Consider the following 115,343-nt stretch of genomic DNA (forward strand, 5'->3'; position numbering starts at 1 on the left):
ATGGATTGCAGCCCTGGCTACTTTGGTTGGCTCCTTGTCGCTGTCGGAGCTACTTCCCTTCGAATCGCCTACTCCCCAGGAAAAAGCGGTTCAATTTCTGTTCGACCGGCTTGAACCGGACGGAACGCTGCTCACTTATACAACGGCCACCATGTTTATGATTCTGGTGCTTCTGATGCTTGGTTATTCTTCAAGCTCACCGCTTATTCACCGCATGGTGTCCGGCATCCGTTCCGTCATGTGCGCCAATAGCCATGTGCAGATCGCATCCTCGGAAGTATGGGATACCGCCATGCTTGTTCATGCCCTGCGCAAGGCCGGAGTAAATCCTACCTCAGCCGCACTTGAGAACGCCGGCGCCTATCTGCGCCAAAGACAGCAGACCCAGGTTGGGGACTGGGCAATCCGTAATCCCGGCACGCCCGCCGGCGGCTGGGGTTTCTCCAACGTAAACACCCTTTATCCGGATGTGGATGATACTACTGCCGCTCTCCGCGCCATCCAGCCTTACAGCTCCCGTACGCCGGAGATGCAAGCGGACTGGCAGCGGGGCCTTAACTGGGTGCTGACCATGCGCAACGATAACGGCGGCTGGCCGGCGTTCGAGCGGCAGGGCTCCCGGTTGCCGATTGCTTTTTTTAATTTCGAAGGTGCCAAGGATATCGCGGTTGACCCTTCCACGGTCGACCTGACCTCGCGTACGCTGCAGTTTCTTGGCCAGGAGCTTGGCATGAACGCCGGCAACAGCTGGATCGAATCCACGCTGCGCTGGGTCCTGTCCCAGCAGGAGAGCAACGGCAGCTGGTACGGACGCTGGGGCATTACTTATGTACATGGTACAAGTGCCGCTATTCAAGGACTGATGGCCGTAGGCATCGCGGAGGATCATCCGGCTGTCAAAAAGGGCGTCGATTGGCTGCTTCAAGTCCAAAATGAAGACGGTGGCTGGGGTGAATCCTGTATCAGCGATAAAGTCCGGCGTTACGTTCCCTTAAACTTCAGCACGCCATCACAGACCGCTTGGGCACTGGATGGGCTGACCGCGGCTTTGCCTAAGCCTACTCCCGCCATGGAGCGCGGCGTGGAAGCTCTCCTTCAGTCCCTTGACCGCCATGACTGGACTTATACGTATCCGACAGGCGGAGCGCTTCCCGGCAGCGTCTACGCCCATTATGCCAGCAACAACTATATTTGGCCGCTTCTTGCCCTCAGCAATATTTGGCTCAAGTACAGCTGAAGTTTCTTGCATGCAGGCTCCCTTATCCGTAAGGGGGCTTTCCTTTTGCTCTTGTCTCCTACGATAACGCATGAGCATCGGCTTTCGCAACCGTCAAGACGGGATGCTTCCGTTCCGTTGCAATAGGGAACCAAGTCAAGGTAATCTAATGGATAGTGCATCTTGATGGAGCCGATGCTTTACATTACTTTAAGGAGGTGGCATATGCCACAGCTTTTGTTTCGCGGGGTACCCGCAGATCGGCTGACCACGGTTAGCCTGGCGCTCGCCGAAGATCTGGCGTCTATTTGCGAATGCGGCACGGATAACTTCACGATGGAATGCCTTCATACGACAGCCGTCTTTGGCGGTCTTGCGGAAGGACAATCGTATCCGTTCGTTGAGGTAGGCTGGTTCGAGCGCGGACAAGCGGTCCGCGACCGGTTCGCCCAAGCCGTTACCGCGCATCTCGCCCGGATCGGCATCGCTGAAGTAGAGGTCGCTTTCCGCACGTACCGGGAAGACAGCTATTACATAAACGGCAAGCCGTGCAGCTAAGCCTTTTCAACAACAAAGGAGCCATTGGATCCATTCCTGATCCAAGGCTCCTTATTATGTTAAGATACGGCTTTGTGGTCGTTATCCGTTGCTTTGCTTTTGCAGGCTTTGCAGATCCCGTGGAAATCAAGGCGATGATCCAATACCTTGAAACCAAATTCCTTCGCAATCCGATTCTCCATCGGAAGCAGCCAGTCATCCATGATCTCCTCGACCGTACCGCATTCGGTACAAATCAGATGATGATGGTGATGCTCCTGATCGTTGCTCCGCAGATCGTAACGCGTTGCGCCGTCGCCGAAATTCACCTTCTCGACGATATGCAGCTCGCTCAACAGCTCCAGGGAACGATAGACCGTTGCCAGACCGATATCCGGGTTGCTGCGCTTCAGCAACATGTAAACATCCTCCGCGCTGAGATGATCCTTCTCGTTCTCCAGCAATACGCGAACGGTCGCTGCGCGCTGCGGTGTTAATTTATAGCCTTTTGTTCTTAACTGACGGTTGATCGTTTCCATTTGTTCTTCGATCATGATAAAGCTCACCCGCCTTTCCTTGTGTTTCAAAATCCGATGCTGTACTTCAAGCTTATTTAGAATGATTATAATTTAGAATAATTATAATCTTAACATAGTAATCATTATTACACAATGACATCTAAAAATTCACAGTGACCAGCGATTAATCAGCTCGATGTCCGCAAATTTGCCCTCCGCGAACTCCTTGTCCCCAAAAATGCCGCTGATGCGGTTGAACCCGGATTTCGTCCAGAAGCGAAGTCCTGCCCAATTGCGCAGAGAGACATTAACCCTGACTTCGGAATAACCAAGCAGTCCAATCTCCAGCAGAAAATGCTTCATGACTTCCTGGCCGTAGCCTTGATTCTGGAAATCCCCGCTGATGCACATCATCGCCAAATACAGCGAATCCGGATGAGGGTAGCTATGATACACGCTGAGGAAGCCAACGATTTCCTCCGTTGTTTTCAGCCTGATGGACTGAATCCGGAACTGTTCCTTGACGCCGCCTTCCGGCAGTATGCCTTCATGATAGGAATGCTCGATATAATAAGGATCATGTTCTTTTCCATCCCACAAGGCGACAGGCGCGCTTGTCATATACAACTCCTGCACAAGACCAATTTCGGATGGCTGCAAATCTTCACAACTAAAAGTCGGGGTACTCCAAGAGGAAGGGATAAGGTTCATATATGTATCACCCGTTACGTTTGTAATAATTACGCCGGTTCTACAGTTTCGACATAACTCGCCGCATTCCTTCTTTCCTCGCCCTTATTCTCCGGATACAGTCTTTACCATTCTCGTATAGCGATGTCCGCTAATAAGGAGCTCGCCGTCCGCCCTGTAGCCCATTTTTTCATAAAGCAGCCTTGCCTGGCCATTGTATTCCTCAACGATTAACGAAACAAGAGGGTAGCCTTGCTTCACAGCCTCCTGCTCGAAAGCAGCCATCAGCGCTTTGGCAATGCCTTGATTGCGGAATGAAGAATGGACCGCAATGGAGTCCAGGTAAAACTCGCCAGGACGCGTTTCCGTCAGGATTGTATAATCCGTGATATCGGTTACCCGCTTCACGCGCTCGATTAACGGCTGATCCAGCTGCTCCGCGCGATCTCCGGAATAGCAAACCAGTATACCCGCAATCACGCCGTCTCTTTTGTCTACGATCACATTCCGGTAGCTGACACGGTTCCCCTCTTCGATATAAAATTCCGCCAAAATCCGCATCGCTTCCGCTTCATCCTCCACTCCCGCGAGCGAGCAGGCGATGTTGCCGATAGCTTCATGCAGCAGCGGCATTACTTGCTCCACGTCTTCCTTGCCTGCCGGTCCAATCATGCTGCCTTCATTCCTCTCCAAATATTAATAATTTCGGTTTTAACGTACGAACACCCATTCTATCATGCTATAATCGACAACAGGTGATTATAGACAATGAACAATGCAGCAAACTCCAATAATAAGATCTTTTACAAACGCCCGTACGGTGTTGTTAATAAAAATTATACACCAGCCGCACCTGCCTCCGCTGATACAAGCGAGCAGCTGGTCCCGCCTTCCGACAAGGACGCCTTCTACTTCCGCGCTTTGGAGAGCCAAGGGATCCGGCTGAACCAGCGGCAGATCTCCGCGGTGCGCCATATCGATGGGCCCATCCTGACATTAGCCGGCGCAGGCTCGGGCAAAACCTCCGTCCTCGTCTGCCGGACCGGATACATGCTGTCCGTCCGCGGCATCCCGCCCCAGCAGCTTCTGCTTATGACCTTTTCCAAAAAAGCAGCCGACGAAATGAAGCAACGGATCAGCCAGCTGCCGAATATCGAACAAGGAGCCGCATCACGAATTGAAGCCCGCACCTTCCATTCGTTTTGTCTTCTTATGCTGCGCAGGCGCGGCTACAAGCAGAATATCCTGGGCGAATCCGGGCGCAAGCAGATTTACTTTAAACGGCTGCTGCGCGAACGGAATTTGCATGAGACGTACCAGCCGGAGACGCTTATTACGCTGCTCTCCTCGTATAAGATGCAGATGATTGCCGTTCCGGACCTTCCGGAAAAGACGGAGGAAGACCGGCAGCTTAAGCTTATCTTTACCAATTATGAAGAATGGAAACGACAATTGGATCTAATCGATTACGATGACATGCTGCTCGAAGCGTACCAGCTGCTCAAGCAGGACGAGAACCTGCTCGCCATGCTGCGGAACCGGTTCCGCTATGTCATGATCGACGAATTCCAGGATACCAATACGATTCAATACGAGATCATCAAGCTTCTCGTCCAGCCGCACCGGAATCTGATGGTGGTGGGCGATGACGATCAGACGATCTACTCCTTTAACGGAGCGCGCAACGATTATATCCTGAACTTCGAGAAGCAGTTCCCCGGCGCCAAAAACATTATTCTGGACGTCAATTACCGCTCCGGCTCCGGTATCGTTGGCCTTGGCAATGCCGTTATTCGCCATAATAAGCAGCGGCGCAGCAAAACCTTGCTGACGGCAAAGCCCCACGGTCTTCCGCCCGTGTATGCGAGGCCCGGCAACAGCGACGACGAAGCGGATCTGATCGTTAACACGCTGCTCCAGCAGAAGGAGAAAAAAGGCCGTTCGTTCCGCGATTTTGCGATACTGTTCCGGACAGCCAGCAGCAGCCGGGCGATATTTGATCAGCTGGTTATCCGCCAGGTCCCGTTTATCGACTATGGCAGCGGTGAATCGCTATACGAGCAATGGGTCATCAAGCCGGTTATCGCCCATCTTCGCTTGTCCATCGACCGCCGCAACTTTGACGCGATGGAAGCGATGCTTGCCACGATGTATGTCCGGCCGGATCAAGCGATGGCGTTTATATGGAACGAGGATAAGAAGCAGGCTAAGAAATGGCCGCTTATCCATCTGACCCGGTTCCCTGAGATTAAGTCTTTCCATCAGGATAAAATAAAAGAACGGATCAAACTAATCCGTTCCCTGGAAAAGCTGAAGCCGGAGGCGGCGATCCGCAGGCTCCGCATGGAATTCTACGATCAGTTTATCGAAGCTAACAAAAGCGGACCTGCGTTAACCGAACATAAGGATTCCTTAAAGGAAATGCTGGACGAGCTTGAGGCTTCAGCCAAACGGTTTGACGGCATTGCGGCTTTCCTTGCGTTTATCGACGAGATTGCGGCGAAACACGAAGAGATGAAACGGATGAAGCCAGGCAGCAGCAATGCCGACGCTGTTAACTTCATGACCATTCATAAGTCTAAAGGGCTGGAGTTTCCGGTCGTCTTTGTTTGCGGCGTATCCGAAGGGATACTGCCGCATAGCTCGGCAATTACCGCTGAGAAGAATAGCGACAGAAGCGCTATTCAGGCTGGCGACAACGTCGGGGAAGCTGCGATGGAAGAGGAACGGCGTCTTGCTTATGTGGCCGTCACAAGGGCGGAAGAGGAGCTGTATATCAGCTCCCCTGCTTATTACCGCGGCAAGCCCGCGGCGGTATCCTCTTTTATTATTAATGCTTATAGTTAAGGCTTCGAGGCGGCGATCTCAACCCGTAACTTGTCCCCTTCCTTCTGTACCGAAAGAGGCAGCGCCGACAGCTTGACGAAAACTTGGTCATTATATTGGAACAAGCGGCTTCCTTGACTGTAACGAGGGTCGCAAATGAGCAGGACAAGCGCCGAATCCGGGAAGGTGAAACGGTACTCCGTTTCGGACTGCTCGATATAGGGGATAAAGGCTTTTACCCGTAAATAGGATTCCCCTTGAAGCTTAAGCAGCGGATATTCGGTCTCATTAAAGGGATGAATCGACAAGGTCGTTGAGGTCACTTTGACCGGCGGGGTTCGTCTAAGTATTTTATGAATCTGCTCGTTTTTGAGCGGCAGACCTAAGGCCAGATGGTACATTCCTTGCTGCAGCCGAACCAGCTCGGCTAGCGAGACAAGCACGAAACCGGCAGCGGCGATCGCCGCACCTTCTATTAATGCTCCGAAAAGAGCCATATACAATCCGAGTAATAAGGCCGCATATCCTAAAATACGTTGTGCGATAAACATTCCATACCTCCATCTGTGATCATAGAAAAACGGGACCTGTCAGTTATGCTGCCAGGTCCCGTTTTCTCATGATGTCTATTATTCTGCCGGAGCTACAAACGTACGAGCCGCAAATTCCGCGTCCAGCATGTAGAAGGCGTTGCTATCCTTATCGATGCGCTTCAGCTTCTGGATAATGTTATCGAACAATGCTTCTTCTTCAACCTGCTCGTCGATGAACCATTTCAGGAAGTACATCGTTGCATGCTCGCGGTCATTAAGCGCAAGATCCGCCAGGTTGTAGAAGCGCTTCGTATTTTGCTGCTCATGCGCGTAGCCATGCTGGAAGGCGTCAAGCATGGACTCGTATTCGTTCTTAGGTTCGCCCAGCGCGGTAAGCGTAGCGCGGCGTCCGCGGTCATTCAGGAATTTGTATATTTTCATACCATGGAAACGCTCTTCCTCGGCTTGGATAATGAAGAAGTTCGCGAATCCATCGAGACTTTCGCCGGAGCAATAGGCTGCCATTGCAAGATACACATGCGCCGAATAAAATTCAAAATTCATCTGCTCATTGAGCGCTTCTGCTAATTTATCATTCATCGCTTATGCACCTCTTTTTCTTGTTTGGTCTTATTCTAACACAAACGGAAAGGACGGCAAAAGCCGTCCCATGCAAAATTATCCAAAATAATTGGTTATCCAATCAATTTCTTCAATTCCTTATACAACTGGTCCGGGCTCGAGGCACAGATGCTTCTGGATTTAATCATCGCGAAGCTCTCGCGTTTGCACGTTCTGCAGTTGCCAAGGCAGTCCTTTTTCTTCATCTTTATATCCGGATATTTGTTCTTCATCGCCTTGTAAACAGGCTTGGTTCCGTTCTTCAAATTCCGGGTGCAATATTTGATCTTCTTCATGCCGGCTCACCTCGCTGCGCAACGGTGTAATACTTTCCTCTATGAATGATAATAATTATCATTCCCGTTGTCAATAGCGAATTTGGCGGACTTATTTACCGTTCAAAATTTCGATCCCTTTGTGAAGCTGCGTATCCTCTTCCTTAAGCTTGTCGCTTAATAACTCGAGAATCCGGTAGCCCGTCATGTCGTTAAACGCGCCCGTCGCCTCCAGCTTGTTATCCTTCTGAAAGCGGCTTAATGCATCTGCGGTCTGCTCGTTAAACAAGCCGATATCCCCAACCGGCGCGTATCCAAGCTCCTGCAGCATTAGCTGGAGCGTCTTGACGTTGTCCCCGAAGCTTCCTGTCTTAAGCTCCGTTCCGAACGGAAGCTGGCTTAGGCTTGCGAAGGCCGGCAGAGCTACCGTTACATCCGGTGTCACGCCCTGCTTATGGATCCAGGTGCCTCCGGGCGTTTTCCACTGGGCTTCCGTCAAGCTGAGCACCGATTTGTCTTTGAACTGCTGGAAGGTCTGCACAATGCCTTTGCCGAAGGTCTTCTCCCCAACGACCGTTGCGCCCGCGGATTCCTTGAGCGCTGCCGTCAGCACCTCGCTGGCGCTTGCGGACTGACCGTTCACCAGGACAACGATCGGAATCGTCCACGGCTTCTCCTGCTTCGAGCGGTAAGTAACCGTATTCGTGTGGTTCTTATAGACAACCTCCAGAATGACTTTATCCTTAGGCACAAGCATATTCGCAATCTGGATCGTGGATTGCAGCAAGCCGCCCGGATTCGAACGAAGGTCAAGCAGCAGCTTTTTCATCCCTTCTTTTTGCAGCTTCTCGATTTCGGTCTTGAACTCGTCATCGGTCTTCTCTCCGAACTTCGAGATCGTTACATGCCCGATGCCGCCGCTGAGCATTTCCGAGGTTACCGTATGTACCGCAATGGCTTCCCTAGTCAGCTCTACCTCGATCGGCTTTGCTGCGTCCCCCCGTTGAAGGGACAGCTTTACCTTCGTTCCGGCATCTCCACGGAGTATGGTAATCACGTCATCGTATTCCTTGCCTTTGATCGAGGTCCCGTTCACGCCAACGATCTCATCCCCCGCATGAACGCCTCCGCGTTCTGCCGGCGCTCCTTCGGTCACGCTAGCCACGATAAACTTGCCGTCTGCTTCCTGAAGAGTGATGCCAACACCGGAGAATTCTCCTTCGTAGCCTTGCGTATAGGCGCTGCCCTGCTCCTTGACCAAGTATCTGGAGTAAGGATCGCCCAGCGAGGCAAGCATGCCTTTGGAGGCGCCGTTAATGAGATCCTCCGACTTCGCGCCGTTTAAGTATTTATCCATAATGGTGTTGTAGGACACCGTAAAATTACGGAATGCAGGCTCCTTCAGCATCGGATACCGCACCTCCATCCAGAGCCAGCCAAGAATAAATCCGATAATCGTAAATAGTAATGCACCAAGAACCGCAAACGTTATAATCCGCTGCTTCGCTGCCTCATTCGAGCTTTCTTTCACTAATGGTCACTCCTGACTATGACTGATGTTCTGTATTCTAATGTAGCTTATTTGGGGCCCGCTGAGCAAATTGACCGGATAACCCGTCACGATATAGGGTTGAAGACGGCTATTTTTTTCGCTACAATCAACCTAGCTTTTGTTGGACGAATAGAGATAGGAGAGAGAGACATGTACAAATTAATTGCAATCGATGTCGATGATACGCTTCTTAATGACGATTTAATCGTTACCGAAGGTACGAAAAAAGCGATGGAGGACGCCATTGCTTTAGGCGTAACCGTTACTCTGGCCACGGGACGGATGTACGCTTCTGCCAAAAAAATCGCGGATCAGATCCAGTTGAACGTTCCGATCATTACTTATCAGGGTTCGCTAGTGAAGACGCTCCTGGATGGGGAAGTGCTATACGAGCGCTGCGTGCCACAGGATGCGGCGAAGGAGTTGTACGCGATCACCGAGCAGCGTGGCCTGCATTTGCAGCTCTATGCGGACGATATTTTATACGTAAAGGAAGCGAACGAGAAAGCGGTCAAATATTCCACGCTGACGAATATCCCGTATGTCGTAGCCGAGGATTTCGAAGCTTTGCTCGACAAGCCTAACAATAAAATGCTTATCATCGACGATCCTGCCTACCTTGACCAGCTGGCCGAAGAGTTAAAGCCGATAATCGGCGACCGGGTCCATATTACGAAATCCAAGCCTCATTACCTCGAGTTTATGCACAAGGAAGGCACAAAAGGCCATGCGCTTCGCTTTATGGCCAAGCATCTAGGCTGCGGGGTTGAGCAGACTATCGCGATTGGCGATGCATGGAATGACCACGAAATGATTGAAGCCGCCGGTCTAGGCGTAGCTATGGGTAACGCCACGCCTAAGCTGAAGGAAATCGCGGATTATATTACGCTGACGAATAACGAAGAAGGCGTTCGTCATGTCATTGAGAAATTCGTGCTTCAGCCCGCTGCCAAATAAAATAGCGCAACAAAAAACTCCACGGGGAAGCGGCGCTTCCACCATGGAGTTTTTTGTTGCGTTTTAGATTCCCGCAAGCACCTGATACCAGATGCCTTTCTTCGAATAAAGATTCTGACGGACTTCCTTCCAGCCGCCCAGATAGGAAATATCGAACAGCCCTTCCGGTACGACATATTTATCCTTCGACTCTCCGGCTATCTTCTCGTTCACCGAACGGAAGCCGTATTTGACGAACGTACGCTGCGCCTCTTCGCTTTGCAGATACGAGATAAACGCTTCGGCTACTTTGCGCGAACCGTGTTTATCGACGTTTTTATCCACAACGGCCGCCGGGTTCTCGATCAGGATCGTATTCTTCGGAACAACTATATCATACTTAACGCCATTCATAATGCGGCCAAGCAGTTCATTCTCGTAAGTGACGATAACATCGCCAACGCCGTATTCGAATGCCGCCATGGAAGCACGCCCGCTCTTATCGAGAGACTCCACGTTCTTATGAATCGACTCCAAATATTTCTTGGCAAAAGCCGGATCCTTTGTCCCCGTCTCTTCCTCCGACTTCTTGAGCCCTGCCCCGTAGATCGCGTTGATATCCCACTGCGCGCCGCCGGACGTTTTTGGATTTGGATAAAGAACCTTTACGCCTTTACGGGTGAGATCATCCCAGTCCTTAATGCCTTTGGGATTGCCTTCTCTGGTCCCGAGGACAACAATCGATTTCGTAATCAAGCCTTTATTCGGCTGCGACTTCCAATCATGCGTAATGAAGCCCGCGTCCGAGATTTTATCCAGATCGCCTTCCATCGCCAGAATCGCGACATCCGCCTCGAAGCCTCCGGCTATGGCGCGTGCCTGCGTCCCCGAAGCCTCGTACGATTCCTGGAATACAACCTTCTGACCAGTCTGCTCTTTCCAATAGGCCTGGAACTGCGGCAGAATCTCGCTGAACGCATCCTTCACTACGGAGTAGGCACCGATGACAAGCGTTACATCACCGTCTTGTGCGGTAGACACGGCGGGCTGCTTCGTCTCCTCCTTGCCGCAGCCTGCTGTAATAATCAGCAGTACGGCCAGGAGCAGTACGGCAATCCGCCGGCTTGCTCTTCGATTTATATTCATGTTCGTATACAACTCTTTCTACTAAGATGAGTACTTAGATATGAATCGGCATTGGGTCAACCTTCAGACTGTTTTCCATAATCCAGCTGTCGTTATCGTTAAAGAGGTACGCGCGGTGGACAAGCACGCTAACCTGCTCGCCAGGCTGCAGCACTTCCTTCTCCAGCGAACGGTACGTAATAAGCTTTACGTTGTCTACAAGCAGTTCGACCATCCACTCGCTGCCGCGGAAATGCAAGGCCTTCACCGTTGCGTTTACGGTCGCGGACTGCAGGCGAATCTCGCCCGGCTTGCCAATCTCGATATATTCAGGACGGATAAGAGCTTTTGTTCCCGGATAGGACAATGCGGCATCAAAGCCTTTTAATACTTTAACGTCCTCCACGATCGTCGACTCGCCAATAAAGCTTGCGACAAACGGCGTTTCCGGATTTTTGTAGATTTCCCACGGCGTGCCTTTCTGTTCCAGTTTGCCTTTGCCGATGATCATAATCTCATCCGCTACTTCAATCGCTTCCTCCTGGTCATGGGTAACGAAGATGGAAGTGATGCCTACGCGCTCGATCATCTCTTTCAGCCAAGTCCGCAGCTCGGTACGAATCTTGGCGTCAATCGCGGCGAACGGCTCGTCAAGCAGCAGCAGCTGCGGCTCGGGAGCAAGGGCGCGGGCGAAAGCAACACGCTGGCGTTGACCGCCGGACAGCTGATGCACGTAACGGTGCTCGAAGCCCTTAAGACCCGTCAGTTCAACCAGCGTAGATACGCGCTCGCGGATTTGTTCTTTGGACTGCTTTTTCACCTTCAGCCCAAAAGCAATGTTGTCATATACGGTCATATGCTTGAACAAAGCATAGTTCTGGAATACGAAGCCGATTCCGCGCTCCTGCGGAGGCAGATCGTTAACGCGCTTGCCATGGAACAGAATATCCCCGGAAGTAGGCGTCTCGAGGCCGGCCAGCATACGAAGAATCGACGTTTTGCCGCCGCCGCTTGGACCAAGAAGCCCGATCAGATGACCTTTTTCAATCTCGAAGCTGACATCCTGCACGGCGTGGAAATCGCCAAAGCTCTTGCTCAAGTTACGAACTTCAATATGCATGGCTTAATGCACTTCCTTTCGTTTTTTCGCCCATTCCATTAAGAGGAGAAGGCCTACGGAGAATACGGCCAGCACAAGGGCTACGCCGTTTGCTTCAACAACATTAAAATTCTCGACATCCTGATACACGAGCGTAGTAGCCGTCTGCGTCTTGTTCATAATATTGCCCGATACGACAAGCACCGCGCCAAACTCGCCTAGCGTTCTTGCTACCGTCAGTACAACGCCGTAGATAACTCCCCAGCGGATAGACGGCCAGGTCACCTTCCAGAACGTATACCACGAGTATGCGCCTAGAGTAGAGGCGGCCTCCTCCTGCTGTGCGCCAATCTCCTGCAGCACCGGCAGCACCTCGCGTACCATCAGCGGGAATGTCACGAAGAGGGAGGCAAGAATCATCCCCGGCAGGGCATAAACGACTTTAAATCCCGTATCCTCGAAAAAAGAGCCAATTACGGTATTAGGACCTAACAAGAGAACAATCATCAAACCGCCGATAACCGGCGACACGGCAAACGGCAGATCCACAATGCTGTTAAGCAGCCGCTTCATGCGTGGTCCGATCCAATGGGCACGAACCAGATAAAGCGCCAGCATAACGCCAAATACGGTGTTAATAGCCGTTACCACAACAACGATAATGGCCGTCATCTGCAGAGCATGAAGCGATTGCTTGCGGGTTAACCCTTCAACAAAGCCGCTCCAGCCGTCTGCCCATGAGCCCGTAAAGATCTCGATAAGCGGAATAATCAGCAATAAGGTAAACACGATATAAGTAAGACCAATCCACGTCCGTCTAATTGTCATTTTCCCGGCCTCCTCGATTGAATCAGGTTGACCGTCCATAAAATGATAAACGAAAGCGTCAGCAGCAATACCGAAACCGCTGCAGCCCCTTGCGGATTGTCACTCTCAATTTCTCCAAAAATATAAACGGCGGCAATCAGCGTCTTGCCCGGGATATTGCCCGCTACCAATACAACGGCCCCGAACTCCGCCAGTGCTCTTGAGAAAGCCAGCATCGCACCGCTGATTACACCCGGCAGCATAGAAGGATAGATTACGCTAAAAAAAGTACGGAATTTGCTTGCGCCCATCGTGTAGGCGGCTTCTTCTTCCGATTTGTCGATCTCCTCAAGCAGCGGCTGAACCGCCCGGATCACGAACGGAAACGTTACAAAGACCATTGCGATCACAATCGCCGGCTGATGGAATACAATCGTAAAGCCCATCTTCGAAGCCAGTTCGCCGACAAAGCTGCCTGGGCCAAGCAAAAGCAAAATCATAAGCCCGGTTACGGCTGTCGGAAGAGCAAACGGCAGGTCAACCAAGCTGTTCAAAATCCTTCTTCCCGGAAAACGGTACCGGATAAGCACCCATCCGATCATAGAGCCCAGCAACACGTTAATGACTGTTGCAATAAGCGCCAGCTTAATGGTCAGCAGTACAGCCTTCCATGCCAGGGGATCCGATATACTCTCCCAGAAAGGAACAAACCCTCTGGATACCGACTGCGTATAAATTCCGATAATGGGGAGTACAATTAATACAATAAAGTAGAGCATAATCGCGCTTCGAAATCCGAAGCTCCACCACTTGCTGCGAAACATGACATTCATGCTGCTTATGACCTCCAAACCATCGGTTCGAACCGTAGGTGTTTGCTAATCCTTAATCAATAGTAAATACACAATTCCTATTAGATCACTTGGTATTCTAAATTTAGCAGAGAACAACCGGTCTAGTCAATCCCATATTTACATTTTATGCGTAATTAGGCTGTCCATTATTACTGAAGTAATAATACTTATAAATAACAAAAAGCCGCCTGCTGTCTTGAAACAATGACAACAGGCGGCTTTTCTTATTCGCCTTCGATATAATAAAGCTCTTCGCCTTCCGTAATGACGGCTTGTCCTTGCGTCAAATCGGTTATCCACGCCACAAAGGCGTCGGCCTCCGACACGACGGGAAGGCATTTCACCGTCACGCGGTCCGTAAATTCGGTTCCGCCAAGACGAGTTCCCCGGCCGTGGAGCTCATTCTCCACTTTGCCGTACCACGTATAGTCCACGTCAACAAATACTTCCCGATGCAGCACCTTCACGATTTCGCCGGCTGCTTCAATTCCGGCTACCGCTCCGTCCGTATAAGCACGGACCAGTCCGCCGGCACCAAGCATGATCCCGCCGAAATAACGGGTAACCACAACCGCAACGTTTTTTAAGCCCTTATGCTTGATGACCTCAAGGATTGGCTTGCCGGCCGTTCCGCTAGGTTCACCGTCATCGGAGGCTTTCTGATGTTGATCGCGTTCCCCGACTACATAAGCCGAGCAGTTATGGGTAGCAGCCCGATGAAGCCGTTTGATCTCATCAATGAACGAAACGGCTTCCTCTTCCGTCTCCACCGGCTTTGCGTAGCCGATAAAACGGGACTTCTTGATAACGACCTCTTCGCTGCCCGGACCTCTAACCGTAGAATAATGCTCCAGCATTACAGACGAGCTTCGAGCTCAGCCTTTTCTTTCTCGTAGCCTGGTTTGCCAAGCAGCGCGAACATGTTGCGTTTGTATGCTTCAACGCCAGGTTGGTCGAATGGATTCACGCCCGACAGGTAGCCGCTGATGCCGCAGGCTTTCTCGAAGAAGTAAACCATGTAACCAAACGTATACGGCGTCATGTCGGCGATGTTGACGATAAAGTTAGGTACTTGTCCGTCGGTATGAGCCAGAAGCGTTCCTTGGAATGCTTTTTTGTTAACGAAGTCCATTGTTTTGCCTGTCAGGAAGTTCAGTCCGTCAAGGTCCGCAGGATCGTTGCCGATGGTGATGTGCTCGGCAACCTCGTTTACTTGGATAACCGTTTCGAAGATGTTGCGGTTGCCCTCTTGGATAAATTGACCCATCGAGTGCAGGTCAGTCGAGAAGTCAACGGATGCCGGGTAGATCCCTTTGTAATCTTTGCCTTCGCTCTCGCCGAAGAGCTGCTTCCACCACTCGGATACAAAGTGCAGATTAGGCTCGTAGTTCACGAGGATTTCCGTTACTTTGCCTTTGCGGTACAACGCGTTGCGTGCTGCAGCGTATTGATAAGCCTCGTTCTCCGCGAGGTTCGGGTTGCTGTATTCCTTCGATGCGTCTGCAGCGCCTTGCATCATGGCGTCGATGTCGACTCCTGCAACGGCGATTGGCAGAAGGCCTACCGCTGTCAAGACGGAATAACGGCCTCCGACATCGTCAGGGATAACAAACGACTCGTAGCCTTCTTCGCTCGCCAGCTTCTTCAGGGCGCCTTTTGCCTGGTCCGTTGTTGCGTAGATACGCTTGCGTGCTGCTTCTTTGCCGTATTTGCTCTCGAGAGCTTCGCGGAAGATACGGAACGCGATAGCCGGCTCAGTAGTTGTGCCGGATTTGGAGATAACGTTGATCGACCAGTCGCGGCCATCCAGCAATTGAAGCAGATGCGTCACGTAAGTCGAGCTGATGTTGTTGCCCGCAAACAGAACTTGCGGAGTTTTGCGTTGTTCTTTTGTTTGCAGGTTGTAGAAGGAATTCGAGAGCATCTCGATCGCTGCGCGCGCTCCGAGGTAAGAACCGCCGATACCGATTACAACCAGCACTTCGGAATCGGATTTGATTTTCTCCGCGGATTGCTTGATGCGGGCGAATTCTTCTTTGTCATAATTGTTAGGCAGATCAATCCAACCGAGGTAGTCGGAGCCTGCGCCAGTACCATTATGTAATTGTTCGTGGGCGATACGAACTTGTTCCGACAAATTGTCAATTTCATGTTGTCCGATAAAGCCAAGGGCTTTAGTGTAATCGAATTTTACCGTTTTACTCATGAAAGAAAGGCCTCCCTGATACTGTTTTTCAATTACCTGTCATACTTAGCCTTTAGAATATCGGATTTAGATTTGAAAAACAAGCGACAAACCATGAAAAAGGTATGAAGATTATCTATAATGATTAGTAAAAGCTTTTATGGCTTGATGCATTATTCAACCTAACAAGGTGAAACGGAGTCGCCGTCCTTCGATAGCTGGGCAAGTTTCATTCCGCTCGAATCTAAGCTATGATTAAGAGATAAAAGTTATTAATACTTAGAATTTAAAGATACACTGGAGGGAACTGTACATGAAAAAAATCGGATTTATCGGTCTTGGCGTGATGGGATATGGCATGGCTGCGAACCTGCTTCGCAGCGGTTTCGAGGTTAAGGTATACAACCGGACAGCCGGCAAAGCCGGCGAGCTTATCGCGTGCGGGGCAAACGAAGCCGCAACTCCGGCCGACGCCGTACGCGAAGCCGAAATTGTAATCACGATGATCAGCAACGACGCGGCGATTCGCGAAGTATACTATGGAGAAAACGGGATTTTTGACGCAGTCCGTCCGGGTACCATCCTAATTGACAGCAGCACGATCTCTCCATCCCTCGCACTAGAGCTGACGGAAACGGCAGAGTCGAAAGGCGCATCGTTCCTTGATGCCCCGGTTACAGGCAGCAAGCCGGCGGCCGAAGGCGGTACATTGACCTTTATGGTTGGCGGCCCCGAGAAGACCCTGAAAGAGGTCGAGACGGTTCTAACCGCTATGGGCCGCAAGGTGATCTACATGGGCGCTAACGGCAGCGGCGCGACCGCAAAGCTTGCGCATAACACCATCGTTGGCATTAATATGGCGGCCCTGGCTGAAGGCATGGCGATCGCGGCCAGCGGCGGCATCAACGGCAGCGCGTTCCTGGAGCTCGTCCAATCAGGCGGCGCAGCAAGCCGTACAGCCGAGCTGAAGGGCGAGAAAGTACTTGCCAGCGATTATGATGTCCAATTCTCCCTCGCGCTTATGCTGAAGGATCTCCGCCTCTCCTCCGTGCTGTCGGATGGTCTGAAGGTGCCTACGCCGATGCTGGAAGCGGCAAAAAGCCTGTTCCAGATCGGCGACTCCATGGGTCTCGGCGAACTCGACATGAGCAGCGTAACGCAAGCCTATGAGCAATGGATCGGCCGTAAAATCGGCGATAAAACTAAATTGTAAATTAAAAGTGGCCATGCAGTTCCTTGCATGGCCACTTTTTTAATCTCTTCTTGCCTTTGAAATGAACAGGTTAATGGCATACGGAGCATTTAAATGATTCTGTAGAAGCGCCGCGTTCGTTTTTGTGAAGGGATTCCAACCATACCTCGTTGATTCAAAGGAATCCCTGAGCAATGACGATCGGAAGAACATTCGAATGCGTACTTTGCTGTTTAACCTAAATACAAAGGGGCCGTCCCATCGTCATATTTATGACGCATGGGACGGCCCCTTTTTCATTAGATGCTATTCGTAGATGTAAGAGCAGCAGTAGTCGGATACAGCCGCTACTTGAAGCTTGAACTTCGTGTTGGCCGGAACGGTGAACTCACCTTTGCCTTGAATGTGTACCCACTCTGTTTCGCCAGGGAGCAGCACCTTCAGGTCGCCAGCCAAAATTTCCATAATCTCAATGCAGTCCGTGCCGAACTCGTAGTCGCCAGGAAGCATAATGCCAAGCGTTTTTTTCGTGCCGTCCGCGAACAGAACAGCGCGGCTTGTTACTTTACCGTCAAAGTAAACATTAGCTTCTTTGACAACCGTTACGTTTTCAAATTGCGACATTGTATGGTTTAGCTCCTCTACGCCAAATAGCTTATTAAATTACAGAACCGATTTCACTTTGCTTACTACGTTCTCAACCGTGAAGCCGTATTCTTTGATCACGCGGTCGCCAGGTGCGGATGCGCCAAAGCGGTCGATACCGATAACCACGCCTTTGTCGCCAACGAAACGATCCCAACCGAACGGATGAGCCATTTCGACAGCTACGCGAGCTTTAACTTCTGGCAGGATAACGGAATCTTTGTAAGCTTGATCTTGTTTATCGAACAGATCCCAGCTTGGCATGCTGATTACGCGAACTTGGATGCCCTCTTCAGCAAGCGCTTTTTGAGCCGCAACAGCCAGTTGAACCTCGGAGCCAGTAGCGATGATTTGCGCTTGCGGAGCTCCGTTTGCTGCATCGGATACCACATATGCGCCACGCTTCAGATTCTCGCGAACGCCTTCAACCGTACCTTCCAGTACAGGCAGGTTTTGGCGAGTCAGAACAAGCGCTACCGGGCTGTTTTGGTTCTCAACCGCATAAGCCCAAGCCGCGGAAGTTTCGTTCGCGTCAGCTGGACGGATAACCGTCAGGTCAGGAATGATGCGGATCGAAGCCAGCTGCTCGATTGGTTCATGCGTAGGACCGTCTTCGCCAACGGCGATCGAGTCATGCGTCAGAACGTAAGTTACAGGTTGTTTCATCAGGGCAGCCAGACGGATAGCCGGACGCAGGTAGTCGGTAAATACGAAGAACGTACCGCCGAATACTTTCATGCCGCCATGCAGGCTCATGCCGTTCATTGCTGCAGCCATACCGAACTCGCGAACACCGTAGTAGATGTTGCGGCCGTCGTAGCTGCCTGGTTTGAATTGTGCCAAACCTTTCAGGTGAGTCATTGTCGAGCTCTCAAGGTCAGCGGAACCGCCAGCCAGAGCAGGTACGTTGTGAACAAGACCGTTCAGAGCGTTACCCGAAGCTACGCGAGTCGACAACGGCTTGTCTTCCGTTGTGTATTGAGGCAGGTCTTTATCCCAGCCTTCAGGCAATTGACCGGAAATCGCCAGCTCGAATTGAGCTGCAAGCTCTGGATATGCTTTTTTGTAGGCTTCGAACTGCTCGTTCCAAGCAGCGTTTGCTTTCTCGCCGTTCTGCTTCACTTCAGCAAAGTGTGCGCGAACTTCGTCAGGTACATGGAACTGATCGTCTTCGTTCCAGCCGTAGAATTGTTTAGTCAGCTTAGTCTCGTCAGCACCCAGCGGGGAACCGTGAGGACCGGCATGTCCGCCTTTGCCGCCTTTGTTAGGGCTGCCGTAGCCGATAACGGTTTTAACTTCGATCAGAGTCGGTTTGCCTGTTTCCGCTTGCGCTTCAGCGATTGCTTTAGTCAAAGCGTTCAGGTCGTTGCCGTCTTCAACGCGAAGAACTTGCCAGCCGTAGCCTTCGAAACGTTTTTGAACGCTTTCGGAGTACGACAGGTCAAGCGCGCCGTCAAGGGAGATATCGTTCGAATCATACAGAACAACCAATTTGCCAAGTTTCAAATGACCTGCGAAGGAAGCCGCTTCATGGGAAATACCTTCCATCAAGTCGCCGTCGCCGCAAATGGAGTATGTGAAGTGGTTAACTACATCAAAGCCTTCTTTGTTGTAAGTAGCTGCCAGATGAGCTTCTGCCATCGCCATACCTACAGCCATAGCAACGCCTTGTCCAAGCGGACCGGTTGTTGCGTCAACGCCAGCCGTGTGGCCGAATTCCGGGTGACCTGGAGTCAGGGAGCCCCATTGACGGAAGTTTTGCAGCTCTTCCAGAGGAAGATCGTAACCGCTCAGGTGAAGCAAGCTATACAGCAGCATCGAACCGTGTCCTGCGGACAGAACGAAACGGTCGCGGTTAATCCAAGTCGGGTTCGACGGATTATGCGTCATGTTTTTCGCGAACAGTTGGTAGCCCATTGGAGCTGCGCCCATTGGCATACCTGGATGTCCGGATTTTGCTTTCTCGATGGAGTCGATTGCCAGCGTACGAATCGTGTCGATCGACAGCTGTTCAATCGATTTTTGTGTAACTGTCATTTCTTACTTCCTCCTAATTCCTGTTTGAAATTGCTCTGTCTCTCTCTATATATCTGGATATAGCGCGAGTTGTAGCGCAAAGGCTTTGAATATTGTACCATTCCGAAAACCCGTTTGCCATCCTTAAAATGGAGAAAGGCTAGAGCATTTATTGGATTAATTGAAAACGACCGTTTTGTTCTGATGTACAATAATTCGATCTTCGGTATGCCACTTCACGGCACGCGCGAGAACGACGCGTTCGATTGTACGTCCGATTCGTTTCAATTCCTCTACATTGTCGCGGTGGCTGACGCGCTGAACGTCTTGTTCGATAATCGGACCGCCGTCGAGCTCCTCCGTTACATAATGTGCCGTTGCGCCGATGATTTTAACACCGCGATTATAAGCTTGCGCATAAGGCTTGCCGCCAACAAAGGCCGGAAGGAAGGAATGGTGGATATTGATAATGCGGTTCGGGAACTGCTCGATGAATTTCGGCGAGATGATCTGCATGTAACGGGCAAGAACAATCAGATCGGCCTTGTCCGCAACGATCTCCATCTGCTTGCGCTCCGCTTCTGCTTTGGTATCCGCGGTAACCGGAATATGGTGGTAAGGAATGCCGAACGACTCGACCATGTCCTTCATATCCGGGTGGTTGCTCACAACCATCGCAATATCCGCGTCCAGGTCGCCCGCTTTCCACTGCCATAGAAGCTCCATCAGGCAATGGTCTTCCTTGGAAACAAAGATCGCAAGACGTTTCTTGCGGCTCGCGCGGAACGTATGCCATTTCATATCGAAGCGGTCCGCCACGCGGGCGAAATCTTCAACAAGAATCGGAAGCTCCTTGTCCATATCGTTCAAATCAAATTCAAAGCGGATAAAGAACATGCCGCCTTCCGGATCCATCGTGTATTGGTCCGATTGTACAATGTTCGCACCATGCTCGTACAAGAAATGCGAAACAGCCGCCACGATACCCGGTCTGTCCGGGCATGAGATCAGCATGCGCGCGCGTCCGCTGCGCGACTCAGTAGTAGATGAAGACATAAACGTTAAAACTTCCTTCCTTTTGCAATGGTTATCTTAAAGCATTGTTATACCGTTTTAAGCAATTGCTTGCCGGCGAACCACGCCGTAATCCGTTTGTTGATTTGTTCTTCGGTCAAATCGCCCGGAAGCGCGTCGCTTCCGGCCAGAAGATCGAACAAGCGCTCCATTGGCTCGCGCGGATCCGCTTTTTTCGCCTTGGCATCGTTCTTCAGAACGTCCCAGGTCGACAATACGAACCGACGAGGGTCGATTTCCTGCTTGCCATAGAAGTGATGCAGACGTTCCACATGGTCGAAGAACGACTCTCCAAAGCGCTCCATCGCATCGCCGCGGAGCAGCGCGATTTCCGCTTCGTACATCGGAAACTGCTTCTTGTCATCCTTGCCGATCCATGGCGTTTCCAAAATAAACGGACGGCCCGCCAGCGCTTCGTGATGAACGATTCTTTGAATCGCCTCATGCCCAAGCCAGCCGGCACCTACGGGAGCATGGCGGTCTTTGCCCGCGCCTACCGGGTTTTTGCTGTCATTGACATGGACAACCGCAACGCGGTCAAGTCCAACGGTCTGGTCGAATTTTTGCAGCACGCCGTCCAGATCATTGATAAGATCGTAACCCGCATCGTGCATGTGGCAGGTATCCATGCATACCGTCAAACGTTCGTTATTCTGCACTTTATCGATAATTTGAGCAAGCTCATCGAAGCTTCGGCCGATCTCCGTACCTTTGCCGGCCATCGTCTCGAGAGCGATGTTAACGTTCGTATCTTTCGTGCCTTCCAATACTTCGTTCAAGCCTTCGGCAATGCGAGCGATGCCGTACTCGGCATCCTTGTCCGTATAGGCGCCCGGATGCAATACGATATTGCGCACTCCGATATAATCGGTGCGGCGGATTTCCTCCTGAAGGAAGCGGACGGCAAGCTCAAAGGTGTCGTCCTTGTAGGAGCCCAGGTTAATGATGTAAGGCGCATGCACGACAATCTCGTTGATGCCTGCCTGTTCCATCATTTGTTTGCCTTCTTCAATATATAAAGTTTCGATTGGCTTTCTCCGTGTATTCTGCGGTGCGCCGGTATAAATCATAAACGAGCTGGAACCGTAGGATACAGCTTCTTTAGCTGCGGTAAGCAGCCCCTTGTCCGAAAATGATACATGGGAACCGATTTTCAACATCTTTTAAACGCCCCTTTCGGTTGATCAACCCTTATTTTACAAGGAATGTCGAAATAAATCTAGGAATACGGTATAATTCTTCCTGAGGTGAAGGTACAGTATGAAATCAGCTCCCGATTGGTTTATGTTTTTCATCATTTTCTGGGCGGTCGTAATGGTCGGCGCTATGGCCATCGGCGGTTTCTTCATGTTCCGCAAGTTTTTGAAGGTGCTGCCTCAGCGTGACGGCAAGTCTAAGCTGGACTGGCAAAACTATTGGGTCGAACGGAGCCGCAGCATGTGGACCGACGAATCAAAAGGCTTTTTGGACGAGCTTGTCTCTCCCGTTCCGTCCGCATTCCGGGATATCGCCAAGCATTCCATTGCCGCGAAAATCGGTCAGGTCGCCATTGACAACGGAGCTTCAGAAGTAACGCGGGATCACTGCATTGAAGGATACATACGCGCAACGCCTAAGCGTGACTATCGAAGCCTTGTTTCTTTCCTGGAACGCAAGGGAATCGACTACGATCCCTACCGGCATTTGCTCAATAAATAAACAAAGAGCAACGGGCTGCTTCAATAACAGGGGCAGCCTATTGTTTAATCCGTATGAATAGTGTGTACAAATCTATTGGAACCTTAAACGGATTATTTCGTTATATAGCATATGAACAGCTTATAGCTGGCTGTTTGTATAATCATTCTTCAGCTAATGCTTTCAGGAGGTGCTTCTATGACAACTATGAAAACGAAAAAGAAGAGCAGCTTAATCGCGGCAAGCGCCGTATTGCTCGCGGTGATGATGACCGCAACGGCATGCGGTTCGGACAAAGCTAATTCGAACGGCAATGAACAAGGCTCGTCGGTTGAACAACCGGCCAATGCCGCCCCGGAAAACACCAGCAATAATACAACTGATAACAATACAGGAAATAGCCAGTCCGAAGGGCAAAACAGCGGTGTGATGGATCCGGGAACGGCTTCGCCGGAGACGAATGCAAGCACAGCGCCGGATGACAGCACCGTTAAGACAAACGAAGGCGTCTTTGTTGGACAAGCCGATACAACCTCGGTTGAGATTGACCTGCCGGATGGACCGATGGTGCTGCAATTCACGGACGATTTGACCGATAAGATCAACAGCATTCCGCCGGACACAAAGGTACAATTCGACTATACCGAAAAGGTAAGCGGCGATGTAACGCAATATTTCCTGAAGAAGCTTGAAGTCAAATCTTAATGAAGGACGGATGAACAATGCGCGTTGCGGTAACGGGAGGAACCGGCTTTGTTGGTCGGGCGCTGGTGAAGGCACTGCTTGAACGGGGCGATGATGTTACTATCGTATCCAGGAAAGGAACGGCTTCCGCTTCACCTCAGAATGCCAAGCTCCATCATATGACATGGGACGAGCTTGCCGCATTGCCTCAGCGGCTGGAGGGCACAGATATTATCGTAAATCTGGCCGGCGAAAGCATTAACCAGCGTTGGACCAAAGCTTCCAAGCAGCAGGTACTTCAATCCCGGATTGATGCTGCAGCGCGTATTGCCAAGCTTGTAACCGAACTGAACGCAAAGCCGGAGGCCGTGATTAACGCCTCCGGCATTTCTGCATATGGTAACTCGTTAACGGCTACGTTTGCGGAGGACAGTCCGCTGAAGGTAACCGACTTCTTGTCCGGCGTTGTGGAGCATTGGGAGAAATCTGCCGATTCCATCCCCGTAAAAAGGCTGGTTAAGCTGCGGGTTGGCGTTGTGCTTAACAGAACCGGCGGCGCGTTCCCTCTAATGAGTCTGCCTCACCGGTTATTTGCCGGAGGGCGGCTCGGAAGCGGTTCGCAATGGCTGTCTTGGATTCATCTGGAGGATCTGGTCCGGCTGATTTTGTTCTGCATGGATCACCGCGAAATCCAGGGGCCGGTAAATGCCTCGGCTCCCGAACCGGTTACGAACGACCAATTCGGACGCGCATTAGGGAAGGCTTTTGGACGGCCGCATTGGCTGCCAACACCTGCCTTTCTGTTAAAGGCCGTACTCGGAGAAATGTCCTCCCTGCTTCTAGAAGGACAACGCGCCTTGCCTCGCAAAGCCTTGGAAAACGGCTTTGCGTTCAAATACCCGACGATCGAAAGCGCAATGAAGCAAATAAGCCAAGCCTAAAATAAAAGCAGAAATAACCGAAGACGAGAGGTTAACCTCTCGTCTTCAATTCGTATTTGGGCCCGTTGCTGCCGGCAAGCTGAATAACATCCCCCGCGCTAAACGGATAAGACTTATACGGAATCATGACCTCACCGTTCAACACGCTTCCGTTTCGCGATCCCAAATCTTTCGCAAGGTAAGCTCCGCCGTCCCGCGCAAGCTCCAGATGAAGCCTGGAAATGCCATGCGCTTCTTCTTCATAGCCAACCTGTTCGCCTAACCGGCCTATCGTAAACTTCTCATCCTGCCACTCGATCCAAGAACCGCCGCCTGCCCACTCCCGGTATAGGACCGGCCCTTTAGCTTCAGAGTCCATGTCTCTCTCTGCCAGCAGTACCGTCGCATCTGCCGTTGCTGGTTGGCTGCGAAGATCAGCCGTATTGCTTGCATGGTGATGGAGTTCCGCTTCCATTTGAATCACCGGCTTTACGGAGTTGGCATAAGCGGAGGCAGGCATAACCATCTCTTTATGCTCAATATCCTCATACCGCGGCCACATGCCAAGCGGCTGGGATTCCGGAATAAACTCCTCTTCTCCCTCCCCGTCCCCTTCCCTGGCAAGCAGTCCGGCCGGAAGCCTGCGCGACCATACCATATAAAGAGCGGCTACTCCCATTAAGGTTAAGCCTAGACAAATATATAAACTGCTTCGGGAATGCGAGGATAAATAGATATATTTCCATACGCAAGCAACGGCTATGGCCACAACGGCTGCCGCTACCCATAATTTTTTTCTTGCCTCATCGGAATCCTGCTCCTCCAGCTCCACAAGCGGAATATCATGAGCTGTTGGTTCAGATACCGCTTTTGTTGGAGGCTTTAAACCAGCTGCTCGCGGCTTTGCTTCGTAACCTGCCTTTGGCACGATATCGTCTGCTTCACTATTACCTAAAGCAACTGCCGGAAACACGACGGGAATACGGTTGGGAGCCTGCTTTGGACCCGTTTGAATAAAAGCATCTCCAATTAACCCGAGAAGCACGGATCTTAGCTCGGATAGCGGCCATTTGCTGCCGTTAAGCGTCTGCAAAATACGTTGGAGTCCCGCTCCGTCAATGTCCTGAATGTACGCGGTCCACCTGACTACAAGCGAGAGCAGATCCCCTGCGCCTGATCCGCCGTCACGCAATCCTTCCTTTAAAGGCAGATAAGCAACGGCAATATCATTCAGCTGCTCGCCTACAAACAAATATTGATCATCAAGCAGACAGCCTTCGGGACGCAGCATATAATGCTTGCATTCCTCGAATGCTTCTACGACGCCAAGCAGTAACGCATAAAATAGCTCCATCGAAAGCGGCTGAACCTGCAGGCGGTGCAGCAGCATTTTTCGTCCTGCCAGGGCATAACGGAAGGTGACACGCCCGTCGATCTCCAGCCATTCGACCGGCAAGAGATGCGGAATTTTGCCCGACTGCAGCATCTGCAGCTCAAGCTCATCCAGTTCATCCCGCAGGATGCCGTCCTTCCGGTCAACAATCATTTCATGTCCGCGGTTCATGGAAAAATCTATACTGAACGGATGCCTCACATATACTCCTCCTTTCAATTAACCCGATATCATCCATAAAGTTAAGGCTCCCGGAGCCACCGCCAGCATAAACGGAAAGGTCCGTCCATTTCCCGCCCATGCCAGCCAAGACGAAGCACCTGCCCCTGCGCCAAAACGAAGGGAAAAGAACGTATACATGCCCGCCGTCATCCTTCTGGCAAACGGTCTATGGAAAACAAGCAGGACTAGTCCCACCAGTCCCGCGTACAGGATGGCATACATCATAAGCTGGAGCACGGCCAATGTGCCAAGCCAAGCTCCCAGTGCAGCAAACAGCTTAACATCGCCCGCGCCAATTCCTTTTGCCAAATGAAGAATCAGCAGCGGAACAAATCCTGCAGCCGCACCGTAGATGGCGAGAAGAAGCCCGTGCTCCCCTCCGGTTAACAAAGCATATATGCATCCTCCTGCTAGAAAAGGAACCGTAAGCAGATTGGGAATCGTCATCGATTTCAAATCGGTGTATAACGCGGCAAGCAAGAGCAGGCCTGCAGCCAACAGCTGTACCGTCATGATGGTGAGTCCTCCTTCTTTGTTACGTTAAAATGCATCGACACCGTTTCGCCTGACGCCGAGGTTGCGGTTAGTTCCCAGGTTCCCGGCGTCGTGTTGCCGGATACCAGCCATGTCCACTGCACATAGCCGTTTGCATCCGCCGTTGCGCTTCCAAGATGCTTTGCCGTGCTTGTACCGCTTTTATAATTAACAGTAAGCGAGGCTTGCGTACCCGGCGAGGTTAAAGCTATTACCGTTGCTTTATTCCCCGGGCGCAGCGGAACCGGCTGAATGGAGACGATTTGAATAGGCGTTACATCCGCCGCGTCAGCCTCCTCCTTTGCGGGTGCCGCATCGCTGACCCATACCCGTTCGGATGCCTGCTCTCGCAATACGATTTTTCTGTTCAAGAACGGCAAAGATAAAGGAAACTCGTATTCCGCTTCAATCGTCAAATAAGGCTCTTTTTTTTCTTTCAGATCCGGCAAGGACAGGTGGGATAAGCTCAAGCGCTCCTTATCCAGCACCGCTTCATCCGCAAATTGCCGGAGCAGCGGCTCGACTGCGGTCCTCCCCAGCTCGGTAGCCGCCGCATCCGTGACAGGCCGCCAATTTCCTTCAAGCGCCGCCGAAGCTAGCGCATCCGCAGGCGCCGGCAGCCACTCGACCGCCTCCTTCGCTATAGCTCCCCCCCAATCCGGCAACTTCAGCCCGCTAAAGCCCAAATCGGGAATGGAAGAGGAAGCTTTTTGAAAGGTGAGATCGGCTGGGCGAATATGCGTCGCAATCTGCCGGACTGTCTGGGACGCGGACGATTGAAGAGCCATTTGCACCGAGCATAAGCGAATCATCGTAATGAACAGCAGCAGGATCATCAATAGCAGTGGCATGACAAGCGCAGCCTCAAGCACCATGCTGCCGTTCTCGCCGCCCCGGGCTTTTTTCCGACGCCTAATAAGACCAGCCAATCGTTTGAACGGTTTCATACTTGCCGCCAACAACCTTTCCTTGCAAGGATCCAAAATGCTGGACGATACCCATCACGCCCGGTAAAAACCACAGCCTGGCAGAGGCTTTTATTTCTCCCGTGAGCGCAGTTGGCACCTTGGACAAAGTAACCCCGCCGTTATGCTCAATAACGGCGATCATCCTGGCTAACGCGGAAGACCGGTTGACGCCTCCGTGGACCAGCATGAACAACCGCAGGTAATCCGTGTAGGCAACATCGACGTTTATATATTTGGATAACGGAGCCGCCCCGCGCTGGGTAAAAGCCGCCATATCCTCCATTGTTTTTTCCAGGCCGTATACAACGGAACATGACAAGATCAGGAGGGGATGGGCGGCAGCCCGGCAGGCAGACAACCCTTCCATTGTCCGGACCGCCATCCTGACGCCGATTAATTCGCCATAAGCGGCAGACAAATTCGCCGTTGGACTATGAAACCCGTAAATGACATATTCCGCTTCCTGATTGCTGAATGCGACGGCATGGGCAAGCTCGTTCGTATCGCCGCTTGTAAGCAATGCCCTCAGATTTTGCGGCGCAAAGGAAGCAAAATGCGAAACCGTATATTCCGATAAATAAACGGAGTCTCTGGTTTGCTCCATCATATCGGCTATGCCGCCAAACAACCCGCTCATGACGGATATCGCTTCCTCCGCTTCCTCATGGGCATCCTCCGCGAAAGCAAGACCTTCCGCTTCGGCGCCGGCAGCTTCTTGATTGAATAAAAGATTGTTCTTATACCGCTTTTCGATATCCTGAACGACTTGAAGATGTTCCTCGCTCTGGGGGACCGACGTCATCCCATGCAGCAAGCGACGGGCCTCCGACCATAGTTCTCCTGCCTTTGCCTCCTGTGCCTGGCGTTCTTTCTTTAGTTCTTTGTCGGTCAGCTTCTGCTCCCTCTCGTCGAGGCTTGAGCCTTTGCGCACGTAAGCCGCTTCATACTGCTCGTAAGCGATCCGAAGATTAACGGCTCCCTCTTTCATCTGCTCATTGGAGAGATTGGGAGAGGCAAGGCCGGCTGTCAGATTGGTAATAAAACCTCCCGCTTCCATTTGCAGCGAAGCAAACACTGCAGCCTGATCGGAAATCTCCCCGCTATATTCGGCAAACCAACCGTCCCGCAAAATAAGCTCATCCGCCATCTTCCGAATCTCTTGCATATCGTTTTCCGGCGAGGTATCCATGATTGGGCCATCGGCGTCAACACCCGCAACATTTTTGCCGGTTACGCGGTCATAACCGTTGATAGCAGGAGCATTTGCCATCTCCTGCTTGATACGCTGCATGTCCGCGTTAACCTGCTTAGCCTCGTTAACTGCTTTGACCGCTTCCTGCTGGAGCTTGTCATGCTGCTTCCTGGCCTTAGCAAGCTCACGGGACATCCCGTCTGTCCATCCTCTTGCCTTATCCTCGTAGGCCCGGATTTGATCCGAATATTTCGGTTTCTTGCCCTGCTGAACCAGATGCTGATCGGTCATGACCCAATTCGCATACTGGGCGTAATCACCGGCAAGCCTTACGGCATTCTCGGTACCCGTGGCTAGCTCCAGCGCCTTAGTCGGAATAAGGCCCGCAATGCCGCCAACGGTCTCCGCGGCTTGGCGTTGCAGCTGCAAAGCTGCAGCCAGCTTTTCCTCCCGTTTGTCATACAGCTTCCGAAGCTCCTCCAGCATATTAACCGTAACGGTTGCTTCCTTCATCGCGCCGGAAAGCGGGGCAAACTTGGACGCCAGCTCCAAGGCGAAATCCACCGGAGCTTTATATTTCATCTCTTCCAGTACCTGCCGGGAAAACACCTCATGCTTTCCCAATACTTCCGCGTTATCGATATGCGCCGACTGGAGCTCCGCCTGTACCAGCTGAAAGGTTCCCTTTTGCCCGGAGGATGTTCCCAAATTCGCCTGAACCGTCTGTTCAAAAATGTCATTGCCGTCCGTCCCTCCCCGCCCAAACAGCCCATACCGTTCGTACAGTCGATTATCGTAAGCGGAGAGAGAGGAACGGATGCCGGATCTGGCTGCATCCTCGGTGACCTTGTGCAATACCGCCATTCTTGCGTAATCGATGAGCACTGCGGAGAATAGAAGCAGACCCGACAATACAACCGCCGAAAATATCGTTATCGAGCCGTAAGATGTTGATGGCTTATTCACGGCTTGCCTGCCTTCCCGCCGACGCTGTATGCCTTCAACGCTTTTCCGGCCTGCTGCTTCGACGTTCCGCTGCTGAATTTGGCGGTGTAATACCGTACCGTATCGACATCGCGGATAAACTGAACCGGATCAACGATACTGGCCGATGCAACCGTCTTGGGCTCGGACAGCCCGAGCGTAAGCTCAAGCGGAGCAAGCGATACCGGCTGCATCAGTTTTACCGATACCTCCCGCTTCAGCAGGCTGTTTGAGTAAGCGATATTCCCTTGAAACGGCAGCTCCGCATCACCTGTCAGCCAGGCCGATGCTTGATGCAGCTTCGTGCCTGCAAGCTCCAGCTTATCTATGTCCCGCGACCCTTGCAGTTCCAAGGTCACATCCGTCTGATCTGCCGTTATTCCAAACAACGAGCCAAGCATGTGATCTCCGCTGACCCGCCAATACAGACCGTCATACTGACCGGTTGTCAGCATCCCGTTACGGGCATTACGGTGACTGTTATCCCAGCTGAACGATGCCCGTTCCGCCGTCTCGGAGGCGGAATAATAGAGCACCGCTTTCTGATAGATATACATGCTGAATAATAGAAACATAAGTATAAGGAGAAAGATGACCGGGAACACCAGCGCAGATTCCAGCGTAAAACTCCCTTCCGTTTGGCAAAGCCATTGCGTCAAGCTGCGTCTAAGGTTAGTTGGAGAAAATTTTGTCCGCTTCGTCATCGGCTTTTCCCATTAACTTCTCTATTAATTGGATAATCCAATCTTTAAATAGAAGAGCAATAATAATAACAACCGCAATAATCAGAATCACTTCTAGCGTCCCTAGACCGGTTTCCGAGCGCCAGAATGAACGAACGGCTTTACCTAACTTTTTCAACATAGTAAACATCCTCTCTAAACAACGATAGATAAATTAAGACATGAGCAGCATTGCCGGAGCCGCAACAAATACCATTAACACGAGCAATATGCCCACTAGCGGAAAAACAAGCTTGGAGGAAGCCTCTTCCCCACGGGAACGTGCAACCGCCTTGCGTTTCTCCCATAAGGAATAAGAGATTTCCCGTAAAGCAAGGACAAATTGATCGCCGCCCCTGCGGTAATTAAGAAGCATGACCGTAGTAAAAATGGATACCTCCTGCACGGCGCAGCCCCGGTTAAACCGCTCAAGCGCCGTACTGAAGGACTCGCCGTTCCTTAAGGCGATAACCACTCTGTCCCACTCTTTATATAAAGGCTGCGCTGCCGAATCTTTACCCTCCAGGCAGCGGGAGAATGCCTGCAATACGGGTTCCCCCGCGCCAACAAGCAGCATAAGCTTGCTAAGCGCTTCCGGCAGCTCGGAAACAATGGCCTGTTTTCTTCGTTCAACCAGCCTCCCGGCTTCCATAAAAGGCCTGACCGGAAGCAGTATCCCTAGCAGCACGCCCATTCCGATAAGCAGCGGCTCCTTCGCCAGCACGGCCAGAGGGGTGCAGCCGCATAATACGGCATAGCCGAACCCCGTAGTTTCCGCTATATGCCGCTTTGTCTGATTCAGCTGCCAGTCCGTGCCCTTCAGGATAATCTGCTTTGAATGGTAGCTGCTGAGCGGAAGCTGCAGATGCTCGTAAAACTTGACGCGTTCCAGCAGCCGGTCAAAGGGTCTAACAAGCAATAATCCCTTCCAATCCGGTTGTCCTTTTTTCAGAAGCTGCGCCAATTCGTCCCTCCCGATGAGCAGTCCCCAGAACAGGACCAAGAGCAGTACAAGAAAAGCCATTCCACGCCTCCTACACGCGTATTTGCATAATGCGATGAATCAGCCAGAAACAAAAGGATAATACGAAAAGGCCGATGGTTAGCAGGACATATCCGCTTCCCCCATACAAGGGCTTCATATAATCGGGTGCAAAAGCGCTCAGAAATGCAAGGAAGGCAAACGGAACAGCCATCATAATCCGTGCTTCAAAACGCTTCTGCGCAAGCAGAACGGATATTTCCTGTTTGACCTCCAGCTTTTCGCCGATCGTCTGCGAGGTCCGTTTCATCACTTCAACAAGATCCCCGCCGGAGCGCTTGCATACCGCAAACACGTCTGCAAATTGCGTAATATCGTCCAGATGGGTACGCTTTGCCAAGCTGCGCAGCGCCTGTTCAAGCGGTTCCGCGTTATCGAGGCGATACTTGATAATGTGGAATTCGAGCAAAAGCTCCGTATTCGGATCCGGGTATAGCAGCTTGAGGTCGTCAATCGTTGCCAAAAATGCATTTTCCACCGACCGGCCGGCCGCCAGCGATGAGGCCAAAGAATACAAGGCCTCTTTGAATTGCAGCTGCAGCCTTTCCTTACGCCGGACAAGCAAGAAGGACTTGTACAGTCTTGGAGCAACCAGTCCTCCCGCGGCAAACAAACTAGAGACGATAAAGGAATGGTAGATGAGGTAGACGGCAGCAAATATAATAACGAAGCCGGCAGCCGCCGATCCCATAAACTGCTTATAAGACAGCTGGTACTGATCATAGTCTTGAAGCGGCTTGACAGCGGTTACCTGCCTGCTACGCCGCGGGCCCGCCCGAAAGGAAGAGTCCCAACCGCACCATTCAAGTATCGTCCTAACTCTTGCTGCTAGGGACGTAGCTCGAATTACGGGCATATCGCTTCCTCCTCCGCAAGCTTAATTCCGGCCATCCTCAGCTTGTCGGTATGACAGAGCTTATAATCGGTGCGCTTGAGCGAGCCGATCACTCTTCCGCCTTCCTCGCCTTCCTCTTCAAATTGGAAAAGCGGCAGGACGGCAATCTCACCATCCTCCATCCCGACGACCTCGCAAATCTCCGTAACCCGCCGGGAACGGTCCCTAAAGCGCGACAGATGGATCACAATGTCCAAAGCCGAAGCAATTTGCTTGCGGATGACCTGAACCGGCATCTCCGCCGCGCTCATTACCATCGTTTCCAGCCGGGACATCATGTCCCTGGAACCGTTGCTATGACCGGTGGACATGCTTCCCGCATGGCCCGTGTTCATAGCCGCCAGCATATCCAAAGCCTCTCCGCCGCGTACCTCGCCAACAATAATGCGGTTAGGACGCATCCGAAGCGACGCCCGGATCAGATCGCGGATGGCGATCTCTCCTTTCCCTTCGGTATTGGCATTCCGCGTCTCAAGGGAAACAAGGTTGGGAACGCTCCGGATTTGCAATTCGGCGGAATCTTCAATCGTGACTAAACGTTCATCCCGGGGAATGTATTGGGAAAGAGCATTAAGAAAAGTTGTTTTTCCCGTCCCGGTACCGCCGCTAATAAAAATGTTGTATTGCGCCCTCGTAAGCTGCTGTAAAAAAAACGCCGCTTCCCCGGTTAATGCTCCCTTCGCCACAAGCTCGTCCATCGTCAGCGGCTGTTCCGGAAATTTACGGATCGTCATCGCCGGCCCCCTTAACGCAACAGGCGGCAATACGATATGGACGCGTGAGCCGTCCTTGAGACGGGCGTCTACAATCGGAGAAGATTCATTTACGACCCGGTTTACGCTTGCGACAATGGACTGGATCAAATCCTCCAGTCTCTCCCTGCTCTCGAAAGCAACAGGCAACAGACTAAGCCGACCGCCTCGTTCAATAAAGATCTCCGAATGATGGTTGATCATAACTTCCGTTACCGTCGGGTCATCCATAAGAGGCTGTAAAATATCAAGCCCCCGAAACGAATGAAACAGGCGCCGAACGAGCGAAGCCAGCTCCGAAGCGGTTAAAGGGGGACTGCTACTCCAGGAAAATACGGTTTGCTCCACGATTGCGGTTAGCTGCTCGTCCGTTACCGAGCCTGAGTAATCAAGCCGGTCCTTAATCCGGGTTTTTAATTCAAGGACAGCTTCATCCGTTAGCAATCGACGCACCCCCTTCCTCCTTGACCAGCTGCTGGTATAGCCTTTCCACTGCTGCCATATATGGAGGCGATGCAAGAACAGCGGTTGCTCCCCTGCCCATTGCGGCCGTATCCGGAAGGAAAGCACAAGCCGGCTTGAATATGCTCCGTCTTGTATGCAGTTGACCTTCGCTGCGGTTGACAACTAGTTGCAGCCTTGGCTCCAGCAAACGGAAACGCTCCCCGAAACGCTGCACGCCGTACTGATAGGCCAGCTGGCTCTTGCGCTGAACAGCCGGATCCTCCGTTACCAGCCAGATAACTTCATGGCATAGCTCCAGTAAGGCCAAATGCAGCTCCTCCAGCCCTTCGTCCAGATCGATAACAATCAGATCGTATTGACCGGTCGCCGCGATCGCCCGTACAATGGCATCCCCATCCGAGGCTTGAAGCGTCAAACGGTCTTCCGGATTCGAACAAGGCAAAAGATAATCCGCGCGTAAAAGCGCATGCCGCTTGCTGTGCCGCCCAAGCCACTCTCCAACCCTGTCGGGATGCGATTGGAGAATATACAGCAGCTGAGACAAGCCTTCATCCCCATGCGCCGCCCCTGCTTCCAGCCATGTGTCCACCGCATTCCAGCGCTCTAGGTTGAAATAAAATATCCGCTGCCCTCTGCTCGCTGCCGAATGAACGAGCTGTCTCGCCAATGTTGTTTTCCCAACACCGCCGGATGCTGAATATATGGCAATGACTTGAACGGACTGCTCTCTGGCAGCCACCTGCGAAGCAGGGGCCATTAAGGAAGCCATCCTCTGCAATAGACCCGGCAGCGCCTGATATTGAAGCAGTTCATGATAAAGCGGGAACTGGCCCGGTGCCGCAACCAGCGCAGCAACAGGAACTCCTTCGGGCAATATCCCGGCAGCGGCCTCCAGCATATAAGGCTGTGCGGCAATTCCGTGAACCGGATAGCCCGATTTCAGAAACTGCGTAAACGCCTCCGCATGGGTGAAGGCCGTCAGCTGCCACATTTCGCTAAACGGGCTGTCGCGCACATAATCGGCCAGTCTTCTTACATAATCCTGCTCCTTGACTGCAATCACTAATTGATGTCTCACCTGCCTGCTCCTGCCTTTCTTCCGGCAAACGCAAAAAAGCACCGTAAAAGGCGCAGTTTACCTGCGGCCTTCTACGGTGCTTCCGTACGTGAGCCAATTCCATTTATTGTATAAATATTACCACCTCGTCCAAATGCCCGTCAACTAAAATTGTTTAAAAAGAAAGAAAAACATTTTCGTTCATATAGATACATTTTGTATCAATTGTGTTATAATTAGAAACGTAATGTATCTCATACATAGGGAGATACTTCAACATGTGAGAGGAGGTGACAGTATGAAAAAAGTATGGGAAGCGCCAACTTTGGAAGTGCTTGACGTAAAAATGACTTTCGATGGTGATGTAGAGGTTAACTCTGTTACAACATTCCACGGCAGCCACAGACAATAATTCTGTTCACCTCCTATAACAAGAAACCCGTCTCCAGCGAGCTGGAAACGGGTTTTTTACATTCCCTAAACAACAAAAAAGCCAACGCTTAAGCGTTGGCTTCGGTCTGGTAGCTTAACAGCTTCCTGAACGTTCCGCGCGTTTCCATCGACAGCTGCATATAGCCGCCTTGCTGCACGATTTCACCATTATCCAGCACGATGACCTGATCCGCATGCCGGATGGTGGACAGCCTGTGGGCAATAACGATGATGGTCATTTTACCCCTCAGCCGGTCCAGCGCATCCTTGATCTGAACCTCATTTTCGCTGTCGAGCGCGCTGGTCGCCTCATCCAATACCAGGATGGAAGGCTTCTTTAATACCGCCCGAGCGAGCACAATCCGCTGCCGCTCTCCACCGGATAAGCGAACACCACGATCTCCGATAATGGTATCAATCCCTTCCGGTAGCTTGCGGACGAATTCGTCCGAAGAAGAGAATCGGAGCGCCTCCCACATCTGATCTTCGGTGGCATACGGAACAACAAGCTGCAGGTTTTCGCGCAAAGTACCATGGAACAGGAAAGGCTCCTGCGCTACATAACCGATAGAATGCCGGTATGCCAATAACTTTTCTTCGGTAAGCGGCTTGCCGTCTACAAGAACTTCTCCTGCTTCCGGCTCGATTAATCCCATGAGCATGTCTACGAAAGTGCTTTTGCCGGCTCCGGATTTCCCAACAATCGCAGTCATTTGATTAACCGGTATCGAAACATCTATGCTTCGCAATGCAAGCCGCGAGGAAGACTTATCGTAGCGATAGCTTACATTCGCGCAAGTAATGCTGTCTTTTATCCGAAGAGGCTCTATCTGTCCGGTATCCTGCAACAGAATCGACTCCCGTGCATTCCGGCTCTCCTTCTGCAACTCGGTCAGCACCTGCATCGCGGGAAGCTGCGACATCATCCGCTCCAGACTGGACTGGATCGTAATAAACCTCGGCCACAAACGGGTAAAAATGAGGACAACCAGCAAAAGCTGCTCAGGTGCGACCTTCAGAAGCTTGATCGAAACGTAAGCAAAAACGGCAATCAGAACAACGGAGGAAGCCCGGTATAGAAATTGGGAATTGGCATACACACGGTATGCTCTTACGTAGTTCGCCTCGATCTTCCCGCACAGCTCCATAAACTTGCGGATATGCGAGTGCTCAAGCAGATTGCTCTTCAAATCCTTGATGCCGTTGAAATGATCACTCAAGCCTGCAAAATAGCTCTGAAACAGCTTGGTGGATTCCTTCCCCAGCTTGGCGGATTTCCGCACAAACTTCCGCGAAATCAGAGATAGCAACAGCCCACTGGCTATAATAATAGAAGTAAGCGTTGGGGACAGCCACATCGCAAAGCCAACCTGGATCAGGGTAAAGGCAGCTGCCGACACTAACGACAGCAGCATGCTGATGCCGTTGCTTACCCGGTTAAGCTCAGTAGACAATACCTGATTAAAGTCGGAATTTCGGCGATTTAAAAAGAACTCCCACTTGGCCTTCAATAAAGATTCGTGTGTCTCGATTCTTAACTTTTTAATATAACGCTGTTCGATTTGTAGGCCTAATATCATTTGATTCCGCTGCAGCAGCGCCTGCCCTCCTACGAGCAGAACATACAGAAGAAGAATGATTGGCAGATTAAGCGGTATGCGGGATTGCTGCAGCTTCTCCATCGCGGATGAGATAAAAGGAATCGCGCCAACATCCATATCAAACGCGCCAATCAAGCTAAGCAGCGGGATGATCAGGAAGATGCCGATTCCCTCAAGGCAGCTGACAAGCAGCATTAACAATAGATGGAGATACAATTTGTTGCCGGAGGAAGAGTAAAGCTTGCGGACTAAATGGAGCATCTCTTTCACGAAGAGGCCTCCTCTTTAGGCGCCTGCCGCTTCACTTGCCTCCAGAACCATAAGAATGGACGAAGGGGAAAGTATAAAAAGTGCAGCGACCTCGGCAAAGGCAGAACGCTCCTGTCTTTCGAGCTTGGATACAGCTTGTTGGTCACGTAAAGCAGCTTCTGCCGGGGACTCATCGTTGCCAGCAAATAACGGTTGAAAAGCACCGCAATGTCTTTGCGCTCCGGTTTTGGATACAGGATTAGTTCCTCCCGGATAAAAGGAAGCACCATTCGCGCAAGCCGCATTGCTTTGGGTTCAAGCGTCATCGCATGAGCCTCCTCCGGAAGCAGGGTTCCAAGCAGCTGCGTAGCCAGCAAGAACGCCTCTCCTCCTAGCATTCGGCTTCCGCTTTCGTCGAACAGCTGGTTTGTTCGATTCCAATTCAGGAATTGATTCATCATCCGGTCTATATCAAGCAGCCATTTCAGGGATGACCAGCCATGCCGCGTTCCATGCAAAACCAGATACACCAGCAAGTCTTCATTGCCCAGCGTAAATACCGATTTGTGCAAGGGACTCGCCTGCCGGCGCGCCCACAGCTCTTCAAAGGAAGGTTCGGTCACGGTATCCGGATTAAGGCTCCAATGCAACTCCACTTCAATACTTTTCTCCCGATGGACGTAGGAAACATGATGCGTTTTTCGTTCGGTATTATTTAGTACCTCTTCCTCTTCATACTGCTCCGCAAGAACGTAACCGGCTGACAGCAATTGCTGCACGCTGGCGTCCCAGTCCTGCTTAGCGACCAGAATGTCCAGGTCACCGGAGGTACGTCCGGAGACATCGCCGTACAGCATGGCGGCAAGCACGGGACCTTTCAAAAATAAGGACCGGACTCTCCGATCATTTAGCAGCCCGTTAACGCGTTCCATTTCCCCGCGCAGCTGAAGCATCATCATCGTATTGCGCGTATATAGAGCCCGCAATCTGGCCATGACGAATTCCGGCGTCCATTGCTGCTTCGCATTGAGTTGAACAAGCAAAGGATAAAGGATCGGATAAGTCTCGTGATAAACGACAAAACGGAGAAATAACGGCCAATCCAGTTCATGGGCGAGCAGTACAGCCTCTTCCGCTTCCAATTTATTGTCACTGCGCAGCAATCGCAGCAAGAAACGCAGTTCGTTTGAAAAAGAGCTACTATCTAGCACCCAAGGTTGGCTCATCTCTATTCTCCCCTTGCTTGTTTATCACCTCAGCACTTTGCCAAAAATGCCAACGACGGTGTAACGATCCATAATCTCCGCACCGGTCACCACATGCGGCCCCGTTCGGAGCCAAGCATGCGCGCTCATGGTTCCTTTGTCATTTTTCATTGTTCCAAGATACAAGGTGCTCTCGATCCGGCGCTTCTCCAGCATGTTCATGCAGGCAATGGCCATCACGAGACATTTGCTCTCCCACAACGTATACCGGCTCATAATCCGTACAGCCCGGGCAATGTTGCGGATAAGCTCAGTCTCCTCCTCGGGATCCGAGAAAGAAGTCTCTTTCATCGCAATGCCAAGTTTGGGAGCCGTTCTCGCAAAAGGAACCGCCTTCATAATACGCGCCTTGCCCAGGTTCACGAAGGCTTCCAGAAGAAGCAGTTTAAACGCTCTATCGGAAGCCAGAAATTTTCGCAGCCGTCCCATATAATCGTCACGCCCCCGCGTTGACAATAAGACCCTGTTCCGCTAGCTGCTTCAGGAAAGAAGCCACTTGATTCACGCAAATTTCTCTTTCAATCTCGTACTCCAGGCAAAGCCGGCTTACGATCTCTTCCAGCGTTGTTGGAGCGGCGAGCAGCTCCCAGATCTCTCCGCCCGAATGTCCCAGATTAAAATATTTGCCGTTCTGAATGCTCATCATCACTTTTTCGCCGCCCATATCGCTCACAAGAAAGCCTTCCGCCTGAACGATACGTTCATGAATCAGCACACTGGATTGACTCATAATGTAATCATCTCCCTTTCTCTCACGGTATGTAGAATTTGACTGACCAGCTCCGGTGCCGTATATCCGGCAGACGGCCGCTTTAATTGATAGAACGGAATAGCCAGCGCCACTTTGGTTCCGAAGGTAAACAGCCATTGCTCCAGCTTCATTTCCTTTAACACGCGGTCAAGAAACGAATGATAACGGAACAGCTGCACCCGCTGCAGCGGCGTTAGCGGATGAATTCGAACTTGAGGGATATCCGCTTTCTCCAGTTCGAATATACCTGCGAGCGGTATAGGCTCTTTGTGGAACAGGTCCGTAACAGGAACCGCGTATTTATCGTAGTCTTGAAGGATTGACCGGTAATCCGACGCTTCGCGCTGTAAATATTCCAGACTTTGACGCCAAAGCTTTTGCTGCGGATAACCGGGATACGCCGTCAGCTCGTTTGTCTTCTCGTTCATCGCTACCGCAACAATGTCGTCGCTTAGCAGCTTGTAGCCCGACTCCATAAAAGCGGCTCCGAGCGTAGACTTTCCAGCGCCGCAGTCGCCAAGAATGGCATAAGCCTTGCCGTCAATCACCACGCCGCCTGCGTGCATCGGTACAATTCCTCTGCGGACGAGCAGCACGCTGCAGCATGCGCCAACAATATATAGACGGAATTGTCTTGGGTCCACTTCTTTTAGAGGCATCACCTGAATGAGGTTATATAACACGCGGTAATAGGCTACACCGGGAACATAGATCAGAACCTGCTCCCCATCCGCCCAATTTCGTCTATCCGGCTCCCAATTCGCAACATAGCCGCTTAAATCGGCATAAGTAATCCAAGCATCAGGCTCAGATCCGTCATCTATTGCGGTAAGCATCTCCGGCAATTCGATTTCGCTTGCGAGCCGTAAACCGTAGGCTGTATACATTCGCTTGCTATGCTCCATATTGGATCTCACCTATCCTCTTGTTTGATACTAATTGTATCAATATAGACCTGAAAAATCAACAAAATGTAGCAGAATAGGGTATGCTAAGAACTTGCATGCACGCCTGCTTCCACACCGTAATGCTGGAGGCTGCTGCCTAAAGGATCAATCGCGCTTTGCAGGCTGGATAACAGCCGCTCAATAAAGTAACGCTCATTAAAGGATTCCGCATGCTTCCGAATTAATCCGGGATCCCACTCTTTGGTCTCAAACTCCCGCAGGGCTTCCATTAATGATTCCGTCGTCTGTTCCTTGAAAAACATGCCGTTTACACTGGCCTTGATCGTATCAAGCGCACCGCCTGCCTGGAAAGCGATAACCGGCCTGCCGCAAGCGTTCGCCTCCAGAGGGGTGATCCCGAAATCCTCCAGCCCCGGAAACAATAAAGCCCGGCAATGCTGCATATAGCTGGCTACCTCTTCATCGCTCCGTCTTCCGAGAAACTGTACGTTTGAACTTGAAAGGCCCTCTAGCCGATGCCGGTCATCTCCGTCTCCGACAATCAGCAGCTTGAGCCCAAGACGCGTGCAGGCTTCAACCGCAATATCAATTTTTTTATACGAGACAAGCCTGGAGACAACAAGGAAATAATCTTTAGGTCCATTCTCGCTCACGAAGAAACGGTCAACCTCAACCGGAGGATAAATGACGGTGGAATCAAGCCCATAGAACTTTGAGATCCGCCCTTTTACCACGCTCGAATTGGCGATTAGCCGATCTACCTGCTTCGAATTCGCCTTATCCCACAGCCGAAGCGGATAAGTAAGCCACTTGGCAATCGTTCGTCGCGTCTTCGATACATTCACGTTCTCGATATAACCGTCAAAGTTCCAGGCAAACCGCATAGGGGAGTGGCAGTAGCATAAATGTACGGCGTTGCCCGGCTTCCGAATTCCTTTCGCATAAGCGCTGCTGGAGCTCACAATGATATCGTATCCCTTGAGATCGATAGACCTGACCGCAAACGGATAAAGCCAGAAGTACAGCTTGAAGTCCCGTAAAATATTTGGGATATGCTGCATCCAGGTTGTTCGGATATCTGCCGTTCGCAGCTCGGGAAGCAGTTTTTCGCGATCTACGATCGTCGTATAAATCGGAGCGTCCGGAAACAGCTTGTGCATAACGCCGACAACTCGCTCCGCTCCCCCCATTTGATTCAAATAGTCGTGTACAATGGCAATCCGGTAATTCATTTCGCCACCCCCTTAGTTTGCTGAAGCCCTTTATTTCTTCCCGTTTTCTCCCGCACCATTTGAGCGTATACGTGCTCCGTCTTGGCGGCGGCCTGCCCAATTGAAAAATGTTCGTTGACCCGTTCAACGCTATTTATGCTGATTTGCTTGCGCAGCCTGTCATTGTTCAGCAAGGAGCGGATAGAGTCTGCAAGCTGGGGAATATTGCCGCTCTCGTACAACAAGCCGCTTCTTCCGTGCTCGATAATCTCGCCTACTCCTCCGCCGCTGGTCGCAATAACCGGTGTTCCCTGCGCCATTGCTTCAATAATAACCCTCCCAAAAGGCTCATTCTCGGAGCATAGGAGCAGCAGGTCCGAAGCGCAGCATAACTGATCCACATCGTTCCGAAAACCTGTAAAACGGATATACCGAGTGACGTTTAATTCGTCGGCCAGACGCTTTAGCTCCTCGAAATAAAGCATGTTCTCCTCGCGGAACTTCGGCTCTCCGACAATCCATAAATAATTCTCCTCTCCCTGTTGGATTAAGGCATGCAGCGCCCGAATCGCATCCTCCTGCCGCTTCCACGGCGTAATCTGACCGATTATAACCATAACCCTGCCTCCTGCAGGCGTATCTAATTGCTGCCTAAGCTCTACCCGGTATCGCTTTTTCTCCAGTTCGGAGTAATGGCTGAGAACGGCACCGTTATGAATCAGATGCACGGGCCCCGAAGAATTGCCGAATCCCACTCTGACAGGCTCGGAAATCGCAATAAACGCTTGAGCTGCTCTCGCGGCGTACATCCGGATCAATTTGCCGACAAGTCCTTTCGGCGGGTTATCGTGGAGATGCCAGACCACCGGTATTCGGTGACGCCAGTAGAATAGAGAGGCCATCATCCCTGCACGAAGCGAATTTGCATGTATAATCTCCGCTCTGCCTGCCATGGCCGCATTCGATAACTGTTTCCCGGCCCCTATCATTCCTACAATCCCGGCTGCCAGCCGCAAAGGATTGCGGGATAGTCTGGCATTATAACTTGGCAAGGCTATCGCGGCTAGCCCCGCCGCGCGAGCACGCTCCAGCAGCTCGCCTTCCGGAGCCATAATCGTTACCTCAGCCCGCTGATAATGCGCGGCAGTAACCAGCAGATTAATTTCCGCCCCGCTTACGGAGCTGGTATGGTTATAATAGGCGATTCTCATCCAAACGCGCCTCCCCTTCTCCGTTTCTCCTGCGCCTCCTTGAATACGTCCGTAACCGCAGAAGTCACGGTACTCCAGGTATAATGCTTAAGCACATGGCTTCGGCAGTCTTCCCGCGTCGGCAAAAAGATCTTCCCTCCCAAGGCGTCAATCAGCTTGCCGCCGATAGCTTCCGCTGTTCCTTCCTCGAAAAGGAGCTCCGGGGAAAATCGGCTTAGGATTTCTTTGGTACCTCCGTATGGCGTTCCGAACACCGGTGTTCCGCATGCCAATGACTCAATCGTGACAAGACCGAAGCCTTCGAGCGTAATCGTAGGAACAATGCTGTAATCCGCTGCCTGATACCACTCGACAAGCTCTTCATTGGATACTCTGCCAAGCATCTTTACGTGGGCAGACAAACCTAGCTTCTCAATCTGCCTTTCATATTCGCTCCGCATCGGACCATCTCCCGCAATAAACAGCAATACTTCAGGATGATGGTCTGCAACTAATCTCATTGCCTCGATCAGACGGTCTATTCCCATACGCCGTACAATTCTGCGCGCGCAGAAAAGAAGTCTTTGATCCGCCTTGATTCCAAGCCTATTCCTCAGGCCCTCCCGGTCCGCATGGGGCTTGAACCTTTCATGCTCCACGGCACCCGGTATAATATGTATTTTCCGGCGGTCTACGCCGTAGTGATCCGTTAAGATATCGCGGAAATATTCGCTTAGCACGATAAAGCTGTCCGAACGGCGGTATGTGACCTGCTCGACCTGCTTCTTCATCAAATACCGGGCTTCCCGGAATAAAGCGGAGCGGCCGCCTTCCTCGATTTTAGATTCCATCGCCCAAGGCCCGTGAAAATGGGTCACGATGGGAATATGATCCGGCAGCGCCTGCCGGGATATCATCGATGCGTAAAGAGCGAAATGCGGATTAAACACGTCGGGACGGAATGACTCCAGCGCCTCCAGCGTATACTTGCGCACCGATCTTATCCGGGCCAGCAGGCCACCTTCCCCATGATCAACCGTGTTGGCCACGTTCAGGCTGGTCTCCAGCTTCATGCCCGGATCCGCGACTACCAGCCCAAGCTCTGCATGACCGTGTTCCCGGAGAGCCTGGTTATAATCCACAAAATAACGGTTCAGCCCCCCGGGCTGCAGTTCGTTCCATCCTAATCCGGTCGTCAGAACTTTCATCGGAATCACTCTTTTCTGTCATCCTTATTTATCCGCTAATCGCCTCGTTGCTTTCCTTATGTCTCGCGCCCCTGTTCCTCAGCATTTCTTTCATCCATATCCAGTCTTCCTTATCATAGAAGAAAGAGGACCACTTCAGCTTCATCTCGTAGGAATATAGGATCAAGATAAGCAAGAAGTTAATGAATGCGGATAGAAGCAAGGAGTAGGCTGCTCCAATAATACCCATGTAAGGTGTAAAGATATTAATAAACAAAGCATTCATGAAAAGGGATAGTACCTTCAAAAGGGTCGCTCTTCCGGGTTTGTCCGTGGCCATGTAACCTTGTGCCAGCGTCCAGGTTGCGCTTGCGACAGCCGTGCTCAGGACAAGAACCCGAAATACCGGGATTGCCCCCTCGTAGGAGTGACCGTACAGAATGAGCAAAGCGTAAGGAGCAAGAAGAATAACCGCGGCAACAAAAACCAGCGTAATAACCGTACTAATTCGGTACACTTTAAGCGTCAGCCTGATCGCTTCCTCCCGTTGCAAGCCCGACGCCTGCGGGAACAGGACGGATACGACAGAGGATTGGATGACGTCCAGCATTTTCGCCAGACTGAGTGCGACTAGGTAGATCCCTAGACTAGCCGGGGAAAGCAGACCTACAACCAGCACCTGATCGATATAATATGATAACGTGCCCGCCAGATCCGTACCGTAAGAGCGGATCCCGTATTGTACAAGCTGCTTGGACGAGTCAATAATATCCTTCTGTTTAATCGAATAGATACGGAGCAGCCTGATCATTGTCCACAGCGTTATCGGCAGTGTTGGCGCAAGATAAGCAGCCGAAGAATAAAATGAATTGACGTGTCCGGAGACAACCATGAGACCAAGCAGGACAAGCGTTATAATATTAGGCAGGTATCGGATCCGGTTGTACAGCCGGTATTCCTCTCTCGCCTGCAAAACGGCATTGTTAATAACACCAAGAAGACTAAACGGAATCAGGATCAAAGCCCAGCATGCGAACTCGACTTTTCCCGGGGAATAACCCTTCATCCATTCCGGAAGAAAAAACAGCCCGCCTATCGTCGAGAAAATTCCGAGAGTGAAGCACATCCACAGTGAGGCGACGTATAGGGAGCCCTGTTTGCTGCCCGTTTGCTTCATGTAATACACGATCGAAGAAGGGAGGCCAAGCGTTACGACATAGGACAACAGCTGCGGCCACATAATCATGGCAGCCTGTTCTCCGCGTCCTTCCGGTCCCAAGTATCTGGCAACAATAATACCCGTCAGCATGTTAAGGACGAGAATAAAAACATTGGAGGCAAAAATTTGCGCCATATAGCCGAAGCTATCTTTCCGTTTCAATACATTTAATAGGGCCATTTGCGGCTTCCTTTCACGGTTCTACAAGAGGCACAGACTTGCGGATGGCTGCTTCCTCCAGTAATCGTACGTATTGCTCGGCCATCCCCGACCAGGAATGTTGAAGAGCGGCTTTCCTTGCATCAGTGCCCATCCGCTTTAACCGCTCCCGGTGACCCGCTAAGCTTCGGATAGCTTCCGTCAAGGCTTCAGTATCATCCGGATCATCGATTCCTATTGCGAATTCATCGGTAAAGAGTTCGGATGCCCCGCATATCCGGCTAGCAATGACCGGCGTGCCTGCCGCCATCGCCTCGAGCAGGACAAGCGCAAAAGGCTCATAACGGGAAGGATAAACAAACATATCCGAAACCGACATCCAATCGGCCATATTGGCTCGGTAGCCGAGGAACCGTACCCTATCCGCTACTCCAAGTTCGGCAGCCATTTTCGGATACGGGCTTCCCGTCGTATCGCCAACGACCAGCAAATGGACATCCTGAACATGGCCTAGAGCCTTAATGACGGTATCCAGATTTTTACGTGACGACTTTATATCGCCGGCAAACAAGGCATAGAGCTTATCTTCGTCAAGCTGAAGCTCTGCGCGCGTTGCCCGGTCCGGATAGAATTCCTGCAGATCAACGCCGTTCCGTATAACCGCAATACGCTCTCCGCCAACACCCGCATCCTGGATCAGCTCCTGCCGAACCCGATCCGAGACTGCAACAACAACGGAGGTACGTTTCATTGCATTTTGTTCCATATAGCGGTTCAGCCCCGTATAAATCCATTGATACAAGGAAGAAAGGCTTTTGCGTTCCCGGTAAGGATGATAGCGTGATGCCAGCCATGCGCTGTGAACGAAATGAATGCAATTAATATCTGATTTCGCATAAGTCACAAAACCATTCGCAACGATTAGATCGAGCTGCCCTTTTCTCAGTAACAATTCGAAGGTCGTACGGACAGCAAATAACTGATTGCGGAGCAGCTCGCTAGGCAATCTGCCTGCGGAAACCTTTCTCCATTCCACCTGCGGATGCCTCACGAGGTCATCCGACAGCTCGGAAGCGATAATCATAACTTCGTGTCCCTGTCTTAGAGCTTCAAGAATAACCTCGTAATTGACCCGGCCTTGTCCATCGCCTTTTCTCACCTTATGGGTGACGAAGCAGATTTTCATGATTCTCCTTCTCCCCCCTCAAGAAAATCATAGATACGAGAAACCATAAGCAGGCCCCGCCGCTTCCAGGCAGAAAATTATTGCTCATAAGCAGTACACCGGCGCCTGCCATCGAAGCAAATGCGAGATGGTAATACTGACTTGATTTTTTCTCCCTTTTCAAAGCAAGAACGGAGAGATAGGCCAGGAACCCGAGAAAAGCCAGCCCTCCCGGCAAGCCAAATGTATAAAAGATGTTTAGGAAGCCATTATCGAACACCTGCATCGCGTTTTCATTCAGCTTGGCGCTAAGCCCCGTACTGCCCAGGCCGTTGCCCATTGGATTAACCGATATCGAATCCAGAATGAATGTCGAGAATGCAAGACGGTCGTTATAGGAGACATCCTCATTCAAATTGCCGAAAGTATCGAATCGGTTCGTAATCGTCTCCGCGCCGGGCAATCCCGGCAAAATAAATTGATAGCATAAGAACAGCACGACAAGGATTGCGAGCAGCTTGAATTTATGGGTAGACTTGGCTTGCAGGAAATAGACGAGGATCATCGCCGCAAGCGCAATCCAGCTGCTTCGAACTAGCGTAAGCAGAAACCCGAAAGCGACAATAACCATTCCAATTAGCCCTAATGCCCGCCATTTTTTGTTCATGGTCATAACAGCAAGAGCAAATCCGAAAAAAACGCCTGCCGGGCCTGGCGAGTTCAGCGTCGAGAACACCCTTACCTTAAGCGGCTCAGGCTTTCCGATCGACAGCATCTCCGAATGAATCATCCAGAACTTATCCCAGGGCGGGATAAGGAAATATTGATAGATGCCGTACAATGCCACAAGAACGGCAATATAAGTAAAGCCTTTGAGCAGCCAGTCCCTGGTCTGGCTTTGGAACGGGCTGGCATTTACGTAAGCAATAATGAGAAGCGGAGTAGCATAGTTGATTAGATCGAAGCTGGCGGCAATTCCGCCGTATTGAATGATGCCGATCAAAAATCCGTAGAGCAGAACGGAGAGGGCGATCGTTTCGATCCGTAGTACCGTTTTCGACAGCTTCCTGAAGTTTTTGATAATCGGGATCAGCATAACGAGGCTTACAAACAAGGGGGCAGTAGATAAGATCGGTGTTTCACTGTAAGCTCCAAAGCTCCAATCGAGCAGACGCCTCAGTTCGGGATAGATGGCCCATACCGCCAGCAGATAGGGCAGGTATAGGGCCGGCTTAACCTGCTGGATAAACCATCCCATCAACGTGAGGGCCATAACAATCGAAAGCTGCCACATGCCCGCAAAATAATCATGCATGGCGGCCAGGTAGCCAATGATCAGCACCATAAGCAATACGGCGATAATACTAATGCCCTTGAGCAGGATGACTCGGGTACTATCTAAGAGTTTGACCACGTTTTCCACGTTTTCCAACCATCCCATCTGCCCGTGTATGTCGTGCGCAATTTCCGGAAAGCGGAAATGCCTTCACGCGGAACCATTCGAATCATTTGCAACAACCCGGGAGAAGGGCTGCTGCCGACGAGCATACTGTAGAGTAAATAGACTGCTCTTCGGAATGTACCCGAATGCTTCAGGATGATGTAGGTTTCATTATGCGCCATATTGATACATGCGGTTTCGTTAAAGGTATTCCGCTTGTCCTCATCAAATCTTTCAGCAGGGTAATGGTTGACGCATACGCTTGGGTCGTAAAGGACGCGCCAGCCTCCCTGTTTCACGCGCAGACAGATGCCAATTTCCAAGTGAACCTGAGCGCCGCCGCCTTTGAGCCGGTCGTCAAATTTGATGGAACGGATTGCCTCCTTGCGGAAGCTCATATTGGCCCCTTTCAGGATATCGACCTCTCTGGCCTTTCCGATTCCGATATGATGATTGCCGGACATCCTCCCAAACCAATACAACTTTCCGACATCCTCAGACTGACCGTATTCCAGCTTGCCGGAATGATAGACCCAGTCCTTTCCTCCAAGAGCCCCGAGCCTGGGATCCGTGCCGTAATGTTTCTCGATTCGTTCCAGCCAATCCGGATATGCAACCGTATCGTCATCCGTCATGACAATGATGTCTCCGGAAGCTTGCCCGAAGCCTTCGTTTAATGCCGCCACCGCTCCCGGCTTATGTACAATGGCCTGCCTCAGCAGTTCTGAAGGATACCCGGAGAGGAATTCAATCGTTTCCTGATCCGAATCCCTTGCGACAACAATGATTTCATCCGGCAGCCTCTGCTGGTTGAACAATCCTTCCAAGCCCTTTTTCAAGCTGCTTACGCGCTTATAGGACGGGATGACGACACTGATCTTCATGAGTCATTCACTTATCCTTCCTGCAAAAATTTGTTACTCGTTTGTTACTTCGAGGTTCCGTAATATTTCACGAAAGCGATATCTTGCCTTTTCATCTGGTTAAAAACCGCTCCAATAATTCGAGACTGCACAAAATCCAGCTTTTCCTTCGCCTTGCGGACATACGCCTTCTTCACTTTCCCGGCATGAATAACAAGAAGAACGCCGTCACAGTAAGAGCTCATAATCAGACTATCCGTCACGGGAAGGACGGGCGGGGTATCAAACAGAATCAGATCATAACGTTCCCTGAGCTCCTCAAGGATGACCTTCATCCTGTGGGATCCCAGCAGTTCCGCAGGATTAGGAGGCGTAGGTCCGGAAGTAATGATATCCAGATTATCGATTCCGCCATCCCTGATAACCTCCTGCAAGGAACTTTGAGAGGTCAACAGATTGGTGAGGCCTAGTCTGTTCGTCTGCGCAAAAATCCGGTGGATCGTTGGCTTGCGAAGATCAGTATCAATGAGCAGTACCCGTTTCCCTTCCAAAGCGTAGGCAACCGCCAGATTTGAGATCACGGTCGATTTGCCTTCACCGGATTGGGCTGAGGCGGCCATTAACAGTTGAATCGGCGCATCTACCGAAGAGTATTGAATATTGGTTCTAAGCGTCCGGTAAGCCTCTGCTACCGGCGAGCTTGGATTAAGCAGGACAACTAACCGGTTGTCACTGGTTGATCTGCGCATAGACATTGTCACCACCTGCTTCCTTGCGAATTAAGACTTGCTCCCCGCGACGTCCGCGTAAATCTTCCTTTTTTATCTTACTCATTGCGGCAAGAAGTGGTATCCCCAGTAACTCTTTCAATTCTTCTTCATTCTTTAAGTTGTCATCCAGGAAGTGAAGAATTAAGACTAATGCAACGGAAGCAAGCAGGGACAACACAAAGGCCACCAGAATGCTTGTCACAAGATTGATATTGACCGGATTATGAGGACGGGTATCCTTCACTTTGGCTTCATTAAGAATCGTAATGTTATCGACATTCATAATTTTTGGAATTTCTTCCTTGAACACAAGCGAGATAGCATTAACGGTCTCAGCCGCGCTTTCATAAGAAGTGGCTTGATACGTTAAGTTAAGCACCTGAGAGTTCTCGTAAGAGTAGACCTGCAAAATTTTGGACATTTCGTACGAGGAGTCCGAAAGGCCAGGGTTTTTCTCCACTACTTTATCGAGTATGGCAGCGGAGCTGATAATCTCTTTGTAGGAATCCATCAGCATCAAGTTGCTCTGAAGCAACCCAACATCCGGATATCCTTGTTGATACGCACCCGAGGATTGATTGACGATCAGTTTAGCCGTGGCTTCATAGATCGGTGTCGTATAAAAGGAGCTTTTTATCCCCGAAATCACACTGGCAAGAAGAACGAGTATAAGGATAAGCCACCACTTTTTTTGCACAATTCTAAAGTATTGTTTAATCTCCACTTTGCACCTCCGCCAAGGCTTCTTGATACATTATGTATATAACTTTATGATACAATTAGTAGCATGTCAAGCTTATTCTACATGAAAAAGCCAGTTATCCCGGCATACGCGTAAATAACTGGCTTCTCCATTTTCAGGAATTACATACTGCTATTAAGGCAACATTGTCACTTGCAATTTGCCGTTTACAAGCTCGATACGACCTCTTGCCCCCGTCGATTTGTCAGTTAGAATAAAGGCATCTCCGCTTTCGATGGCGGCTTTCGCGTAGGCATGATTGTAAGGAGAGTACGCGGCGTTGTAATCATATGCGACCATCACGGCTGCGATATAAGTCGGCGCGCTTGGGGAAAGGTCAAAAAACGAGGCAGAATAGGCATTGGCGTTAGGCGCATATTGCTCATTGCAGGTGATCTTCGTCCATTGATTAACCGTCACGTCGAAAGTGAAATCATACAGCGTCATCGAGCTGCCGAATTCCAACCGGCTGCGGCAGCTCGCCTGCGGAGAGAGGATAAAATATTCGAAGGTAATGTAACGGTTTGTATCGATTGTAAGCGGAATCGGATTAAACGGTATGGCGGCATACGGACTGTTGCCGTTTGGCGTAATTTTCAAAACCGCCGAGATGCCTTTGTCCACGTAGGTTTTCATCTCTGCGGAGAAAGGTACCGGCAGCGTGGCCAAGGTGGTCACCATGGATAACGCGGCCCCCGTTGTCGTCCAACTCTTCAACAGCTCCGGGTTCTGGACGAGGTTTCCGTGTCCAAGCGGATTGTTGGCTTTGGCGCGGATCGATTGCCCGACAAGCAGCGGCGTAGAATATTGAAGCGACGTATCGATATACCGCTCTGCAATAAGGCAATATTCCGGCTGTAGCCCTGTCAAAATGACATCATCGCCCAAGTATTCGATATAAGCCGTCCCTAGCTGACCGGGAGCGCCCGACAGCATTACCGTCCCTTCAATGTCCTTGAAATCGCAATTTGCGATTGTGCCGAAGTAGGCCGCATAGCTTTGCTTCGTATTGCGCGCTTTCAAAGCATCGGGGAGCGCAAACTCCGTAGCCGACGAATTAAGAGTAGACCAGGACATCCCGAAGCCCGAAATCGAGAGACCGATCGACAACGAGGCCGGGAGCAGCTTGATTGCCGCTTCGCCGACATATTCGAACCGAACCGATTCCAAAGTGCCGTAAATTCCGTTTACGACATCCGGTACGGAAGCTGAATCGATAACCTGGTAAATACCATACGGCGAATAACCCATGTGAACGCGCTGGAACGTAACCGCCATTCCTCCGTAATGCCCCGCATGCTCTCTGACGCCGATCATCAGCCCGCAGAATGCACCCGACACCATGCCGCCCTGAACGAAATAATCCTCGCTGTTCCGCATGCAATACATGCCGATCAGTCCATTCCAGGAGCAGTCATAAGTTGTTACATGGCCATCGGTACTGTTGAGCAGAAGGCCTACCTTTACCTGGCGGGTTGCCACGCAGCGGAAAATAGGTCTTGCTCCTCCTGCCACCTCGATTGCTGCCGTTCCTGCCGCAAACATCGTATACAAGCTTTGATCGAACAAGCTTTTGTTGATCCAAGTGGCCAGATTCGCCGTACCGTAAGCTACCGGTCCGTAGATGCCGAAATCCTCAAAATTCGCGTCTATTCCCGCATTCTCGATACGTATACACGGAAGCAAATCAGTCTTGGTATCTATCGGATCCCAGAACAGCAGCGAGCCTGATTGGCCGTCATCCAGAAAAGTAGCCGCCCCGTACATTCCGCGGGAGTTATTCGTAATCGTCTGCCGAATCCGGTACTTGCCCACCGGGATAAAGATCCTGTACTTCTTGTTGCAGATTGCCATCGCTGCCTGAAAAGCCGCTGTGTCGTCCGTAACCCCGTCGCCTGCCGCACCGAACCACGTAGGATAGATATCGCCTACCTTGGGCGTTCCCGCAATGGATCCTCCAGCCGTAATGTCGAAGATCCAATCATACAGACTGGCTGCAATGGTTCCGTTTACAGTAATCGTAATCCCTTTGGCCGGCTTCAACCGGGCGCCGCGCGCGAATTCCAGCCTTTTGTTAGCTGGTATCGTAATGCTCTTCTCGATCAGATATATGCCCGGCGGTACAAAGATCGCAGTTGTTGCCGTGTCGTTAACGGCCGCGAGGAGAGCATTATAGCTGCCGGCAGCCCCGCTGGCATCAGCCCCCTTCCAGCGAATGTCCAATCCTCGCGCCCCAAGCTCGTTGTCGAGTGCAGTAAAATTTGCGTTTAATTCGGTTGGTTTGACCGTTTCGGATGTTCCCCAGCTGTTCATGCCCATGTTGCTTGTTTTGCCTGTCGCCATACATCCTCCTCCTTTCTTCTCCTCCTTCCATATATGCAGCCAATCTAGTAACGGCAACCGCGATTAGCCTTCTTCGATAGATTAGATTTATTTAATAGAAAAGCGCATTGCCCTCCCAATGGAGAAGAATGCGCTTATTCGTTATGCTTTCATATATTCTACATATTCGTACAATTCTCTTCGACTTCTTCCCAGGTATTGTAAAGCTCGACAATCCGGCTGTCCTCATCCCCGTTACCGGATTGTACAATAATAATTTCAAGCTCGGACACCGCCCGGATGCTGTGCAGCGTCTTCATCGGAATATGAAGCACGTTGCCCGCTTTTACCCGCATAAAATTGCCGTTCTGGATGAACTCGCCTTCGCCCTTTACGATGGTCCATACTTCTTCCCGATTAATATGCAGCTGATAACTGATGTTGCGGCCCTGCAGGATGCCTACCCGCTTCGTCACGACCAAGCGGCCGTCATCGTAACGTTGATCATCCAGAATCCGCGCCCAGCCCCAGCTCCGCTCCTCGAACATCGGTCCCTGATTATAATTAATGAAGTCCTTCACCCGCGGGCTCGCGCTTTTGTCAGCCACGAGAATGCCGTCCGGGCTCACTGCCACTACCACATTGGATAAACCGAGAATGGAGACAGGGATATCAATCTCGTTAATCAGATGAGTGTTTACGCTATCCTCGCTGATCATGCCTTTGCCGATGAGACGGTTGCCCATCTCTTCCGTTAACGTATTCCAGGTGCCAAGATCCTTCCAGTACCCCTCATACGGACGGACCACGATATGCTCTGTCCGCTCAACCACTTCATAGTCGAAGCTGACCTTCGGCAAGGTGTGGTATTGCCGGACTAGCTCTTTATAATGAAGAGGCAGCCCTTTTTGCTCCAGCAGACCAATCAGAAAGCCAAGCTTAAACGCAAATACGCCGCAATTCCAGAGCGCATCATATTCCTCAATCAACCGAGCCGCCCGTGCTTCCGATGGCTTCTCTTCGAATCGGTTTACCTGACGGTAACGGGCCTCATCCGATTTGCCGGAAGCAGAGGGCACAATATAGCCGTATTTGGAGGAAGGATAGGTTGGTTTTACGCCAATCAAGGCAAGATTTGCCCCCGATTCATATAAAACCACCTCCAGCTGCTTGACCTCATCAAAAAAACGGTCTTCTACGTATGGATCAACCGGAAGAATCGCGACCACTTCGTCCAGTCCGGCTTCTTGCTCCGAATAGAGATAGGCAGCCGTTAAGGCAATTGCCGCAAACGTATCCCTGCGTTCCGGCTCGATAATCAGCGGCACGTGACGGCCGATCTGATTATGCATCATCTCTATCTGCGATTTGCCGGTAGCAATAAAGCTGCTATCCCCAAGACCTCTCTCCATAATTTGTCCCCATACCCGCTGTACCATCGATACGAGCTGATGCCGTTCATCCTCAAGCACTTTCAGAAATTGCTTGGAGCGGGCATCATTGGAAAGCGGCCACAGCCTTTTTCCCGATCCGCCCGATAACAGGACAAGTTTCATTCCAATCTCCCTCCGTTTCGCTGACGTCTCTAGTAAGCGTTCTTGGAACCAAACATGACCCTTACCGTAAGCAGCATCAGCTTCAGATCAAACAGGAATCCCCGCTCCTCGATATATTTCAGGTCAAGCTCGACCATTTCCTTAAAGCTCAGCTCATTGCGTCCGCTTACCTGCCATAATCCAGTGCAGCCCGGCAGTACCTTGAGTCGGAGCTTATCGTAGTTCGTGTACTCGTTTACTTCGCGGGGCAGGGCAGGTCTTGGGCCTACCAACGACATGTCTCCGCGGATGACGTTCCACAGCTGGGGAAGCTCGTCAATGCTTGTTTTGCGGATGAACTTGCCGACCTTTGTAATCCGGGGATCTTCCTTCATCTTAAACATGGCGCCTTCGATTTCGTTCTGGCTCAGCAGACTTTCCAGCATTTCCTCGGCATTGGCTACCATGGAGCGGAATTTGAACATCCTGAACGTTGTTTCGTTACGGCCAACCCGCGTTTGATAGAAAAAGACAGGGCCTTTGGGACTCTCGAGCTTAATCAGAAAGGCGACAAGAAGAAAAAGCGGGGAAAGGAGAATCAGCCCCAAGCTGGCGGCAATGAGGTCAAATCCGCGCTTGACCATTAAGTAAATACGAAGAGGCCGTCGCTCGTAGGCGGTATATATGGTGGCTGCATCAAAGACTGCTTCAAGATCATTCTGCTGAGGAGTCGGAGCCATAACATTCACCTCTAATTAATCTTATTGGACTGCTCCCGCAGCATCATTTCTTCCATGGCAGCGAGCAGGGGAATACGTAGTTCTTCGTTTCTGAGGGCAAAATCGATCGTCGTTGTAATAAATCCAAGCTTCTCGCCCACGTCATACCGGGTTCCTACAAAATCGTATGCATACACGCCTTGCAGCTCGTTCAGCTTCTGAATCGCGTCGGTGAGCTGGATTTCTCCTCCGGCGCCTTCTTCCTGGTTTTTCAGGCAGTCGAATATTTCCGGTGTCAGAATGTAACGCCCCATAATCGCAAGATTGGAGGGCGCCTGTCCTATAGCGGGCTTCTCCACAAACCGCTTTACCTGATAAAGTCGGTCAAAGCTTTCTATAGGATCAACGATGCCATACCGGTGCGTCTGGTCTTCACGGACCGTCTGAACACCGATAACGGAACGGTCTGTCCGTTCGTATTGCTCAATTAGTTGCTTCACACAAGGCACCTCGGATTGCACAATGTCATCCCCTAGCAGGACGGCAAAAGGCTCATCTCCGATAAAATTGCGTGCACACCATACCGCATGTCCTAGCCCCCGCGCCTCTTTCTGGCGGATATAATGAATATCCACGTTGGAGGAACGCCGAACTTCATCCAGCAGATCGAACTTACCCTTGCTGAACAAGTTATGCTCCAGCTCAAAAGCATGATCGAAATGATCCTCGATCGCTCTCTTTCCCTTGCCCGTTACGATAATGATGTCTTCGATGCCGGATTCTATTGCTTCCTCCACAATGTACTGGATCGTAGGTTTATCGACGATGGGCAGCATTTCTTTCGGCATCGCTTTCGTTGCCGGAAGGAACCGGGTTCCGAGTCCGGCAGCAGGAATAATAGCCTTTTTCACCTTATTCATTACTCTCTCACCCTCACCTATCCGATATAGTATCTCTATAAAATACAAGCCCTGACTTATAGGCCTAGGGCTGCCAAACCAAATTCTTTATTCGATTATTCCTTACTGGTTAAGTGTCGCGTACGTGGCTTCATTGAGTTCTTTTTTGATTTTGACGTTTGGCTTGTTCTTTAGCCCCATATCCTGCTTATTGATCTTATTGATTAGTGCAAGAACCGGCAGATCAAGGGTTTGCAGCATTTCCGTTTCGTTCTTGATCGTATCGTCAAGATAATCGAGCAGGAAGATGATCCCGACTGCCAGCATGCAAGAAACGATAAAGCTGATCAGCATGTTCAGGATTGGACTGTTGTTGATCGGGCTAGGAATATCCTTATCATCCGCTTTATCGAGAATGGTCACGTTATCGACCTTCATGATATGAGGGATTTGATCCTTGAAGATTTCGGATACCGTATTCACGATTTGGGCGGCCTGCTTGTATGAAGCGCCGGTATACATGATGTCCATCACCTGTGATTCATCGGCGGATTCTACCTTTACCTTCTGAGATAATTGATCAGCGGTAATGCCCAGGTTCGGATTTTGCTCGACGACTTTTTCCATGATGTAGGCCGATTCAACAATTTTTTTATACGAATTGATAAGCATGACATTGGATTGCAGCAAACCAAGATTCAGCGTTTCTACGCCGGCTTGCTGAGGAGATTGATTGACGATAAGAGTGGCCTTGGCCTGGTAGACCGGAGTTGTGAAGAAGTAGCTTTTAACGCCTGTAGCAACAACTGCAACGATAACGATGGCGACAATCAGCCACCATTTTTTTATAACGATCTGAGCATATTGCTTTAATTCCACGCGTTTCCCTCCTGCAGCCTTGTAGGACTTTAGATACAATTCGTATCAACATTTGTATACACTACTTTAAGATACAAATCGTATCATGTCAATAGCTTTTTCAACGGTTTTCATATTTTTGCGACACTTTGTTGCAGAGAAGCGCTCCAGCAAAAAGAAAACCCCCATGCAAACGGTTACCCGTTTGCATGGGGGTTTCGGTCATTTTTAAGTTTACGAATTCGGCTTCCTTCCGTCCCAATCGCTAAGGAATTTCGCAATTCCGGCATCCGTAAGCGGATGCTTCCATAGTGACGGGAGCAGCGCTCCGGGAATTGTTGCAATATGGGCTCCGGCCAGCGCAGCCTGCTCGACATGCCCGATATGGCGGATGCTTGCCGCGATGATCTCTGCATGCATCCCGTAGTTATGAAGAATTGCCCGGAGATCCCGAATTAGTCCTATGCCATCCGTACCAATGTCATCCAGACGGCCGACAAAAGGACTAATGTAGGTTGCGCCTGCTTTAGCAGCCATTAAACCTTGTGCGGCCGTGAAAATCAGCGTCACATTGGTCTTAATGCCTTTTTCCGACAAGGCGCGGGTTGCATAAAGACCGTCTTCGGTCATGGGCAGCTTAATGACGATATTGGGCGCCCAATCCGCGATATCAAAAGCCTCCATCAGCATCTCTTCCGAAGTCGTTCCGATTACCTCCGCACTGATCGGACCATGTACGAAGCCTGCAATTTCCTGGATAACATCCTTGAAGTCGCGGCCTTCCTTCGCAATCAGGGACGGATTCGTCGTTACCCCGTCAACGAGGCCAAGCCTTGCAATTCTTCTTATCTCCTCGACATTAGCCGTATCCAGGAAAAACTTCATAGATGTCCGCCAAAAAACATCTCAATCTCGCGTTCCGCACTCTCAACGGAATCGGAGCCATGAACAATATTGCTCTCTACGCTTAATGCGTAATCGCCGCGAATCGTACCGGCATCGGCATCCGTCGGATTCGTGCGGCCGATTAGGGTACGGGCGTTTTTTACGGCGCCGGGGCCTTCCCAGACCATGGCGAAAGAAGGACCAGAAGTAATGAACTCGACGAGTTCGCCAAAAAAGGGCTTCGCCGCGTGCTCGCTGTAATGGCGCTCTGCCAGGGGCGTATCGATCTCGATCAATTTCGCCTGTACGAGCTTAAAGCCTTTGTGCTCGAATCTTGCTACTATGCTGCCGATTAATCCACGCTTGACACCATCGGGCTTCACCATGACAAAGGTTCGTTCCATTTCCATTCCTTCTTTCATTCCTAGTTTATTTGCGCAATAGAGGTTTGTTCGGTAAATAATGAAGCGACTTCACATACCTCACGGTACGCGTCTGTGCCCGCATGACCATGGAATGCGTCTCCGCACGCTGTTCAGGCATATAGCGCACTCCGCCCAGGAACTCTCCGGGCGTTACGCCGGTCGCCGCGAAAATAACATCCCCGGTCCCTACCATATCGTTGATATTTAATATTTTGCGAGGATCCGTCAGCCCCATAGAGACGCAGCGTTCATATTGCTCCTCGCTTTCGGGAATAAGCCTGCCTTGAATTTCGCCGCCCAGGCACTTGAGCGCAGCCGCCGCAAGGACGCCTTCGGGAGCGCCGCCCGAACCAACATAGAGATCGATACCCGCTTCCGGAAAAGAAGGCGCTAGCGCTCCCGCGACATCCCCGTCCGATAAAAATTTGATCCGGACGCCCGCTTCCCTTAAGTCGCGGGTCATATCGGCATGGCGCTCACGGTCAAGAATCATCACGGTCAAGTCCGTGATTGGCTTATCCAGCGCAAGCGCCGCCTTCTCCAGGGTTATGCGGATCGGGTCCTTCAGCGACAGCTTGCCGGCAAGCTCCGGTCCAACCGCAAGCTTTTCCATATACATGTCAGGCGCGTGAAGGAGCTGGCCTTTACCTGCAACGGCCAATACGGCCATTGCGTTATTGAGTCCCCGAGCAACGATCTCCGTTCCTTCGAGCGGATCAACAGCAACATCAACCTCGGGTCCCTGCATGCTGCCGACTTGCTCACCAATGTAAAGCATCGGCGCTTCATCCATTTCACCCTCGCCTATAACAACCGTACCACGGATTGATACCGTATCAAACATGCTCCGCATCGCTTCGGTTGCTGCGCCATCGGCGCTGTTCTTATCTCCCCGGCCCATCCAAGGGGAAGCGGCAAGCGCCGCAAGCTCCGTGACTCGCACTAGCTCTAAAGACAATTCGCGTTCTAACATTTTTGGGCATCCTCTCATACGTATTGCCATTTTTATGCGATAAATACGTTGGCGGCGTTTTTTTGTGCAACATTTTCTAAGGGTACCTAAGATAATTGCTCGATAATAAGTCCTGCGGTCTCTTCAATCGCGCGATTCGTTACATCTATAACCGGGCATTGGAACGCCTCCATCACGCTGGAAGCATAGGCGAGCTCCTCCATTATCCGCTCCATGGAGGCGTATTGCGCGGACTGGGGAAGACCTAGCGTCTTAAGCCGTTCAGTCCGGATATGCAGCAAATGCTCAGGCTTCATCGTAAGCCCAACAATTAACCGACCCGGTGCCGGCGTAAGCTCAGCAGGCGGTCTGACCTCCGGCATAAGAGGAAGATTCGCTGTCTTGATTCCTTTATGGGACAAGAAGATGCTCAGCGGAGTCTTGGACGTCCGCGATACGCCGATGAGAACTACTTGAGCCTGCATCAGGCCGCGGGCATCCTTGCCGTCGTCGTATTTAACCGCAAATTCAATGGCTTCCATCCGGCGGTAATAATCGTCGTCGATGGAATGGAGCAGTCCGGGCTTGCGTTTTGGCGAGCTGCCAAAGGTATCAACGAAAGCCTGCATCATCGGGCCCATTACATCAACTGCCCGTACGCCCCAGCGGAACGATTCTTCCTTCATCAGCTCGCGCAGCTCCGGCTGAACAAGCGTATAGCTGATAAACCCTCCCGTACGGGCTGCTTCCGCAACAATCTGGATAACTTCCTCTTCGGTCTTTACATGGCCGAACCGTTTAATTTTGACATGATCGGATGCGAACTGCCGCAAGGTCGCTTTCGCGACGGCTTCCGCGGTCTCCCCTACCGCATCTGAACAAACGTAAATAATTTGCTCTGACATAAGCTCCTAATCCCCCAGTTCCGCAGCTGTTGCAATATCCGACATCAGCCGGATAATGTTCGATTTCGATACCCATCCGCTAATTTCCGGTCCGCCCTCGCCGGGAATAATAACCGGCAGGCAGTCCACCTGATGGAGCATCATTTTTCGAATCGCATCCGATACGGATTCTTCGGGAGCAAGAGTGACGATATTCGGAAAACGCGTCATAACCATGCTGACGGGTATGGTACCAGCGCCCGGATTTCCAAGCGTGATCTTAAGCAAATCCTTGGGAGTCACAATGCCCGCGAGATTCTTGTTCTCGTCCACGATCAGCAGCGTATTGGCGTTCTCCATGAACAAGGTGATAACCGCATCCTGTACGGATAACGTCTCCGGAATATTGACCGGAACCCCTTGGATCTCGTGTACCTTGATATTGTCAAAGCGCTGACGGGTTGCCGTATCGTCGGTCGAACGGTAGGCTTCGCCGAGAAAATAGCCAACCTTCGGCTTCGCGTCAAGAAGGTTCAGCATCACAAGCAGCGACAGGTCCGAGCGCAGCGTCGGGCGGCTGACGCCCATATACTCCGCAAGCTGCTCCCCTGTAATCGGCGCATGCTTTTTAACTAGCTCAAGCAATTCTAGCTGGCGATTCGATAGCTGGATAACGGTTCACCCTCTCACTTTTTATTACACACATTTCCCTATATAACCATCATTAATCGGATTTAATATAGCACATATATATTTACTACACAATATATGTTCTGTTACATCCGAATTGTGCTCTATTTATGCTGTGCATATAGCTAGTGGGGCAGGAGTCCTGCACTCTTTTTCTTCTATTTGCCGCTCAACCGCACCCAATCTACGCTCCTGCTAGTTCCCCCGGCCCCATGCAAGTCGGTTTTTTCCTCTTATTCACCTTTCCCACTCCCTCTCCGCTCCCACCAACCGCTCGCAAGTCGGTTATTTCCTCTTATTTACCTTCCTCACACCCTCTTCTCTCCCACCAACCACCCGCAAGTCGGTTTTTTCCTCTTATTTTTTACCTTCCTCCATTCCTCTCCGCTCCCACCAACCGCTTGCAAGTCGGTTTTTTCCTCTTACTTACCCTCCCACTTGAACAGATCGCCCAAATAATGGTAAACTTAAACTAAATCAACTTCCGGTCGTGAAGAACACGCCGCTTCCTTGACGCATAGCGTCTTGGAAAGCGGCGTGTTTTATTTTTGAAAGGAGCTTGTAACTATGTCTTTCGAATCTGTTCATCAAAAGTGGTATGAAATGCACCTGAAAAAGCTCAATGGAAAAGCCAAAGAAAGGCTTATGCAAGGACATGCACATGCCGAAAGATTGTTCTTAAAAAATGTGTGGTTTCCGGCTTTTCGTAACTTTGAGAACTTGCATCCGGAGTATAAGGTAGCCGACTTCCGTGACGGCGCAAGGTATCTTGACTTTGCTTACCTCAAATACCCACTTAAACTGAGTATTGAGATTGATGGTTTTGGACATCACTTATCGCAGGCTAGCCGTAACCATTTCTCAGATGATCGCATCCGGCAAAATCACTTAGTTATTGATGGATGGCGAATTCTACGGTTTTCCTATGACGATATCTGCGACAGGCTACGGATGTGCGAGCAAATCGTGCAACAGTTTATGAGCACTTGGTTGGACCGGCATTTCACGGAGCGTTCATCAGATGCAATCATCCAGCACGAAGTATTACGCCTTGCTTTGCGTACCGAAAAACCATTCCGCGCTCGCGAGGTCAGTACTTACCTAACCGTTCACATTGAAACAGCACGCTCCATTTTAAGAGAGATGGCAAAGCTCAACCTGTTGCTTCCTTGCGGCGAAGGAAAACAGCGCATTCATTCTTATATCGTTAACAAAGAAAATTTGGACGATCGAATCATTCATTAAGTAAAAGCGGTAAAGGTAACTGCTAGCAAAATAAAAAAAGCGTATCACCCCAAGGATGATACGCCTTCCTTAATAACCGCAACCTATTCCGTCAATTCCAGGAACAGATCAATATCCTTCGTTGTAAGCTCAACCGCTTCGCGCCAAAAATCGGCTTCCTCGAGGTTGACGCCAAGATGCTTCTTCGCCAGCTCCTCTACCGTCATGCGGCCGGTATCGCGCAGAAGCTGTACGTAACGTTCCGCGAACGCCGGTCCCTCCTGCAGCGCTCGCGCATAGATCCCCGCGCTGAACAAGTAGCCGAACGTGTAAGGGAAATTGTAGAACGGCACGCTTGTAATATAGAAGTGAAGCTTGGATGCCCAGAAATGCGGATGAAGCTCGCCGAGCGCTCCACTGAAAGCTTCGCGCTGAGCCTCCTCCATAAGGCTGTTCAGCTTTTCGACCGGTACGATACCTTGCTTACGCTCCTCATAGAAGCGCGTCTCGAATAATACCCGGGCATGGATATTCATAAAGAACGCAACGGCATTCTGGATTTTGTCCTCCAGAAGGCCTAGCTTTTCTTCGCGGTCAACAGCCGTCTTCATCGCCGAATCCGATACGATCAGCTCGGCAAAAGTGGAAGCCGTCTCCGCTACGTTCATCGCGTATTCCTGCGACAGCGCCGGCAGATCGTCCATGACATATTGATGGTACGCATGTCCAAGCTCATGGGCAAGCGTCGAAACGTTATCCGCAGTTCCCGAGTAAGTCATGAAAATCCGCGTCTGACGACTCTTAGGGAAAGAAGTACAGAAGCCGCCGGGGCGCTTGCCCGCACGGTCTTCCGCTTCGATCCAAGCGTCACGGAAGGCCACTTCCGAGAAATCCGCCATATCCGGACTAAACTTGCGGAACTGCTCCACGATAAACTTCGCACCCTCGTCAAAGCTTATTGTTCGCGCAGAAGAACCAAGCGGCGCGCTGACATCATGCCAATCCAGCTTCTCCAGCCCCAACAGCTTCGCTTTCCGTTCCAGATAACGGACAAGCTTCGGCTTGCCTTCGTTGATCGCCGACCACATCGCGTTGAAGGTATCTTCGGACATCCGGTTAATTTGCAGCGGCTCCTTCAGCACCGATTCCCAGCCGCGTTTGCCGTACAGCTTCAGCCTGAAGCCAGCGAGACGGTTAAGCGCATCCGCACAGAGCTCCGCCGCATCGCCCCATTCGCGTTCCCATTCGGCAAAAGCACGGATACGGACCGAACGATTGCCGTCCGACAACCGGTTAAACATTTGTCCGGCAGAGAGAATCTTCTCTTCCCCGTTCTCGCCGATATCCGTAAACTTCGCACGGGATACGATCAGATCGTACAGAGCCCCCCAGCCGTGATAGCCGTCAACCGCCAGATCGCCGGCAAGCGCTTCAAGTTCAGGCGCAAGCTTTTCCTTCGCCAGCTCGCGGCGTTCGGACAAGCTGAATGCAACCTCGCCAAGCGATCCGTCGCTAACGATACCGGCCCATTCCTCATCGCCAATCTGGCGAAGCTCATTATCGTAACGCGTTAATGCTCCAAGCAGCTTCGCGCTGATCGTTTTTACGCGATCGCTTAATCCGCTAGCCGCGGAGTCTTTCATATTTTGTGCCTGCAGGCATTCCACGAATGATTCCGATTGACGCAGACGGATCAGCACGGACTGCAGAATAGCCGTCGTGTCTTCAATCTTTTTCTTGGTCTCCAGGGAGCTGTCGGACAGCAGCCGGTCCAGCTCGGCCACATCCTTCTCGATGCCGGCCAATTCACTGGCGAAAGCGGCCGAACCCGAGCCCCCTTCATAAAACGTCTCCAAATCCCATTTCATTGGATAATTGCTAGTCGTCATTCAACCGTTCCTCTCCTTCGCGTTTGTATTGGCCTTCCTTATGTAAGCCTTCAATAGAAAAAACCGCCACAAAAAGATCGACAAATAAATTTGCGCAATCTTGCTTCAGCGGTGTATAACTTAATTATATCCAGATTGGAGGAATAACACCATGTCACAACCCTTGCAAATTTCACCCGAAACAGCAATCAAGTTGTCCAAGCAGCTTGGCGTGCCGCTTGAGCATTTAATGCATATGCCTAAACATATATTACTGCAGAAGCTCACCGAACTGGCAAAAGCGGAAGCAGAGGCGGGTAAGCCGTCTGAATCCGCTCCTGGTACGGAGGAGTCGTCCTCATGATTCCGTTCGAGAGGACTTGGCCCTATGACATTGTGATGAAGGACGTTTACGTTCCCAGCTGCCCCTTCTGCAGCAGCGAGAACGTTCTCATCCCTCTTCGCGTGCGGGAGATCGAGGACATTCAGCACGGCAAGAAAAAGCTGCTTGTCTTCCCGTGCTGCCATAACAAAGTTACGGTCCTCGATATGGATCAAGACTATATGCTGACGGATCAGCGGCTCCGCAAGCTGAGCCATTAAAGCAGGACAAGCCAATTATGCCGTCGTTTGCACGGGAGACTCAGTATCTCCCGTCGCTGCGGCCGGGGATACCGGCTGCCCCTGCTCCAGCTGTTCCCGAATAAGCTGCCACTGCTCGCGGCTCCGACGGATCATCGCCTCATCCATAATGCGTTTGTCGCTGACAATACGCGAGAACCATTTCACCGCTTCCGACAGCTCGCCCGTTCGCCGGTTGAGTTCTCCGATTATGTACATCAGCTTCGCATTGTTTAATTGCGAGCCTTCTTCCTCGTAGACCTTGATATATGCTTGGAGAGCGAACCGCATAAATCGCAGCTCCTCCTGCTGATTTCCCTCGTAACGGTATAACCATGCAATATGATGCAAAATACCCGCTATAACTCTTGGCTTTTCCTCAACCGCCTGCGCCGACAATAAGGCCAGCTTGTACACCTTCATCGCCTGCGCCGCATCGCGTTCGCCTCCGTAATCATAAGGAGTCCAGCGTGAGCCAATCTGCTCCAAATAATTGTTGCGCTGCCGCTCGGTAAGCCTTTGCGTACCATTCTCCGTTGTTGCAAATCCGCAAGTCGGACAGACCCGGACCACATAAAACTCCGGATTTGCTTCCGCCCGGTAATAACCGCAAAAATCAGAATCGATAGCCACCGCTTTTTTAAAGCTTGGGCGAACCCGTGATGTCGTAAAGATGGTCTCACAGCAAATGCAATTCATCTTTGTCTGATAGAGCGGCTCCATACCCATCCATCTCCTATTCAGGTGTGTTCACAAAATGGTTGGCCGGACCTGACAGTCTCTCAATAATGTACGCTTGAAGCTCTTCATCGAGGCCGGAAGCCTCTTGCAGTGCCCGCTTCATGCAATCAAGCCAGGCTTCCGCATGCTTCGGCGTAATCGGAAAAGGCATATGCCGCGCCCGCATCATTGGATGGCCGTATTCATCGGAAAACAGCGTAGGTCCTCCAAAAAACTGAGTCAAAAACATAATCTGCTTCTCCATAACGGGGATGATGTTTTCCGGAAATAGTGGACCAAGCAGCTCATGCGCCTGCACCTTAGGGTAAAAAGACTCAACGATTCGTCTTAAAGTCTCAGCTCCACCAATTGCTTCATAAAGGCTTATATTCCTATTCATCGTCAATTTCATCTCCATCATGTAGGTATTTAGTATTATAACACAAAAAAAACCCCGCATCGTCACCAATGCGGGATTATTATTGATTAGCTGCAACGATTAACCTTCGTAGTCCTCTTCTCCCGGTGCTGTCAGTGATTCTCGGATGACATACACAAACGCACAGACCAGAATGCCAGCGATTATACTCATTATCATCACTCCAAGCCTTCAAAGGTACCTCCATTGTAACATAAAAAAACGGACCGTCCAGCCCTTTTTGCAAGCGTTTTCTTAGAATTATGAAAAAATTTTTTTGGCGCTAAAACCACGCCTATAGTGAAGGATGTCCACCTTTCTTCATATACCTCATGTAGGGGTTGTACATTTTGCTTTTCCGCATGTTCAAAAGTCCAAAGGAGGACGCATCCATGCTCCGAACGCTTACCCGGCCGGCTTCGATAACCGGCCTTATCGCCTTGCTCATCGTCCTGCTGATGGCCGTGTTCCCCTCCCAAACGCTCGAGTCGGCGCTGCGGGGATTATCGATATGGTGGCAGGTCTTATTCCCGGCCCTTTTCCCTTTCTTCGTCATTTCCGAGCTGCTGCTCGGTTTTGGGATTGTCCATTTCTTCGGCAAGCTGCTAGATCCGCTAATGAGGCCTTTATTCCGCCTGCCGGGCATCGGAAGCTTCGTCGTTACGATGGGGTATGTATCCGGCTATCCGGTCGGGGCAAGGCTTACCGCCCAGCTATGGGAGCAAGGCCTTGTCAAACGCGCCGAAGGCGAGCGGCTTGTCGCTTTTACGACAACATCGGATCCGATCTTTCTGATCGGTGCGGTGTCGGTCGGTTTTTTCCATAATGCCGCACTCGCTCCCGTGCTTGCAGCCGCCCACTATGGCGGAGCTTTTATTATCGGACTTCTCATGCGGTTCCATGACCGCCACGAGCCGGTTACCGAATCCTTAAGGCGGGCGCCTTCGCGCCGGAGCTCCCGGCTGGTTGAAGCAACCAAAGCCATGCATGAAGCCAGGCTTATGGATGGACGAAGTCTCGGCAAGCTGCTGCAGGACAGCATTCAATCCGCGCTGCGCCTCATGATGGTTGTAGGCGGACTTGTCGTTTTTTTCTCCGTTGTGATGGAGCTGCTCACTCATGCGGGGGTCGTTGAGGCATTGGCCGAAGGGCTGCGGTTATTGTTCGGCGCTGTTGGGCTTCCGGCAAAGCTTGCCGACGCCATCGTGTTTGGCTTATTCGAGGTAACCCTTGGCGCGCGGGCTGCGGGGGAAGCAGGTACCGGATTGATGCATCAAGCCGCTATTGCCGCTTGGATCTTGTCCTGGGGAGGGCTTTCCGTGCATGCCCAGGTGCTAAGCCTGCTAAGCCGTACGGACCTGCGATACATGCCGCTTATGCTGGCCCGTCTGGCTCATGCTTTTATCTCCGTTGCTCTCGTTTATCTGCTGTGGGGATGGCTCGCACCTTAAACTTTTGTATCGGCGTTGAATTTGAAGCCATATTCCTATATCATCATTAGTATCTTTGCAATAGGCCGGAAGGGGTTTAAATTTCTTGAAATATGCAGTCATCGATCGTGGCGATCAATTATCGAAATCATTGGCGGAGCGGTTCCATCAACTGGCGGCAGAACGCGGACTTACGCGTCATGACGACATGCCGGACATCATTGTGTCCATCGGCGGAGACGGAACGCTGCTCCAGGCTTTCCACAAATATACCGACCGGGTAACCGATGTATCCTTTGTTGGCATTCATACGGGCCATCTGGGCTTTTACGCCGACTGGAAAGCAGATGAATTAGAGACGCTTGTCACCTTGATGGCGGAAGAAACGCCCCATCTCGTCCGTTATCCGCTTGCGGAAATCGCGGTGGAAACCGATGAGCAAAACTTTTACTACCTGGCATTAAACGAATTCACGTTAAAGGGCGTTGACGCTACACTCGTCGTGCAGCTTAGCGTTAACGATGAGTCCTTCGAAATGTTCCGGGGCGACGGGATCGTTATTTCCACCCCGTCGGGGAGCACCGCTTATAACAAGAGCGTCGGCGGCGCTATCGTTCACCCGTCCATTGAATCGCTTCAGATTGCAGAGATCGCGTCGATTAACAATCGCGTGTACCGGACGCTTGGATCGTCGTTCCTGCTGCCGCAGCATCATCATTGCGATATTATATCGAAAAAGGAACAGCGCTTGCTGCTTACGATCGATCATCTGAGCCTTCAACGGACCGATATCCGTTCCATCCGCTGCAGCGTCTCTACCCGCAAAGTCAGCTTTGCAAGGTACCGTCCGTTCCCGTTCTGGAACCGCGTCCGCGATGCGTTTGTTGATATGTGAGAAAACCTCTATCGAAGTCCCTCGAAGATGATCGACCGCGTTTAGAGGTAGGTTTTATCGCCAAATAGAATTTCAGTTTCCACCTTTCGTGGAACTTGTAAATTCTATTGTGGTGAAAAAGGGCTGTCCACTGGTCTCGATGACCTGCGGACAGCCCTTTCGTTATGTTTATTGACGGCTTCCTTGCTCTTTGTTGTTTTCTTTATTATTCTCCTTGTTTCTATCCCGCTCTCCACGCTCTCCACGCTTCTGACCGGACGGAGAATGAACGGCTGCTTGCTCGGATGCTGCGGCGACATCCTTGTTCGCAGCCGGTCTAATCGGCTTCTTGCTGTTAGGACGATAGCTTCTGCGATGCTGATCTTTCCCGCTGCGTTGCTGATGATGGCCATGCTGTCGGGATGGCTGCTGCTGTTGTGAATCCTCAGCGTGACGTCCGCCTCTGCCCGCAGCTGCGCTTTCCCTTGCGGCTGCCGCGGCACCAGCCAGAACGGCATCAGCAAGCGAGGAAGCGCCAACCTCCTGCTCGTCCTCGGCATCATTCTTGTCCTGCCCATGGGTATCTTGTTTCGAAGAAGCTTCCTGCTCATCTCCCGCTTCTTCATCCGGAGATTTTGCAGCCGTACCGGTCTTCTCCAGAACGAAATACGCACAGCCGAAATTGCAGTATTCGTTAATATAATCGGACATTCCGGAGTACGCGCTGTCCTTCGTTGCTTTCATATGATTATCGCGGAAAAAGCCCTTCAGGCGCAGCTGGCTGTACCCCCAGTCGCCAATAATAAAATCGTAACGTTCCAAAACCTCGCTGTAACGATCCTTGAACGCGTCCGCGTTCCAGCCGTTGCGATTTTCATGGATTAGTTCATATATTTTGCCGCCAATTTGGATCAATCCCGTTTCCCCTCTTTCGAATTCCCCAATAGAAGCTATACGTTGCTAAGCTCGCGTCCCTCTGCTTCGGCAGCCGAATCCGTCTGCTCATGGGCATGATAGGAGCTCCGTACCAGCGGCCCCGACTCGACATGACGGAATCCGCGTTTGTAGCCTTCTTCCTTCAAGCTTTTGAACTCATCCGGGTGCACGTAACGTTCAATCGGCATGTGATTCGGCGTAGGCTGCAAATATTGACCCAGCGTCAAAATGTTGCAGTCTACCGCACGAAGATCATCCATTGCCTGCAATACTTCTTCGTAAGTCTCGCCAACGCCAAGCATAATGCTGGATTTCGTCGGAATCTTCGGATTCATTTCCTTCGCTCGTCTCAGAAGCTCCAGAGATCTTCTGTATTTCGCTTTCGCGCGCACGCGGTTCGACATCCGCTCAACGGTCTCGATGTTATGGTTCAGAATGTCCGGCTTCGCATCCATAACGATCTTCAGCGACTCTTCGTTACCCATAAAATCAGGAATCAATACTTCTACGCGAGTGAATGGCATCCGCTCACGAATAGCCTTGATCGTACCGGCAAATATCGAAGCGCCGCCATCGGCCAAATCATCGCGGGCAACGGATGTCACTACGCAGTGGCGAAGTCCCATTTGCTCGGCTGCTTCCGCTACGCGTTGCGGCTCTTGCAGATCAAGCTCCGTAGGAAGGCCTGTCTTCACGGCACAGAAGCGGCAGGCGCGCGTACAAATATCCCCCAAAATCATAAAGGTTGCCGTACGGTTGGCCCAGCACTCGTAAATATTCGGGCAACGCGCTTCCTCGCAGACGGTATGGAGCGTTTTGGTACGCATCATGTCTTTGATTTCGGTGTAGTTGCCTTCGGTTGTAAGCTTTATTTTAAGCCAGTCCGGCTTTTTCAATTTTTCTTTGCTTGATTTCATCTGGAATTCCCTGCTTTCACTTTCAATTGGACAGTCGAATCTCACCGTTTATTATAGCATAGTTCGGATAAAATCCAATGATTTGCAAAACATAACGAATATTGCTTCGAGCTTTCGAAAGGGTGGAACGATTGAAACAGACTTTTTCTATTGCCTTAGCTGCCGTTGTCGCTTCCATGCTAATATCCGGGCAAACAGGCTATGCAAATCCGAATCAAAACACGAACTCAAATGCCGGTAACGCCAAACCTGCTCAATCCCAATCCTCGGAAGGAGAAGTTGATTCCCTAACCAGCAGACAGCAGCTTTACGACAGGCTAAGCACCGTTACCGGCATTCCTTGGTACCGTATCGCTGCCGTCGACCAATACGAGCGTACGTTGTCGAAAGCCCGGCCAAAAGCCCGCCCTCAATTGGGCAGTATCGTTGGCATCTATATCGACGAGGAGCAATGGGCCGGCCCGCTTAATCCGGATTCGTCCGATAACGTACCGGCTTCGATTCAGTGGTTCAACGGCATTGGCCGCGACGGAGACGGAGACGGCTTTGCCAACCGCAACAACGATCTCGACCTGCTGTATTCCGTAGCGAACAGACTGCTTCAGTATGGCGGGTCTACGGAAGACGATTTCTCCATTGGCGTATGGGAATATTACCATAATAGCAGGGCTGTGCAGCGTATTCAGCAGTTTTCCAATATTTACGCTACCTTCGGACGTCTGGACTTGTATGAGCATGCGTTTCCCGTCCCGGTCGGAAATAATTATTCGTACCGCAGCACCTGGGGCAACGCCCGCGGCTGGGGAGGACGGCGGACTCACGAAGGAACCGACATTTTCGCCAATCACGGCATTCCTGTCCGCAGCACCTGCTATGGCGTCGTGGAGATAAAAGGGTGGAATCCTTACGGAGGCTGGCGGATCGGTATTCGCGATTTGAATAACTACTATCACTATTACGCCCATTTGTCCGGATTCGATAAGACCATCGGCATAGGTACGATTGTAAAACCTGGTCAAACGATCGGTTGGGTTGGCAGCTCCGGTTACGGCAAACCCGGGACGCAAGGCAAATTCCCGCCGCATCTGCATTACGGGGTTTATCGCGACCGCGGGCTTATCGAATGGGCATTTGATCCGTATCCGCTCCTGCGACGGTGGGAACAGGATGAGCGGAACCGGTTAAAAGCTGCAAACAGATAAAGGGGCAATCCCAAAGGCCAATTCGATTGGACCTTTTGGGATGCCCCTTTTTTATCCGCCGCCTCCCGCATTGGCATTGCCTGCGTTATTAGTCGAATTGTTGCCGCTGCTTGTAGGCAGCGGGGATTCGCCCGAATCCAGCTGCTCCTTCAGCATGCTTCCGTCCGAAGGCTGGGTAACCCCTTGGCCCTTCGACATTGGCAGCGAGATATTCGGAGCATTCGGCGCCGATTCGCCAACCGCCTTGCCTTCATTATCGTAGTAATACATGGGCACGTCGCCAACTACGAGGAGATACGAGATCGGAATTTCAGTCTCCACGATTTGCGGATCCGTCTCAAACGGCACGATAATGGCAACCTCTGATACGATATGAATGTACACCTCGATCAAAATCATATTGATGCCGGCATTCGTCTGGCGCGTGTTCAGGTCCACCTTCACGGCTCCAACCGGCTCGAACTTGACCGGAATTCTTGGACCGTACGTCGAGATCAGCGCACTGCCAAGCGCGTTGCCGACCGGGATATGCTCGGGAATCTCCTTCAGCTCGTCAAGCGTTGCCTGCACCGTCTTGATCGTCTCAGACCGGATCTTTGTATGCTCGGCATAGTTCAGCATAAAACCGGATACTTTGCCGTCGCTGTTCATTTTCCAATCGATAAGCTTCTCGAAATCGGCATTGCTGACAACCTCATCCGTCGTGGCCTTATTAATCGCCTGTGTAGCGACCTGCTTGATCCGCAGCTGAGCAACCTTCATAAGAGGCGGACGCAGATGCTTTTCGATATAAACAAGGGATTGAAGAGTTCCAATAAGAAGGATAAGTACAGTAACGATAATCCATAGCTTGGTACGCCGTTTGCCGGATTTCAGCCTCGTTCCTCCGCCTCCGCTTCCTACCGAGCTGATGCTCATTGTTTTGATGCCTCTTCCGGGCGGTCTGACCGGGCGTTTGCGCGGCTGCCACATTCCGCCCCAGTACCCCGCTGGCTTTGGCTTTCGCGGTGACCGCCATTTGCTTGATCCCCATGGCTTTGGCGCGCTGCCCGAAGCAGAGATTTTGCTGCCCCAGCTGACCCGCTTCACCTTCGCAAAAGGGCGGTTAGACCATAGCTGCTGCCGGCTCAGGCCAAGTGACCGAAGCATCCAACCCCTTCGTCCCCATTTCGTCACTTCCATCGCCTCCTAAAAAGAATTGCCACATAATTGGCCATGTTTAGGCCGGTTGTGGAAATTCTTGCTTCGTAAGCATCGACCAAAGAATTGCCACATAATTGGCCATGTTTTGGCCGGTTGTGGAAATTCTTACTTCGTAAGCATCGACCAAAGAATTGCCACATAATTGGCCATGTTTAGGCCAGTTGCGGGAATTCTTACTTCGTAAGCATCGACCAAAGAATTGCCACATAATTGGCCATGTTTTGGCCGGTTGTGGAAATTCTTGCTTCGTAAGCCCGTACCTCTACATGCTTATGCAGGGCAAGGACAAAAAAGACGACCTCCCGTTAGGGCGATCGTCCGGCAGCTTCTGTTAGATTTTAGTCCCAGTACCCTTTGTGCACGGCTACAACCTCTTCTTCAAGCTCGGGGAAAGGCCCAATCACCTCAATTGGCTTCTGGCCTTTGGAGAAAATATCCCGGCAAGGCAGATTAAACGTCGGATTCTGCTCATGATCGCCCGTCAGCTTCAGCAGCGCTTCCTCCGTCGCCGCGTAGACTACTTTTCCAACATTGCCCCAATAGATAGCACCAGAGCACATCGCGCATGGCTCAAAGGTAGTGTAAAGGGTGTAGTTCCACAGTTCATGATGCTCGTATTGACGGGAGGCTTTCTCCATCAGCGCGGTTTCGGCATGGCCGGTGCACCGTCTTTCCGTAATCTCGACGTTCTCCTGCTCCATGACAATCTCGCCCCGCTCGTTCACAAGAATCGCGCCAAACGGCGTATTGCCGTTCTCTCTCGACCTGCGGGACACCTCTATGCAATATTTCAAATAAAACGTATGATCCTGCTTCATTCTCTCTCGCTCCCTTCGTTTCCCTTATCTTAGTCAGAGCCGCGCGAGGAGTAAACGAGCCGGGGATAACTTTGTGGCGGTGACTAAACCGGGGCATGCCTCTTTAGTTGCCGCGCACAGTCGGGAAAGCCGCTTCGTATGCGGCAGAAGCTTGTGCTATAATAGCCGAAGCACATTTTGGATAGATAATGGAGGATGTTATGTTAACTTTTGACGAAAAGCTGGCTGTTATTGAATCGTTCCCGGAGCTGACCCGGACTGATGTATCTTTGGGACGCGTGAACTTCCAATTCGAGAATAGCTTATATGACCGTAAAAATGTCGTGTACCACCTGCACCCGAACGGTAACGGCTTCGTGTATGCCGGGCTGCTGCGCAACTTCAGCCAGGACGATAAAGGCATGATCAATATCCGCGACTACAACGAGCTTCAGCTTCGGACGCTGCTCCGCCAATCGATCGATTCGCTCTCCGTACGCGAGGAAGAGCCGGCTCCCAAGCCGTCGCGCAATCGCAAGAAGAAAGACCAGCTATGGACCAACGAGGAGAATCAAAGCCTGACCGTAAAATGGGAAGACGATATGTGGTACGTCTATTCCGGTCTTAATCTCGAGATGGCGTTTGAAGCGTACGGCGAGGTTGAGGAATACATGAAAGAAGAAGGGTTCCGTCGGGAGCAGAATTAAGGGAAGGATGACGGAATGGTGCCGGATTACGCCGTCATTCCGAAAATGTATCTCCTTCCAGTCGCTATTGAAATCGTGGGATTGGAATTTAACCTTAATGGTTTTCCCACGATTTCAAAGGCGAGCGTTTAAAAGCTTTCTGAAAGAAAGCTGCTTCGAAAGCATACGCTTCTTCCAGGAGATACACTTCCTTCACTCCTCCTACTCCGACGGTGGGAGTAAGCAGAAAAATGGGCAGCCCAATGATCTGGGCTGCCTTTTTCTGATAAGACGGTTTTTTCGTGTTACAGCTCCCCCATCCGCTTCTTACGGCGGAATAGTTCTGGTTATATATTCCAATTACATCCGTACTGGATTATGATTAGATCAACTACTGGATGGTTACCGTTCCATTCGAAATGGAGGAGCTTCTATGTTCCAGCTTGTGGGCGTGATCTTTATTGTTTTGGGGATTCTCAATCTGTTGTATCCGAGAGCGGGTTGGTACATGCAATACGGCTGGCGATTCAAGAATGCCGAGCCAAGCGATGCCTCGCTCGTTATGGGTAGAATCTCGGGCATCATTGGAATCGTTATTGGAATTTACCTCTCTACGAGCTTTTTCTCTATTCTTTAAAAACCAAAGGGCAGCCAAATAATGGCTGCCCTTTGTGGTTTATTAAAATTGTAGAAAGGAACAAGAAAATGAATCTCCTGGAGGAACGGAGTGCTCGCCTTTGCTTTCACTTTGCATCACCTAGAATATTATTCAGGGCAAAGTGAAAGCAACAGCGACCGGAAGGAGATTCATTTTCGTCGAGACGAAAATACAATTCCCCCTCACGGAGCCCTCTTAGGCAACTGCCGGACATACTGGTCCGAGAGACTCATCAGCTTCATGATGTAGTCGTAGTCGCTCTTGTACTTCGAGAAGTCCTGAACGGGCTCCATCGTTTTGAGCGAGTAGGCTGTACCGTCGTCAAAGCCTTTGCCCGGTACGAACAGGATATCGTTGTTGAAGAACGATCCTGTCGGCAGATAATACCGCATTCCAAATACGTTATGGTTGATGTTCAACAGGTCATGACCGAATGGAACAACCCCTTCGTCCGCGGGCTTCACGCCCAGCAGATTCGCGAGCGTCGGCATAATATCAAGCTGCCCGCCTGGCTGCTCAACGACATGGCCACTGCTCTGACCCGGAACATGGATAATCAATGGGATGTTGAACCGGCTGAGCCGGTCATCGTAATGAATGCCCAGCTGCTGGCTGATCTCCGCCGCGCTGGCTTTCTCCGGCTGCAGGCCAAAGTGGTCGCCATACGCAACAAGCACGGTATCGTCCCACATGCCGTTCGCCTTCAGCCGGTCAATCAGCGTCCCAAGCGCATAGTCCGTGTAATGAATGGCCTGCAAATAGTTGCCGAGCTGCGTTCCTTCCGTCGAGGCTGGAAGGGTCAAGTCGGTCCGATCCTTCGGCACCTCGAACGGAAAGTGGCTGGAGACGGTCACCATCTGCGCGTAAAACGGCTTTTTCTGCTCATGCAGCGCCTGCAGCTTGTCTACGGCAACCCGATACAGCTCCTCGTCCGATGCGCCAAATGCATTAAAATGATCGTCCGTATAAAATGGCTTGTCATAATAATGGTTAAATCCAAGCGCCGGATACAGCTTGTTCCGGTCCCAGAACGTCACATCGTTTACGTGAAACGTGTTGGCTTCATACCCTTTGCTCTCCAGCAAACGCGGCATGCTTGGCAGCTCACGGTTGCCGTAACCCGTGGACATGGCAATCTCGCCCGTCGGATAAATCGAGGTGTTCGACATAAACTCCGCATCCGAGGTATTGCCCTGGCCGATTTGCTGATAAATATGAGGGAAATAATAGCTCTCATCGGCCAGCTTGTTCAGCACGGGCGTCAGCTCCACTCCGCCAACGGACAGATGAAGCGGAAAGTTCTGAAAAGCTTCCATCTGGACGACGATCACATTTTTCCCCTGTGCGGTTCCGAATTGAATAGCCGGCTGGCCCGGTTGATCCTGATAAGAATAGGAAGACATCAGTTCGTTAATATCCGCTTTGGTCTGTTCGATATCGCCGCTGCTCGCCATCGCCTTCTCGCTCTGGTAATTCCAGGCTGCAGCCGCCTGATACCCGATAAAGCCCAGCCCTTCGGCTTGCTCCAGTTCATTCGGAATATCGTTTCCGGCACGTACCAAGCTCACGAATACAACGATACATACCAGAAGCCCCCCCATGACGAGCCGGAGCCGGCCGATTCTTTTTCTCCCCGAAACCCGGGTTCCTCTGACCAAACGAACGATATACAAGATTGCGAGAATCGAAAGGTCCAGAAAATAAATATAATAGCTGCTCTTAATTAGCGATCTCACGCTGTCTTGAATTTGATTGACTTGATCAAGCGCCTTGAGAGCCGTATACGTCGGCACGGAGCCGTAATAACTGAAGTATACGGTTGACGCAAACAGCAGGACGGACACAATCAAATTCACCGCCCAGTACGCGATCCCTCTCCATCTTGAGCCCGTAATAAGCTCCACGATAAGTAGCAGCCCCAGCCAGGCCGCCGCATCCGCCAGAAGGCCGTTCCACTGCAGTTCTCCGAATAGGAACATCCGGAACAGGACAGATTTCACAAGCAATAGAAGCCAAATTCCGATCATCGGCGACCGCCGGTAATCTTCATCTTTATAGAACGATAGCAATGAACTCACTCTCCCATACGAAAAAAGAAAAGAAGCCGTCAAATGACGGCCACTTCGTTTATCTACTTATTCTATTTATAGTAACCGATTTACTAGTAAGAGAAAAGAGGACTAGGATGGATGTTCCATGTCAATTAATAGATGGCTATCCAGCCTCCAAGCTTACGCAGCTGTGTTGACGTTCTCGGCAGGGTTCTTCGACTGACGTTTGAAGTACAGGAAGGTGAGTGCCAGGAACACGACGGCAAAAGCGCCAAGGACAAGCATCTGCTCGCGCATCAGGGCATAATCGCCGCTTGCGATAATCGTCTTGAAGCCGGTAATCGCATGAGTCATCGGCAGCCAAGGGTTCAGCTTCTGCATCCAATCCGGCAGCAGCTCAAGCGGGAAGGTGCCCGCGCTTGATGTCAGCTGGAAGATCATCAGCAGAACGACCAGGAAACGGCCCGGATTATCCAGCCAAGTAACAAGCGCTTGAATAATAAACGTATACGCCAGACTTGTAAGAATGGTAAAGAATACAAAGAGCGGTACGCTTGTTACGTCAATCTTCAATCCGTACAGGAGTACGGCATCGGCAATCAAGGACTGCATAAGGCTTATCGTCACATACGTCAAGGTGCGGCTCATGAAACGGCCCATCGGCGATGCGCCCAAGGTGTACGAATCGCGCACCGAGAATACCGTCGTATATACAAGCGCGCCCATAAACAACGCCAGCGATAAGAAGTAAGGAGCAATACCAAGTCCATAACGGTCAAGCTTGTGGTCCGTGTTTTCTTTTACGACAACCGGCTCCGCGAACATATTTACGATATTGTCGCCATCTTTGATGCTGCCGGTCTCCGCAGCGGCATCATTCAGCTTCGCAGCCAGCTCACCCGAGCCGTTCACGAGCTGCGCCGAGCCGTCCTTCAGCTGTCCTGCGCCTTGATCCAGCTGCTTCGAGCCGTCGGCAATGCCTTCTACGCCGCCGGACAGCTTGCCAAGTCCATCCTTCAGCTGAGCGGCGCCGCTGTTTGCAGCCTTTGCTCCCGCAGCCAGCTGCTCTGCACCGGTTCCCGCTTCCTTCAGCTTCCCGCCAAAGGTCTTAAGGCCGGAAGCCAGTGTTTCCTGGCCTTGGCTAAGCGAATTGGCGCCTGCATATAATTGCTCCTGGCCTTGCGCCAGCTTGCTGCTGCCAGCCAGAAGCTGCTCTTGCCCTTCCTTCAGCTGCGCGCTGCCTGCTGCGACCTGCTTGCTTGCCGCAAGCAGCTGCTTAAGCGCCTCGTTATCCTGCAGCTCCGGCGATCCAGCCATCAGCTGCTCGAGTCCTTTTGCAACCTGGTCCGCACCCTCAGCTACCTGACCGCTTGCCGCGGAAGAGGCTGTTAATCCTTGCTTCAATGCAGCCGCGCCGTCTTTCGAAACCTTCAGTCCTTCTGCGAGCTGGGCCGCGCCAGTCTTGGACTGCGAAGCTCCGTTTTCAAGCTGCTGCTCGGCTGCGGACAATTGCCCCAGACCGCTGGCTAAGCCTGATGCGCCGGACGACAATAGGCTCGTGCCTTGACTTAAGCTTGCAGCGCCATCGTACAGCTTGGATACGCCGCCGCTCAGCTCGGAGGTGCCGCTAGCCAGCTTATTGAGGTTTTCCTTCAGCGTTGTAATGCCGTCCTCCAGCTTGCCCGCTCCGTCCTTCAATTCGGCTGCGCCTTCTCCCGCTTTGCCCAGACCGTCGGAGATGGTTCCAACTTGTTCGAACATGCTGCGGGTATACGCCTCGGTAATTTGCGTGTTAAGCTTCGAACGCAACTCCTTCATTGCACTGTTGCCGATCTGACCGGCCACAAAGTTATATTGGCTGTTCGGTTCGAAAATCAGCTCCGCCTGAACCGGATTTTCCTTCGTTAAGGTCGCTGCATTTTCGGAAAAATTGCCGGGCACGGTGATAGTCATGTAGTAATCGTTATGCTCCATGCCATCCTTCGCCTGCTCTTCATTTACGAAGTCCCATTTGAAATTATCGCTTTTCTTCAATTCGTCAACGAAGTCTTTCCCGACATTCATCGTCTTCCCTTCGTAAGTCGCCCCTTTATCGAGGTTAACAACGGCTACGGGAAGCTTGCTCGTCTGGCCGTAAGGGTCCATCGAGCCGTCAATCAATATGCTGCTGTACAGCATCGGAAGCAAGGCGACGCCAATAAAGGAAAGCAGCAGCATTCTTTTGGTCGCCAAAGTCTTCATGTCCTTGAGAAAAACTTGAATCGGCCTCATGTTCACACATCCTTCTTTCGGTTGAATAACTGACTAAATTCGTATTTTGGTCATTTTGAACCAAAAAAACAGCCCTTTACAGGCTGGAATTTTCTAAGATCGGGATTCCTTCATAATGCCTTTGGTAATAAGCATCGCGATGTTCTCCTTAATCTGCTCTTTGGTAAGCGGCTCGCTATGCGACTTGTTCCATTCCGTCGCAAGACCCAGATACAAGCGGAAGATCATATAGGAGGTGATTGTCGTATCGCATTCCCTGACTTCGCCTTTCTCAATCGCAAGGTCCAGCTTCTGCTTCAGAAACTCAAGTCCAAATAGCTCCATTCGCCGGATCCCCTCCAGCGCCTGGACAGTGCCGATGTCCCTAACCTCCTGAGCCAGCTTTACGAACAGCTCATGATCCGAACGGAATTCGAGGATAGAATCAAGCAGGCTGAACACACTATGAATAAAGGAACGATCACTGCCTTCCATATCGAAACCGCAGTTCATAGCTTCCTTCAATTCGATCTCGGCCTTGTTCAGAATTGCTTCGAACAGCTCTTCCTTCGTCTTGAAAAAAGTATAGATCGTGCCTTTGCCTACGCTTGCGATCTTGGACACCAGATCCATTGTGGTCGCTTTATAGCCAAATTGCGCAAACGACTGCGTCGCTGCCTTCAATATTAACGCTTTGCGGTCAATGGACATGTGCCAATCTCCTCTCCTTTCTGCCATCATGAATCTTCGTAAAATGACCAAAATTCAATTCCGGTCAATCAGTCACATTCCATTTATAACATATTCGGTATTGCAAGATCAAGTGCAACTTTTCTTCTCCTCCATGCGTACAATCAACGTATTGAATATCCATATCGTGGAAGCATCGGAGGAGCAAGGAATGAACAACGGCTTTGGATCACCCATGGGATTCGATCTGATGATCACTATTATTCCCGTTATTATCGTAATCGGATTCGTTATTGTCATCGGAACCGTCATTTACCGCGGTGCTAAGTATGTGCAAAATGCGGCCTCTCCCAAAGAGTCGACTTTCGCTAAAGTTGTATCCAAACGGATGGACGTGAGGCAGAGCTCCCATAATCATGACGGCCAAGTCAGTCACTCGTCCCATACTTATTATTACATCACTTTGGAGTTCGTGAGCGGCGAGCGCCAGGAGTTCCTGGATGTAAAAAATCTGTACGGTCTTGTTGTAGAAGGCGATACCGGTTATGCCGCAACGCAAGGCGAGTGGATCGTCGCGTTCGAGCGCAACAGCGGAGCAAGCATGTAAACAAAAAAAGGCTCATGTCAGACTTCTGACAGAGCCTCCCATACGAAGAATGGGCGCGGCACTGCAGCGCACAGCGGGACTATCGGGCTGCCGGAGCATTTGACCAAGCACCTCGACCGCTGCGGTGCATAGCGCTTTTTTATTGACCGCCATCGTCGTTAACGGAGGATTCGTCTCCGCGGACATGGCAAGCCCATCGAATCCGATGACCGACACGCGGCCGGGTACGTGGACGCCCCGTTTGTCCAGCTCTTTCATAAGCAATAGAGCAATCCGGTCATTTCCGCAGAAAACTGCTGTCGGGTATTCCCCCTCCCCGAACCGGTCGCAATAAGCCGACAATTCCTCTTGCGTCCGGCTAAAGCCCTCCGACTCCAGCAGGCATAAGGAGAAGTCGGGATGCAGGTTATTTTCCAGCATGGCCTTCGTATAACCAAACCACCGCTCCTCATGACTGGTCGTCAGGTTAACCGGCGCAATACAGCCGATCCGCTTGTGACCCGCTTCAATTAAAGAGTTGACCGCAAAGCTTGCCCCCTCAATATTAGCCGAAGTCACGGCGGACGCCTCAATATCCCGGTAATAGGAATCAAACAGCAGCATCGGCTTTGTAAGGGTCTGCTGTACTTTCAAGATATAATCCTTCTCCAATATGCCGAAAGCGATAATCCCCTGACAGTCGATATGCTGAACCAGCTCGGGGAGGATTCGCTCCTCTTCTTGGGCCATGCTGATTCGTACAATAACCGCGCTATAGCCTTCCTCCTGAAGCCGGCTGTCCAATCCCCAGATCAAATCGTGATAAAACAAAAAATGCTCGTTATCCTCATGGCTCATAATTCGTTCAGGCACGAGCACAAGAACAGGAGCGCTAACGGAGGATTGGCCGTCATTCAGCGGATATCCAACCTCTTGGGCGGTCTGGATAATTTGCTGTCTCAGCTCTTCTCCGATTCCCTTCTTATTAGAAAGCGCCAACGAAACCGCATTGCGGGATATGCCCAGCTTATCGGCGATCGTTTGCATGGATATTTTTTTTGGTCGCGGCATTCTTCAACTTCCTCTGTTCCTATGTTATAATCAATTTACTTTACAGATGTTTATATTGTCAAGTTTAGTAAAGTTGCAATCGATGACTTGGAGGGATCAAGATTGGCGAATCAACCGATTTTTCTGGAACCTGTATTTCAAGAACGAATTTGGGGCGGCAAGCAATTAAGAGAGCAATTCCATTACGATATTCCGTCTGATCGCACCGGGGAATGCTGGGCAGTCTCCGCTCACCCTAACGGTCAAAGCGTTGTTCATAACGGTCCTTACAAAGGGCTTAAGCTTGGCGAGCTGTGGGAGCAAGAGCCGCAGCTGTTCGGCTCCAAAGCGGTTAAATTCCCGCTCCTGACCAAAATCCTCGACGCCTCGGACGATCTGTCCGTGCAGGTGCATCCGGATGATGCTTATGCGCAGGTGAACGAGAACGGCGAGCTTGGCAAGACCGAATGCTGGTACATTCTTGGCTGCGAGCCCGGTGCTGAAATTATTTACGGCCATTCCGCGGCTACGAAAGAGCAATTCAAGCAAATGGTCGACGCAGGCCAGTGGAATCAGCTTCTGACGAAGGTAACCGTGAAGCCGGGCGATTTCTTCTATGTTCCTAGCGGCACTCTCCATGCGCTTGGCAAAGGCATTCAAGTACTGGAAACGCAGCAAAGCTCGGACACCACTTACCGGATTTACGATTATGACCGTAAAGACGAAAAAGGCGCGACACGCGAACTTCATCTGGACAAAGGCATTGAAGTCACTACCGTGCCTCATGTGGATGCAGAGACATCCTTCTCCACGGAAACCGTTGGCGGTACCGAGGTGACTACCTTTGTATCCAACAGCTTCTTTACGGTTCAAAAATGGAACGTGAACGGCGAAACGGCATTCCCGGAGCCGGTTAAATTCACGATCTGCAGCGTCCTTGACGGAACTGGCGAGCTGGAGACTTCCACGGGCAGCTACCCTCTGAAAAAAGGCGATCATTTCATTATTCCGCTGGGCTTCGGAAGCTTTACGCTTCGCGGCCGGCTTGAGCTTATTATTTCGCACGAATAACAGACTGCAGCTTACGAAGCAAGATTTACCACGTACGGCCAAAAACGAGGCCGTTCGTGTGGCAATTCTTTTAACACCTATGCTTACGAAGCAAGATTTACCACGTACAGCCAATAACGAGGCCGTTCGTGCGATAATTCTTTTAAGGAGGCAACGAACTTGCGTATTGGAGCAATTGAAGCAGGCGGAACAAAGTTTGTATGCGGTATCGGCAACGAACACGGTGAAATCAAAGAACGGATCAGCTTGCCGACCGAGCACCCGGATTCCACGCTGCGCGAGGTCCTGAACTACTTCCGCGACAAGCAGGTTGAAGCTATCGGTATCGGCACCTTTGGACCGATCGATATTGATCCTGCCAGCCCTACCTATGGGTTTGTTACGACAACCCCTAAACCAGGCTGGTCCGGATACGATTTCCTTGGCACGATGAAGCGCGAGCTTCCCGTTCCATATGGCTGGGACACGGACGTAAACGCGGCGGCATTTGGCGAAGCCAAATGGGGCGCGGCAAAAGGGCTTAATAGCGCGCTTTATTATACGGTAGGTACAGGTATTGGCGTTGGCGTTTACACGGAAGGCAAGCTTGTACATGGCCTGCTGCATCCGGAAGGCGGCCACGTTCTTACCCGCAGACACCCGGAAGATACGTTCGCCGGCTTCTGCCCTTACCATGGCGACTGCCTGGAGGGCATGGCGGCAGGTCCCGCTATTGGACAACGCTGGGGCGTGAAGGCAGACGAGCTGACGAAGGATCATCCGGCATGGCAGATGGAAGCTTTCTATCTCGGTCAAGCCATTTCCAGCGCGATTCTGCTGCTGTCTCCGAAAAAGGTTATCCTTGGCGGCGGCGTTATGCATCAGGAGCAGCTGTTCCCGCTGATCCGCGCGGAAGTACAGAAGAACCTGAACGGCTACGCTTCGCACGAAGCGCTGCGCGAAGGCATTGATTCTTATATCGTGCCGCCAGGACTTGGCGATAACGCCGGTCTATGCGGATCGGTCGCGCTTGGAATCGACGCTCTCGAGCGCCAGCAATAATGGAAGAAGGCCTTACCGGAATTCGACCGGTAAGGCCTTTTTCTCACACTCGTTTTTGACACGTCTTTTTGAAGGGTCTATTATTCCATTCGAAAAACAATCTCTATGCCTGTCGGCTTCCTCTTTAAAGGCCTTTCGTATTCGGTGAATACAAAGGTAATACCGGCAAGATCGTCCGGCAGTGCGGGAGAAACAACAAAGCCGTAGGCGGAGTTACCCCCGGAGCTTGTTCCCTGATCTACATAACAATGATAACCTTCGCCCAGCTCCAGCTCGATGTAAGTATGCATGCGTACTGACTCCATTTCGCCTTCTCTGTAGTCTCCATGTATGCTCAAGTTTACGACGCTTGCGTTCTCATATTGTCTTATGCCGGACAAGGTATAGACTTTGTCCTCGTTCTCCTCGCACCGGAGGACGGGCAGATGCTTGCGGAAGCCCGATGGCTCGGCCAGCGGCAGATAAACCTCTTCATTCAATAACAAGCTGAATAAGGATTTCAACAAATCCGGGTACAGGCGATAACGATCAGCCCAGCTCTCAATGCTTTTAAAGGGCGGAAACCCCGGGTTCTGGTTCGAAATCTCTCTTCGTTCTTCCAGCAGAGCGCAGAGCTGCTCGTCAATCTTGAATAAACGGGCATCGTAGTGGTCCGTCGGACGCTCCATCGGTATTCTTCTCATCCTAATCCCCTCGCCTCTTCTATGAACTGAGCTTGCCCAAATCTCCGGTAATTAGAATGTAAATCCCCCAGCCTAATACGATAACGGCTCCGAATCTGCTGAAAAAGATATAGTTATCGCTTGGACCCGAATTGCCGTCCACGGCCCAGCCATGCTTCATATGCCAGCTCAAAGACGGGAACAGCCATCCCATAACTCCCGCAATAATGAAAATAAGCGAAATGAAAACTACCACGTTATCATCTCCAATTGTCCATTTGCCGAGCACGACAAGACCTTCTCCGATCGTTGACATGATGGGGAAGGCCTGAATAATTTTCAATATAATCGACAAACCAACAGTTGAAAATACCAAAATTTTGTTATTTATATTAATTTTTAAACCTATTTTCCATATCCGACGGACTAGCTAGAACGGCTGTAAAAATATGCCGATGTCCACGAATAGGACATACTCATTCTGCAAAAAGTAAATTTATGAGAAAATCTAGACTTTCACGAGCATTTGGCAAAAGAACGGCGCAAATCAACCCAAACATCATTAAGCAGGGTGAGCAGCACCCTCTCCATCCGAACCTGGAGCTGAACAAACAGCAGCTTGAAGGGGTTTATTCAAGATGCTCCGATTTCCATGTCCGTTACTTGCCGATCGGGGATAGCAATCAGGCCGTTATTTATTACATCGACGGACTTGCCAATGCTTCAAGAATCGAGCAGACGGTGATTGAGCCGCTTACGGGATTTAGTGGCGATACGATTTCGGTCGGATACATGGCTGAGCATCTGATCACTTCCGCTTCGTCCAAACTCTTGTCTACCTTTGAAGAGGCTATTAAGCATTTATCGATTGGGGAGCCTGTGCTATTCCTGAATGATGAACCCCAAGGACTTGCGTTTGGCTTGAGCAGCTGGCAAACCCGATCCATTGAAGAACCTACCGCCGAATCTGTCATTAGAGGACCGCGGGAAGGCTTTACGGAGACATTACGGGTCAATACAGCCCTTATTCGCCGGATCATTAAAAGCCCCTTGCTAAAAATGGACTCCTTTTGCATCGGCGAATATACGCAGACAAGCATTATCATTGCCTATATTGAAGGCTTGGCAGCACCTGAGCTGATAAGCGAAGTCAAGGAGCGTCTTGGGAGCATACAGATCGACGGTATTCTCGAAAGCGGCTATATCGAGGAATTAATTGAAGATTACCCGCTCTCGCCATTCCCGCAAATCTTAAGCACGGAGAGACCTGACGTCGTCAGCGGCAACCTGCTTGAAGGCCGGGTTGTTATACTGACGGAAGGAACGCCTTTTGCATTAATTGTACCGATCACCTTTTTTTCGCTTATGCAGTCGGCGGAGGATTATTACCAGCGGTTTATGTTCAGTACGGCCATCAGGTGGCTGCGTTATTTTTTCGCCGCCATCTCCCTTTTGCTGCCTTCCATTTATGTTGCCTTGCTCACTTTCCATCAGGAGATGGTGCCTGGTTCGTTGTTATTCAGCATGGCAACCTCTCGCGAAGCCGTGCCTTTCCCCGCGCTGGTTGAAGCGCTGCTGATGGAGATTACATTCGAAGCCTTGCGTGAGGCCGGGGTAAGACTGCCCAAGCAAATCGGTGCGGCCGTCAGTATCGTGGGAGCGCTTGTTATCGGGCAGGCTGCCGTTCAAGCCGGCCTGGTTTCGGCTCCAATGGTTATCATTGTCGCGATTACCGGCATTTCTTCCTTTATGATTCCGCGTTATATAACCGGACTCCCTATACGGCTGCTGCGGTTCCCGTTTATCCTGCTGGCGGGGTCGCTTGGACTTCTCGGCATTATGTCGGGTCTGATCGCCCTTGTGATCCACTTGTGCAGTCTGAAATCCTTCAATGTGCCTTATTTATCCGGAGTGGTGAAGAGTGAATTAAGAGATATTCTGATCCGGTCGCCAATCTGGATGATGGACGCAAGGCCCGAGCTCATCAGAACGGCAAATAAATACCGGCAGGCGCAGGGCCAAATGCCGAATCCGGGGCAGGGCACGAATGACGAATGAAAGGGATTGGTGATCTGGAATGGACAATGGGAAAATTACTTCTTTTCAAATGTCGCTTCTGATGTACTCGGTTATATTGGCAACCGGTTTTATAACGATTCCCGCAATCTCTGCCCATTACGCCATGAACGACTTCTGGCTGGCACCTATTATTGCCATATTAGCAGGCGGAATCGTGCTTGCCATCTCGATTAAGCTGCATCGCCTGTACCCGGATAAAAATCTGGTTCAATACAGTGAACGCATTATTGGCAAAGTACCCGGAAAAGTTCTGGGGCTTGTCTATTTTCAATTTTTCGTATTTACCTGCGGCATTGTCTCCAGAGAATATGCCGAATTTGTCACAGGCAATTACCTATTCAAGACGCCTATGTTCTGCCTAGTGATCTTAATGGTTCTGCTGGCTGCATTTGCTGTACGCGGCGGTGTTGAACTGGTGGTCAGATGCGCGTTATTGTTAACCCCGCTTTTTATTTTGCCGTTATTTTTCTTGCTGTTATTAATACCGGATTTCGATATAAGCCATATTCTGCCGTTTATGAGCCATGGCATTATTCCGGTTATAAAGGGATCATTGGCACCGATCTCGTGGTATTCCGAATTTTTCATTATCGCCTTCTTCCTTCCCAGCGTTATTGATAAGAATAAAACGGTTAAATACAGCTTCCTTTCACTCTTAGCCGTCTCTGCCAGCTTAACCTATGTTTGTCTGATCGCATTGTTCGTGCTTGGTCCCGATACGGCCAATAAGGTGTATCCGGTATTAACGACTTTTCGGTATATCTCCCGTGCCGATTTTTTCGAGAATCTGGAGGCTTTGCTTCTGGCCATGTGGGTCGTTGGCAACTTCATAAAAATCGCGGCCGTTTATTACGCTGCCGTATTGTCCTTCACTTCCTGCTTTAACCTGAAGGACTACAAGCCCTTTGTGTTTCCAATTGGCATTCTGATTGTTATTCACTGCTTCTGGGATATCCCCAGCTTCTTCAAGATGGCCGGATTTCTCGCCACGGTCGGATCGTTTCATTTGTCTACCTTCATGCTTGTCGTTCCGTTCCTGCTGCTGATTATCGCCCTGTGCAGAAAACAATGGAGCAAGATTGTCACATGAGAAAGGTAATGATCGCTATGATGATTAGTATTTCCATGTTAACGCTCACCGGATGCTGGGACCGAACCGAGCTGAATGATCTTGCGCTCATATCGGCAACAACCTTTGACAAAGGGATCAATAATAAAATTTTGGTTACCGCGCAGATCATTATTCCTCAAAATCAAGGGAGCGGACAACAAACAGCTGGAGTCGGCGGCGGCGGCCCCCGGGTCACTACGCGCTCTGCGGAAGGAATCAATATCGAGGATGCCCTGTCCAAGCTTCAACGCAAAATGCCAAGAAGGCTGTTTTGGGGACAATGCAAAATTTTTATTTTCAGCGAGGAGCTGGCGAGAAGCGGGATTCGCGAGGAGTTTGATTTTCTCGTCCGGCATCCCGAGCCCCGGGAACGGGCTTATATGATGATCAGCAAAGGGAAGGCCGCAGAAGCTCTTAACCTGATCCCGCCAATTGAACGCACCTCATCGGAGGTTTTGCGCGAGATCTCCAATCTGCATGACGGGCTGCTTGTAACGATGGAGCAAATGAGTATGGAGCTGAAGGGGGATTCCGAGATCACTGCCCTTCCGTTGGTCTACATACTGCCGCCATCCAAGCTGGCGGACAAGCCTACCCAAACCATCCCTTATATGCGAGGTGCCGCTGTCCTGAAGAAGGGCAAGCTGTCCGGCGAGCTTACGGAAAAGAGACTGCGGGGAGTCCTGCTGGTTAATAACGCTATCTCGGAGTACAGCGTAACGTTCGATGTCGGGGGGAAGCAGGTTTCCTTGCATCCTGTAAAAACAAAAGTACGATTGACCCCCCATATCGACGGGAATAACTGGTCGATGACCATTAAAGTTCAATCCATGGGAAGCATTATTCAGAACAATACAAGCATGGATCCAATGAAGCCCGAGGTTCTCGAGGAAATGAACCGGGCATTCCGCGAGGATATTCATCATCGGATTGAGACTTCCGTCCTCTATTTGCAGCAATTAAAAGCGGACGCCGTTCAGTTCGCCACCGTTTATCACAAGAAATATCCAAGAGAATGGGAGCGGGTAAAGGGGCAATGGGATGAGCAGTTCGCTAAAATCAAAATCATCATCGATGTTAAAACCGATATTAAAAAACCGGGCTTAATTAACGCACCCGGCGGAATGCCATATGAAGAGGGGCAATAAAATGAGGCTGCAGTTTATTATATTCATTACCTTGGGAACCTCCTTGATCTTATGGCTTGAATGGCCGAAGTTAAAAAAATGGGGAACCAAGGAAAAAGCGGTGTTCCTCTCCCTCCTGGCGGTTATCTGGATATTCTTGTTTCTCGATGTTCCGGATACGCCGGGTACTCCTACCGTAGATGAATTCCTATTCAAACCGCTCAAAAGCTTAATTCAGCCTTAATATGCGCAAAGAAAAAAGCCAATGAAGCGGTGGCCTCATTGACTTTTCACCCTATTCCCTTGTTCTCCGTTCCGTCATCTCGTTCAAATCGGAGGTCAGCTTGTCCAGCTGCAGGAAGCTCTCGACAATCTCAACAATCCGGCTGTCCTGCGTCGTCATGCTGGCCGACATTTCCTGGATCGCCGCCATATTCTGCTCCGTAGAACCGGCAATCGTTACGATCTGGCCGGTAATCCTCGTATATTGCTCCTGAAGCTGTTCCGCCGAATAGTCGACCTCGCCTGAATCGCTCACCAGCTTATTGGCGTCTGACGCCAAAGCCCGCATCACATCGGCTACCTTGCGGCCTGCCGCCGTACTGAGAGCAACGGACTGCTGCCCTTCCAGTACCTGCTCTGCCGCCAGTATCGTCTTCGTACGGATACTCTCCAAAATGTGCTCGATCTGCTCCGTTGACTGCTGTGATGTCTCCGCAAGCTTACGGATTTCATGCGAGACAACGGCAAAGCCTTTGCCATGCTCGCCTGCGCGTGCCGCTTCAATTGCCGCGTTCAAAGCAAGCAGGTTCGTCTGAGTTGAAATATGCTTAATGGTTGCTACAATCTCGCTGATGCTCGCATTCTGCTCGCCAAGCTCATTCATGAGCAGCACGGAGGTATCGATCGTTTCGTTAACGCGTTTCATCTCGTGCTCAAGATCAGCGGTTCCTTCGCTTCCTGCTTTGGTTAAGAGAGCGGAGCTTGCCGATAGCTCTTTCATCGCGGTGGAGCGGTTCGCAAGCGACGACACGGAAGCTTCGATATGGCGGATCGATTCGCTGATGTCATTCATGCTGGACGATTGAGCTTCCATGCTTGACGTAATTTCTGAGAAGGCCGAGGTAACTTCCTTGGAAATCGAACCGGCCGTTGTCATATTTGACTTCAGGTTCGTGCTAAACGAATTCAGTTGCGCCGCCGAGGAAGAGACCTGCCCCACAAGCTCCAGCGACCGTTTATTTTCCAGTATCGCCTGCTCGCCTTGCTCAATAATATTATGCTGCAGCCGCTCGCTGAACTTGGTCGATACGTATAGCGGAACCGCCACCATAAAGAAATACATAAACATCGTGGTTGGAGCGTTATCGCCGAAAATCTCGGTCTTATCCGGACTCACGTAGCAATAAACCGTCAGAAGGATGCCCATTAATCCGGAATACCCAATCGCCTTGGAGTTGCCGTAAAGCGTCATGATGGCCAGATTGACATACACGAGAAAATAAGTCGTAATGATCGGTCCGGTTAACAATAACAGCAGCGTAAGCACGGTAACAATCGTTGAGATGAAATACATAATATAGTTCGTTAACCAGTGTTTATAGACCAGAATCGTAGTTGCGCCGCAAGTAAGCGTACCTACGATAGCAAGGACGATAATCGAATCCATCCCCGCCCCGGTCAGAAAATCAACGGCTACGCCGAGTAACAGCATGACCCATATGATATTCACAAGCAGCTTGTTTCTCCGGTGCAGGGTCTCCATATAATCCATTTGTTCTCCACCTTTTTTACCATAATATAGGCAATATTTCCGATCATACCATAAACCGATATTTTTCGACATCATCTTTAATAGACATGAACCCGATAATCTTGTAATCTATTGTGACACGGTTAGATAAGTGGAGGTGCTTAACGTTGGCGAAAGATATTCGTTCCCGAATTGAGATTGATCAAATCAACTGTGAAAAAGAACTAACCCTTGCGTTAATCGGAGGCAAATGGAAGCTTATCATCCTCTGGCATCTGGGCATTGACGGCACAAAACGGTTCAGCGAGCTGCAAAAGCTCATTCCCCATATCACGCAAAAGATTCTGACGAACCAGCTCCGCGAGCTGGAGGAGGATCAGCTTGTCGAGCGGACCGTCTATCCGGTTGTTCCGCCGAAGGTCGAATATAAGCTGACACCGCATGGAGAAAGCCTAGTGCCGATCCTGAAGCTGATGTACAACTGGGGCAAGCATTACGGCGAAGAGGTACTGGGCAGAACATCGGACTCTGAGCCGATTTCCCTTCAAGCAGCAGAAATTTAAACCGCATATGTCACAAAAAAAACCGGCAGACTCCGCATGGAGTCTGCTTTTTTGCGCTTTATAGTTTCCTGCAGGATACGGACTTACTTGAAAGTGCGTACTTCCATTACATTCGGTATCCCACTAATATGAACTCATCGCTTTCAACACCCAAAATAAAGGAGAGATTCAACCTATGGAACTGCAATTGGCACTTGACCTGGTTAACATTCCGGAGGCAAAGGAAGTCGTAAAAGAGGTTGCCCCTTATATCGATATCGTTGAGATTGGTACCCCTGTTGTCATTAACGAAGGGCTTCGCGCCGTTAAAGAAATCAAAGACGAATTCCCGTCGCTTAAAGTACTGGCCGATCTGAAAATTATGGATGCCGGCGGCTATGAAGTGATGAAGGCTTCCGAAGCTGGCGCCGACATCATCACGGTTCTTGGCGTATCCGACGATTCCACGATCAAAGGCGCGGTTGATGAAGCCCGCAAGCAGAACAAAAAGATTATGGTCGACATGATCAACGTAAAAGACATTGCCGCACGCGCAGCGGAAATCGATAACCTTGGCGTTGATTATATCTGCGTACATTCCGGTTACGATCATCAGGCAGACGGTAAAAACTCGTTCGAGGATCTCGCTACGATTAAACGCGTTGTGAAGCAGGCAAAAACCGCGATCGCGGGCGGCATTAAGCTTCAAACGCTGCCTGAAGTCATCCGCGCCCAGCCGGATCTGGTTATCGTTGGCGGCGGCATTACCGGGGCAGAGGATAAGCAAGCCGTTGCCGCTCAAATGCAGCAGCTGATCAAAGGGTAACTGCCAATGAGTACGCTGAGCGCAGCCTCCTCCATTCTTCAAGAGCTGGAACGTACGCTTGACGCGGTTAATCCAAGCGAGATCGAGGCTTTAACGAAGCGGATAACGGAAGCGGACAAAATTTTTGTAGCCGGAGCCGGACGCTCCGGACTGATGATGCGGGCGTTTGCCATGCGCCTGATGCATATGGGCTTCCGCGCTTACGTCGTAGGCGAGACCGTCACGCCGGGTATTGCCGAGGGGGATCTGCTGCTCATCGGCTCGGGCTCCGGCGAGACCAAAACGCTGACAAGCATGGCCGCCAAAGCCCAAAGCATTGGCGCAGCCGTTGGCGTGGTGACCATTGTTCCGGAATCAACTTTAGGCGCTGCTGCCTCCTCTCGGGTAACGATCCCCGCTGTCACCAAAGACAGCCCATCGGGAGGCTCCAGCCAGCCGATGGGCACCTTGTTCGAGCAAAGCCTTCTGCTTCTGCTGGATACGATCGTGCTATACCTAATGCAGCAGCAAGAGCTGCAAGGTGCAACCATGTACAACAATCATGCGAACCTGGAATAGCAGCCGGGCCGCGGAGAAGAACACGGCGGTTGCCGGCATAACATAAAGTAGAGTGAGCCTAGAATTAAAACAGCGACAGCCCAGGACAAGAATCGGACTGTCGCTGTTTTATTTTCTTGTCATCCGAAATCTTCGATGTGGGACGACAAGCACTTCATACTTTCTCACTTCTCCTGCTGTCTATAAAAAAAATCAGCGTTACCGTTTTAAAATTCGGTAACGCTGATTTTTTATACCGTGATAAATCTTTTGTGGATCTCATGCTTAAAAGAAGAAATCTCCGTCAAAACCGTCAAAAAGTCCAATTGCTAGCAAATCAAATAAAAACAGTGGTAAAAAGCATTTCGTTTCTACTGCTTTCCCTTTTTCCGATCTTAATTGGGTAAGAATCACACGATTACCCTGAACTTGTGTCAGTGTTCCTGTAACGATTGTTCCGTCCTTCTTGACCGCATAGATCTTCTTGCCGTAATATTTCGAAATTTGTTTTTTACTGACAGCCATAACGTCATTCCCCCTTTCATCTAAACTTGTACTACTCTATTAATCTATTCAACCGCATTTAAAAGTTACTGGGATTTTAATAGAATTGGTTCATATCTCTAGTGCTTACATGAACAATTTAGCAGACAAAAAAATAACCCGCTGCGGAGGCGGGTTCAAGTTCGTGCTATATAATAAAGGGGGTCCATCATAACGGATATTCCACCACCCAGAAGACGTAGTAGATTGTTGTCTGTAAAGCCTCGTTATCCCAACCAAGCGCGTGTCGATAAGTTAGAGGACGAAGTCCGGACTGCTCAATAGCAGCGGCCGTTTCGGCAAACGTCCAGAAAAATATCCGGGTATCAGTCAGTCCACAAGTTGCATCAATAAAGGCTGCATCATGACAAGGCAATTCTGCGCGTCTCTCATTTATAGTGAAGTAAAAACGACCACCACACTCAAGGGCTTCCGACACGTTACCAATGACTTGTACCAGATTCTCGCAAAAATCGAAGCATCCGCTAGCTAATATTCTTATCAACTTTTCGTTCTCTCTTAAATGGATCCATCGTGAAGTCTTTATTGCCGTTTAGCCACATCCACTTCCCCGATACTTCTTTCATATTCTAATTAAAAAGGCCGCCACCATCGGCAGCCTTCATTCCTATTTTATTACTTCTCATCTAACTCAAACTTTGTCTGTGTATGATCAACAAAGTCCTCAACCTCTTTCAGCACAGCTTGCTTTTTCTGATTTGCTTGATCTTGTGTAATATCGCCTTTTGCTTGTACAGCAGCGATTTTGGCAGTAAAGTCGGACATTAATGTATCAATGAGCTTCTGACGGGATATGCCATGGTCCTTAGCAATGTCCACAAATGATTTACCTGCTTGAACTTGTTCGGCGAAAGTCACTTTTTCAATGCCTAACAGCTCGAAAGCGGCTTTCATATTATATTCACCAATTCCCTGCTCCTTCACTTCACGCTCCTTGTTTAGAGGAGAATTGAATACCCGCTTAGCTTCTATTGCTGCCTTTTTATGCACGTTCTCCTTCTCTTCGTCCGTAAGACTCTTAGTGCTCTTAGCCTGAATCTCATCACTGATTTCCCCTGTCAGTTCATCAATCAACGGCTGAACCTCTTTACCTTGTTCTTGAGCAACATCCGCTAACGACTTACCAGCCTCAAGTGCTTTCTGGAAAGCTTCTTTATCTAAACCAAGCTTAGTTGCTGCGATTTGTTGAAAATCAACAGCTGTGGAGCTCTCCTTCTTAGCGAACAACTCCGGGGTATAATCGACGAAATCTTCTACTTCATTAAGTATTGCCTGCTTTTTTTTAACTGCCTGCTCCTGAGAGATATCTCCGCTTGCCTTAAGTTCATCCGTTTTAGCGTTCACATCAGACAATAGAGCATCTATCAGCTGTTGACGGGTTATATTGTGGGCTTTTGCAATGTCAACGAATGTTTTGCCAGCATGAACCTGCTCAGCAAAAGCAGCCTTGTCGATTCCGATTAATTCAAGCGCCGCTGCCAGGTTCCAGTCATTACTTTCTTGTTTGGCACTTTCTTTATTGAGCGGTTCAGTAAAGATCCGTTCTGCCTCCATGGATGCCTTCTTCTGTACATTCTCCTTCTCCTGATCGGTGATTTTTTCAGGATCAAGATTAGCTAGAATCTCATCACTGATTTCCTTGGTCAGATCATCAATCAGCGGTTGAACCTCTTTGCCTTTTTCTTTTGCGATGTCTGCCAGTGACTTACCGGCTTTCTGAGCTTGCTGGAATGCAGCTTGATCCAGACCAAGCTTTGATTTAGCGATTTCCAGCACATCCAGGTTCAACTTATTACCTTTGACTGTATCTCCTTGCTTTACAGCCGGCTTGGTTGTTTGTGCATCCGCATAGCTTGCCTTCTTTTGTGATTTGTTGTTCAGGCTGTTATCTGCTGCATAAGCGGATACTGGTACTGCAACCGCGACTAATAACGCTGCGCTTGCGAGCTTCCAATTTCTCTTCATTGTTTATCCCTACCTTTCTTATATTTGCCTTCCTTCATCAGAAGGCTACGTGGTTTAAGATAAGAAAACAATCTGAAAAGATTATGAAATATTCGGAAGGGTTACCCGAAATGTTGTCCCTGTCTGCGGCTGAGTCCACACTTCAATCTTTGCGTGATGAGCATCCACAATTTGTTTAGCAATTGCAAGTCCAAGTCCCGTTCCTTCGGAACGACGCGTGCGGGCTTTATCCATGCGGTAAAACCGTTCAAAAATATGTGGCAAATGCTCATTCTCAATCCCGATCCCCGTATCCCTTACCGTGAAGGACGTCTTCTGTGTGCTTACATTTAATGCAACCATTACCCTGCCGCCTTCACGATTGTACTGTATCGCATTTTCAACCAGGATGAGGATTAGCTGCCTTATTCGCACTTCATCCGCCTGAATCATTGCATGGTCCTCTGCAGCTCCCCCTTGGCTGGCATCCCATCCCATAGATACATTCTTTGACGAGGCGATCGGCTGAAGCTGCTCAATGACTTGGTTAATGGTATACCACAAAGAGAAACGTGAGACTGCAAGTTCAATCCTACCACTGTCGCTGCGTGCAAGTATAAGCAGATTTTCAACAAGCCGGCTCATATGATGAATTTCTCGCCCCGACTTCATAAGTACATTACGATGAAACTCCGGAAGCTTATCACTTTGCTCATCAAGCACTTCATAGGCGGATCTCAATATACTTAGCGGTGTTCGAAGCTCATGAGACGCATCACTGGTGAATTGTTCCTGTCTTTGAAAAGCATTCGCGATCGGTTTCATGGCGCGGCCAGCTAACAGATAACCTGCAATTCCGCCAGCTAACAGTAGAACAAAAGCAAGCCCCGCGAACGCCCATCTTAATTGCATTATTAGTGCAGCATCATTCGTTATTTCCTGTGCGACAATAATCCTATATTCATTGAGCTCCCCGCTTGATATGACCAACCCTCCCATTCGGAAGGTCCGACCATTCGCTCGAACATTATGATAGTCATGATCAGGTTTTTTGAGAACACTTGGCAATAGCGCATTCATAGGAAAAACCTCTTCTGCCGCTTCATCATTTAAACCCAGTTTATTTGCCGAAGGGGATTCAAAAATGATTTGCCCATTCGGATCAACTAACCATGCCATTTGATTCAATTGCAAGCCGGAGGGAGCATAACCCTTTTCTGAATGCTCATAAGAATCGAACAAGACATCACCCTTTGGTGAGCCCAGCAACTTTTGCAATTCTGATTTGTACTGACCGCTTAACGTTGTAAGCTGATTATCCTCTGTCATTGTCAGCATATTCTGTACCATCCATAGCGAAAAAACCGCAGTTATCATCAAGATAATACCTACGGTTAGAGAGAATTCACGCGTTAGACGTGTTCTTGTTTGTTTAAACATGTGCGCCCCCGTCCACGGTCAGCCGATAGCCAGCACCATATACACTTTGAATGCTCTTCGACTTAAACGGACCATCCAATTTCTTTCTAAGCAGTTTGATGGTGGCATCAACGACGTTTAGGGTAACATCCGAGCCGATCCCCCATACATGATCAAGCAGCTGCTCGCGTGACAGGACTTGTCCAGCATGACGCATCAAACAGACAAGTAATTGAAACTCGCGCCTCGTAAGTGAAATTGCCATACCTCCGCGGTTTACTTCCAATCTGTTCAAGTGTGCCGTTATTTCCCCAAGGGATATTATATCCGATTGATAACCACGTTCCTGACGACGGAATAAAGCGATAAGCCGTGCCTCCAGTTCTTCAAATGCAAAAGGCTTTATCATGTAGTCATCTGCACCAGCATGCAGTCCTTCCACCCTATCTTGTACAGCATCTCTTGCTGTCAAAAGCAGAATTGGAGTGTGATCATCCTTGCTTCGAATCTCCCTGACTAGTTCTATTCCAGTCATCTCGGGAAGCATCCAATCGAGCACATAGACATCATAATGACCTTTTGTAATAACTTCTTTAGCTTGCAAGCCATCCTTTACCCAATCTACAACATGATATCTTCGCTTCAGTTGATGCTCAGTTAACTCACCAAGCGTTTCATCGTCCTCCGCAAGCAAGACGCGCATTTTATCTTACCTCCTGCAACTTCATAGATCTTAAATATATCAATAAACTATGAAATTAGCATGAAATCAGAAGTTGCCTATAAAGATCGCAAGTCTTATAACCCATTTTCTAATTCTGCAACTTTATTTGCCTAGAGATAATACTTTATTTTTCTAGTCTTGAACTTTATTTTCTACTGACAGCGGCAATCTATAATTTTCAATGAAAACGCTTTAATTTGTATAGTTTCGCCTGTGCTAAGATGGGGTTATACACCACGAAATGGAGGTTTTTACTACAATGACAGCTTTGGAAAAAGGGGCTTATTATACCGGTGAATACCGGAATTTGTTCAAGGAACTCGGCTATGCCGAGGCAGCGATACAAGCGAAGCTGAAGCAAGCTTGGAATGACCTGCTGCAGGGTGATCCGGAGGTACGGATTTATTACCCGATGGGAGAAGACAAAGGTTATTTCCTCGATACCGGTAATGTGGATGTCCGGTCGGAGGGCATGTCCTACGGCATGATGATGGCCGTTCAGATGAATGACAAGGAGATTTTCGACCGGCTGTGGAACTTCTCCGTCACTTATATGCAGCACGCGGAAGGACGTTACAAGGATTATTTCGCTTGGCATTGCAAAACGGACGGAACCCGTCTGTCCCAAGGGCCTGCGCCGGATGGCGAGGAGTTTTTTGCCATGGCGCTGTTCTTTGCCGCAAACCGCTGGGGCGACGGACCGGAGCCGTACAATTACTCGGAGCAGGCAAGACGGATTTTACGGGCGTGCATCCACCAGGGCGAAGACGGCAATGGCGGCAGCCCGATGTGGGAGCCGGCAAACAAGCTGATCAAGTTTGTGCCGGAATCACCGTTTAGCGACCCGTCCTACCATCTCCCCCATTTCTACGAATTGTTCGCGTTATGGGCGGATGAAGAGGACAGACCGTTCTGGCGGGAAGCGGCGGCTGCAAGCCGGGCCTACCTGCGTACGGCTTGCCATCCCGAGACGGGATTGTCGCCGGAGTACGCCAACTACGACGGAACGCCGGCAGAGGTGCAGCGGCATGGCGACTTCCGCCATTTCTACAGCGATGCTTACCGGGTAGCGGCCAATATCGGTCTAGACTGGGCATGGTTCCGCCAGGATCCGTGGCAGGTCGGACAGTCGAACCGGATCCAGCGGTTTTTCCGTCCGGTCGACGTTGCGGCTTACCGCCGTTATACGATTGACGGCAAACCTTTCGACGAGCCGGCGCTGCATCCTATCGGGTTGCTCGCGACCAATGCCATGGCTTCCCTTGCGGCGGATGGTCAGGACGCCGGTTACTTTGTTCAGCTGTTCTGGAATACTCCTCTCCGCAAGGGCGAGCGCCGTTATTACGATAACTGCCTTTATTTCTTCAGCCTGCTGGCATTAAGCGGCAGCTACCGGATTTACGCCTAGCCCTGAACGGAAATGACGATCTATGCTACAATAGACAGATCGTCGACTAGACTACTAGAGACATAGCATGTGCCCCTTTGGCACTGCTATGTCTTTTTTTGCGGGGTGAATTCCTTTGAAAGATTACGGCCATGAATTTGCAGACATCTTTTATTACACGCCTAACGAATTTGAGAAGCTGGGCGGACTTTGGCCGCTTCGCACGGGCCACAATATCGCGAAGGCGAATTATAGCGTTGGACCAAGGGTGATCGAATGCTTCTCCTTTCATTTTGTGCTTAACGGCTCGGTTACGCTGTCCAGTATGGGCGAGACCGTTATCCTGCCGAAGGGCAGCCTGTTCTGCTTGTTCCCCGATGTGAAGCACAGCTACTGGATTACGCAATACGATTCCGAGTCCCCGCTGAAGATGCATTGGCTGGCCTTCACCGGCCCGCAAGCGGAGATGCTCGTCCGAAGGATCGGAGTGACCGAGCATAAGCCGTATTTACGCAACAAGCTTACGGCTGAGCTTGCCAATCAGTTGCAGGCGTGTATGGAACGGATGAAAAACTCGCAGAAGGACGGCGATTTGCAGCTGCAGACGCTGTTGTACCGGCTGTTCGAAATGCTATCGCTTCCGCTTCCTGAAGTGAACGTGGAGAAAGATTGGTTAAAAGCCTGCCTGCAATATATGGAGACGCATTATGCGGAAGGCATAAGCGTAACGGATCTGGCGGAATGGTCCGGCATGCACCGCTCGCATCTGTCCAGCAGGTTCAAACAAAGCTTCGGCATAAGTCCCCGCGAATATCTGATCAAGCTGCGGATGGACCGGGCAGTGGAGATGCTGCAGAGCCGGACTCTATCGATTACCGATATCTCTCTTTCGCTAGGCTATACGGACCTTTATACCTTCTCGAGAGCCTTCTGTACGTACACCGGCATGTCGCCGTCGAACTACCGCAGCAAGCTGCTCGCGTCTAACAAAATGCCAAATTGATCACAACGAAATGTTATTTCTATTTCATAAGGCTTACTTTATGCTAAATGCAGCCCACAAATCCAACTATGCGACTTTGAATACTTTGTTTTAAAGGAGAATGCTGTAATGATGATTAAACAACGAAGCACAATTACCGTGTCCGCGATGCTTGCCCTTTCTTTGACGCTAGCCGGGTGCAGCTCAAGCCATGACGCGGATAACAAAAACAACTCAAAGGAAGCTTCCTCAAGCGAAGTCAGCAAAACCGGTTTTCCGATCGTGCAGGAGCCGATCAAGCTGAAAATGTTCTCGCGTATTGCCCCTGTGAATGGCCCGTTCAAGGACATGCCCGTGTTCGAGGACTATGCCAAGCAAAGCAACATTGACGTAGAGTTTACCGAAGTGCCTACGGATGGCTTCCAGGAGAAAAAGAATTTGCTGTTCGCATCCAATGAGCTGCCCGACGCCCTGTTCCGTTCCTCTCTTACTTCGCTGGAAGCGATCCGTTACGGAACGGCCGGCCAATTAATTCCGCTGGAAAATCTGATTAATGATTACGCTCCGAATTTCAAAAAGCTGATGGAGCAATATCCCGAGATTGGATCTGCGATTAAAACGCCGGAAGGCCATATTTACGCTCTGCCTACGGTTGTTACGGTAGGGGCAGCACGGACGGACAAGAAATGGATTAATCAAGCCTGGCTGAAAAAGCTGAATTTGCAGGAGCCTCAAACGACGGAGGATTTGTATAATGTGCTGGTTGCCTTCCGGGACAAAGACCCGAACGGCAATGGAAAGCAGGATGAAATCCCATTGACGGCCCGTGCCAGCGCCGGGGTTGGTCTAGGCCTGCCAATTATCCCGATGATGAGCGGTTCGTTTGGCCTTGATACGCAGCTTGGCTATAACATCAATCTGGTCGACGGCAAAGTGGAAATCTGGATGGGCAATGACCGCAACAAGGAGCTGCTTCAATATTTGAACAAGCTCTACAGCGAAAAGTTGCTTGACCCGGAAGTGTTCTCCCAAACGGAAGCACAATATATCGCCAAGCAGGGATCGGGCAACGTTGGTTTCTTCTTCGATCAGACCAACAATGCGTTCCTGTCGATTCAGGATCAGTACACCGGTATCGCGCCGCTTGAAGGTCCGCACGGAGACCGCCTGCAGAGTCAAGGCTCCCCGGTTCCCCGCGACTTAGGCTCGTTCGCTATTACATCCGTGAACAAGCATCCGGAAGCAACGATGCGCTGGATCGATTATTTCTACAGCGAAGAAGGCTCCACCCTGCTCCGGTTCGGCCGGGAAGGCGAGAACTATGAGCTTAAAGACGGCATTCCGTATTATACGCAGCAATTTTTGAATACCGGAAACCAAGGCAAAATTACGCCTTACGCGGGGGGCGGCGCTCCTCATCTCATCAGCGAGAACGTTGCCTCCTTTATTAATCCGCCTCAAGTCCAAGAGGCCCAAAAGAAGCTTGATCCTTACATGCCGGAGGTCCGCTATGCCGCTCCGATGTTCGACGAGGAGACCGCGAAGAAAGTGGACGTGCTCCGCAACGACCTTGATAAATATTACGACGAGCAAAGCACCAAGTTTATTACCGGCGCGCTTAGCTTTGATAAATGGGATGACTTCCAGGCTACGCTGAAAAAGCTGAAGATCGACGAGCTGCAGAAGCTGTACCAGGATGCCTACGATAAAGTGAAACAATAACTAAAAAGGAGGTCGCACATGAGACCGGCTGAGGCCAATCATCCGACCACCAGTCCGCGGAGCCGCTCCATGCGCGGCTCCCGGCTGTTTAAAAAGATAACAAGACGCTACGATTTATATTTGATGCTCCTGCTTCCTATTGCCTGGTATCTTCTGTTCCAATACGGTCCGCTGTACGGGCTCCAAATTGCGTTTAAGGACTTTAATCCGGCCAAAGGAATCGTAGGCAGCAAATGGGTCGGGTTCGAGCATTTCACCCGCTTCTTTGATTCGTATTATTTCTGGAGGCTGCTGTGGAATACCATCTCCATCAATTTGTTCTCGCTGCTGATTGCCTTCCCGATTCCGATCGTTCTGGCTCTCATTATTCAAGAGCTTCCGAGCAGGGGCTTTAGCAAATGGCTGCAAAATATTACGTACCTTCCGCATTTTATCTCGATTGTCGTGATCGTTGGGATGCTGCAGCTGTTCCTGTCTCCCAAAAGCGGCCCCGTCAACGGGCTAATCGAGGCGTTTGGCGGCACGCCAATCCGGTTCCTCGAGGAGGCCGCTTGGTTCAAGCCGATTTTCATCAGCTCGAACATTTGGCAGAACATGGGCTGGCAGTCGATTATGTACATCGCGGCTCTCGTTGGCATTAATCCTCAGCTGTACGAAGCGGCCAAGATGGACGGGGCTTCCCGGCTGCGGCGGATCTGGCATATCTCCCTGCCCGGCATCGTGCCGGTTATCGTGATTCTGCTTATTCTGGATATCGGCCATTTTATGAATATCGGCTTCGAGAAGGTGCTGCTGATGCAGAATAGCATGAATATCGAGGCCAGCGATGTCATCTCAACCTTTGTCTATACGACGGGCATTCTGAAAGGCGAATACAGCTATACCGCCGCGATTGGACTATTTAACGCGGTCATTAATCTGGCGCTTCTGCTCTTCGTGAACCGGTTCGCCCGCAAGCTGTCCGAGACAAGCTTATGGTAAGGAGGGAAGCCAATGATCAACCGCTCGGGAGTGACGAGTGAACGGCTGTTTAATGCGGTTGTGTATGCAATTGCCGCAGTCATTATTCTTATTGTGCTGTACCCACTGCTTTTTGTCGTCAGCGCTTCCGTCAGCGACCCGGCTAAGGTGTTGGACGGCGGGGTATGGCTGCTGCCAAAGGGCCTGACTATAGAGGCTTATACGAATATTTTTCATAATAACGAGGTTTGGATTGGTTACCGGAATACCATCCTTTACACTGTTGTGGGAACGGTCATAAACATCATAATGACGACCTTGGCCGCCTATCCGCTGTCGAGGCCTGACCTTCCCGGACGGAAAGCGCTAATGCTGCTTATTACGCTTACGATGTTTTTCAGCGGCGGGCTTATTCCGACTTACCTGCTGGTGAAGGATCTCGGGATGGTGGATACGATCTGGTCGCTTGTTGTTCCGGGCGCGATCTCGACGTACAATCTAATCGTCATGAGAACCTATTTCCAATCGAGCATTCCTTGGGAGATCCAGGAGGCGGGCCATATCGACGGCTGCTCGAACTGGCGGCTGCTGGTGAACATTATTTTGCCGCTGTCGAAGCCGATTCTGGCCGTGATGGTGTTGTTCTACGCGGTAGGCCATTGGAATTCGTTCTTTAACGCGCTTATCTATATGCGCGACGAGTCGCATTATCCGCTGCAGCTCGTATTGCGCGAAATCTTGATGATCAGCCAATCGTCGGCCGTTGACGGCAATGTGGGACTGGAGGATAAAATCCTGCTTGCCGAAAGCATCAAGTATGCGATTATTATCGTCTCCAGCCTGCCGGTATGGATTATGTATCCGTTTGTGCAGAGGCATTTCGTTACGGGAGTTATGATTGGCTCTATAAAAGGATGAGGTTGAAAAAAAGCCCTGACCGCTTGACCCGGTCAGGGCTTTTTGGTTTATTCGCTGTCCGCCCAGGAATGCCGCGGCTTCCAGCCGAGCACTCTCTCGGCTTCCTTATTGCTGACGATTGCCGTCCGCTCCGGGAACGGATCGCGCAGATCCTTTACGTCCGGATAGAACTGCTCGATTAATTGCGCGGTTGGCCGGTCGCTCAGCGTATCGCTGCTTGTAATGTTGAGGCAGACTGCGCCTCTGTCTTCGACATTGAGCGAAGCGATGCAGGCGCTGACGGCATCCCGGATGTCGATGTAGCTCCAGAAGATATTTTTGAATGCCTCCGGCTTGCTTATCGCAAGATGCTTGTAATCCTCCGGCTTCGTAATCATGGAGAAGCGGAGCGAGATCACCTGCATGCCGTTACGGCGGTCGAACATCGCGGCAGTCAGCTCGTTTACGATCTTCGATAAGCCATAGCATTCCTGCGGCTGCTGCGGATGCTCCTCGTCTACCGGGAGATAATCCGGCGAGAACGGGGTGGGCGCCCATGCAAATCCGTAAGAGGACTCGCTGGATCCAACTACAACCTTACGGATATTAAGCAGCGAAGCCGCTTCGAGAATATTGTAGCCGGATACTACGTTATTAGAGAAAATATGCGGATACGGGTAACCAAGCGGAGCCGGAATCGCAGCCAGATGAATGACCGCATCGGCTCCATGGAGCGCGGAGACGACTTGTCCGAAATCGTTCAGGTCCACCTTGATTTGCCGGCACCTCAGCTCGTTGGAGCGCTGCGTATCCAGCGATGTGACATTGTAGCCCTCCAGCTGGAGCTCCTTGATCAGTGCCGAGCCCAGCTTGCCGCTGCCGCCTGTTACTGCAATTGTTTTCATAAGGGTTACACTCCTATTAATGAAGAAATTATGGGCGTACCAGCGTGCCGTCCGCCTTGCGGTCCAGCTGATAAGGATTGAAATACACCGATTTGCTCCAGCCTTCTCCCAGCAGCTGCTGCGCCTTCAGCTCATCCAGCTCTATGCCGAGACCCGGCTTTTGCGACGGATACAAATAGCCGCCTTTCCGCTCGATATGCCCCTCGAATGCATCCTTCTCTTCCGGCTTGAAATGGTTCACTTCCTGAATGCCGAAATTCCATATCGCCATATCGAGGTGAACGGCTGCCGCCTGATTGACGGGATCGTTTTCCCCGCCCTCCTGCCAAGCCGTACGTACGCCAAACGCTTCGGCTAAAGCGGCGATTTTGCGGCAGGCGCTTATGCCTCCCGCCTTGGATACGCGCACGCGGATAAAGTCGATCAGCTGCTCCTTGATCAGCTGCGTCCACTCCTGCGGATTCACGAACAGCTCGCCAACCGCCTGAGGAGTAGCGGATTGCTGACGCAAGTGACGATACCAGCCGATCTGCTCCGGCGCGATGGCATCCTCGAGGAAGAACAGGCTGTAGGGCTCAACCCGCTTCGCAAGCTGAATCGCATTCACCGGCGTCAGATGCTCATGCACGTCATGGGTGAACTGAACGCCCATGCCGAATTCATTCCGCAGCTGTTCGAACATATGCGGGATCGCATGCAAGTATGACTGCTCGTCAAACACCGGACCGCTGCCCCATGCCTGCTGCGGGATATTGGCCTTATCCCGATCAATAAAGCCGCCTCCTCCGTAACCGCCCATCTGTACGCGGATGACGGAGTAGCCTTCTTCAATAAACCGGTGCACATCCTCTTTCAGCTCGGCGATATCCTTGCCGCCGGCATGACCGTAACAAGGAACCGCAGCGCGGCAAGCTCCGCCAAGCAGCTGGTAGACGGGAAGCCCCGCTTCCTTGCCTTTTATATCCCACAGCGCCATGTCGATGCCGCCGATTGCGGTATGCAGCAATGCGCCGTTTCTCCAATAGCCGCTCATATACATCGTCTGCCACAAATCTTCTATATTGGCGGCATCCTTGCCGATTAATAGAGGGGCAAGCAATTGCTCGATAATTTGCACGACCGCTTCCGGATTATAGACATCGGATGCGGAGCCAAGCCCGTACAGCCCATCCTGGTCCGTTATCACTTTGACGATGGTCCAGGTCCCGTTTTTGCGGGTGCGAATACATTTGATTCCCGTTATTTTTGCCATTCGATTACCCTCCTCTTGTCGTGCTCCCTCCCATTCTAGTCCGGTTTAGGCGTGCTCTAAATGAGACATATTTAAACTTTCTGTCGCATTCTTAGCCTCTTTCGCTTGAGCTATGTCTAGGTGCCCTTTCTTGCGCTAGATTAGATATAGCCATGCTAGATCAAGTATCAGGAGGAATGCGAAATGGTTAACACCAATGTGGCTCTGTACAAAAAGGCGGATGCTCCGATTGAGCAGCGCGTGGAAGATTTATTGGGAAGAATGACGATGAAGGAGAAGGTCCGCCAGCTGGATCAATATTTCGGCGCTTCCTTTATGAGTGCTACTCACCCGCATATGATTACCGTTATGGCTGACGATGCGGTAGCGAACTGGGATAAGGTAAAAGAGGTGGTTGGCGAGGACGGCATTGGCTGTCTCCATGATTTATACGGCACGGCCGAGGCCAATAACCAGCTGCAGCGTTATGCGGTGGAAGAAACACGGCTTGGCATCCCGATTCTGTTCAGCGAAGAGGCGCTTCATGGCCTGCTGAGGCCGGGCTTTACGGTATATCCGCATGCGATCACCATGGCTTCCACCTGGAACCCGAAGGTAGTGAAAGAGATTGGTCAACAGATCGCGGCCGAATCGCGCAGCGTCGGCATTCACGAAACGTTTGGACCGGTGCTGGATCTGGCCCGCGAGCCGCGCTGGGGACGCGTGGAAGAGACGTTTGGCGAGGATACGCATCTGGCGAGCCGCATGGCGGTTGCGATGATCAAAGGGCTTCAAGGCGATGATCTAACTGCGAATACCAGCATCATTGCGGAGCCGAAACATTTTGCCGTACACGGGATTCCGGAATCCGGACTAAACCACTCTCCCGCATCGATTGGCCTTAACGATATGCATGCCTACCACCTTCCGGTCTTTGAAGCGGCTTTTGTGGAGGCTGGCGCGGTTAATGCGATGTGCTCCTATAACTCGATCGACGGTGTTCCTTGCTCCGCGGACTACAGCCTGCTGACGGAAGTGCTGCGCGGACAGTGGAATATGCCGGGCTTTGTCCGTTCCGACCTTGGAGCTATCGCCCGCCTGCAGCATGCTCATTTTACGGCTGATTCGGAAAAGGAAGCGATTCGCCAGGCGCTTGTCGCCGGTACGGATATGCAATATTATGACTATCCGCATGAACTCTACCAACAGTCCATTATCGAAATGGTAGAGGGCGGAGAATTGGACGCGGCGGTGGTGGATCAAGCCGTCTCCCGCGTATTGAAGGTGAAGTTCATGCTTGGCTTGTTCGAGAACCCTTATTCGGATCCGGAGCTTTCCAAGCGCGTAATCCGCCGTAAGGAGCATGGACAGACGGCGCTTCAGACGGCGCGGGAAGGGATTGTTTTGCTGAAAAACGAGTCTGAAGCTCTTCCGCTCAGTAAATCGTTGTCCAGTATAGCGGTTATCGGACCTAGCGCGGCTGAAGTCCGGCTTGGCGACTACACGCCTTATATCGAAGGCTTTGAGCCGGTTACTCTGCTCGAGGGCATTAAACGAGCTGTTTCCCCCGAGACGAAGGTGCTGTATGCCAAGGGTACGGGCATTCTGGCCGATGAGCTGGAAGCCATTCCGGCGGACTGCCTCTATGACGGCAGCGGCAATCCGGGACTCGTAGGCGAATACTTCAATAATCCGGAGCTGCAAGGCGAGCCTGTGCTGAGCAAGCTGGACCGGAACATCAACTTCAACTGGGTTATTACGAAGCCGGATCAAAGCGTTAACACGATGGGCTTCTCCGTCCGGTGGACAGGCAAGCTTGTTCCAAAGCATAGCTTCAGCGGCTATATCGGAACGATTAGTCAGGACAGCATGCGCTTCTGGCTGGACGGCGAGCTGCTTGTAGATGGCTGGGGCAAGGATAAGAGCGCCAAGCGCAGCGTGCCGGTCAAGCTGGAAGCCGGTCGCGAATACGATATCCGCGTAGAATATTGCAAGGATACAAACGGCGTCGAAATCGTGCTTGGCTGGAATCATAACACGATTGGCATTCAAGATGCGGTAGTCGTCGCGGCTCAGGCCGATGTCGCTGTTGTCGCGCTTGGCGATTCCGAGCGCACCTGCGGGGAAGGTATTGACCGGAACAGCCTGGATTTGCCGGGCGACCAGCTAAAGCTGCTGAAGGCGGTGTACGAGACGGGAACACCGGTCATTCTCATTCTTCAGAACGGACGTCCAATCACGTTGGAATGGGAATCGGAACATATTCCGGCTATTATCGAAGCCTGGTATCCTGGCGAGCAAGGCGGCAACGCAATCGCCGAGGTGCTGTTCGGCGATTACAACCCGGCTGGCCGTCTGCCGATCTCTTTCCCGCGGACCATCGGGCAGATTCCGGTCTACTATAACCGCCGCCGCGGCGGGCAGAAGCATTATGTCGGCGGCAATAACGAGCCGCTCTATCCCTTTGGCCACGGCCTGAGCTATACCACCTTCCGATACGATAATCTTCGTTTGGAATCGGCAGAGATCGGTGTGGATGATAGTATCGCCGTGACGTTTGACGTAACCAATACAGGGGATCGTGCGGGCGACGAGGTCGTTCAGCTCTATGTCAACGACGTGTTCAGCTCGGTCGCGCGTCCGGAGAAAGAGCTTCGGCATTTCAAGCGGCTCCACCTGCAAACCGGAGAAACGGCAACCGTTGAGTTTACGCTGACCCCTCGCGACCTCCGCGTTCTCGGCCGCGACCTGCAGTGGACCGTCGAGCCCGGCACCTTCCGCGCCTTGATCGGCCCAAGCTCCAGTAACCTCGCCCTGGTGGGTGAGTTTGAGGTGAAGTAAGCCTTACGCCCCCAGACCGAGAACGTGGACCTCTGTCAGGCGGTTTTCAGCCTTTCAGTAAACAAGGAAAGGCCCCTCCGCAAACAATAGCAAAGGGTTGCCTCGATAACGGGGCAACCCTTTGTTATTATCTCTTCAGCGGGTCGTAACCCGCTGCTTGATAGATCATTTCGCTCAAGCTCACGACCTTGAGTGCGAACTCGCCCGGGACAAGTACTTCGTGGCGGCCAAAGATGGCGTCGATGAAGCTTTTGTCCTGGTTCGTGGTTTGCTCCGGAAGCTCCGGTACGATTGGCTCCTCGTTCAAACGGCGAAGCGTAATTTTGCCGTTGTCATAGTAGATACCGCCGTCGTCCCCGCAGAACGCAAACGTCTCGTTCCAGCCGGGGGCATAGCCAGCAAAGTTCAAGCCCGCAAGCACCCCTTCCGCAAAGCGGATGGAAGTGAAGCTGTCGATCTCAACCGCCGCCCCATGGTTCTGAAGCTGGGACTTCACTTCCACCGGAGTCATTCCGGTCGTCCATAGCAGCACGTCGATAATATGGCTGCCGGAGTCCATTAGGAATCCGCCGCCGGAGAGTGATGGAACCTGCCTCCATGTGCCTTCCGTAAGCTGGTACCACTCTTGGCTAAGTGAAGCGGTTACAGAGGTCAGCCTGCCGATCTCGCCGCTTGCAATCGCATCCCTAATATACAGGAATTCCGGCTGAAAATGCCGCTGATACGACACCTGCATCACTTTCCCCGACTCTTCCGCCTTCTGGATAAGCTGCTCCGCTTCAGCCGACGAACAAGTCATCGGCTTCTCTATAAGCACATGAAGTCCTCTATCCAGCGCATCGTAGGCTTGTCTGAAATGAAGCGTATGCGGCGAACAAATCACAACCGCATCCAGCTCGCCTTGCTCAAGCATTTCCTCATAGGCGGAGAACTGCCGGGCATCCTGCAAACCAAATTTTTCAGCAAAAGCAATGCGATTGCCTTCGCTTGTATCCGATAGAGCGGTAATTTGCACCTCCGGGAGCTCCAGCAGCTGCTTGGCATGCCAGCCGGCAATACCTCCCGTTCCAATAAAACCAATTCGAATGTTGCTCATCCCATATAGCCTCCCAACATGAATAGCCATTCCAGTGTCTGTATTTCGATAAAATACTACTTGTCTAGCTTATTGGTGCAAAGGCATGTTTAGTACGCTAATAATACGCCAAAAAGGAGCCGGATTCCTGCTCAGAATCCGGCTCCCCTCAAGGTAAATTATCGATTATATATCCTGTAGAACAATGCAGCTGCTTCCGCCCGCGTCAATTGGCCTTTTGGCTCCAGCAGTCCGTCATGACCCTGCAAGAGTCCCGCTTTTACAAGCGCGCTTATGCTGCTCTTCGCGTAAGCCGAAATCTCGCCGGTATCGGTAAATCCAACAAGCACATCATCATAGCCGGCTGGAAGACCAGCCTTCGCAGCGGCAAGAGCACGTTCGATAAACGTTGCCGCTTCCTCTCTCGTAATCGGAGCTTCCGGATTAAACCGGTTGCCGCCGGCACCGTTCGTAATACCAAGAGCCTTGGCTGTGCCTACCGCAATGGCATAATAACGATTCGAGCTCACGTCAGCAAAGCTGCCCGGAGTGTCCGTTGAAAATCCAAACGTATCGACGAGCAGCTTCACGAAATCCCCCCGCTTAATCGATGCGCCAGGAGCATAAGACGTATCGGATAGGCCGTTAATGATTCCCTTCGCCGCAAGCACCTCGATCGCTTCTTTCGCCCATGCGTAGCCGTTCAGATCGCCAAACGATTTTTGCACGAAAGCAACCGCGTATTGGCTAAAATGCTTTGTCGTAAATACGATGCTTCCGGCCGCTTCCTTATACTGTCCGCTAGGTATAGGGAACGGCTTGCCGCTTCCGTCGATATACCAGACGGTCAGCTTTTTGGCATCGGCTTTTTCGGCAGCCGAAGGGGTATACGGAATGGATACCGTCACCGGCGATTGGCTGTTAAGCCAGTCAATGGTCTGACCGGCAGACTGGATCGATAAATCTACGACCGGACGGTCGCCAAGCTTCTTCTTCAGCTGCTCGCCCCAACCGCTGGTATTCGCGCTGCCAATGCTGATTGTAACCGTCTGGCCAAGCTTACCCGCATCCGGCTTCAGCATATCGCTGGAGAGCAGAATCGTCCCTGTCGGAGTTACCAGTTCGATTTGCTTATCCGGCGACTGCTGGTTCACATAGCTTGAAGGAAGCTCCAATGAGTAGCCATTTGCGCCAGCTGCGCTAGGAATCACCACGGTGACCTTTTTCTTGCCGTCCTGACCAGCCGTTGCTTTCGAGAAGGCTTGATCCAGTAACGCAGCAGTCAGCGAAAGTTTTGCATGTTTTGAACCGGCATCAAGCGTTCCCTTGCCTTCTACTTGAACGGCTCCATTCGCTACAACCGTCACCTTCGGCTGATCCGTTTGACCAGCACCGGATCCTGAGCCATTACCCGACCCGTTACCCGGATTTGTTGTTCCGCCAAGTGCCGACAATCTTGCCGACAGTCCGGATTTCACCGTTCCTTGCGGAAGCAGGCTGACAAAGTTGGTTGCAGCGTCAATGCTTGTAATGTCCTTCGACTGTTCGGCCGCTGCTACCGCTGCTTCAGCCGATTGCTCGAGCAGACTTTCGTAATCCAAGCTCAGCAAGTAAAGATCGCCGAATTGCGTAGCATCCTTGCTTGTTCCAATCCCTTGGTTATATTCGATAAAGCCGGAACGGCCGGCGCCGTCATGTTCATTGAGCAAAATCGTCAAACCAAGCGGATCCTCTTTCGAGAAGGTATAACCTGCACCATGCAGAGCAGCGAGCGGAAGAGTAATGTCATACACCGTCTGATGAGTCGCTTCATCACGCGTAATGACGGCTTCGCCGACATTAAAGGCTCCGGAAGCTACTCCGGCAGGCGCACGCCATCTCCACTTCGAGACGGTGCCGCTGTTCGTAAGGGCAAAACCCAGCTCGTTTACGTTTTGGCTGGCGGAGCCGTCTTTTCTCGATAAATCGATACCAAGCTGCAAGCTGTCGCCTTGCCAAATATCGCCGTTCGTCCAAGTCTGGTAATGCGTATTGTCCGTAGCGCGTACCGTTACATACAGATTATCGTTATCGTATCGTACGCTTGCCTGTGCGCTCAGATCGTCCTTGCCGCCCCAAATGCCGCCTAGGCTCGAGTAATTGGTGGAGCTTGAAATATCGATATTAGGCTGCACCTGGCTGTTGTCGTCCTTGCGCGTCGCAAACGACTGAGCGGTTTTCACCTGCGTCACATAGGAATAGCCATTATCCAGGGTTACTTTGTACTTCAGAGTGTCCCCGGACAAATAAGGGAGTTTCACAAGCACGCTCTCTCCAAGCGCGATACCGTTGAAGCGAACAGGTACAAATTTGTCCTTGTAGCTGTCCGGCGCAATAACTTCGATCTTGCCCGCAAGCGGATCGGATTCCGTCATGTTGGTCAGCTTCAGGGCAAAATTCGCGTTAGCCGGGTTGCTCTCGTCGAACTCGCCTTTCACCAAATCCAGCGCAACCGGTACCAGGTTCGAACCCGTCACCTTTGTCCCCGCTTCATTGATCAGCTGCAAGCCGCCTTTAAACAGGTTGTTCGCGATAATCAGCTTCTCGATGTCCGGACCGGCATAGACATGATTGGTGTTCGGCTGCTGGAAGTAGGAATCGTACAGCGTAATGTCGCCGCGAGCCGCGTTAATGCCGCGCTGTCCGACTCTCGTAAAGTTGCTCTGCTGAATACGGACATCTCCTCCAAAAATATCAAAGGAACGCGTCGTATCTCCCCACATCGAAGAGTTGAAGAATACGGCCTTGGAATCAAAATCCTCGCCTACAACAACATACACTTTATCCGAGGAGCTCATCGACACCAGCTCGGTATTAATCAGCTTCAGACCCGCTTCACCCGCGGCATCCAGCACGGCGCCTTTCTTACTGCCGTCCGTACCGTGGCCGATCACAACGGCTTCAGGTCCAATACCGTTCTGCTCTTCAAAATGAATCCCGTATTTCGAACCGTATACAAACGTATTAAAGATCGTCTCGCTCTTCACTTCGCCAATCCGGAACGCATCCAGATTTTCCTTCTGGTAGCTCCATACCGCATCAAAGTCCTGATCCGTGGAAGGATGGTTAGGGAAATTGTTGCGCCCGTAATAATGCGGGTTGAACTGAACGTTGCGCATGAATCCGCCGTCAGCGCCTCCGCCGAGGAAAATGCCTTCCATCAGAGGAGAGCCGGCAACGTAATCAATATAATGGCCGCTCGTATCATAAGTGCCAAAATCTACGCCCTTGTAAGGGTTGATAAGGGTTGTATCAATCAGATAAACGCCGCTGCCTTTGCCTTGAACGGTCCAGGCGTAAGGCTTCACGTTCGTCCAGCTCTGCTGGTCGTAATAAACGGATAACCCTCTAAGACCCGCATCCTGCTCAAGCGAGATAAACGCAGCGCCGTCAGGGCTATTTTCCCCGTAGTTGGTGAAAAGAACCGTACCGCCGCCAATCGTATGATGCGGAACATCCCATGAGCCGCGCAGCTCTACGCCGCTGGGAACCGTAAGCGGATTATTGACGCGGTATATACCCGCCGGCAAATAAACCGTACCGCCGCCAGCCGCATCGGCATCGTCAAGCGCTTGTTGGATTTTCGCCGATACATCCGTCTCGCCGGTACTGTCTGCCTCGTAAGGGGCAGCCGTAATATCAAACAGGCTGTTGTTAGCCGGTTTCGGACGGTTCGCCAGATCAAGCGCCGCAACGGTTGGCTGCTGCTCCAGCACATATTTCGCGTCCTGATGAACGTTAACCTCTGCCGCATCGCTGTTATCGGTTACCGCGAGACTGCCGTTATGTCCGGAGTTGACCGAATTAACCGTTGCCACGCTGCCTTCCAAGAGCACATGCTTGGCAGCTTTAGAGAAAGCCGACTGACCTAGAATAAGCGAGCCGCCCTTCGCGGCAATCGCATAACCGCCGTTCTGATCATCCCAGTTCTCGAACGTACTGTTCTCGAACGACAATACGCCGCTGCCTTCATTCACAACCGCATGATGCGGCGTACCGCCAAACGTTACTTGGTTGAATTGAACGATGGAGTGGAAGCCTTCGGTTGCATAGACCGCTTTAGGTTCAACGCCTACGTTAGCTTTAAAGCTGCTGTCCGAGATTAAAAGTCCAAAATCGTTAACGCCTTCAACCTTCAGCGCCACGTTGCTGTCATGAACATTGATTTTGTAGAGCTGGGCATTAGCCGTCTCCAGGCTGCCCGTTCTTGTCGTAATCCGCATACCGTTCTTGAAATCGGCCAGGTCAATATCGGACATATACTCCCAGTCCGAGCGGCCCATGACAATCCCTTCGGTGTTACTGGTCGTATAGGCTTTCAGCTCTGCCAGCTGCGGCGAGCCTGCCAAGCCGGAGTCCGCCCAATAGGACGACGCCAGACGGATATGCTCCAGTCTTCCGATATCGGTCGTGAAGTCGAGGAAAATGCCCGTTTTCAGCACCGTACCGTACAGATTCCGTACATAATGCAGTTCGTTCCAGCTAGGACCAATCTTGATGCCGTTGTAAGAATTGACAAGCGTCACATTCTTGACCGTCATGCTGTCGCCGGAAAGCTGCTCGAACGTCCAAGGATAAGCAACCGGTGCATTCAGCGACTGCTCCGGATACCAGACGGACAAGTTCGTCACGCCGCTCACCGGCGCCAGCTGCAGGAAGCTAGGGCCGTTCTCGATGCCTTTATCGGCATAGACAGCCAGGATCGTTCCTTTTACTTCGCCACCGGCTGCATCAGGACTAATCCAGTCGCCGCGCAGCGTTACCCCTGTCGGAACAATCAGATGACTAGTCAGCTTATACGTTCCGGCCGGCGCAAAAACAACGCCGCCCCCGCGTTTGCCTGCTGCGGCAAGCGCGTCCTGGAACGCTTTGGTGTCATCCTTCACGCCGTCGCCGGCAGCGCCGAAGTCCTTCACGCTCATATCGGCGATCACGACATCATCCGTCGGATAGACCGTGTCGTACACCTTGGTCTCCGTTGAGGCATTTTGCTGCGGCTGGGTTTTTACCGATACCGAAGCGATATAGAGATCCGGATTGGCGCCAATCGCCCCCGGCCCGGATACGTGTAGGCGGAAGTCGCCGCCGTTGGTGCCGTTTGCGAACTTCGCGTCGCCAAGCTTAAACGTATGTTTTTTCCACGTATTCGTGTTCGTGTAAGTAAATTCAGGCGCATCCTTAAAGGCTGCCGACTGGGCATCGTATTGCAGCTTCATGCTGCCGCTGCCGCTGTCGTAATACTCGACTGTTACGAAAACATCCTGATCCGCGTTATCGAACAAAAAGCTGTCCGAAACGTCAAAGTAGAAATAAAGAATATTGGCGCCATGGTCGGTTGGGCTGATCGTCTGGTTCGTTTTCCAGTACGTCTTCCCGCCAATCTCGCCTGTCAAAAGATTCTCCGCAGCGCCATCGCCAGGATGGGCTGTAATGCCATGCGATACCGGGGTTGCGCCAAGCGTAATGCTGGCTTCCGGAGTGGCCGATTCTTTAAGCGTCTTTTTGACCGTCACGCTTGCTAGCTTCAAGTCCGGATTCTGCTCGCCGTTAATCCCGCCGCCTTCAATGGCGATCCGGAAGTCGGAACCGTTCGTACGGTTGGCGAATTTGGCGTCGCTCAGATTAAAGGTGTAGTCCTTCCATGTCTTCGTATCGCCGTAAGTAAACTTTGCGCTGTCCTTGAAAGCAGCCGACTGCGCATCGTATTGCAGCAGGAAGCTGCCGTTTCCTTCATCGAAGTAGCGAAGGGTTACGTCAACATCGTAATCCGCGCTGTCGAATAAGTAATCGTCGCTCACGTTCATATACAGATAGGTGGTGCCTTCTGCTTTATTCGTCTGCCAATAAGGCGTGTCTGCTTCCGTACCCGTTAGAAGCCCGTCTCCGTTATCGCCCGCTCTGCCGGAGATACCACTCTCCAGCGGTGTCTCTCCAAGCGTAACCGACGCCGTATCCGGAACATCGTCCGCCGCATTAACGCTAGGCAACCCGATAAAACCAACAGAAGAGAAAATCATCAGCATGACTAGCATTTTCGCCATTCCGGCACGTGCTCTTGTCCAATTTCGGTTCGTAATCACAATCAAACCTCCAGTTTGCAGATGTTATTTGAGTGTTGTATCCGCTTACAAGGCCGAGAAAAAGAGAAGCCTCCCATAGGTGTCATCAGGCTGGCTTCTCTTGTTTGTCTGTGCGATAGGTTAGCTGATTGCTGCTGGATTACTTCTTGTTCGCAAGAAATGCGTCGATCTGTTTTTGAGTCTCCGTGATGATGGTATCCAGACCGTTTTTCTTCTGTGCTTCGATGTAGTCGTTAACCGCTTTGTCTACATCTTTAACTACGCCGAATTCGATTGGTCTGCTCAGTTCGTCGCTTGCCGCATCGCGTTTCGCCACTTCGTTCTTCATCGTGTCTTCCGCTAGGAACAGACCGTCGATTGGCGAGTTGACGTTGTTAGGCTCGCTTGCGAACTTCGCTTCGTTCTCCCAGAAGCCCGGTCCGTAAGTCATCGTAGGACGCATGAATTGCGGCTTCCAGAACGCCCATTGGCCTCCCCACTCCATGTAATTGCTTGTTGTTGTATCCATGCCTTCCGGATATTCGGCCGTGTCGCCGTTCAGGACATAGGTTTTGCCTTCGATACCGTATTGCACAAGGTCATACAAGGTTTTGTCCGTCTCGATCATGTCGAGGAAGCGGAGCACGCGGTCGGCGTTTTTGGAGTTGCGGTTGATCGCAACAACGTTAGCCAGCGCGGTACGGTTAATGAACTTTTTGTCCGGATAGAACTCGGAAGACGTCAGCTTGTAGGACGGATCGGAGAAGCCAGGGTTAGCTTCCACCCATTCGTGGGAAGTTACGGTTACAAGCTTCTTGCCGTTTCTCCACTCGGCTGCTTCATCCGTTTTGTCGATCATCGCATCGCGGTTGATCAGATTTTCGTCATACCATACTTTCGCCAGCTTGGACGCCTCCAGGTAGAAAGGCTGCTGCTCGACCGGTTGTACTTTTACGGCCGGATCATTCAGATAGAAGCCAAGACCGTGGAAGTTCAGGTCAACCCACTCGTCGCGAATCATATAGATGGACAGCGGAGTTGTGCGGTTGATTCTTTCGTTCGGGTAAGCTTCCTTCATCTGTCGGAGCAATTTGTCCATATCCTCGATGGTTTTGACGGAGCCTTCCGGAATATCCAGACCCGCTTTCTCCGTCAGGTCGGAGCGCCAAGCGACAAATTTGCGTTCATTCATCTTCATCGTCCATGGCAGGCCCACGATGTTGCCGTTAACGGTAGCCGCGCCAAGCGTGCCTTGCTCCTGGTATTTCTTGTACAGGTTAGGCGCGTATTCCGGCAGCAGATCGTTCAGCGTCATGTAAGAGCCTTTTGCCGCCATTTGCTTGTAGGACAACCAATCGCCGTCAAAGTTCATATCCCATTTGTCGCCGGAAGCGGCCATAACGAGCATTTTATCTTTGAAGTCGCCAAACGGAATGAAGTTGATATCGAATTTAACGTTAAGTCCTTTTTCTTTCACGTAATCGCTGACTTTGGACCATACTTCGTCCGTAGCCGCTTTTTTATCGCCGCCGAAGTAGAACTTCAGCGTCACTTCTTTTTCCGGCTCCGTGCTTTCGGTTGCTGTGCTTTCCTTAGGAGTGTTCCCGCCGCTGCTGCTATTGCTAGGCGTGTTTTTGTTGCCGTTATTAGAGCTGCTGCATGCCGACAGCATTAAGCTAAGCGACATCGTAGTAGCGAGAGCTAACGACATAATGCGGACCTTCTTCTTCATCCTGACCTCTCCCTTATGCTTATGATTTATATACTACACGGCGTTAGCCGATATAGTCATCCTTTTACTGCGCCTACCATGAGGCCTTTGACGAAATAACGTTGCAGGAACGGATACAGGAAAACAATTGGGCCGATCGTAACAACGGTAAGCGCCATCTTGATCGATTCCGACGGAATTTGCGCCGATATGCGCTGCATCGCCGAAGCATTGCTCGAGCTCTTAAGAAACTCAACATTGGATACCAATGTTCTCAGCAGCAGCTGCAGGGGCTGGAGCTCCTGCTTGTCGACGAACATAAGGCCGAGGAACCAGTCGTTCCAGTAGCTCAAGGCGACGAACAATCCAACGGTTGCCAGTACGGGTAGCGACAGCGGCATGATCAGGCGGTAGAAAATTTTG

Annotated in this window: 109 protein-coding genes (2 of these 109 running past the window's edge); 33 read left to right on the top strand and 76 right to left on the bottom strand. The window is 51.0% G+C overall.

Going from position 1 to position 115,343, the window contains the following annotated elements:
* Both WFJ73_RS19410 and WFJ73_RS19415 read left to right on the top strand, forming a co-directional pair.
* Nucleotides 1–1,237, top strand: partial view of a prenyltransferase/squalene oxidase repeat-containing protein gene (locus WFJ73_RS19410; RefSeq protein WP_336774623.1) — the 3' portion only. Its footprint begins 629 nt before the window's first position; the window shows 1,237 of its 1,866 coding nt (coding positions 630–1,866); its start codon lies beyond the left edge, outside the window; the stop codon is at nt 1,235–1,237.
* Between the two features lie 204 nt (nt 1,238–1,441).
* A complete protein-coding gene (locus tag WFJ73_RS19415; protein ID WP_336774624.1) occupies nt 1,442–1,774 on the top strand; it encodes a DUF1904 family protein in 333 nt (110 codons plus the stop codon).
* A 59-nt stretch (nt 1,775–1,833) separates the two neighbouring features.
* Here WFJ73_RS19415 and fur read toward each other — a convergent pair whose 3' ends face one another.
* From fur to WFJ73_RS19430, 3 genes are all read right to left on the bottom strand, one after another.
* On the bottom strand, nt 1,834–2,304 hold the full coding sequence (gene fur, locus WFJ73_RS19420) for a ferric iron uptake transcriptional regulator (RefSeq protein WP_041614036.1): 471 nt from the start codon (nt 2,302–2,304) through the stop codon (nt 1,834–1,836).
* 135 nt (nt 2,305–2,439) lie between these two features.
* Nucleotides 2,440–2,892, bottom strand: coding sequence for a GNAT family N-acetyltransferase (locus WFJ73_RS19425; RefSeq protein WP_336774625.1), 453 nt, complete (start codon nt 2,890–2,892; stop codon nt 2,440–2,442).
* 174 nt (nt 2,893–3,066) lie between these two features.
* Nucleotides 3,067–3,633 carry a GNAT family N-acetyltransferase gene (locus WFJ73_RS19430; protein ID WP_336774626.1) on the bottom strand — a complete coding sequence of 189 codons (567 nt, stop codon included), beginning with the start codon at nt 3,631–3,633 and terminating at the stop codon, nt 3,067–3,069.
* A gap of 96 nt (nt 3,634–3,729) precedes the next feature.
* Between WFJ73_RS19430 and WFJ73_RS19435 the strand changes: the two genes are divergently transcribed.
* Nucleotides 3,730–5,808, top strand: a complete 2,079-nt coding sequence (locus WFJ73_RS19435; RefSeq protein WP_336774627.1) for an ATP-dependent helicase — start codon at nt 3,730–3,732, stop codon at nt 5,806–5,808.
* Here WFJ73_RS19435 and WFJ73_RS19440 read toward each other — a convergent pair.
* The 4 genes from WFJ73_RS19440 to WFJ73_RS19455 form a co-directional block, all read right to left on the bottom strand.
* The gene (locus tag WFJ73_RS19440) at nt 5,805–6,338 is read right to left on the bottom strand and encodes a hypothetical protein (RefSeq protein ID WP_336774628.1); all 534 of its coding nucleotides are present in this window, start codon (nt 6,336–6,338) and stop codon (nt 5,805–5,807) included. The two genes, WFJ73_RS19435 and WFJ73_RS19440, sit on opposite strands and share 4 nt — an antisense overlap.
* A 78-nt stretch (nt 6,339–6,416) precedes the next feature.
* Nucleotides 6,417–6,920 carry a ferritin gene (locus WFJ73_RS19445; protein ID WP_248758230.1) on the bottom strand — a complete coding sequence of 168 codons (504 nt, stop codon included), beginning with the start codon at nt 6,918–6,920 and terminating at the stop codon, nt 6,417–6,419.
* Between the two features lie 95 nt (nt 6,921–7,015).
* Nucleotides 7,016–7,237, bottom strand: a complete 222-nt coding sequence (locus WFJ73_RS19450; RefSeq protein ID WP_015842888.1) for a DUF1450 domain-containing protein — start codon at nt 7,235–7,237, stop codon at nt 7,016–7,018.
* A 91-nt stretch (nt 7,238–7,328) separates the two neighbouring features.
* The gene (locus tag WFJ73_RS19455) at nt 7,329–8,747 is read right to left on the bottom strand and encodes a S41 family peptidase (RefSeq protein ID WP_336774629.1); all 1,419 of its coding nucleotides are present in this window, start codon (nt 8,745–8,747) and stop codon (nt 7,329–7,331) included.
* A gap of 171 nt (nt 8,748–8,918) precedes the next feature.
* On the opposite strand from WFJ73_RS19455, the gene WFJ73_RS19460 reads away from it, so the two are divergent.
* A complete protein-coding gene (locus WFJ73_RS19460) occupies nt 8,919–9,725 on the top strand; it encodes a Cof-type HAD-IIB family hydrolase (RefSeq protein WP_336774630.1) in 807 nt (268 codons plus the stop codon).
* A 63-nt stretch (nt 9,726–9,788) separates the two neighbouring features.
* Here the strand turns inward: WFJ73_RS19460 and WFJ73_RS19465 are convergent, their stop codons facing one another.
* The 6 genes from WFJ73_RS19465 to WFJ73_RS19490 form a co-directional block, all read right to left on the bottom strand.
* Nucleotides 9,789–10,850 (bottom strand): sulfate ABC transporter substrate-binding protein, encoded by a 1,062-nt coding sequence (locus WFJ73_RS19465; RefSeq protein WP_336774631.1) that lies wholly within the window; start codon nt 10,848–10,850, stop codon nt 9,789–9,791.
* A gap of 34 nt (nt 10,851–10,884) precedes the next feature.
* A complete protein-coding gene (locus WFJ73_RS19470) occupies nt 10,885–11,949 on the bottom strand; it encodes a sulfate/molybdate ABC transporter ATP-binding protein (RefSeq protein WP_336774632.1) in 1,065 nt (354 codons plus the stop codon).
* A 3-nt stretch (nt 11,950–11,952) separates the two neighbouring features.
* The gene (locus WFJ73_RS19475; RefSeq protein ID WP_127491085.1) at nt 11,953–12,750 is read right to left on the bottom strand and encodes a sulfate ABC transporter permease subunit; all 798 of its coding nucleotides are present in this window, start codon (nt 12,748–12,750) and stop codon (nt 11,953–11,955) included.
* A 2-nt stretch (nt 12,751–12,752) separates the two neighbouring features.
* Nucleotides 12,753–13,568, bottom strand: coding sequence for a sulfate ABC transporter permease subunit CysT (gene cysT, locus WFJ73_RS19480; RefSeq protein WP_015842882.1), 816 nt, complete (start codon nt 13,566–13,568; stop codon nt 12,753–12,755).
* 245 nt (nt 13,569–13,813) lie between these two features.
* Complete coding sequence (locus WFJ73_RS19485; protein WP_336774633.1) at nt 13,814–14,446, bottom strand: YigZ family protein; 633 nt, start codon at nt 14,444–14,446, stop codon at nt 13,814–13,816.
* Entirely contained in the window at nt 14,446–15,795 is a 1,350-nt protein-coding gene (locus WFJ73_RS19490) for a glucose-6-phosphate isomerase (RefSeq protein WP_127490854.1), read from the bottom strand. Before WFJ73_RS19490 ends, WFJ73_RS19485 begins: the two co-directional genes overlap by 1 nt.
* Before the next feature lie 271 nt (nt 15,796–16,066).
* Here WFJ73_RS19490 and WFJ73_RS19495 point away from each other — a divergent pair, with 271 nt between their 5' ends.
* On the top strand, nt 16,067–16,987 hold the full coding sequence (locus WFJ73_RS19495; RefSeq protein ID WP_442955970.1) for an NAD(P)-dependent oxidoreductase: 921 nt from the start codon (nt 16,067–16,069) through the stop codon (nt 16,985–16,987).
* A 285-nt stretch (nt 16,988–17,272) separates the two neighbouring features.
* Here the strand turns inward: WFJ73_RS19495 and ppnP are convergent, their stop codons facing one another.
* The 4 genes from ppnP to WFJ73_RS19515 all read right to left on the bottom strand — a co-directional run bounded on the left by ppnP (nt 17,273) and on the right by WFJ73_RS19515 (nt 21,861).
* A complete protein-coding gene (gene ppnP, locus WFJ73_RS19500) occupies nt 17,273–17,590 on the bottom strand; it encodes a pyrimidine/purine nucleoside phosphorylase (protein ID WP_015842878.1) in 318 nt (105 codons plus the stop codon).
* Nucleotides 17,591–17,629: 39 nt separating this feature from the next.
* Nucleotides 17,630–19,648: a transketolase gene (tkt, locus tag WFJ73_RS19505; RefSeq protein ID WP_336774635.1), complete on the bottom strand. Its 2,019-nt coding sequence runs from the start codon at nt 19,646–19,648 to the stop codon at nt 17,630–17,632.
* A 156-nt stretch (nt 19,649–19,804) separates the two neighbouring features.
* Entirely contained in the window at nt 19,805–20,683 is an 879-nt protein-coding gene (purU, locus tag WFJ73_RS19510) for a formyltetrahydrofolate deformylase (RefSeq protein ID WP_127490857.1), read from the bottom strand.
* Between the two features lie 47 nt (nt 20,684–20,730).
* Complete coding sequence (locus tag WFJ73_RS19515) at nt 20,731–21,861, bottom strand: deoxyribonuclease IV (protein WP_336774636.1); 1,131 nt, start codon at nt 21,859–21,861, stop codon at nt 20,731–20,733.
* 100 nt (nt 21,862–21,961) lie between these two features.
* On the opposite strand from WFJ73_RS19515, the gene WFJ73_RS19520 reads away from it, so the two are divergent.
* The 3 genes from WFJ73_RS19520 to WFJ73_RS19530 all read left to right on the top strand — a co-directional run bounded on the left by WFJ73_RS19520 (nt 21,962) and on the right by WFJ73_RS19530 (nt 24,003).
* Nucleotides 21,962–22,399: a DUF2621 domain-containing protein gene (locus WFJ73_RS19520; protein ID WP_015842874.1), complete on the top strand. Its 438-nt coding sequence runs from the start codon at nt 21,962–21,964 to the stop codon at nt 22,397–22,399.
* A 177-nt stretch (nt 22,400–22,576) separates the two neighbouring features.
* Nucleotides 22,577–23,083 carry a hypothetical protein gene (locus tag WFJ73_RS19525; RefSeq protein WP_336774637.1) on the top strand — a complete coding sequence of 169 codons (507 nt, stop codon included), beginning with the start codon at nt 22,577–22,579 and terminating at the stop codon, nt 23,081–23,083.
* Between the two features lie 17 nt (nt 23,084–23,100).
* The gene (locus WFJ73_RS19530) at nt 23,101–24,003 is read left to right on the top strand and encodes a TIGR01777 family oxidoreductase (protein WP_336774638.1); all 903 of its coding nucleotides are present in this window, start codon (nt 23,101–23,103) and stop codon (nt 24,001–24,003) included.
* A 31-nt stretch (nt 24,004–24,034) separates the two neighbouring features.
* On the opposite strand, the gene WFJ73_RS19535 is transcribed toward WFJ73_RS19530, so the two are convergent.
* From WFJ73_RS19535 to WFJ73_RS19580, 10 genes are read right to left on the bottom strand one after another with little or no spacing between them, the layout of a single operon-like run.
* Nucleotides 24,035–25,576, bottom strand: coding sequence for a DUF6382 domain-containing protein (locus tag WFJ73_RS19535; protein WP_336774639.1), 1,542 nt, complete (start codon nt 25,574–25,576; stop codon nt 24,035–24,037).
* 18 nt (nt 25,577–25,594) lie between these two features.
* A complete protein-coding gene (locus tag WFJ73_RS19540; RefSeq protein ID WP_336774640.1) occupies nt 25,595–26,110 on the bottom strand; it encodes an A24 family peptidase in 516 nt (171 codons plus the stop codon).
* Nucleotides 26,107–27,078 carry a TadE/TadG family type IV pilus assembly protein gene (locus tag WFJ73_RS19545; RefSeq protein WP_336774641.1) on the bottom strand — a complete coding sequence of 324 codons (972 nt, stop codon included), beginning with the start codon at nt 27,076–27,078 and terminating at the stop codon, nt 26,107–26,109. Before WFJ73_RS19545 ends, WFJ73_RS19540 begins: the two co-directional genes overlap by 4 nt.
* Nucleotides 27,044–29,257 carry a hypothetical protein gene (locus WFJ73_RS19550; RefSeq protein ID WP_336774642.1) on the bottom strand — a complete coding sequence of 738 codons (2,214 nt, stop codon included), beginning with the start codon at nt 29,255–29,257 and terminating at the stop codon, nt 27,044–27,046. The genes WFJ73_RS19545 and WFJ73_RS19550 overlap by 35 nt, the downstream gene beginning before the upstream one ends.
* Nucleotides 29,254–29,979: a TadE/TadG family type IV pilus assembly protein gene (locus tag WFJ73_RS19555; RefSeq protein ID WP_336774643.1), complete on the bottom strand. Its 726-nt coding sequence runs from the start codon at nt 29,977–29,979 to the stop codon at nt 29,254–29,256. The genes WFJ73_RS19550 and WFJ73_RS19555 overlap by 4 nt, the downstream gene beginning before the upstream one ends.
* Complete coding sequence (locus tag WFJ73_RS19560; protein ID WP_336774644.1) at nt 29,948–30,139, bottom strand: Flp1 family type IVb pilin; 192 nt, start codon at nt 30,137–30,139, stop codon at nt 29,948–29,950. The genes WFJ73_RS19555 and WFJ73_RS19560 overlap by 32 nt, the downstream gene beginning before the upstream one ends.
* 33 nt (nt 30,140–30,172) lie before the next feature.
* Nucleotides 30,173–31,021, bottom strand: coding sequence for a type II secretion system F family protein (locus tag WFJ73_RS19565; protein ID WP_336774645.1), 849 nt, complete (start codon nt 31,019–31,021; stop codon nt 30,173–30,175).
* Nucleotides 31,022–31,031: 10 nt separating this feature from the next.
* Complete coding sequence (locus WFJ73_RS19570; RefSeq protein WP_336774646.1) at nt 31,032–31,895, bottom strand: type II secretion system F family protein; 864 nt, start codon at nt 31,893–31,895, stop codon at nt 31,032–31,034.
* Nucleotides 31,886–33,139 carry a CpaF family protein gene (locus tag WFJ73_RS19575; RefSeq protein WP_336774647.1) on the bottom strand — a complete coding sequence of 418 codons (1,254 nt, stop codon included), beginning with the start codon at nt 33,137–33,139 and terminating at the stop codon, nt 31,886–31,888. Before WFJ73_RS19575 ends, WFJ73_RS19570 begins: the two co-directional genes overlap by 10 nt.
* Nucleotides 33,117–34,229 (bottom strand): hypothetical protein, encoded by a 1,113-nt coding sequence (locus tag WFJ73_RS19580; protein WP_336774648.1) that lies wholly within the window; start codon nt 34,227–34,229, stop codon nt 33,117–33,119. The genes WFJ73_RS19575 and WFJ73_RS19580 overlap by 23 nt, the downstream gene beginning before the upstream one ends.
* Nucleotides 34,230–34,506: 277 nt before the next feature.
* Here WFJ73_RS19580 and WFJ73_RS19585 point away from each other — a divergent pair, with 277 nt between their 5' ends.
* The gene (locus WFJ73_RS19585) at nt 34,507–34,620 is read left to right on the top strand and encodes a paeninodin family lasso peptide (RefSeq protein ID WP_015842861.1); all 114 of its coding nucleotides are present in this window, start codon (nt 34,507–34,509) and stop codon (nt 34,618–34,620) included.
* Nucleotides 34,621–34,708: 88 nt separating this feature from the next.
* Here the strand turns inward: WFJ73_RS19585 and WFJ73_RS19590 are convergent, their stop codons facing one another.
* From WFJ73_RS19590 to WFJ73_RS19705, 24 genes are all read right to left on the bottom strand, one after another.
* On the bottom strand, nt 34,709–36,511 hold the full coding sequence (locus WFJ73_RS19590) for an ABC transporter ATP-binding protein (RefSeq protein ID WP_336774649.1): 1,803 nt from the start codon (nt 36,509–36,511) through the stop codon (nt 34,709–34,711).
* On the bottom strand, nt 36,508–37,716 hold the full coding sequence (locus WFJ73_RS19595) for a nucleotidyltransferase domain-containing protein (RefSeq protein WP_336774650.1): 1,209 nt from the start codon (nt 37,714–37,716) through the stop codon (nt 36,508–36,510). Before WFJ73_RS19595 ends, WFJ73_RS19590 begins: the two co-directional genes overlap by 4 nt.
* Nucleotides 37,717–37,740: 24 nt before the next feature.
* Nucleotides 37,741–38,184, bottom strand: a complete 444-nt coding sequence (locus WFJ73_RS19600; protein WP_336774651.1) for a lasso peptide biosynthesis B2 protein — start codon at nt 38,182–38,184, stop codon at nt 37,741–37,743.
* A 7-nt stretch (nt 38,185–38,191) separates the two neighbouring features.
* Entirely contained in the window at nt 38,192–38,485 is a 294-nt protein-coding gene (locus tag WFJ73_RS19605; protein WP_336774652.1) for a lasso peptide biosynthesis PqqD family chaperone, read from the bottom strand.
* The gene (locus WFJ73_RS19610) at nt 38,482–39,411 is read right to left on the bottom strand and encodes a hypothetical protein (RefSeq protein WP_336774653.1); all 930 of its coding nucleotides are present in this window, start codon (nt 39,409–39,411) and stop codon (nt 38,482–38,484) included. The genes WFJ73_RS19605 and WFJ73_RS19610 overlap by 4 nt, the downstream gene beginning before the upstream one ends.
* Before the next feature lie 86 nt (nt 39,412–39,497).
* The gene (locus tag WFJ73_RS19615; protein ID WP_336774654.1) at nt 39,498–40,646 is read right to left on the bottom strand and encodes a glycosyltransferase; all 1,149 of its coding nucleotides are present in this window, start codon (nt 40,644–40,646) and stop codon (nt 39,498–39,500) included.
* Nucleotides 40,643–41,836: a glycosyltransferase family 4 protein gene (locus tag WFJ73_RS19620; protein WP_336774655.1), complete on the bottom strand. Its 1,194-nt coding sequence runs from the start codon at nt 41,834–41,836 to the stop codon at nt 40,643–40,645. Before WFJ73_RS19620 ends, WFJ73_RS19615 begins: the two co-directional genes overlap by 4 nt.
* Nucleotides 41,833–43,023, bottom strand: coding sequence for a glycosyltransferase family 4 protein (locus WFJ73_RS19625; RefSeq protein ID WP_336774773.1), 1,191 nt, complete (start codon nt 43,021–43,023; stop codon nt 41,833–41,835). The genes WFJ73_RS19620 and WFJ73_RS19625 overlap by 4 nt, the downstream gene beginning before the upstream one ends.
* Nucleotides 43,024–43,051: 28 nt before the next feature.
* A complete protein-coding gene (locus tag WFJ73_RS19630) occupies nt 43,052–44,401 on the bottom strand; it encodes an oligosaccharide flippase family protein (RefSeq protein ID WP_336774656.1) in 1,350 nt (449 codons plus the stop codon).
* A gap of 13 nt (nt 44,402–44,414) precedes the next feature.
* Complete coding sequence (locus tag WFJ73_RS19635; protein ID WP_336774657.1) at nt 44,415–45,566, bottom strand: glycosyltransferase family 4 protein; 1,152 nt, start codon at nt 45,564–45,566, stop codon at nt 44,415–44,417.
* Nucleotides 45,541–46,968: an O-antigen ligase family protein gene (locus WFJ73_RS19640; protein ID WP_336774658.1), complete on the bottom strand. Its 1,428-nt coding sequence runs from the start codon at nt 46,966–46,968 to the stop codon at nt 45,541–45,543. The genes WFJ73_RS19635 and WFJ73_RS19640 overlap by 26 nt, the downstream gene beginning before the upstream one ends.
* Nucleotides 46,944–47,870: a glycosyltransferase family 2 protein gene (locus WFJ73_RS19645; RefSeq protein WP_336774659.1), complete on the bottom strand. Its 927-nt coding sequence runs from the start codon at nt 47,868–47,870 to the stop codon at nt 46,944–46,946. Before WFJ73_RS19645 ends, WFJ73_RS19640 begins: the two co-directional genes overlap by 25 nt.
* 44 nt (nt 47,871–47,914) lie before the next feature.
* Nucleotides 47,915–48,604, bottom strand: a complete 690-nt coding sequence (locus tag WFJ73_RS19650; RefSeq protein WP_336774660.1) for a CpsD/CapB family tyrosine-protein kinase — start codon at nt 48,602–48,604, stop codon at nt 47,915–47,917.
* On the bottom strand, nt 48,579–49,343 hold the full coding sequence (locus WFJ73_RS19655; RefSeq protein WP_336774661.1) for a YveK family protein: 765 nt from the start codon (nt 49,341–49,343) through the stop codon (nt 48,579–48,581). Before WFJ73_RS19655 ends, WFJ73_RS19650 begins: the two co-directional genes overlap by 26 nt.
* A 153-nt stretch (nt 49,344–49,496) precedes the next feature.
* Nucleotides 49,497–51,704, bottom strand: a complete 2,208-nt coding sequence (locus WFJ73_RS19660) for a glycosyl hydrolase family 28-related protein (RefSeq protein WP_336774662.1) — start codon at nt 51,702–51,704, stop codon at nt 49,497–49,499.
* Between the two features lie 158 nt (nt 51,705–51,862).
* On the bottom strand, nt 51,863–53,239 hold the full coding sequence (locus tag WFJ73_RS19665; RefSeq protein ID WP_336774663.1) for a sugar phosphate nucleotidyltransferase: 1,377 nt from the start codon (nt 53,237–53,239) through the stop codon (nt 51,863–51,865).
* Between the two features lie 29 nt (nt 53,240–53,268).
* Entirely contained in the window at nt 53,269–53,958 is a 690-nt protein-coding gene (locus WFJ73_RS19670) for a sugar transferase (protein ID WP_336774664.1), read from the bottom strand.
* A gap of 11 nt (nt 53,959–53,969) precedes the next feature.
* Nucleotides 53,970–54,857 carry a UTP--glucose-1-phosphate uridylyltransferase GalU gene (galU, locus tag WFJ73_RS19675; protein WP_336774665.1) on the bottom strand — a complete coding sequence of 296 codons (888 nt, stop codon included), beginning with the start codon at nt 54,855–54,857 and terminating at the stop codon, nt 53,970–53,972.
* Between the two features lie 102 nt (nt 54,858–54,959).
* Nucleotides 54,960–55,715: a YveK family protein gene (locus WFJ73_RS19680; protein WP_336774666.1), complete on the bottom strand. Its 756-nt coding sequence runs from the start codon at nt 55,713–55,715 to the stop codon at nt 54,960–54,962.
* Nucleotides 55,716–55,928: 213 nt separating this feature from the next.
* Nucleotides 55,929–56,579 carry a fructose-6-phosphate aldolase gene (fsa, locus tag WFJ73_RS19685; RefSeq protein ID WP_336774667.1) on the bottom strand — a complete coding sequence of 217 codons (651 nt, stop codon included), beginning with the start codon at nt 56,577–56,579 and terminating at the stop codon, nt 55,929–55,931.
* Entirely contained in the window at nt 56,576–56,983 is a 408-nt protein-coding gene (gene ndk / locus WFJ73_RS19690; protein WP_336774668.1) for a nucleoside-diphosphate kinase, read from the bottom strand. The genes fsa and ndk overlap by 4 nt, the downstream gene beginning before the upstream one ends.
* A gap of 25 nt (nt 56,984–57,008) precedes the next feature.
* Nucleotides 57,009–57,977, bottom strand: a complete 969-nt coding sequence (gene glpX / locus WFJ73_RS19695; protein ID WP_336774669.1) for a class II fructose-bisphosphatase — start codon at nt 57,975–57,977, stop codon at nt 57,009–57,011.
* Between the two features lie 86 nt (nt 57,978–58,063).
* Nucleotides 58,064–58,861, bottom strand: coding sequence for a pyruvate, water dikinase regulatory protein (locus WFJ73_RS19700; RefSeq protein ID WP_336774670.1), 798 nt, complete (start codon nt 58,859–58,861; stop codon nt 58,064–58,066).
* Between the two features lie 6 nt (nt 58,862–58,867).
* Entirely contained in the window at nt 58,868–59,485 is a 618-nt protein-coding gene (locus WFJ73_RS19705; RefSeq protein WP_336774671.1) for a CBS domain-containing protein, read from the bottom strand.
* Nucleotides 59,486–60,097: 612 nt separating this feature from the next.
* Between WFJ73_RS19705 and WFJ73_RS19710 the strand changes: the two genes are divergently transcribed.
* Nucleotides 60,098–60,775: a DUF559 domain-containing protein gene (locus tag WFJ73_RS19710; protein ID WP_336774672.1), complete on the top strand. Its 678-nt coding sequence runs from the start codon at nt 60,098–60,100 to the stop codon at nt 60,773–60,775.
* A gap of 83 nt (nt 60,776–60,858) precedes the next feature.
* Here WFJ73_RS19710 and WFJ73_RS19715 read toward each other — a convergent pair whose 3' ends face one another.
* On the bottom strand, nt 60,859–62,643 hold the full coding sequence (locus WFJ73_RS19715) for a M3 family oligoendopeptidase (protein ID WP_336774673.1): 1,785 nt from the start codon (nt 62,641–62,643) through the stop codon (nt 60,859–60,861).
* 151 nt (nt 62,644–62,794) lie between these two features.
* On the opposite strand from WFJ73_RS19715, the gene WFJ73_RS19720 reads away from it, so the two are divergent.
* Complete coding sequence (locus WFJ73_RS19720) at nt 62,795–62,986, top strand: YycC family protein (protein ID WP_015842834.1); 192 nt, start codon at nt 62,795–62,797, stop codon at nt 62,984–62,986.
* On the top strand, nt 62,983–63,225 hold the full coding sequence (locus WFJ73_RS19725; protein ID WP_127490897.1) for a hypothetical protein: 243 nt from the start codon (nt 62,983–62,985) through the stop codon (nt 63,223–63,225). The genes WFJ73_RS19720 and WFJ73_RS19725 overlap by 4 nt, the downstream gene beginning before the upstream one ends.
* Before the next feature lie 15 nt (nt 63,226–63,240).
* Here WFJ73_RS19725 and WFJ73_RS19730 read toward each other — a convergent pair whose 3' ends face one another.
* Nucleotides 63,241–63,966 carry a DUF2225 domain-containing protein gene (locus tag WFJ73_RS19730; protein WP_336774674.1) on the bottom strand — a complete coding sequence of 242 codons (726 nt, stop codon included), beginning with the start codon at nt 63,964–63,966 and terminating at the stop codon, nt 63,241–63,243.
* A 13-nt stretch (nt 63,967–63,979) separates the two neighbouring features.
* Complete coding sequence (locus WFJ73_RS19735; protein WP_041613309.1) at nt 63,980–64,363, bottom strand: globin domain-containing protein; 384 nt, start codon at nt 64,361–64,363, stop codon at nt 63,980–63,982.
* Nucleotides 64,364–64,773: 410 nt separating this feature from the next.
* On the opposite strand from WFJ73_RS19735, the gene ylbJ reads away from it, so the two are divergent.
* The gene (ylbJ, locus tag WFJ73_RS19740; protein WP_336774675.1) at nt 64,774–65,832 is read left to right on the top strand and encodes a sporulation integral membrane protein YlbJ; all 1,059 of its coding nucleotides are present in this window, start codon (nt 64,774–64,776) and stop codon (nt 65,830–65,832) included.
* Between the two features lie 85 nt (nt 65,833–65,917).
* Nucleotides 65,918–66,706 (top strand): NAD kinase, encoded by a 789-nt coding sequence (locus WFJ73_RS19745; protein ID WP_201006145.1) that lies wholly within the window; start codon nt 65,918–65,920, stop codon nt 66,704–66,706.
* Between the two features lie 168 nt (nt 66,707–66,874).
* Here WFJ73_RS19745 and WFJ73_RS19750 read toward each other — a convergent pair whose 3' ends face one another.
* Both WFJ73_RS19750 and lipA read right to left on the bottom strand, forming a co-directional pair.
* Complete coding sequence (locus WFJ73_RS19750; protein ID WP_336774676.1) at nt 66,875–67,600, bottom strand: YutD family protein; 726 nt, start codon at nt 67,598–67,600, stop codon at nt 66,875–66,877.
* Nucleotides 67,601–67,635: 35 nt separating this feature from the next.
* Nucleotides 67,636–68,538: a lipoyl synthase gene (gene lipA, locus WFJ73_RS19755; protein ID WP_336774677.1), complete on the bottom strand. Its 903-nt coding sequence runs from the start codon at nt 68,536–68,538 to the stop codon at nt 67,636–67,638.
* A gap of 176 nt (nt 68,539–68,714) precedes the next feature.
* Between lipA and WFJ73_RS19760 the strand changes: the two genes are divergently transcribed.
* Nucleotides 68,715–69,740: a M23 family metallopeptidase gene (locus WFJ73_RS19760; protein ID WP_442955971.1), complete on the top strand. Its 1,026-nt coding sequence runs from the start codon at nt 68,715–68,717 to the stop codon at nt 69,738–69,740.
* Between the two features lie 51 nt (nt 69,741–69,791).
* Here the strand turns inward: WFJ73_RS19760 and yunB are convergent, their stop codons facing one another.
* On the bottom strand, nt 69,792–70,916 hold the full coding sequence (yunB, locus tag WFJ73_RS19765) for a sporulation protein YunB (RefSeq protein ID WP_336774679.1): 1,125 nt from the start codon (nt 70,914–70,916) through the stop codon (nt 69,792–69,794).
* Between the two features lie 365 nt (nt 70,917–71,281).
* A complete protein-coding gene (locus WFJ73_RS19770; protein ID WP_336774680.1) occupies nt 71,282–71,761 on the bottom strand; it encodes a nucleoside deaminase in 480 nt (159 codons plus the stop codon).
* A 200-nt stretch (nt 71,762–71,961) separates the two neighbouring features.
* Here WFJ73_RS19770 and WFJ73_RS19775 point away from each other — a divergent pair, with 200 nt between their 5' ends.
* Nucleotides 71,962–72,447, top strand: coding sequence for a hypothetical protein (locus WFJ73_RS19775; RefSeq protein ID WP_336774681.1), 486 nt, complete (start codon nt 71,962–71,964; stop codon nt 72,445–72,447).
* Nucleotides 72,448–72,859: 412 nt separating this feature from the next.
* Complete coding sequence (locus tag WFJ73_RS19780; protein ID WP_336774682.1) at nt 72,860–73,063, top strand: DUF6199 family natural product biosynthesis protein; 204 nt, start codon at nt 72,860–72,862, stop codon at nt 73,061–73,063.
* Between the two features lie 203 nt (nt 73,064–73,266).
* Here the strand turns inward: WFJ73_RS19780 and WFJ73_RS19785 are convergent, their stop codons facing one another.
* The 3 genes from WFJ73_RS19785 to WFJ73_RS19795 all read right to left on the bottom strand — a co-directional run bounded on the left by WFJ73_RS19785 (nt 73,267) and on the right by WFJ73_RS19795 (nt 78,096).
* Nucleotides 73,267–75,111 carry an LTA synthase family protein gene (locus WFJ73_RS19785; protein ID WP_336774774.1) on the bottom strand — a complete coding sequence of 615 codons (1,845 nt, stop codon included), beginning with the start codon at nt 75,109–75,111 and terminating at the stop codon, nt 73,267–73,269.
* A 204-nt stretch (nt 75,112–75,315) separates the two neighbouring features.
* On the bottom strand, nt 75,316–77,406 hold the full coding sequence (locus WFJ73_RS19790; protein ID WP_336774683.1) for a YhgE/Pip domain-containing protein: 2,091 nt from the start codon (nt 77,404–77,406) through the stop codon (nt 75,316–75,318).
* A gap of 93 nt (nt 77,407–77,499) precedes the next feature.
* Nucleotides 77,500–78,096 (bottom strand): TetR/AcrR family transcriptional regulator, encoded by a 597-nt coding sequence (locus WFJ73_RS19795; RefSeq protein ID WP_336774684.1) that lies wholly within the window; start codon nt 78,094–78,096, stop codon nt 77,500–77,502.
* A 190-nt stretch (nt 78,097–78,286) separates the two neighbouring features.
* Here WFJ73_RS19795 and WFJ73_RS19800 point away from each other — a divergent pair, with 190 nt between their 5' ends.
* The gene (locus WFJ73_RS19800; protein ID WP_336774685.1) at nt 78,287–78,682 is read left to right on the top strand and encodes a DUF2500 domain-containing protein; all 396 of its coding nucleotides are present in this window, start codon (nt 78,287–78,289) and stop codon (nt 78,680–78,682) included.
* Between the two features lie 12 nt (nt 78,683–78,694).
* On the opposite strand, the gene WFJ73_RS19805 is transcribed toward WFJ73_RS19800, so the two are convergent.
* Entirely contained in the window at nt 78,695–79,732 is a 1,038-nt protein-coding gene (locus tag WFJ73_RS19805) for a substrate-binding domain-containing protein (protein ID WP_336774686.1), read from the bottom strand.
* A gap of 102 nt (nt 79,733–79,834) precedes the next feature.
* Between WFJ73_RS19805 and manA the strand changes: the two genes are divergently transcribed.
* Both manA and WFJ73_RS19815 read left to right on the top strand, forming a co-directional pair.
* Complete coding sequence (gene manA / locus WFJ73_RS19810) at nt 79,835–80,782, top strand: mannose-6-phosphate isomerase, class I (protein ID WP_336774687.1); 948 nt, start codon at nt 79,835–79,837, stop codon at nt 80,780–80,782.
* Nucleotides 80,783–80,941: 159 nt separating this feature from the next.
* Nucleotides 80,942–81,823, top strand: a complete 882-nt coding sequence (locus tag WFJ73_RS19815) for an ROK family protein (protein WP_336774688.1) — start codon at nt 80,942–80,944, stop codon at nt 81,821–81,823.
* 80 nt (nt 81,824–81,903) lie between these two features.
* Here WFJ73_RS19815 and WFJ73_RS19820 read toward each other — a convergent pair whose 3' ends face one another.
* Both WFJ73_RS19820 and WFJ73_RS19825 read right to left on the bottom strand, forming a co-directional pair.
* Nucleotides 81,904–82,506 (bottom strand): hypothetical protein, encoded by a 603-nt coding sequence (locus WFJ73_RS19820; RefSeq protein ID WP_336774689.1) that lies wholly within the window; start codon nt 82,504–82,506, stop codon nt 81,904–81,906.
* 19 nt (nt 82,507–82,525) lie between these two features.
* Nucleotides 82,526–82,801, bottom strand: coding sequence for a DUF6199 family natural product biosynthesis protein (locus tag WFJ73_RS19825; protein ID WP_336774690.1), 276 nt, complete (start codon nt 82,799–82,801; stop codon nt 82,526–82,528).
* A gap of 182 nt (nt 82,802–82,983) precedes the next feature.
* On the opposite strand from WFJ73_RS19825, the gene WFJ73_RS19830 reads away from it, so the two are divergent.
* Genes WFJ73_RS19830 through WFJ73_RS19845 form a run of 4 tightly spaced genes read left to right on the top strand, consistent with a single transcriptional unit; the run spans nt 82,984 to nt 87,046 of the window.
* Entirely contained in the window at nt 82,984–84,543 is a 1,560-nt protein-coding gene (locus tag WFJ73_RS19830; protein WP_336774691.1) for a spore germination protein, read from the top strand.
* Nucleotides 84,544–84,562: 19 nt separating this feature from the next.
* Complete coding sequence (locus WFJ73_RS19835; RefSeq protein ID WP_336774692.1) at nt 84,563–85,654, top strand: GerAB/ArcD/ProY family transporter; 1,092 nt, start codon at nt 84,563–84,565, stop codon at nt 85,652–85,654.
* Nucleotides 85,651–86,823, top strand: coding sequence for a Ger(x)C family spore germination protein (locus tag WFJ73_RS19840; RefSeq protein WP_336774693.1), 1,173 nt, complete (start codon nt 85,651–85,653; stop codon nt 86,821–86,823). Before WFJ73_RS19835 ends, WFJ73_RS19840 begins: the two co-directional genes overlap by 4 nt.
* Before the next feature lies 1 nt (nt 86,824).
* Nucleotides 86,825–87,046 (top strand): hypothetical protein, encoded by a 222-nt coding sequence (locus tag WFJ73_RS19845; protein WP_336774694.1) that lies wholly within the window; start codon nt 86,825–86,827, stop codon nt 87,044–87,046.
* Between the two features lie 51 nt (nt 87,047–87,097).
* Here WFJ73_RS19845 and WFJ73_RS19850 read toward each other — a convergent pair whose 3' ends face one another.
* Nucleotides 87,098–88,576, bottom strand: coding sequence for a methyl-accepting chemotaxis protein (locus WFJ73_RS19850; RefSeq protein ID WP_336774695.1), 1,479 nt, complete (start codon nt 88,574–88,576; stop codon nt 87,098–87,100).
* 146 nt (nt 88,577–88,722) lie between these two features.
* On the opposite strand from WFJ73_RS19850, the gene WFJ73_RS19855 reads away from it, so the two are divergent.
* The 3 genes from WFJ73_RS19855 to hxlB all read left to right on the top strand — a co-directional run bounded on the left by WFJ73_RS19855 (nt 88,723) and on the right by hxlB (nt 90,481).
* A complete protein-coding gene (locus WFJ73_RS19855; RefSeq protein ID WP_336774696.1) occupies nt 88,723–89,118 on the top strand; it encodes a winged helix-turn-helix transcriptional regulator in 396 nt (131 codons plus the stop codon).
* A gap of 175 nt (nt 89,119–89,293) precedes the next feature.
* Complete coding sequence (gene hxlA / locus WFJ73_RS19860) at nt 89,294–89,923, top strand: 3-hexulose-6-phosphate synthase (protein WP_015842808.1); 630 nt, start codon at nt 89,294–89,296, stop codon at nt 89,921–89,923.
* 6 nt (nt 89,924–89,929) lie between these two features.
* Complete coding sequence (gene hxlB, locus WFJ73_RS19865; protein ID WP_336774697.1) at nt 89,930–90,481, top strand: 6-phospho-3-hexuloisomerase; 552 nt, start codon at nt 89,930–89,932, stop codon at nt 90,479–90,481.
* 264 nt (nt 90,482–90,745) lie between these two features.
* Here hxlB and WFJ73_RS19870 read toward each other — a convergent pair whose 3' ends face one another.
* The 5 genes from WFJ73_RS19870 to WFJ73_RS19890 form a co-directional block, all read right to left on the bottom strand.
* Nucleotides 90,746–90,985 (bottom strand): hypothetical protein, encoded by a 240-nt coding sequence (locus WFJ73_RS19870; protein WP_336774698.1) that lies wholly within the window; start codon nt 90,983–90,985, stop codon nt 90,746–90,748.
* 187 nt (nt 90,986–91,172) lie between these two features.
* A complete protein-coding gene (locus WFJ73_RS19875; RefSeq protein ID WP_336774699.1) occupies nt 91,173–91,508 on the bottom strand; it encodes a hypothetical protein in 336 nt (111 codons plus the stop codon).
* A gap of 131 nt (nt 91,509–91,639) precedes the next feature.
* Nucleotides 91,640–92,989, bottom strand: a complete 1,350-nt coding sequence (locus tag WFJ73_RS19880) for a hypothetical protein (RefSeq protein ID WP_336774700.1) — start codon at nt 92,987–92,989, stop codon at nt 91,640–91,642.
* A gap of 81 nt (nt 92,990–93,070) precedes the next feature.
* The gene (locus WFJ73_RS19885; RefSeq protein WP_336774701.1) at nt 93,071–94,408 is read right to left on the bottom strand and encodes a sensor histidine kinase; all 1,338 of its coding nucleotides are present in this window, start codon (nt 94,406–94,408) and stop codon (nt 93,071–93,073) included.
* Nucleotides 94,401–95,090, bottom strand: a complete 690-nt coding sequence (locus tag WFJ73_RS19890) for a response regulator transcription factor (RefSeq protein ID WP_336774702.1) — start codon at nt 95,088–95,090, stop codon at nt 94,401–94,403. Before WFJ73_RS19890 ends, WFJ73_RS19885 begins: the two co-directional genes overlap by 8 nt.
* A gap of 280 nt (nt 95,091–95,370) precedes the next feature.
* Between WFJ73_RS19890 and WFJ73_RS19895 the strand changes: the two genes are divergently transcribed.
* From WFJ73_RS19895 to WFJ73_RS19915, 5 genes are all read left to right on the top strand, one after another.
* On the top strand, nt 95,371–96,519 hold the full coding sequence (locus WFJ73_RS19895; RefSeq protein WP_336774703.1) for a glycosyl hydrolase family 8: 1,149 nt from the start codon (nt 95,371–95,373) through the stop codon (nt 96,517–96,519).
* 115 nt (nt 96,520–96,634) lie between these two features.
* Complete coding sequence (locus WFJ73_RS19900) at nt 96,635–97,501, top strand: AraC family transcriptional regulator (RefSeq protein ID WP_336774704.1); 867 nt, start codon at nt 96,635–96,637, stop codon at nt 97,499–97,501.
* 111 nt (nt 97,502–97,612) lie between these two features.
* Entirely contained in the window at nt 97,613–99,202 is a 1,590-nt protein-coding gene (locus WFJ73_RS19905) for an extracellular solute-binding protein (RefSeq protein ID WP_336774775.1), read from the top strand.
* Nucleotides 99,203–99,271: 69 nt separating this feature from the next.
* Nucleotides 99,272–100,183, top strand: a complete 912-nt coding sequence (locus tag WFJ73_RS19910; protein ID WP_442955972.1) for an ABC transporter permease — start codon at nt 99,272–99,274, stop codon at nt 100,181–100,183.
* Nucleotides 100,184–100,195: 12 nt separating this feature from the next.
* Complete coding sequence (locus WFJ73_RS19915; RefSeq protein WP_336774706.1) at nt 100,196–101,080, top strand: carbohydrate ABC transporter permease; 885 nt, start codon at nt 100,196–100,198, stop codon at nt 101,078–101,080.
* A 47-nt stretch (nt 101,081–101,127) separates the two neighbouring features.
* Here WFJ73_RS19915 and WFJ73_RS19920 read toward each other — a convergent pair whose 3' ends face one another.
* Nucleotides 101,128–101,964 carry an NAD-dependent epimerase/dehydratase family protein gene (locus WFJ73_RS19920; protein ID WP_336774707.1) on the bottom strand — a complete coding sequence of 279 codons (837 nt, stop codon included), beginning with the start codon at nt 101,962–101,964 and terminating at the stop codon, nt 101,128–101,130.
* Nucleotides 101,965–101,992: 28 nt separating this feature from the next.
* On the bottom strand, nt 101,993–103,216 hold the full coding sequence (locus WFJ73_RS19925; RefSeq protein WP_336774708.1) for an enolase C-terminal domain-like protein: 1,224 nt from the start codon (nt 103,214–103,216) through the stop codon (nt 101,993–101,995).
* Between the two features lie 183 nt (nt 103,217–103,399).
* Between WFJ73_RS19925 and WFJ73_RS19930 the strand changes: the two genes are divergently transcribed.
* The gene (locus tag WFJ73_RS19930) at nt 103,400–106,036 is read left to right on the top strand and encodes a glycoside hydrolase family 3 protein (RefSeq protein ID WP_336774709.1); all 2,637 of its coding nucleotides are present in this window, start codon (nt 103,400–103,402) and stop codon (nt 106,034–106,036) included.
* A gap of 127 nt (nt 106,037–106,163) precedes the next feature.
* Here the strand turns inward: WFJ73_RS19930 and WFJ73_RS19935 are convergent, their stop codons facing one another.
* The 4 genes from WFJ73_RS19935 to WFJ73_RS19950 form a co-directional block, all read right to left on the bottom strand.
* Nucleotides 106,164–107,132 (bottom strand): Gfo/Idh/MocA family protein, encoded by a 969-nt coding sequence (locus WFJ73_RS19935; RefSeq protein WP_336774710.1) that lies wholly within the window; start codon nt 107,130–107,132, stop codon nt 106,164–106,166.
* Between the two features lie 158 nt (nt 107,133–107,290).
* Complete coding sequence (locus tag WFJ73_RS19940; RefSeq protein WP_336774711.1) at nt 107,291–113,230, bottom strand: S-layer homology domain-containing protein; 5,940 nt, start codon at nt 113,228–113,230, stop codon at nt 107,291–107,293.
* 139 nt (nt 113,231–113,369) lie between these two features.
* Nucleotides 113,370–114,941: an extracellular solute-binding protein gene (locus WFJ73_RS19945; RefSeq protein WP_336774712.1), complete on the bottom strand. Its 1,572-nt coding sequence runs from the start codon at nt 114,939–114,941 to the stop codon at nt 113,370–113,372.
* Between the two features lie 56 nt (nt 114,942–114,997).
* Nucleotides 114,998–115,343: the end of a carbohydrate ABC transporter permease gene (locus tag WFJ73_RS19950; protein WP_336774713.1), read on the bottom strand. The gene runs 539 nt beyond the window's last position; only the last 346 of its 885 coding nucleotides appear in the window; its start codon lies beyond the right edge, outside the window — the gene reads right to left on this strand; it ends in the stop codon at nt 114,998–115,000.

The organism is Paenibacillus sp. MMO-58 (assembly GCF_037146255.1).
Classification (GTDB): Bacteria; Bacillota; Bacilli; order Paenibacillales; family Paenibacillaceae; genus Pristimantibacillus.

What these genes read in the sequence shown, in the direction of transcription:
- WFJ73_RS19415 (WP_336774624.1), top strand. Translation starts at nt 1,442, where the DNA reads ATGCCACAGCTTTTGTTTCGCGGGGTACCCGCAGATCGGCTGACCACG.
- WFJ73_RS19920 (WP_336774707.1), bottom strand. Translation starts at nt 101,964, where the DNA reads ATGAAAACAATTGCAGTAACAGGCGGCAGCGGCAAGCTGGGCTCGGCA.
- WFJ73_RS19465 (WP_336774631.1), bottom strand. Translation starts at nt 10,850, where the DNA reads ATGAATATAAATCGAAGAGCAAGCCGGCGGATTGCCGTACTGCTCCTG.
- WFJ73_RS19700 (WP_336774670.1), bottom strand. Translation starts at nt 58,861, where the DNA reads ATGTCAGAGCAAATTATTTACGTTTGTTCAGATGCGGTAGGGGAGACC.
- WFJ73_RS19895 (WP_336774703.1), top strand. Translation starts at nt 95,371, where the DNA reads ATGACAGCTTTGGAAAAAGGGGCTTATTATACCGGTGAATACCGGAAT.
- WFJ73_RS19870 (WP_336774698.1), bottom strand. Translation starts at nt 90,985, where the DNA reads ATGGCTGTCAGTAAAAAACAAATTTCGAAATATTACGGCAAGAAGATC.
- cysT (WP_015842882.1), bottom strand. Translation starts at nt 13,568, where the DNA reads ATGAATGTCATGTTTCGCAGCAAGTGGTGGAGCTTCGGATTTCGAAGC.
- WFJ73_RS19540 (WP_336774640.1), bottom strand. Translation starts at nt 26,110, where the DNA reads ATGACGGTACAGCTGTTGGCTGCAGGCCTGCTCTTGCTTGCCGCGTTA.
- WFJ73_RS19825 (WP_336774690.1), bottom strand. Translation starts at nt 82,801, where the DNA reads ATGTCAACGATCGGAGAAGGTCTTGTCGTGCTCGGCAAATGGACAATT.
- WFJ73_RS19605 (WP_336774652.1), bottom strand. Translation starts at nt 38,485, where the DNA reads ATGAGTCAATCCAGTGTGCTGATTCATGAACGTATCGTTCAGGCGGAA.
- WFJ73_RS19730 (WP_336774674.1), bottom strand. Translation starts at nt 63,966, where the DNA reads ATGGAGCCGCTCTATCAGACAAAGATGAATTGCATTTGCTGTGAGACC.
- WFJ73_RS19830 (WP_336774691.1), top strand. Translation starts at nt 82,984, where the DNA reads ATGAGAAAATCTAGACTTTCACGAGCATTTGGCAAAAGAACGGCGCAA.
- WFJ73_RS19635 (WP_336774657.1), bottom strand. Translation starts at nt 45,566, where the DNA reads ATGAAAATCTGCTTCGTCACCCATAAGGTGAGAAAAGGCGATGGACAA.
- WFJ73_RS19650 (WP_336774660.1), bottom strand. Translation starts at nt 48,604, where the DNA reads ATGTCTATGCGCAGATCAACCAGTGACAACCGGTTAGTTGTCCTGCTT.
- WFJ73_RS19775 (WP_336774681.1), top strand. Translation starts at nt 71,962, where the DNA reads ATGTTAACTTTTGACGAAAAGCTGGCTGTTATTGAATCGTTCCCGGAG.
- WFJ73_RS19570 (WP_336774646.1), bottom strand. Translation starts at nt 31,895, where the DNA reads ATGCCCGTAATTCGAGCTACGTCCCTAGCAGCAAGAGTTAGGACGATA.
- WFJ73_RS19660 (WP_336774662.1), bottom strand. Translation starts at nt 51,704, where the DNA reads ATGGCGACAGGCAAAACAAGCAACATGGGCATGAACAGCTGGGGAACA.
- WFJ73_RS19545 (WP_336774641.1), bottom strand. Translation starts at nt 27,078, where the DNA reads ATGAAACCGTTCAAACGATTGGCTGGTCTTATTAGGCGTCGGAAAAAA.
- WFJ73_RS19910 (WP_442955972.1), top strand. Translation starts at nt 99,272, where the DNA reads ATGCGCGGCTCCCGGCTGTTTAAAAAGATAACAAGACGCTACGATTTA.
- WFJ73_RS19615 (WP_336774654.1), bottom strand. Translation starts at nt 40,646, where the DNA reads ATGAATTACCGGATTGCCATTGTACACGACTATTTGAATCAAATGGGG.
- WFJ73_RS19760 (WP_442955971.1), top strand. Translation starts at nt 68,715, where the DNA reads ATGCTAATATCCGGGCAAACAGGCTATGCAAATCCGAATCAAAACACG.
- WFJ73_RS19840 (WP_336774693.1), top strand. Translation starts at nt 85,651, where the DNA reads ATGAGAAAGGTAATGATCGCTATGATGATTAGTATTTCCATGTTAACG.
- WFJ73_RS19735 (WP_041613309.1), bottom strand. Translation starts at nt 64,363, where the DNA reads ATGAATAGGAATATAAGCCTTTATGAAGCAATTGGTGGAGCTGAGACT.
- WFJ73_RS19800 (WP_336774685.1), top strand. Translation starts at nt 78,287, where the DNA reads ATGAACAACGGCTTTGGATCACCCATGGGATTCGATCTGATGATCACT.
- WFJ73_RS19930 (WP_336774709.1), top strand. Translation starts at nt 103,400, where the DNA reads ATGGTTAACACCAATGTGGCTCTGTACAAAAAGGCGGATGCTCCGATT.
- galU (WP_336774665.1), bottom strand. Translation starts at nt 54,857, where the DNA reads ATGAATAAGGTGAAAAAGGCTATTATTCCTGCTGCCGGACTCGGAACC.
- WFJ73_RS19460 (WP_336774630.1), top strand. Translation starts at nt 8,919, where the DNA reads ATGTACAAATTAATTGCAATCGATGTCGATGATACGCTTCTTAATGAC.
- WFJ73_RS19490 (WP_127490854.1), bottom strand. Translation starts at nt 15,795, where the DNA reads ATGAGTAAAACGGTAAAATTCGATTACACTAAAGCCCTTGGCTTTATC.
- WFJ73_RS19435 (WP_336774627.1), top strand. Translation starts at nt 3,730, where the DNA reads ATGAACAATGCAGCAAACTCCAATAATAAGATCTTTTACAAACGCCCG.
- WFJ73_RS19890 (WP_336774702.1), bottom strand. Translation starts at nt 95,090, where the DNA reads ATGCGCGTCTTGCTTGCGGAGGACGATGAAACGCTTGGTGAGTTAACT.
- WFJ73_RS19880 (WP_336774700.1), bottom strand. Translation starts at nt 92,989, where the DNA reads ATGAAGAGAAATTGGAAGCTCGCAAGCGCAGCGTTATTAGTCGCGGTT.
- WFJ73_RS19710 (WP_336774672.1), top strand. Translation starts at nt 60,098, where the DNA reads ATGTCTTTCGAATCTGTTCATCAAAAGTGGTATGAAATGCACCTGAAA.
- WFJ73_RS19485 (WP_336774633.1), bottom strand. Translation starts at nt 14,446, where the DNA reads ATGCTGGAGCATTATTCTACGGTTAGAGGTCCGGGCAGCGAAGAGGTC.
- WFJ73_RS19670 (WP_336774664.1), bottom strand. Translation starts at nt 53,958, where the DNA reads ATGGCTCCGACTCCTCAGCAGAATGATCTTGAAGCAGTCTTTGATGCA.
- WFJ73_RS19805 (WP_336774686.1), bottom strand. Translation starts at nt 79,732, where the DNA reads ATGCCGCGACCAAAAAAAATATCCATGCAAACGATCGCCGATAAGCTG.
- ppnP (WP_015842878.1), bottom strand. Translation starts at nt 17,590, where the DNA reads ATGTCGCAATTTGAAAACGTAACGGTTGTCAAAGAAGCTAATGTTTAC.
- WFJ73_RS19595 (WP_336774650.1), bottom strand. Translation starts at nt 37,716, where the DNA reads ATGAGCCAACCTTGGGTGCTAGATAGTAGCTCTTTTTCAAACGAACTG.
- WFJ73_RS19560 (WP_336774644.1), bottom strand. Translation starts at nt 30,139, where the DNA reads ATGTTGAAAAAGTTAGGTAAAGCCGTTCGTTCATTCTGGCGCTCGGAA.
- WFJ73_RS19770 (WP_336774680.1), bottom strand. Translation starts at nt 71,761, where the DNA reads ATGAAGCAGGATCATACGTTTTATTTGAAATATTGCATAGAGGTGTCC.
- WFJ73_RS19915 (WP_336774706.1), top strand. Translation starts at nt 100,196, where the DNA reads ATGATCAACCGCTCGGGAGTGACGAGTGAACGGCTGTTTAATGCGGTT.
- WFJ73_RS19630 (WP_336774656.1), bottom strand. Translation starts at nt 44,401, where the DNA reads ATGGCCCTATTAAATGTATTGAAACGGAAAGATAGCTTCGGCTATATG.
- WFJ73_RS19715 (WP_336774673.1), bottom strand. Translation starts at nt 62,643, where the DNA reads ATGACGACTAGCAATTATCCAATGAAATGGGATTTGGAGACGTTTTAT.
- WFJ73_RS19600 (WP_336774651.1), bottom strand. Translation starts at nt 38,184, where the DNA reads ATGGGACGGCTGCGAAAATTTCTGGCTTCCGATAGAGCGTTTAAACTG.
- WFJ73_RS19425 (WP_336774625.1), bottom strand. Translation starts at nt 2,892, where the DNA reads ATGACAAGCGCGCCTGTCGCCTTGTGGGATGGAAAAGAACATGATCCT.
- WFJ73_RS19445 (WP_248758230.1), bottom strand. Translation starts at nt 6,920, where the DNA reads ATGAATGATAAATTAGCAGAAGCGCTCAATGAGCAGATGAATTTTGAA.
- ndk (WP_336774668.1), bottom strand. Translation starts at nt 56,983, where the DNA reads ATGGAACGAACCTTTGTCATGGTGAAGCCCGATGGTGTCAAGCGTGGA.
- WFJ73_RS19470 (WP_336774632.1), bottom strand. Translation starts at nt 11,949, where the DNA reads ATGCATATTGAAGTTCGTAACTTGAGCAAGAGCTTTGGCGATTTCCAC.
- WFJ73_RS19620 (WP_336774655.1), bottom strand. Translation starts at nt 41,836, where the DNA reads ATGAGAATCGCCTATTATAACCATACCAGCTCCGTAAGCGGGGCGGAA.
- WFJ73_RS19785 (WP_336774774.1), bottom strand. Translation starts at nt 75,111, where the DNA reads ATGATCGGAATTTGGCTTCTATTGCTTGTGAAATCTGTCCTGTTCCGG.
- WFJ73_RS19845 (WP_336774694.1), top strand. Translation starts at nt 86,825, where the DNA reads ATGAGGCTGCAGTTTATTATATTCATTACCTTGGGAACCTCCTTGATC.
- WFJ73_RS19530 (WP_336774638.1), top strand. Translation starts at nt 23,101, where the DNA reads ATGCGCGTTGCGGTAACGGGAGGAACCGGCTTTGTTGGTCGGGCGCTG.
- WFJ73_RS19440 (WP_336774628.1), bottom strand. Translation starts at nt 6,338, where the DNA reads ATGTTTATCGCACAACGTATTTTAGGATATGCGGCCTTATTACTCGGA.
- ylbJ (WP_336774675.1), top strand. Translation starts at nt 64,774, where the DNA reads ATGCTCCGAACGCTTACCCGGCCGGCTTCGATAACCGGCCTTATCGCC.
- WFJ73_RS19790 (WP_336774683.1), bottom strand. Translation starts at nt 77,406, where the DNA reads ATGAGGCCGATTCAAGTTTTTCTCAAGGACATGAAGACTTTGGCGACC.
- WFJ73_RS19725 (WP_127490897.1), top strand. Translation starts at nt 62,983, where the DNA reads ATGATTCCGTTCGAGAGGACTTGGCCCTATGACATTGTGATGAAGGAC.
- WFJ73_RS19835 (WP_336774692.1), top strand. Translation starts at nt 84,563, where the DNA reads ATGGACAATGGGAAAATTACTTCTTTTCAAATGTCGCTTCTGATGTAC.
- WFJ73_RS19905 (WP_336774775.1), top strand. Translation starts at nt 97,613, where the DNA reads ATGATTAAACAACGAAGCACAATTACCGTGTCCGCGATGCTTGCCCTT.
- WFJ73_RS19720 (WP_015842834.1), top strand. Translation starts at nt 62,795, where the DNA reads ATGTCACAACCCTTGCAAATTTCACCCGAAACAGCAATCAAGTTGTCC.
- WFJ73_RS19850 (WP_336774695.1), bottom strand. Translation starts at nt 88,576, where the DNA reads ATGGATTATATGGAGACCCTGCACCGGAGAAACAAGCTGCTTGTGAAT.
- WFJ73_RS19555 (WP_336774643.1), bottom strand. Translation starts at nt 29,979, where the DNA reads ATGACGAAGCGGACAAAATTTTCTCCAACTAACCTTAGACGCAGCTTG.
- hxlB (WP_336774697.1), top strand. Translation starts at nt 89,930, where the DNA reads ATGAGTACGCTGAGCGCAGCCTCCTCCATTCTTCAAGAGCTGGAACGT.
- WFJ73_RS19450 (WP_015842888.1), bottom strand. Translation starts at nt 7,237, where the DNA reads ATGAAGAAGATCAAATATTGCACCCGGAATTTGAAGAACGGAACCAAG.
- glpX (WP_336774669.1), bottom strand. Translation starts at nt 57,977, where the DNA reads ATGTTAGAACGCGAATTGTCTTTAGAGCTAGTGCGAGTCACGGAGCTT.
- WFJ73_RS19665 (WP_336774663.1), bottom strand. Translation starts at nt 53,239, where the DNA reads ATGAAACTTGTCCTGTTATCGGGCGGATCGGGAAAAAGGCTGTGGCCG.
- tkt (WP_336774635.1), bottom strand. Translation starts at nt 19,648, where the DNA reads ATGACAGTTACACAAAAATCGATTGAACAGCTGTCGATCGACACGATT.
- lipA (WP_336774677.1), bottom strand. Translation starts at nt 68,538, where the DNA reads ATGAAATCAAGCAAAGAAAAATTGAAAAAGCCGGACTGGCTTAAAATA.
- WFJ73_RS19935 (WP_336774710.1), bottom strand. Translation starts at nt 107,132, where the DNA reads ATGAGCAACATTCGAATTGGTTTTATTGGAACGGGAGGTATTGCCGGC.
- fsa (WP_336774667.1), bottom strand. Translation starts at nt 56,579, where the DNA reads ATGAAGTTTTTCCTGGATACGGCTAATGTCGAGGAGATAAGAAGAATT.
- WFJ73_RS19795 (WP_336774684.1), bottom strand. Translation starts at nt 78,096, where the DNA reads ATGTCCATTGACCGCAAAGCGTTAATATTGAAGGCAGCGACGCAGTCG.
- WFJ73_RS19585 (WP_015842861.1), top strand. Translation starts at nt 34,507, where the DNA reads ATGAAAAAAGTATGGGAAGCGCCAACTTTGGAAGTGCTTGACGTAAAA.
- hxlA (WP_015842808.1), top strand. Translation starts at nt 89,294, where the DNA reads ATGGAACTGCAATTGGCACTTGACCTGGTTAACATTCCGGAGGCAAAG.
- WFJ73_RS19565 (WP_336774645.1), bottom strand. Translation starts at nt 31,021, where the DNA reads ATGGCTTTTCTTGTACTGCTCTTGGTCCTGTTCTGGGGACTGCTCATC.
- WFJ73_RS19430 (WP_336774626.1), bottom strand. Translation starts at nt 3,633, where the DNA reads ATGATTGGACCGGCAGGCAAGGAAGACGTGGAGCAAGTAATGCCGCTG.
- WFJ73_RS19820 (WP_336774689.1), bottom strand. Translation starts at nt 82,506, where the DNA reads ATGAGAAGAATACCGATGGAGCGTCCGACGGACCACTACGATGCCCGT.
- WFJ73_RS19515 (WP_336774636.1), bottom strand. Translation starts at nt 21,861, where the DNA reads ATGTTGAAAATCGGTTCCCATGTATCATTTTCGGACAAGGGGCTGCTT.
- WFJ73_RS19645 (WP_336774659.1), bottom strand. Translation starts at nt 47,870, where the DNA reads ATGAAGATCAGTGTCGTCATCCCGTCCTATAAGCGCGTAAGCAGCTTG.
- WFJ73_RS19610 (WP_336774653.1), bottom strand. Translation starts at nt 39,411, where the DNA reads ATGGAGCATAGCAAGCGAATGTATACAGCCTACGGTTTACGGCTCGCA.
- WFJ73_RS19525 (WP_336774637.1), top strand. Translation starts at nt 22,577, where the DNA reads ATGACAACTATGAAAACGAAAAAGAAGAGCAGCTTAATCGCGGCAAGC.
- WFJ73_RS19945 (WP_336774712.1), bottom strand. Translation starts at nt 114,941, where the DNA reads ATGAAGAAGAAGGTCCGCATTATGTCGTTAGCTCTCGCTACTACGATG.
- WFJ73_RS19625 (WP_336774773.1), bottom strand. Translation starts at nt 43,023, where the DNA reads ATGAAAGTTCTGACGACCGGATTAGGATGGAACGAACTGCAGCCCGGG.
- WFJ73_RS19520 (WP_015842874.1), top strand. Translation starts at nt 21,962, where the DNA reads ATGAAATCAGCTCCCGATTGGTTTATGTTTTTCATCATTTTCTGGGCG.
- WFJ73_RS19780 (WP_336774682.1), top strand. Translation starts at nt 72,860, where the DNA reads ATGTTCCAGCTTGTGGGCGTGATCTTTATTGTTTTGGGGATTCTCAAT.
- purU (WP_127490857.1), bottom strand. Translation starts at nt 20,683, where the DNA reads ATGTCTTCATCTACTACTGAGTCGCGCAGCGGACGCGCGCGCATGCTG.
- WFJ73_RS19885 (WP_336774701.1), bottom strand. Translation starts at nt 94,408, where the DNA reads ATGTTTAAACAAACAAGAACACGTCTAACGCGTGAATTCTCTCTAACC.
- WFJ73_RS19925 (WP_336774708.1), bottom strand. Translation starts at nt 103,216, where the DNA reads ATGGCAAAAATAACGGGAATCAAATGTATTCGCACCCGCAAAAACGGG.